The following is a 115,343-nucleotide window of genomic DNA, read 5'->3' as shown; positions in this document are numbered from 1 at the left end:
GATTTTTTTGATCATCGTATTTCAAGTCGTCATTGCTGTGCGTGATGGCGTTCGTGCAATTCCTTCCGAAACGTATTTCCCACTTCGTTCGCTTGGTGCCTCTTTTGGACAGATTTTGCGTCATGTGATCTTTCCTGCCGTCCTGCCTAAGTTCATCACGGCTATACGCGTTGCAATGGCGACAGCGGTCTCCGTTCTTTTTTTTACAGAGACATTCGGTACCCAATATGGCATGGGCTATTACATCATGGATGCATGGCTGCGTGTCAATTACCTTGATATGTATGCCGGCATTGTCACGTTAAGTGCAATGGGGCTTTCGTTATTTGGCCTAATCGATTGTTTTGAGCATTTTACTTGTCATTGGCAGGAAAGATAGAGGGATTTGCTTGAAAAAGATATGGCTGCTTTTTCTATTGCTGGTGATTTTTCTTATAGAAACCACTTTTATGGCAGGAGTGCTGGATGACGTTCGCTTCAAGCTTTGTGACATGCTAACGGAAAAACAGGGATCTGAAGATCTTTTTATTCGTGCAGAAGGGGCTGTTACGAAAAGCACTATGCGGGATGTTCGAGAAGCAGCAGAGGAAATGAATCCACTTCTCGACGCGGAAATGCATGTCGCTTTGCCGAAGCATGTCAAAGTTTATGTTGCAGGCTCTCAGGAAATCTATGCACAAGTTTTGGCGCGCGAATTTTCACTCGAAACGAAAGAAGCGGAAGGGGTCGCCAATATTTCTGGCGGTTGGTCGGGTGGAAAGCACCGCATTACGGCAATCAATGGTGCGGCAAACGTGATGAAAGGACGAAGTGACCGAATCCATACGACGGGACATGAACTTTTTCATCAAGTGCAGTATGCACTAGCGAACGGCAAGGATACCGACGAGAAAGCACTTTTTTGGTTGGAAGAGGGTACGGCAGACTACATGGGAGCACTCTTGTCCGAACGTATGAATGGGCGTACACGAGACAAGTGGATTGCCGATATTACGCTAGAGCTTCTTTCCGCACCGAGGATGGCACGCATAGCGGATCTGCAGCATTTGGACCTTGCAGAACGCAAGCACATCATGGGAAAAGAGTTTCATGCATATTCCGTGTCAGATCTCATGACATGGTACCTGCTCAATCAGCTTCCGAAGGGGAAAGAAGGGGAATGTCTGACGAATTATTTTCAAGGTTTAGGAGCAGGCCGAAGTGGGGAGGAATCTTTTGAAAAAGCATTTGGCATGACAACGGAATCTTTTTTTGCCTCCTTTTCGCATTGGTGGGAAGAACAAAGAAATGCCCCACTGGAGTTTCATATAGAGAACGGATCGGTCAAAGAGCAGTATGTGCGAGATATAAAGCAGTATCTTGCGTTTAGCCATACGTTGGTCGAACAGCGTCTCGGATATACACTTCACGGAGCATATACGCTCGTACTGGCAATGGGGCAAGAAGATTTCGTAAACGATATTATGGCATATTGTGATGTTGAAAAAAAGACAGCAGAAGAATTGGCAGCATCAAGTTTGTGGGTTGAAAACGGAAGCACGATTTTGCTCAATGCGGGAGAGCTTCAATCTAAGCAACAGACGATTTTCACTTTGGGAACGATGGTAGCGCGTATTTTCGAGCGACAACGCATGGCAACAGACAATAAAGAGCCGATTTGGCTCGTATATGGAAGTTCGTACCTTATGGGAGTAGACGCCTTGTCAGAATCTGGTTATGGGGCGCTTCGCGATTACCGGCGCACATGGATATTGAAGCTGCGTGAACAAAAGGCAATACCAAAGTTGGCAGATCTTCAGACAGAAGAATCTTATCAACACATGGTGGATATCTATGGGCACGAGATAGTATCCCTCGTTATGGAACTCGGCACGTATGAGTTGATTGATTCAAATGGTTGGGCATCGTATGCACGCTGGATTGAAGAAGTGCGCGAGACAGAAAACGGCAAACAGGGATTTCGAAATGTTTGGGGAAAATCGGCAAAAGATTTTGCCTTGGATTTTGATCATAGGCTGCACAAGGAATGAGGTATTTGAAAAAAATTTCTATTGACAATGTTTTTGCACTATAATAATATTGTAGTGTTATTATGCTGATCGATAATGTTAGACGGCGTTCATTCGCGTAATTCGGAAGCATAACTTTTAGAATGGCAGTCACTTTGGGAGGAATCGCATAAAGCATGAGCAAGGTAACGAACGAAAAGCTTAGAAATATCGCAATCATAGCGCACGTCGACCATGGCAAGACGACACTGGTTGACGCAATGCTTAAACAGAGCCACGTTTTCCGATCCAATGAACAAGTAGCGGAACGCGTTATGGATTCTGGCGATATCGAGCGCGAACGCGGCATTACGATTCTTTCCAAGAATACGGCACTGATGTACAATGATGTCAAGATCAACATCGTGGATACGCCGGGGCATGCCGATTTTGGCGGTGAGGTAGAACGCGTCCTCAATATGGTCGATGGCGTGCTCCTTCTTGTCGATGCCTTTGAAGGGCCCATGCCACAGACGAAGTACGTCTTGCGCAAAGCACTCGAACAGAAACTCAAACCGATTGTTGTCATCAATAAGATTGATAAGCCAAATCAGCGTGTCGACGATGTGTATGATGAGGTCTTGGAGCTTTTCATGGAGCTTGATGCAGACGATGACCAGCTTGATTTTCCTGTTATCTATGCAGCAGCACGCGATGGCATTGCAAAATACAGCATGGACGATGAGAGCGATAATCTTGAGCCGCTTATGGAAACGATCCTAAAGGAAATTCCTGCACCGGTAGGCGATCCTGATGCTCCGCTCCAAATGATGGTCACGACGCTCGAATCGGATACATTTGTAGGGCGTGTCGCAGTTGGTCGCATTATTCGTGGTACTGCCAAGGTCAACCAAAATGTTGTTATCATCGACGGGGACCGTGAGACGAAGGCAAGGATTGGCAAGATCTTCACGTATCAAGGGCTAAAGCGCGTGGAAGTGCAATCTGCAAGCATGGGTGAGATCGTTGCGCTTACGGGACTCGGCGATGTGTCTATCGGCTATACGATAGCGGATGCGGAGACGCCAGAGGCGCTTCCGACAATCAACATCGACGAGCCGACGCTTTCTATGACGTTTGGTGTCAATACGAGTCCGTTCGCAGGTCGTGAAGGATCACTGGTTACATCGCGTCACTTACGTGACCGTCTCTTCAAGGAAGTTGAAACGAACGTTGCGATGCGTGTCGAGGAAACGGATTCTGCCGATGTATTTAAGGTTTCCGGTCGCGGTGAGCTGCATCTGTCCATCCTCATTGAAGAGATGCGTCGCGAGGGCTACGAGCTGCAGGTCGGTAAACCTGAAGTTGTATATAAGACGATAAATGGACAGCTTTGTGAGCCGATTGAGAATCTGACCGTCGAAGTTCCGCAGGATTACATGGGTGCTGTTATGGAAGGGCTCGGTACACGCAAGGCTGAGCTGACAAATATGGTCGAAACGGCAGGATATATGCGTCTTGAATTTACGATACCGGCACGTGGTCTTATAGGCTTCCGTTCCGAACTTTTGACGAGTACAAAGGGCAATGGAATTATGAACCACGTGTTTCACGGATATGCGCCGTACAAGGGTGACATCCCAGGACGCACGCGTGGCTCGCTTGTTGCCTTTGAACAAGGCGAGACGACGGGGTACGGTATTTTTACGCTTCAGGATCGTGGCACGATGTTTATTTCTCCTGGACAGCAGGTATACGAAGGTATGATTGTCGGGGAAAACTCGCGTGAAAACGATATCGATATTAATCCATGCAAGAAGAAAAATGTTTCGAATATGCGCACATCCGCTTCGGATGAGGCAGTTCGATTGACGCCGCCGCGGCTGCTCTCTTTGGAGCAGGCAATAGAATACATCAACAGCGATGAGCTAGTCGAAGTTACGCCTGAGAATATTCGCTTGCGTAAGGCCGTCCTTGATCGCACGGTTCGCGGACGTGCCGCAAAAAATGCTAGAAAGTGATCCTATTGGAAGCATAGATGTCGGCGGATTGTCATGCAATGAGCCGATTTTTCCAGTAATTTTATATTTTTCTCTTGAATTGTATCACTGTTTTCGTTATGATATAAAAGAAATATATGTATTTTGAATGAGTTAGCCGGTTTATCGTGATGTATGTGAATGGTGGAAGGGCGAGGTTCAATGGGTGGATTTTCAAAGTTAAAAGGCATGATGCAGAGTGCGTTCGATACGATTCTGCCGCCGATTGAAGATGATCTGATGGACTTGGAAGAAGATCTCGTAAATGAGGAATCGTCCAAGCCAGCAGTACAGAAGGCGAAAGTTGAAACGGCATCATACAAGGTTGCAGGAGGCAGTCCTGTGTATGTCAGCAGAGGAGCGGATACGACAGACCATTTTGCTCATGCATCGTATTCGCAGCGTCCCCAGCTTACCGTTCACACGAATAAGTCGGCTGTACTTAAGGTGCAGATTTATGCACCGCAGGATTTCGACCAAGTCACGACAATTGCAGATGATATTAAGAGTGGAAAAGCAGCGGTCGTAAATTATGAACGTATCGACGCAAGTGAGCAGCGTCGTATCTGCGATTTCGTCAATGGCGTATGTTATGTGATGAATGGGTGTGCAAAGCGCATCTCTGAACAGATTGTACTTTACGTGCCAGATGGAGTTGATGTTGCGGATTGCATGCCAATTGCATTAACGGACTGAATTATACATCGACTGTTATAAGGAAATATCCGATTCATCTGTGCTCTTCGAGATTGATTCTTGGATTTTCAAAGAAAACCAGACAGCATCGGGCTGCCTGGTTTTTGTTTTAGTAGGAGTGGTTTATTTTGAAACGATACAATAATGCAATTCTCGATGGCGTGTTAGAAGAATTTGAAGGGCTTGCTGCCATACCTCGTCCGTCTGGCCATGAAAAAGCAGTAAGTGATTATTTGAAACAACGCCTTGAGACACTGGGATTTTCTGTCGTACAAGATGATGTGTACAATATTATTGCGGACAAGCCAGCAACGAAAGGATATGAAAAATCGCCTCGAACCATACTGCAGGGACACATGGATATGGTGTGCGTAGCACAGCCAGGCTACGCCTATACGCCGGAGCAAGATCCGATTCGACTCGTTTACGGAGAACAGTATCTCGAAGCAAAGGGAACGAGTTTAGGAGCGGATGATGGCATCGGCGTGGCAGCGGCAATCTACCTGATGCAAACGGTAAAAGAACATGGACCGCTTCGCTTCATTGTCACGGTAGATGAGGAGCGCGGGATGACCGGAACCATGGCACTTTCCGAAAAATATTTTGCGGATGCGAACTTCTTGATCAATTGCGATAGCGAAAATTACGACGAACTTACGATAGGAAGTGCCGGCGGTGTCGATATTGAATTTACGCGAGAGCTTTCGCGCACTGCTCCTGCGCAAAAGAATTGCTATCGCATAACAGTCAATGGACTTCGCGGCGGGCATTCTGGCGAGCGGATCGGTGATGGTAGAGGCAATGCAATTCGAACATTAGCGCTTGCCCTCTTTTCAATACAGGATCATGGAACACTTGAATTGATTTCTATTCGTGGAGGAACGGCACGGAATGCAATTCCGAGTGCATCAGAGGCCGTCATACGTACGAATCTTTCTGAGGAGGATCTGCGCGCTATCATTGATGAGCAGAAAATGCGATTCCTTCATTCGTATGGAAATGTTGATCCGAATGTACGTATGGAAGTTCAAACGATAAACGTCGATCAGAATCCAATAAAAGCAGGTGATACAATGCGACTGCTCCGTTTACTGGTTATGCTGCATACCGGTGTGTTCTCGATGTCTTCCGTTGCATCGGGCGTCGAAACGTCAGCGAATCTTGGGCGTGTGGATATGAATGGAGAGCGCGTTGCGGTACAGTTTTATCCTCGGTCTGAAATCGATGAGAAAACAGAGGAGTTCTGCCTGTTGGCGAAGCAGCTTGCAGCACTTACGGGATTTTCAGCAAATATCGGCGTACCGTCCCCGGCTTGGAAAGCAAATCCGAATAGCCGATTAGCGCATCTTATGGCAGGCATATTTAAAAAGCAAAATGGCAAATCGATGAAGATCGAGACGATTCACGCTGGACTTGAATGCAGTTGGCACGCACGTAAGAATCCGGAACTCGATATGGTGTCTGTTGGGGTTACGACAGAGAATATCCATAGCCCACAAGAGCGGTTAGTGCTTGCGACGATTGAGCCACAAGTGAAGATGATCGCAGAAGCAATCAAGAAAATCGCCCAAATGGTGTAAATTTTTCCACGAAGTATCTTTGGTTAAAATAACGACAGGTTTTGCATGAAATTATGCATGGTGATATAATCGATATGAAATATATGCTTCAATAACAGAAAGCGGTGACGGCATGACCCAGTTTGACAAGCGTAATATCACAATGATGGTAGACTTTTACGAGCTTACGATGGCAAATGGTTATTTGCAGCATCATGACGAAAACGTACACGTCGTCTTTGATGTATTTTATCGTGCAAATCCAGACAAGGGAGGTTTTGCCATCTTTGCTGGACTTGAACAAGTCATTGAGTATGTGGAAAATATGTGCTTTTCCCAAGAAGACGTTGAATATTTTCGACAGCAGCATGTCTTTTCGGAAGAATTTCTTTCCTACCTTCAGAATTTCCGATTTACAGGCGATATCTACGCGATGCCTGAGGGGACGGTTATGTACCCAAATGAGCCAATCATGACGATTGTTGCGCCCTTGATCGATGCGCAGCTCGTGGAGACGGCAATCCTTGCGCAGGTGAATCACCAATCGCTTATCGCAACGAAGGCACGACGTATTTTTCGTTCTGCACAAGGACGGGCTGTTTCGGACTTTGGCGCACGTCGCGCACACAACATGGACGCAGCGACATACGGCGCACGTGCAGCTTATATCGGCGGCGTTTCGAGCACAGCTACCTGCACGGCGGGACAAATCTTTGGAATTCCAGTATCAGGCACAATGGCGCATAGCTGGGTCATGTTCTACGGTGATGAATATGAGGCATTTGCCAACTATGCGCGAACGTATCCGGATGCAACGGTCCTTCTCGTCGATACATACGATGTGATTCATTCGGGTATCCCCAACGCGATTCGTGTTGCGCATGAAATTTTGGAACCAATGGGAAAACGATTGCGTGGCATACGAATTGACTCAGGTGACTTGGCATATCTTTCGAAACGCGTTCGTAGGATGCTCGATGAGGCAGGGCTTTTCGATTGTAAGATTATCGTTTCCAACAGCCTTGATGAGTTTACAGTAAGCTCTTTGCTGCTTCAGGGAGCATGCATTGATGGTTTTGGCATAGGGGAGCGGCTCATTACGGCAAAATCAGAACCTGTGTTTGGCGCCGTATACAAGCTTGCAGCGGTAGGTAATGGGCAGAGTTTTGCGCCGCGCATAAAAGTATCCGAAAATATCGGAAAGATTACGAATCCGGGGAGAAAGGATTTGTATCGCGTCTACGATGTCAATGGACATGCAGTTGCAGACATGATTTCACTCTATGGGGAAACGTTCTCGGAAGATTCGCCGATTCGTTATATTGATCCACAAAAGCCATGGAAAAATCGTGCATTTGAAAACTGTACGTTTAAGAATCTTCGCAAGCTATACGTACGGCATGGTAAACGGATCGAGGAGCTTCCTACGTTAAAGGAAATTCGCGAATATGTTATGAAACAGCTTGAAGCGGAAATTTGGGAAGAGGAGCAACGATTTGAAAATCCGCATATACACTATCTCGATATGACACCGGATTACTATGAACTCAAAATGGATCTCTTGACAGAAACACGCCGTCAGCACGGGTAAGAGGGGATATTCGTGATAAAGGGTACGACAAAGAATCTCGGCGTTATAGGGTGGCCGATTACACACTCCTTGTCGCCTGTTTTACAAAATGCGGCAATTGGTCGTTTGGGGTTCGATTATGCTTATATTGCACTGCCAGTAGCACCGCTGGATTTGAAAGCTGCTGTTCAGGGGTTGCGCGCTCTCCATTTTGCGGGCTGGAACGTCACCATTCCGCATAAGGAGACCATCATGTCCTTGCTCGATGAAATTGATGAGAATGCTAAAAGGATTGGTGCCGTTAATACGGTTGTCAATCGCGATGGATGTCTTTATGGCTATAACACCGATGCGGAAGGCTTTTTGGATGCGTTGCGTATTCGACATTACAAGCTTGCTGGAACAAATAGTGTCATGCTCGGTGCAGGCGGTGCGGCACGTGCGATACTATGGGCGTTGTTGAAAGAACAATCTTCTGTATCGATTGGCGTGCGTTCCCCTCAGAAGGCACAGGTATTGGCAGATCGCTTTCAGGACTATGGACGCATTCGCATCTTTCATTGGGAAACATCGGAATTTCGTGCAAAGATGAGGAAGGCAGATCTGCTTGTCAATACGACGCCTCTTGGAATGAGACCGCATGATGAGGTGATGCCCCCTGTCGATTGGTCGGTGTTAAATCCGTCCGCTATCGTATACGATATCATTTATATTCCGGCTGAGACGCGGCTTTTACGCGAAGCGCATGAACATGGACATCAAACGATCAATGGTGAACGCATGCTGGCGGCTCAGGGAGCGGCGGCCTTTAGGCTTTGGATGGGGGCAGCACCGGATCTCCCCTACATGGAAGAACAGCTTCGTGCGGCACTTTCGGAATCTTATTGACCTGGAATCGATTTATGGATTGTTTTGTGGTATGATAAAATTCGTATCATCGAATTTAGCGAAAAGGAGGTTCTTATTTGGCGGCAATTTCCTATGAGTTGGTGCATGAAGATCGAAACTCCGGTGCGCGGGCGGGTGTTATCCATACACCGCACGGCAGTTTTCCAACGCCGATTTTTATGCCTGTTGGCACACAGGCGACTGTAAAGGGAGTTTCTCCAGATGAGTTAAAGGATTTGGGCGCAGGAATCGTTCTATCCAATACCTATCATCTCTTTTTACGCCCTGGGATGGATCTCGTACGAGAGGCGGGCGGCCTTCATGCATTTATGCATTGGGATCGTGCTATTCTAACGGACAGCGGAGGATTTCAAGTATTCAGTCTTGGTGATTTGCGCGAAATCACGGAAGAAGGCGTGACATTCCGTTCCCATATTGACGGTTCGAAGAAATTTCTTTCACCGGAAGTTTCGATGGAAGTACAGAAGTGCCTTGGCGCAGATATCGTTATGGCATTTGACGAGTGCGTTCCATATCCTGCAGATTTTGCTTATGCGAAAGCTTCGACAGAACGAACGATTCGTTGGCTGGAACGTTGCAAAAGTGTGCTTGGAAAATCCGATCGTCAAGGTCTTTTTGGCATCGTGCAAGGTGGCATGTACAAGGAGCTTCGTGCTTGGAGCGCGAAGAAAACAACGAGTCTAGACCTTCCCGGATATGCGATAGGCGGGCTGTCGGTTGGAGAACCCAAAGAGCTCATGTATGAAATGCTTGCTTATACGACAGACTATCTTCCGAAACAAAAGCCGCGCTATCTAATGGGCGTTGGAACGCCTGATTGCCTTGTGGAAGGAGTTGCACGTGGCATTGATATGTTTGACTGTGTCTTTCCGACGCGCGTTGCGCGAAATGGTATGGCGATGACGCATATAGGACGACTCGTGATGAAGAATGCTGTTTTCACGCATGATCATCATGTGTTGGAAGAAGGTTGCGGTTGCTACGCCTGCCGGAATGGATATACGCGCGCTTATATCCGTCATCTCATAAGAGCAGGAGAGATTTTTGGTTTGCGTTTGCTCTCCCTTCATAATCTGTGGTTTTTGCAGGTATTTATGCGCCGTATGCGTGAAGCAATTCTAGCAGATTCCTTTGTATCGTTTTGCAAGGAATTCATGCGTGGCTATCAGCCACATGGACAAATAAATTGATTTAAATAAGGAGTGTGTGTGATGAATCCAGAAATGATGGGGACACTTGGCACGTGGGGACCGATTGTACTACTGGTTGCCATTTTTTACTTTTTGCTGTATCGACCACAGAAAAATGAACAAAAACGACGTAAGTCGATGCTTGACAATTTGAAGAAGGGAGATCGTGTCATTACGATTGGTGGGATATATGGGACGGTTTCTTCGATTGATGAAAAGTCTTTGAAGCTGCTCATTGCAAAAGATGTCGAGATCGAGATGGTGCGTTCAAGCATTAATTCGGTTGTACCTGTGGACGTGAAATGACACATGAGGAAGCGCTTCTACAGAAGAGGGTTCTCCGCAAGCAAGTCGTTGCGCGTCGCAAGGAATTATCGCGTTCCTTTCGGACGAAGGCGAGTGCAATAGTCTGCGCTCGCTTTTACGAGGAAAAAGCGTTTCAGGCAGCTAATACGATTTTTGCCTATGCCTCGATGCCGGAAGAAGTCCAACTGGATGCACTTCTTCAAAAATGCCTTGCATGCAGGAAACGAGTTGTACTTCCGCTCATTACAGGGAAAGGGATCATGGAAGCCGTAGAACTTCCTTCACTCGATTCATTGGTCGTGGGATCGTTTGGAATTCGAACGGTTGATCCATTGCGGCAGCATGCCGTACCGGCATCCGAAATTGATTGCATTGTCATCCCAGGAGCGGCATTTACCGAAAAAGGCGATCGGCTTGGTCTAGGCGGCGGGTATTATGATCGCTATATGGCGGAGAAAGCACCGCAGGCAAAGCGTATTGCTCTGACTTTTGATTGTTTGGTCATACCGGCTATTCCGATGGAATGGCATGATCAACGTGTCGAAACCATATTGACGGAGAAACGCCGAATTCATGTCGCTCGCAAATAAATGGATTTCCCAATATGTTTAGAAAGGGTAGTGAAGCTGTTGCGAAAAGATAATCTTATCAAGCTGATTGTCTGCGTCGTTGCTATCATTGGCATCTTTTTAGCATTTGTAAAGCCCCTTGCCAACTCGATTCGGCAAGGATTGGATTTGCAAGGGGGCACACATGTTGTCCTCGAAGCAGAAGATACGGATGTTGCGCAAGTCAACGACGATGCGATGAACCGCGTTGTGACCATTATGGAAAAACGTGTCAATGCACTCGGTCTTACGGAACCGATTATCCAACGCGAAGGTCAGCGCCGCGTTATCATCGAGCTGCCGGGCGTAAAGGATCCAGATGCAGCGATCAAGACGATTGGCAAGACAGCTGTACTCGAATTTAAGGATGAAGAAGGAAATACCGTTCTCACAGGTACGGACCTGAAGGATGCGCAAGCTGCAACCAATCAACAGAATGGACAAAATGTGGTCAACCTTGAATTTACGGACGAGGGAGCGAAAAAATTTGCCGATCTTACGACGAAAAATGTCGGGCGAACGATTTCCATACTGCTTGATGGCGAAGTGCTGACAGCACCGAATGTTCGAGAGCCGATTTTAGGCGGAAAAGCAGAAATTTCGGGACAAAAGTCGCTTGAGGAGGCGCAGAATCTTGCCGTCGTGCTCCGAAGCGGCGCACTTCCCGTCAAGGTTAATATCATTGAGACACGCACGGTTGGACCTTCGCTTGGACAGGATTCAAAAGACAAGTCCCAGTTTGCTTTTTCCGTCGGTCTTGGAGCCGTCCTCATCTTCATGATCCTCTTTTATCGCATGTCCGGATTTATTGCCGACATTGCGCTTATGGCGTACACGATCATGTTGCTTGGATTGCTTTATTTGCTCGATGCGACGTTGACGCTTCCTGGTGTCGCTGGCATCATACTCTCTATTGGCATGGCAGTCGATGCAAACGTGTTGATTTTTGAGCATTTCAAGGAAGAGTATCAGATTCAAGGCAAAACGCTCCGTCTTTCGATGGATGCCGGATTCAAGCGTGCATTCACAACAATTTTTGACTCGAATATCACGACAATTATTGCGGCAGGCGTACTCTTTTTCCTCGGCACGGGCACGATTCGCGGTTTTGCCATTACGCTCGGTCTCGGCACACTGCTCTCTATGTTTACAGCGATCACAATGACACAGTACATGCTGAAACTCATGATTCATTCCAAACTCTTTGAATCACCTTCTGCCTATGGTGCGAGTGGATATATGCTCTGGAAAAAGGAGGATTTGAAGAAAAATGCTTAAATTCGATATAGCAGGCCATCGCAAGATATGGTTCCTCTTTTCTGCCTTGATTATCGTTTCCGGGCTTATCTGCATGTACGTACGCGGGTTTAACTTCGGCATTGATTTTACAGGCGGAACGATCATCGATTTAAAGTTTGATCGTCCCGTCGCAATAGCGGAAGTGCGTTCGAGTCTCGCGAAGTATGGACTCGATGGTGCCACGATTCAGCTCTCTGGTGCACAGTCGGATGTGACGGAGTCAGAAGATATGATGATTCGCACGGTCGATCTTGAGGAAAATCAGCGCAAGGAAGTCATGGCATCGCTTCGATCCGATGTAGGTGACTATACGGTTCTTCGAGAAGAGAAAGTCGGTGCAACGATTGGCGGCGAGCTCATTCAAAATGCAGTTTTAGCCCTTCTCGTTTCTTGGGCATTGATCATTTTTTACGTTGCGTATCGTTTTGAGTTCAAGTTTGGCATTGCGGCCGTACTTGCGCTCGTTCATGATATTCTCGTTGTCTTGGCTGTGTTCTCCTTCACACAACGTCAGATCGATTCTTCATTTGTCGCTGCACTGCTTACAATTGTCGGCTATTCCATCAATGATACGATCGTCATTTTTGATCGTATTCGTGAGAATTTGAAGCTGCATTTCCGTCGAGGCGGAGATATTGACGAACTTGTCAATCGAAGTGTCTTTCAGACTCTTACGCGCTCTCTTTACACGGTGTTTACCGTCTTGTTTACGACGTTTGCACTCTATTTCTTCGGCGGTGAAACGACGAAAGACTTTGCGTTTGCATTGCTCATCGGTTTCGGCGTAGGTTGTTATTCATCGATCTTTATCGCAAGCCCTCTTTGGATTGCCTTCCGCAACTGGTCAGAGGAACGACGTCAGGCGAAGAGACAGCCGGCACAGTAAACGAACACAAAAGGCTCTCTTTGAGAGCCTTTTGTGTTTTTGAAACCGCAAGGAAGCGTTTTTAATCGTTCTCATTAGGAAATGCATTCATGTTGGAAGGAAACGAATAGGAGTCGGAGTATGATAAAAGAATGGAATGTATATGAACCTGTTCCGAATCTTGATTCCTTTGCAGCACGCATCTCAACTTCCCCCATCGTGGCTAGCGTTTTATGGCATCGCGGCATTCGAACAAAAAAGGACGCGATGGATTTTCTTTATCCTGAGAGAGTATCTTTTGGAGATCCATTTCTCATGCGTGATATGGATTTGGCAGTTTCTCGCATCATAGAAGCTATTGATCGCAGGGAACGCATCGTTGTTTATGGAGATTATGATGTAGATGGAATCAGTGCTACTGCCGTGCTGTTACATAATCTTCGTAAGCTTGGTGCCAATGCAGACTTTTATATTCCCAATCGTATGACAGAAGGATATGGACTCAATCGAAATGCGCTTGAAATGCTTGCCCCAAATAGCGATTTGCTCATCTCCGTGGACTGTGGCATAGCATCGGTAAAAGATGTCGAGGCCATGAAAGAAAAGCTCGATATCATCATCACCGATCATCATTTGCCCGGCAATGAGCTTCCACCTGCGGTTGCAGTGCTCAACCCGCATCGAAAAGACTGTCCTTATCCAGAAAAGGATTTATGTGGGGTTGGCGTTGCATTTAAGTTATGCCAAGCACTTTGGCACCGCATGGAAAGAAAATCTTTTGAAGAAGATTTGGAACTTGTTGCGCTTGGCACAGTAGCAGATCTTGTTCCATTACGCGGAGAAAACAGACGCATTGTCAAAGAAGGATTGATGCGCATGACAGATACCGCCTTTATTGGGCTCGACGCGCTCATCGAGATAGCAGGGCTAAAAGGAAAACCTATCAATGCTGGACACGTGGGGTTCATTCTTGCCCCGCGTCTCAATGCCGCAGGACGTATCGGGACAGCACGAAAGGGAGTCTCACTTCTTCTCGCAACAGAAAAATGTGAGGCACGGTCGTTGGCACTCGAATTGGATTTGCTAAATACGGAGCGGCAAACCATGGAACATGCGATTTTAGAAGATGCAGAAGAGCGTCTCGTTGGGAAAAATCCACAAGATATGCCTGCGATTGTTGTAGCTGGAAAAGATTGGAATCCGGGTGTGATTGGCATTGTCGCTTCGCGCCTTGTCGATCGATACTACAAGCCGACGATCGTGCTATCGATCCAGTCCGATGGTATATGCAAAGGCTCTTGCCGAAGCATAAAGGGACTTCACATGTATAAGGCATTAAATGCTTGCCGCGCGAATTTAATTCAATTTGGCGGACATGAGATGGCAGCAGGATTGTCCGTCAAGGAAACCAATCTTTCTGCTTTTCACGGTGCATTTCAGGACTACGCTAGGCAACACTTATCCCTAGAGGATTACATTCCCAAGGTAGCGGTTGAGGCAGAGCTTCCACCAGAGGAAATCACCATCCATTTTATCGAAGAACTTGCACGCATGGAGCCGTATGGAATGGGGAATCCGAAACCACTTTTCGGGTGTCGGCAAGCACAAATACATGCACCTGTCGCAATCGGAAAAGAAGGCGCGCATCTTCGGTTCCAGTTCGGAGAAGAAGGAAAATGGGTCACTGGGCTCTTTTGGAATGAAGGAAAACTTGCTCCAGTTTTGGAGACGGAGCGGATGGAACTCGTATATGCGCCTGCTATCAACGAGTGGAATGGAAAGCGAACCGTACAGTGTATGATTGATTCCATGCAGGTCGCACGAGAAGACCGTCAATTTCCTTCACGAGAAATGCTACGGAATGTTTATCGCTTTTTGCGTACACTTTATAGGATGTATGAGCGAGTTCCATACGATGATATCCGTCTCACACTGGAATATCGAAAAACATTCGAACCCATTTCCTACTATACGATGGAATGCTCGTTGACGGTGTTTCAAGAACTTGGAATCTTGGCATGCAAACGCGGAGAACAGGGGTACGAAATGCCTTCCGTTTTAGGTAAAATAGACCTCATGAAATCCTCGACTTATCGACGAGAATGGGAAAATGGAACGATTGGAGATTGACGTATGAATGACAAAGATAAGCTGCCGGTTACGATAGAAAGCCTCGAAGCGGAAGTACAAGCTTATGCACCGAAGGCAAACATCGAACTGATCCAGCGTGCTTACACGCTCGCCGACGAGGCACACAGAGGACAGACTCGCGTATCTGGCGAAGCGTATATCATGCACCCGCTCCATGTAGCACAAATCCTGACCGAACTTCACATGGACGATGCAACGATAAGCGCAGCGCTTCTACATGACGTCGTCGAGGACACGATCTATACGATTGAACAGATGCGAGAGCTCTTCGGCGAAGAAGTCGCCTTGCTCATCGACGGCGTTACGAAGCTCGGAAAGCTGCAATATAAGTCAAAGGAAGAAGCGCAGCTCGAAAGCTATCGCAAAATGTTTCTTGCCATGGGCAAGGATATCCGTGTCATCATGATCAAGCTAGCGGATCGCCTGCACAATATGCGTACACTCAAGTGCATGCGTGAGGATAAGCAAAAGCGAATCGCCAAAGAAACGATCGAGGTCTATGCTCCGCTTGCCAATCGGCTCGGCATTTCGAGCATCAAGTGGGAACTGGAGGATCTTTGCCTCCGTTATCTCGAACCGGAGATTTATTATGATCTCGTGGAGAACGTCAAGCAGAAGCGCAAGGAGAGACAAAGCTTTATTGATGCATCAATCGAGCAGATCCGCGCCAAATTGGCTGAAGCGGATATTCATGCGGAAATCAATGGACGCGCAAAACATTTTTACAGCATTTATAAAAAAATGAAACGCGACAACAAAGACATCAGTGAAATTTACGATCTCTCTGCTGTACGGGTACTCGTTCATACAGTCAAAGACTGCTACGGAGTACTTGGCGTCATCCACGCCATGTGGAAACCGATCCCCGGACGATTCAAAGATTATATTGCCATGCCAAAATCCAACGGATATCAGTCCCTTCACACGACCGTCATGACACATGGCTATCCGCTTGAAATTCAGATCCGCACCTTTTCCATGCATCAAGTTTCCGAGTACGGTGTTGCAGCACATTGGAAATACAAAGAATCCGGTAAGAGTATTGGGGCCGACAGCCAAGTGGATCAAAAAATGAATTGGCTACGTCAGATGGTCAGTTTGCAAAGTGAATTCAGCGATTCCAAGGAATACTTTGAAGCATTGAAAGTCGACATCTTCTCAGATGAAGTGTTTGTATTTACCCCAAAAGGCGATGTCATCGATTTGCCAAAAGGCTCCATCCCAATTGATTTTGCTTATCGGATTCATACAGAAATCGGACATCATTGCGTGGGAGCGAAGGTAAACGGCAAGCTGGTTCCGCTCGAACATAAACTAAAAAATGGCGATATTGTATCCGTCATTACGAATAAGGCAAATAACGGTCCGAGTCGGGATTGGTTGAATATCGTTGCCTCTTCTGAAACGCGTAATAAAATCCGCTCGTGGTTCAAGAAAGAAAAGAGAGAAGAAAATATAGAACGCGGTTTTGAGATGGTCAAAGACGAGGCAAAACGGCTTGGTTATGCACCAAAAGAACTTCTGAAAAGCAATCGGCTTCAAAAAGTAGCGGAAAAGCTCAATATCCAAACGGAGAATGACCTTCTCGCGTCGCTTGGATATGGGGGCATTGCGCTTCCTGGTATTCTGACAAAGCTTATCGAATTGTACAAAAAAGAAGTGCAGGATGCAACTCCTCCTGACGTTTCGAAACTTCTTTCCGAGCTAAAAACACCACAGAGCGGACGGGTCAAAAAAGCAAGCCATGGTGTTCTCGTTGAAGGGGAAAGCGGTCTCATGGTGCGCCTTGCGCGTTGCTGTAATCCGATTCCAGGTGATCCGATTGTCGGTTACATTACGCGTGGGCGAGGGGTTTCCGTTCATCGCGCCGATTGCCCCAATGTGCTCAATGATACGGATTTTTCGCGTATGATCGAAGTTGCTTGGGACATCGGCCTTGACAAGGAATATACGGTAGAAATCGAAATCGTATGTAATGACAAGAGCGGTGTTCTCGCTGAAATTCTTGCCGTTCCATCGGAAATGAAGATAAATATTCGTAACCTCAGCGCAACGCCAAATCGAAGCAACAAGACCTCCACTATCATCTTGGGACTCAATGTAAAAAGTGCCACACAGGTCACGCAGTTTATGACGAAAATGCGTAGAAAGAAAGATGTCTACAGTGTCGCACGTGCAATGGGAAGCCCGTTATGATATACTCTCTTAGGAAAAGAATATTGCTTTCTGTTGATGGAGGAGAGGTGCCTATGGTTTCATCATTTCTTTCTGTGTGTGATATGAAAAAGTTGGCACTGTGCATATTTTCTGCATTTCTCGGCGTAAAAATCAATACGGTACTACAAAAGGATTGAAAACGGATATGAGTTTGAGTAATGCCCCCAAAAAATATTTCAAGTTGCTCGTCTATGGATGTCAGATGAATATCAGCGATGCAGAACGCATGAAGGGACAGCTTGAGACGATTGGCTATGCGGAAACGCACTCCTTGGAATCTGCCGACCTCATCTTAATTCATACGTGTTGCGTGAGAGAGTCGGCAGAGGATCGCGTCTACGGGAAAATAGGTGAAATCAAACATCTAAAACAACAGAATCCTGCATTGATCTTCGGCATTACGGGGTGTATGGCACAAAAAGAAGGCGATGCACTGATTCGCCGCGCTCCACATATTGATTTCGTTCTTGGTACAAACAAAGTAAAAGAATTGACGCGTGTCGTACAAGAAATGGAAACAGAACACGGGCATGTCGTCGATACAACCATGACAGATCGGGAAATCGAAAGCAATGCTCCGATTATGCGTACGGGCAGATTTTCAGCATGGGTCCCGATTATGTACGGCTGCAATAATTTTTGCACGTATTGTATTGTGCCGTATGTACGAGGCAGAGAGCACAGCCGTGCAGCTTCTGAAATTGTACGTGAAGTTGAAGAGGCAGTAGCGAATGGCTATAAAGAAGTCACGCTTCTAGGTCAGAACGTTAATTCCTATGGAAAAGATGCCGGAAGCACGGACTTTGCCGACTTGCTTCGTATGGTCGATTCAGTGAAAGGAATTCGTCGTGTGCGTTTTATGACGTCCCACCCAAAAGATCTTTCGGATCGTGTCATCGAAGCCATTCGCGATGGGGAGCACTTATGTGAACATATCCATCTTCCTGTGCAATACGGGAGCAATCGGATCCTAAAAGCAATGAATCGTGTCTATACGATTGAATCTTATCGCGCTTTGGTCAGACGCATACGAAAAGAGATTCCGAAAGTGAGTCTTACCACGGATTTGATTGTTGGTTTTCCAGGCGAACGAGAAGAAGACTTCGAACAGACATTGGAGTTTTTGCGCGAAATACGCTTCTCTTCTGCGTATACTTTCTTGTATTCGAAACGTTCGGGGACGCCTGCTGCCGAAATGGAAGAACAAGTGGATGATGCTGTAAAAAAAGAGCGGCTGCAGATGCTTATGCGTTTACAGAATGAGATCAGCCTGTCGCTTCATCAAGAAATGCAAGGCAAGATTTATGAGGTGATGGCAGAAGGACCAAGTAAAAATGATGCATCCATTTGGAGTGGACGTACGCGATCCAATCATCTCGTCCTATTCACGCATGAAGATGAAAAAGAAGGGGACTTCATCTCGGTCAAGGTGACACAGCCACAAACTTGGTTGCTTAAGGGAAATCGCGTTAGTTAATTAAACCAATAGATTATGGCATGGATGTGCGAGATAGGAGGTGCGGAAGATGGAATTAACGCCGATGATGCAACAGTACATGGCTGTAAAGGAATCGAATCCGGGAACGATTCTCTTTTTTCGTTTAGGCGACTTTTATGAAATGTTCTTTGACGATGCACGGCTTGCAGCAAAGGAACTCGGTCTGACTCTTACCAGCAGGAGCAAATCGCAAGATGAAGCACCGATGTGCGGAGTGCCGTATCATGCAGCAGAAACGTATATCAACAAACTGGTCAAAAAAGGATATAAAGTTGCGATTGCCGAGCAGATTGGTGATCCAAAAGCAAAGGGACTGACAAAACGGGAAGTCATCAAGATTATTACCCCAGGAACAATCTTGGCTGAATCCGCACTAAAGGGGGCACAGAATAATTACATTGGGCTTATCTATGAAAAAGGCGACGTCCTTACATTGGCAGGAGCCGATGTCACGACAGGAGAATGTTTTGCAGGGATGTACGAGGGATCGGATCGTGTCGAACTTCTCTTCGATGAGCTTTATCGATTTATGCTTTCCGAGTTGCTGATCGTAGGGGCACCATCTTTCGCAGGAGAACTTCGCGAGTATCTTTCCATTCACTTGCCCAAATGCTCTCTCACAGAAGTATCCCATATTTCTTCTGCTGTGGAGGATCGCATCCTTGAGCATTTTGATGTGACTTCGCGTCCTACGCGAAAAGAACTGCAGGAAGCTGTTGCGACATTACTGGATTATCTGCATAGCACCGTCAAAACGGATTTAGCCCATTTAAATCGATTGACGTATTTGGATACATCAAAGAATCTCGTAATCGACGCAAATACATTGCGCAATCTTGAGATCACACGCAACGTGCGAGACGGCGGAAAAAAGGGGACCCTCTTAGATGTGCTCGATTTCACCAAAACGCCGATGGGAACTCGTCTTTTGCGCAAGTGGTTAGAATATCCGCTGCTCGATATGCTGCAAATCAATCGTCGTCTTGATGCAGTTGAAGAACTTTTTCGTGATTTTTCGAAACGTAATGCAGTGCGTGAAGGCACTGAAAAGGTGCATGATTTCGAACGACTCCTCACACGCATTGAAATTGGTACGGCAAACGCACGTGATTTGATCGCGTTGAAGGTATCTCTTCAATGTCTGCCACAGATACGGCAGGCATTGAGCAAGGTGCAATCTGATATGCTTGCGGCTTCGGCGCGATCCATTGGTTCATTCGATGAATTGGTAAATTTGCTTGAGCGTTCGATCATTGATTCTCCAGGAATCAGTCTTCGAGACGGCGGAATCATAAAGTCTGGTTATCATGCAGAACTTGATGAATATCGACGTATTGCTCATGACAGCAAGTCCATGTTGCAGGAGATCGAAGAGCGGGAACGGGAAGAGACGGGAATTAAGGCACTAAAAATTGGTTATAACAAAGTTTTCGGCTATTATATTGAAGTGCGGAATACGAGTACAGAACTCGTGCCGGATCGCTATGTTCGCAAACAGACGCTCGCGAATGCGGAACGTTATATCACGCAGGAATTAAAAGACTTTGAAACGAAGATCCTAGGTGCACAGGAAAAGATAGTTTCCATTGAGTACAATCTTTTTGTGGAAGTACGTGATACGATCAAGGAACATCTTGCACAAATACAAGAAACGGCGCGTGCGGTTGCAACGATTGATACGATTGCAAGCCTTTCAGAGGCTGCGTCATCCTATCACTACGTCCGTCCGCGCATGACGACAACCGGAGAAATTGTGATTAAGGATGGTCGTCATCCGCTCGTTGAGCGAATTCTGACGCGGGATATATTTGTTCCAAATGATACAATGCTCAATCATCGTGATTGTGAAATCATGCTGATTACGGGTCCCAATATGGCTGGCAAGTCGACTTACATGCGTCAGACTGCCATTTTAGCATTAATGGCGCAGGCAGGCAGTTTCGTCCCGGCACGAGAAGCAAGTATTTCACCGCTTGATCGTATCTTTACGCGGATTGGTGCAAGCGATGATCTCATCAGCGGGCAGAGCACGTTTATGGTCGAGATGAATGAAGTAGCGCAGATTCTAAGGCATGCGACAAAGAATAGTCTCGTTATCTTAGATGAGATTGGCAGGGGAACGAGCACTTTTGATGGAATGAGTATTGCACGTTCCGTTATCGAATACATAGAAACGCACATTCATGCAAAAACGCTTTTCGCTACGCATTATCACGAATTAACCGATCTAGAAGACGATAAAATAAAAAATTTTTGTGTTGCAGTCAAAGAGCGTGGGACGAAAGTCGCATTTCTTCGACGCATCGTGGCTGGAGCAGCGGATAAATCTTATGGTATCCACGTCGCACGTCTCGCTGGGCTTCCGGCTTCTGTCACAAAACGTGCACAGGAGATCTTAACACAACTGGAAGCGGATTCCCTTCCTGCTGGACATAACGAAAAAGTGAGCGCGAAGGATAACAGGGGACGATTTGATGCAATGTCGATAGGATCGCTCTTTCAGTCGACGATAAATGCTCGCTTATCGGAGCTTGATGTCATGTCGATGACGCCTATTGAGGCATTAAACGAACTATACCGTCTACAAGAGCAGGCACGACAGGAGGCGGGAAAAGGATGAGTAAAATACACGTCCTGGACAATAATACCATCAATAAAATTGCAGCAGGTGAAGTCGTTGAACGACCCGCTTCTGCGATTAAAGAGCTTATCGAAAATGCGATGGATGCAGGTGCATCACGCATTGAAATCGAAATTATGGCCGGTGGAACGAGCTTTATGCGCGTTACAGACAATGGAAAGGGGATGAGTGCAGAAGATGCTCAGCTCGCTATTTTACGGCACGCGACGAGCAAAATTCGTGATGCCCATGATTTAAGCATGATCGGCACGCTCGGATTTCGCGGCGAAGCATTGCCGACAATCGCTTCGGTGTCACGGTTCTCACTTCTGACACGTGAGCCGAAGGCAGATCTAGGAACGCGCATCGACATTCGTGGAGGAAATAAACCGGAAATTACCGAAGCGGGGTGTGCACTGGGAACGACGATTACGGTGGAAGATCTATTCTTTAATACGCCTGCTCGTAAGAAATTCCTAAAGACAACGCATACAGAAGGATCGAAAATCAACGATTTTATCGTGAAGCTGGCACTCGCGCGTCCCAATATCGAATTTCGTTTTATCAACAACAATAAGACTGCTATCGTAACACCGGGAAATGGAAGCTTGCTGGATACGATTCGCGCCATCTATGGAAAACAGACTGCAGAGTCTGTTCTTCCATTGTATTTGGAGGGAGAATCCATTTCTATTTCCGGCTTTATTACGAAGCCATCCATGCTAAAAAGCAGCCGTGCATGGCAGACTCTGATTGTCAATGGTCGTATCATACAGAATCGGGCAATATCCAAAGCTATTGATAATGCGTATCGTTCCTTAATCCCGAAGAGTGGATTCCCCCTTGCTGTACTGCTGGTAAAGGTCCCGCAGCATACGATTGACGTCAATGTTCATCCGCAAAAAAATGAACTAAAGTTTGAAGATGAAAGCCGTATTTTCAAGGCAGTTTACAAAGCCGTTCTTGATGCCATTCGCTCCATTCGGCCCGATCTTCATGCTATCGCATCTGCTGTGGAAAAACCGATGAGTCACGTTACAACCGAACCCATGCGATTTATGCCGGCAAGCAGTCCAAACAATGATCAGGGCGTTGCGCATCGTGAGAGTTTGTACCATGCAAGACCGCCGCAAACTATCTATGAAGCCGTTCATGCAAATGCGGTTCCTGCGATGCACTTTATGGAGACGCAGGAGGAGATCCGACACGGACAGACCATACGTGAATCCAATCCGCCCATATATTCCGTTGCAACAGGTCCGATGGAAGAATCGTGCGAATCAACAATCCTCCTTGCATCGGAAGGAAATATTGTTCCCATCGGACAAGTTGACCTTACCTATATTATTGCACAGGATGCAAAAGGGCTCTACATTATCGATCAACATGCAGCGCATGAACGAATTCTTTTTGATAAGCTCTCAGCAATGGCAGACAGGATTCCATCGCAGCAACTTCTCGTCCACCTCGTCCTTCACTTTGATTCACGGGACGCGCAGCTAATTGCTGCCAATAAGGATATATTCGAACGTCTTGGCTTTCAAATGGAGGCAAGCGGAAATGAAGAGTATCGTCTAATGGAAGTTCCGGCCGACATTCCAAGCGATGAAGCAGAGGATATCATTCGTGAAATCCTTGCGTCGCTTCACGATATGCACGAGACGAGTGCAAAAGAGATACGGCAAGCCTGTCTTGCGACGACGGCCTGTCGTGCAGCCATCAAAGCAGGAGAGGAATTGAGCATGCGTCAAATGCAGATTATTTTAGAAGAACTTTCCCATACGACTTTCCCGTACACCTGTCCACATGGCAGACCGACAATATTGAAGTTCAGTACAGATGAATTGGCAAAGATGTTTAAGCGGACTGGTTTTTGAGTATGACAAAAGAAAAGCGAGCTATTGCGACGACGGGACGAAAGTGGACACGTGAAGCAGAAACACTTGCCTGTTGGGCAGCGGAGCATGCTGGAATTTCTTATGTCGAGCGCCGCGCACGATCGGAAGAAGAGCTTCGTGAATCAACTGGGGCATGGTATTTGCTCGTTGCAAAACACGGTCTCTTGACATTGGCAGCACCAAAGGATACGTTTTTCTTTCATCCGAACATGGCGCATTTGCGCTTGAAAAATTTACGTTTTGGCAGTGCTGGAACAGGGGATCACATGGTCGAAGCGATGCAGTTGCATCGCGGCATGTCCGTACTGGATTGCACGCTTGGATTCGGTGCGGATGCAATCGTATCGAGCTTTGCGGTTGAACAAGAAGGTCGCGTTGTCGGACTCGAGTCAGAACCCTTGATTGAAACGGTCGTTGGCTATGGGCTGTCCCATTTCAAAGCAGAGAATTGGCCCATGCAAGAAGCGATGCGGCGCATTGAAACACACTGTATCGAAGCATCTGTATTCTTGCAGACACAAAATAATAATGCATTTGATGTCGTTTATTTTGATCCGATGTTTCGGTATCCACTTACAGCAAGCCTGAGCTTGACGCCACTACGTGAATTGGCCAATCCTGCTGCATTAACGCCTGAGATAGTCCAAGAAGCATGTCGCGTAGCAAGATATCGCGTCGTGTTCAAAGAAAACAGCCGAAGCGAGGAATTCGCACGACTCGGGTTTACCAAAATTGTCGGTGGTAAGTACAGCAAAATACATTACGGTGTAATGGTTTTATGATAAACGGAAGTCCATTAGGAGGCAGTATGAAACGTAAAATTGCGATGATTGCGAGCGATTTGGATGGAACACTTTTGTTGGATGGAGCACAGGCGTTAACCCAAGAAGTCTTTTCACTCATACGTCGTCTGCAAGGGCATGATATCATATTTTATGCGGCGAGCGGGCGACAGTATGCCAGCTTGCGCCGTCTTTTTGCACCTGTGGCTGACGAGATTGGTTATATTTGCGAAAACGGCTGCCTAAGCTTTTTTAAAGGCAGAAAGATTTCGCAGGCATGTATGCAGGCAGATCTTGGACGTGAGATTATTCGTGCTATGCAGAGAACAGGCGGGCTGGAGGTCATGGTTTCGGGGACAGAAACGTGTTATATCCAACCGACATCTTCAAATTTTGCTGCGCTCTTACACGATGTTGTAGGAAATAATGTAACCCTTGTTCCGAGCCTACTTGACATTCCCGAACCCTATATGAAAATTTCTTTTTATGAAAAAGGCGGATTATCCGATACAAGTCCATGGAAAAAGCGCTTCGGTGATAGGTGTACCGTACAAACCGGAGGTAATGAGTGGCTGGATATCATGCCAAAAGGCGTGAATAAGTGGACTGCGATCAAAGAAAACCTCATCTGTCTCGGCATTTCAGCAGATGAAGTAATCGCGTTCGGAGATAACGAAAATGATCGTCAGATGCTCTGCCATGTTGGCTGTCCCATTACAATGGAAAAAGCACGTGCCGATATTCGCATACTCGGTCGTTACCATACGGATTCCGTCGAAAAGTCACTGCATCGCATCTTGGATGGGATAGGCTACGAATGGTAAAGCAATCATCATTTCATTGCTTGGTATCATGTTTCTCTTATATCAAATTCTCTGAAATTAGAAATGAGCGATACGATGAAAAATCCATTGCATTACCAATTGTCCAAGTATGATTGCGGACCAACGGCCATGCTCAATGCCATGAGCTTTTTGTTCGAGAGAGAAGAGATTCCGCCCGAAATCGTACGGAATATCCAGCTCTACAGCTTGGATTGTTATAGCAAGAACGGGGAACCATGCCGAGCTGGAACGAGCCGCATGGCCATGATGTTCCTATCCAACTGGCTCGATGGTTTTGGGCGTGCAACAAGGTTTCCGCTTTCGAGTCAATATCTTTCTGGCAAAGCGGTTCGTATCGGTGATGAAAGTTTGATAAATGATGCATTGGTGCGCGGCGGTGTCGCTGTCGTTCGCCTCTTTTACGGTGTAGAACATTATGTTCTTCTGACGGGACTCTCCGAAACGTATATCCGTATGTTCGATCCATGGTTTCTGCCAGAAGGTACATCTGAGTTTTCTGCTACGGACATAGAAGTAACGCTTGCTCATCCGAATGCATACAATCGATCTGTTCCAATCGCGTGTTTGAATCGTGAAGAAACCACGCCTTATGCATTAGGATGTATGGAAGACCGTGAAGCGGTTCTGTTATTCAACGAGAATACAAAGAAGACAGCACAAAACACGATCGAGTACTTTATCTAGTCTGCGCTCTGCCAACATTTCATGCTTTTGACATCCACGCAGCTAATATATCCATGTGGAAGAAAGGAGCCCGTATCGCAATCGATGATTTTATTTTGGAGACGGATAGGTCTCGTTTGCTCTTTGTGAAAAAATTGAACGGGCGTATGTCCGACCACGACGGTTTTTTCCCCATCATAGTTATGATAGAATTCCTCTCGGAGCCATAGCATGGCATCAAATTGTTTCGCATAGGGCACCTTGGGATAAAAACCGGCATGCGTAAAAATGTACTCCGTTCCTACTGCTGCAATATGATTAAGCGAAAGTACAAAAGATAGAAGCGCATGGTAGAGGGCGCTATCCTGCCAATAAACACGGGATAGGCTTTCAAACGTTTGGATTCCTCCACTATGAAGCCAGCCATGGGTCTCATCCATTGGGTCTCGAATGCTATGATTCTCAAAGTAGTTTAACATCATGGCTTCGTGATTTCCTGTCAGCGCAATGACATGTGAACTTTTTTCAGTAAGTTTCATAACGTATTGCAGGCATTCAGCACTATACTCACCGCGATCAATATAATCGCCGAGAAATACAAGCAGATCATCTTCGACACAATAGTCCATACGGTGAAAAAGAGAAAGAAGGCGTTCTAAATTTCCATGGATATCGCCGATGGCTAGAACCCGGCGAAACAGTTCGATATGGGGAACAATGACCATTCCGTCAAATGCCGAAATCGTGCAGGTTCCTAAAAGACGTGTACGTCGTTTTTCCATTTCTTCGCAAATATTCATCGTCCCGCCTCCCTTACGACTTACTTAAGAAGAGTATACCATAAAGTGTTTTGGGATGGGAGACTGCAACCCATTTCGTAATTAAGGGATGCCATACGGAAAAGTGAGGATTGTCATGATTCAAGATATTGAGCCTAGAAAATTAGATAATGTATTTCAGCCGGACATTCTTCCCGTTGAAGACAGTGTCGTTTTTTACTTCAAAAATAAGAGTGTATTGATTCGGAAAGGTGATGGAAAACTTTTTCCATCTTTTTCGGAACTGAATGAACCACAACATTGTATTTACTTATTTGCAATCGGGAAACGAGCTTTTTTCTTATTGCCAACGGATGCGTTGGCATTCATCCCGAATGGTTTCGCGTTTGAAACGATTCGGGATGTCCGGCGCACAAGAGATGCAGCTCTTCCTAGTTTCTTCGCACTCTACACGGCAGTGCATCTATCCGATTGGTATCGTGTAAATCGATTTTGTGGTGTTTGTGGGAATCCGACAGAACTCGATGGAAAAGAACGTGCCATTCGATGTCCGCACTGTGGGCATTTAATATATCCTCGTATCAATCCAGCCGTCATTGTTGGCGTTGTCAATCGGGATAGGCTGTTGGTGACGCGCTATGCGGATCAACGTGGCAGAGATAATTACGCACTTGTTGCAGGTTTTACAGAAATTGGGGAGACACTGGAGCAAACCGTGCAACGTGAAGTCATGGAGGAAGTTGGCTTAAAGGTTCAGAATATCCGATATTACAAGTCACAGCCGTGGGGAAGTGCCGCTGATATTTTAGCCGGATTTTACTGCGATTTGGATGGATGTGATTCGATTGATTTGGATACGAGCGAGCTGAGACAAGCATTTTGGGCGAGACCAAATGAAATCCGGCTCCAAACAGATGATTGGAGCCTGACAAATGAGATGATGAAACGCTTCAAAGAAGGCGAAGATTGCTAAAAGAGGCTCTCTCTTGTACCGGTTTGGAGCAGGAAAACCACTACACGTCGCGTATATATTATAGAAGCAAATAAGTTTGTATGAAAGTGAGGGACGGATATGAATGTGAGAGAGCGAATTGAGAAAGCGGAGTATGATAATCTTTCAGATTATGCAGCAAAGAGCCGAGAAGCAAGACGCAAAGAACCTATGGATGAATGTCTGTTCCGCACGAAATTCCAACGTGATCGTGATCGAATCTTGCATTCAAAATCATTTCGGCGCCTGAAGCATAAGACCCAAGTATATATCACATCAGGCGATCATTATCGGACGCGTATGACTCATAGTTTGGAAGTAGCGCAGATTTCGCGAACGATCGCAAGGGCATTGCGCTTAAATGAGGATCTTGTCGAAGCGATTGCATTGGGGCATGATGTGGGACATACCCCGTTTGGTCATGCTGGGGAGTCTGCTATGGCAGAATTGACCGGGCATTTTGCTCACAATGAACAAAGTCTTCGTGTTGTAGAATTTTTAGAACGAAGCGGATCGGGATTAAATCTCACATTTGAAGTAAAGGATGGTATTTTAAACCATACGGGAGCACATTTGCCTAAAACATTGGAAGGACGAATTGTTCGCATTGCGGATCGCATCGCTTACCTTTGCCACGATTACGATGATAGTTTGCGTGCTGGGCTTTTGCAGAAAGGCGATTTGCCAAAAGCCGTATATCAAAATTTTGGAACAGACACTTCGCATATGATCACAAGCATGGTGTCGGATATCATTTGCTCTTCAGAAAGAAAAACGGATATTGTGCTTTCGCATAATGTGAAAGCCATTATGGACGAATTTCGGCAGTTTATGTTTCAACACATCTATCATTCAGACGCACTTTCTCATGAAAGACGACAAGCTGTTTTTGTACTTTGTGAGCTCCATCATTATTTTATTGCTCATTTTGATGAGTTGCCGCAAGAATTTATCGGTAGAGAAGCACGTTGGGGCAAAGAACAGACTGTAACCGATTATGTAGCTGGTCTGACGGATAGCTATGCAGTGAAACTTTTTTCGGATATCTTCATGCCGCCCGTCTGGAGTATGGCAAGATAAAAATCATGAGGAAAACTACCTAGAAGAAGACCGGGAAACGCGAAAAGGATATTATGGCTTTTCGAGGAATATAAATGCTAGAGCACAGAGGAGCGGCATTGTGGAAGCTATGCGCAATGAACGATTAAACGAATTTGTCAAACAGGTCAGTGAGCGAACGGATCTTTTGCAGCTCGTACAGGGATATGTACCGCTGAAGCGTAAGGGAAATCGTTATTGGGGATGCTGTCCTTTTCATCAGGAGAATACGCCATCGTTTTCTGTCGTTCCAGAAAAAGGATTTTTTTACTGCTTTGGTTGTCATGCGGGAGGGAATGCGTTTAAGTTTATTTCGCTCATCGAGAACGTATCTTATTTCGAAGCGATTAAAATGCAAGCCGAGAAACTAGGGATCGAATTGCCGCGACGAGAACAAACTCCAGCGGAAATTGCACATGAACAGGAAAGGGCAGATCTTCGAAAAGTAAATGAGATGGCACGCGATTTTTTCTACAATTGTCTAACCATGACGCAGCTTGGTACACCGGGGATGGCGTATTTTAAAGCGCGTGGCATATCGGACAAGACAATAGAAGAGTTTCATCTTGGCTTTGCGCCGGCATCGTGGGATAAGCTATCGATGGCGTTCCAAAAACGCGGCGTGAAAAAGGAGCTTCTTCTTGCGTCCGGGCTATCGGCAGAACGAAAAATGGAAGGAAGCTTATATGACCGTTTTCGTGGAAGGGTGATGATCCCTATCGCAGATGAAAGAGATCGTATCGTCGGTTTTGGAGGTCGAGTGATCGATGATGCCACACCTAAGTATCTCAATTCACCTGAAACGATTCTCTTCAACAAACGGAAGCTTCTTTTCGGCCTAAATCGATCGCATAGGGCTATTCAACAAGCAGGCTACGCCATTGTTGTGGAAGGCTATATGGATGCAATTTCCGTTTTTGGCGCAGGGATTGAGAATGTCGTCGCTACGCTTGGAACTGCCTTTACCGTAGAGCATTGCAAGAAGCTTCTGCGGTACGCATCTGAAATCTGTTTTTGTTACGATAGTGACGAAGCTGGACAAAGCGCCACAATACGCGCGCTGTCGATTGTTTGTGTTACGGGAGCACGTGTAAGAGTAATCGTCGTACCAGATGGAAAAGATCCCGATGAATACATTCGAAAGCATGGCGCAGGTGCATTTAGAGCGCTTGTTTCCAAAGCGTTGCCGCTCGTGGAATACCGTTTGCGATATGTTCTTGCACATACGGATTATGATACACTCGACGGAAAAGTTCAGGCGCTTCATCAAATGTTGCCTGTTTTAACAGGCATTCGTGAAACTGCTATGCGCAACGAATATGAAAAAAAAATAGCGCGAAGCCTCATGTTGGACGAAGGCATTGTACACGATGAATTGCGACGGTATACGCATGGGAATTTGAATAAAACTGTATCATTGCCAAAGGTGCCTCGTGCACAAGATAACGCGGTGCAGCAGGCCGGACGTACAATCCTGCAGATGGCAGTACGGGATCCATCCATCCTAGATCATGTGCAAGCAGTCGTTCCTTTATCTGCAATTACCGATACAACGCAGCAGGAGATTTTTCACTTTTTGCAGAATCATAAGGGAAAGGAATTGTTTTTGGATAATATGGACGATACGCTCAGTGAGGCGGCAACGTCAGAACTTTCTAGAGCGATGGTCGAAGAGTTTGATGAGCAAAATCATGAAAGTGCCTATACGGATGCACTGCAAGTACTTTGCAAATCGTACCTTCAGATGCTGTATATCGAACACAGCCGAAAGGCAGAGGAATATCTTCGAGTAGGCAACCCTGCTTATCGAGAAGAATTAAGCGAGGTCAAGAGAATAAAACATGAAATTGATACATTGCAGCTATGATTACGCTATATGGCAAAGGCAAGCATAAGGGAGGGAAGTTAGATGGCCGAGAACAAAGAAAAGAGCGCTTCGGATGTGAGCCGAAGCGCTGAGCTCGTCACGAGACTTCTTTCAGCAGGAAAAAAAAATGGTGGCACGCTAACGTATGGCGAACTCGTAGAGGCGTTGCAAGCACAAGATCTTACGCCGGATGAAATCGACATGCTCTATGATCTATTCAGCAAACGCGGAATCGAGATTGTCGATGATTCGAATTCGAATACACAAGATGATGACGAAATGGATTCGTCGCAATCCGAAGAGGAAGTTGAGATTGATCTTTCGGTTCCGGAAGGCATCAGTATTGACGACCCCGTTCGCATGTATCTGAAAGAAATCGGTCGCGTCCCTTTATTGACGGCAGAGGAAGAGGTTGCACTTGCAAAACGTATGGAAAATGGGGAAGAGGAAGCTCAGCGGCGTCTTGCAGAGGCAAATCTACGTCTTGTTGTAAGCATTGCGAAACGATACGTTGGCCGAGGGATGCTCTTCTTGGATTTGATTCAAGAGGGAAACTTAGGCCTGATTAAGGCGGTCGAAAAATTTGACTACAACAAAGGATATAAGTTTAGTACCTATGCGACATGGTGGATTCGCCAAGCGATTACACGCGCAATTGCGGATCAAGCCCGTACGATTCGTATTCCAGTCCACATGGTCGAGACGATCAACAAACTGATTCGCGTATCGCGCCAACTTTTACAGCAGCTTGGGCGCGAGCCTCTTCCAGAAGAAATTGCAAAAGAAATGGAAATCAGTGTCGAGCGCGTGCGGGAGATCATGAAGATTGCACAGGAGCCCGTTTCTCTTGAGACGCCAATTGGTGAAGAAGAAGACTCGCATCTAGGGGATTTCATTGAAGATCAGGATGCACCAGCTCCGGCGGACGCAGCTTCCTTCATGTTGTTGAAAGAACAGTTGGAAGAAGTCTTGGATACATTGACTCCTCGAGAAGAAAAAGTTCTTCGGTTACGTTTTGGGCTCGATGATGGGCGTGCACGCACACTGGAAGAAGTCGGTCAGAACTTTGGTGTGACGCGCGAACGAATCCGTCAGATTGAAGCAAAGGCACTTCGCAAGTTGCGGCATCCAAGTCGGAGCCGCAAACTAAAGGATTTCCTGGATCCGTTATAAAAATCCCTTCGAGGCAGTGGCTGTGTAGTGATTTCAATATAGACAGTGAATGAAAGAGCCTCCTGGTGTAGAATGGAGACAACTACAACAGGAGGTTTTGCTATGCCAAGAAGTCATCCAAAATATCATGTTCTACAGTGACCAAATATCGCAGTGAATGAATATGCATGCCTCTTCCATTATGAACGAGTCAACTTAAAAGGCGGCCTTGCTCTATATGAAATACGGAGCAAGACCGTGCAAAATGAATCATTTATTTCTTTTCGTCTAACTAATTTGGGAACAGTCTACAACAAGAAGGACTCTTTTTCGTGTTATATCAAACCATGATTTTTCAATGCGTTTTCAAGCCGCAATTCATGTCTAGGCTCCATTTCGGATAGTGGCATACGCAGCGGACCGACATTATATCCCATCTTGCGCATGGCAACCTTAACGGGGATGGGGTTTACTTCACAGAACAATGCGTCGATAAGGTCGGCGTATTCGATTTGCAGCCGCGTTGCTTCTTTGACATTTCCATCAAAATAGAATTGACACATATCATGGGTTACCTTTGGTGCGACATTAGAAAGTACAGATATTACGCCTTGTCCACCGAGTGAAAGAATTGGAACGATTTGGTCATCATTACCGGAATAAACCATCAAATCATCTCCGCAAGCAGCACGCAGACGTAAGATCTTTGAGAGATCGCCATTGGCTTCCTTTACGGCAACGATATTCGGGACTTTAGCAAGTTCCACATAGGTATCAATCTGAATTCCGACGCCGGTACGTGAGGGAACATCATATAGGAAAATAGGACTATGGACACTTTCCGCAATCGCCTTGTAATGCGCAATGAGACCTTTTTGCGTGCATTTATTATAATAGGGGGTCACGACAAGTAGCCCATCTACACCAACGGATTCAGCATATTGCGAAAGTGCAATTGCATAATGCGTCTCATTTGAGCCCGTTCCTGCGATGACTGGTATGCGATGCGCCGTTCTTTCAACAGCGTATTGAATTGCCGCACGATGCTCTTCGTCGCTCATTGTTGCCGATTCACCAGTCGTTCCCGTGATTATGATAGCATCTGTTCCCTCTTTGATCTGATCATCGATAATTCGACCGAGTTCATCGAAGTTGATCCCGTTTTCCGTAAACGGAGTTATAATTGCGATCCCCGCACCTCTGAAAAGTGGCTTTTTCATAAAAAGACCTCCTAAATAATTTGGATACATACGAATTTTTTTCTAGTTCGTATTATCCCATGCAGAAGAATTAAAGTCAATATTGGAAACCTTGCAATGACGAGGAGCAAAACGAGCTTAAGGGTTGACAGATTCTTTCATACTCGATATAATCGTACTCGTTAATCGTTGTGATTAGATCCTAAAAGAACATGGATGACTCACTAGCTCAACTGGCAGAGCAACTGACTCTTAATCAGTAGGTTCACGGTTCGATTCCGTGGTGGGTCACCATTGGCTATGCGACTCCTTTGCTATCAAGGGAGTTTTTTTACGTTTTTGCATAGATATGCATTGAGAAAGGAGCCTTTTTCTTGCGAATCTTACTTTCAAATGACGATGGAATAAAAGCAGAAGGATTGGAAGCCTTGATCCATGCGTTTGCGCCGAATCATCATGTCGTCGTATCTGCTCCGATGGTACAACAAAGTGGAATGGCACATGCATTGACGGTAAGACGTTCTATGGAAGTGGAGCGTGATTTGGAGCTCGAAAAGCAATATGGGATTGAGGCGTGGAGCGTAAACGGCACGCCAACGGACTGTGTCAAACTCTATTTGGAAGCACTTGCTGAAGAAAAACCGAATGTTGTTATATCGGGGATCAATCATGGAGCGAACCTTGCAACGGATATTCTTTATTCTGGAACGGTAGGAGCAGCGATGGAAGGAATGTTGCACGATATTTCTTCATTTGCGGTATCGCTTGACATTGAAAGCGAACTATCGTACGATGAAGTGGCTTGTGTATTCGCCGATTATGTTGAGACCATAATCCAACATGCGGAAAACAAGCTCTTCTATAACGTCAATTTTCCAAAAGCTTTTTGCACGGAAAAACCGATGTTTGTTTTTGGTCGACAAGGAAAACGCGATTATCTTAATGCATTTCAGCGAGAAGAACGAGAAGATGGCCGTATCTTTTATTCTGTAGCAGGGGAAATTTTTGATACAGATAAGAGTGAACCAACTGACATTTACGCTGTGAAAGCAGGGTATATTTCCGTTACGCCATTAATGACGGATTTAACTGATTACATGACATTAGAGCGGTCACTTGATTCTTAAATCAAATGGTGACGCGTGCCCGTCTTTATGGTAAAATTGGAATTGGAACATTAGTTTTAAGGAAATAGGGGGCTATACAAAATGGAATCTATGATTCGTGACATTAAGCTAGCACCATCAGGACATGACAAAATCAACTGGGTAACGAATTTTATGCCAGTCATGAAAGCGATCAACGATGAGTTTTCGGTATCCAAGCCATTTGCTGGCAAAAAGATGGTCATCACGCTTCACCTTGAGGCAAAAACGGCCTATATGGCAAAGATTTTCAAGGATGCAGGGGCAGAGATTGCCATCACGGGAAGCAATCCGCTGTCTACACAGGATGATGTGGCAGCAGCGCTTGTGGAGGACGGACTCCACGTCTTTGCATGGCATGGCTGCTCAGAGACAGAATATGAGACCATGATCAATAAGGCACTCGACATAAAACCGGATCTTGTCATTGATGATGGCGGGGATCTCGTACACATCCTCCATACAACGCGACGCGAATTGTTAAACGGAATCCTTGGCGGCTCGGAAGAGACGACAACTGGAGTGCATCGTCTTCATGCGCTTGCTGATAAAGGAAAGCTAGCATTCCCCATGATTGCAGCGAACGATGCGTACTGCAAATTCCTTTTTGATAATCGTTATGGTACAGGACAGTCGACGTGGGATGGAATCATGCGCACGACGAACCTTGTCATCGCAGGCAAGAATGTCGTCATCGCAGGATATGGCTGGTGTGGCAAGGGCGGTGCAATGCGTGCACGCGGTCTCGGCGCGAATGTCATCATCACAGAAGTTGATCCAATTAAGGCAATTGAGGCTGTCTTTGATGGCTTCCGCGTTATGCCTATGGATGAAGCAGCAAAGATCGGTGACATTTTCCTGACTTTGACGGGCGACAAAGACGTTATTCGCAAAAATCATTTTGCGTCCATGAAAGACGGCGCCATGATGGCAAATGCTGGTCATTTTGATGTAGAGATCAATATTCCTGAGCTTGATTCGCTTTCCGTTTCGCGTCGTACCGTTCGCAATAATATCGAAGAATTTGTACAAGAGGACGGACGCAAGCTCTATCTTCTCGCAGAAGGCCGCCTTGTTAATCTCGCTTCCGGTGATGGGCATCCGGCCGAGATCATGGACCTTTCATTCGGCGTGCAATTCTTCTCCGCGCTTCATCTTCTGCACCATGGAAAGGAAATGAAGAATACCGTTCATCTTATGCCGGATGAAATCAACGTGAAGCTCGCGAACATCAAGCTCGCTTCTTTGGGGATCTCTATCGATGCACTGACGGAAGAGCAGAAAGCATATCTACATCTGGCATGAGGATGATCCAATGAAAATCTTAATAAAAAACGTTTATGCTTTTTTGCCGGATGGCACAACACCACAAACAAACATTTGCATCAAGGACGATAAAATTACTTCGATTGGCTCTATTTCGGATACGTTTGCACCGGACCATATAATTGATGGAAAGAATCATTTTGCTATTCCAGGCTTTATAAATGCGCATACACATGCTTCCATGACGTTGCTCCGTAGTTACGCTGATGATATGGAACTCATGGATTGGCTTAATCAAAAGATTTGGCCTGTCGAAGCAAAAATGAATGGGATGGACATTTATTGGGGCGCAATGCTTGCTGCACTCGAAATGATACAGTCCGGAACAACAACATTTGCTGATATGTACGGACCGAATATGGAGAAAGTAGCACAGGTTGTAGAAGAAACGGGACTTCGTGGCGTACTCTCGCGTGGCATCATTGGTGTTGCTCCAAATGGAGAAGAAAAACTTGCGGAAAACGTCCAATTATATAAGGACTATCATAATGCAGCTGATGGGCGTATCACGGTCATGTTTGGTCCGCATGCACCGTATACGTGTCCGCCTGCTTTCCTCGAAAAGGTCGCAAAAGAAGCCCAGCAGCTTGGTGCAGCAATTCACATTCACATGCATGAAACGCAAGCAGAGATCGAAGGTTCGCTCAAAGATTACGGGAAGCGTCCGTTTGCATGGGTTGAGGAGACAGGGCTTTTTGATGGCGGCAAGACGCTTGCGGCGCACTGCGTGCATTTAGATGAGTCCGACATTTCTATTATCAAGCGGCATGATATCCGCGTTGCACACAATCCAGGCAGTAATATGAAGCTGGCAAGCGGCATCGCACCAGTCCCTAAGCTTCTTGAGGAAAATGTCTGTGTTGCACTGGGAACAGATGGTACGTCGTCAAATAACAATCTCGATATGTTGGAAGAAGTTAATTTAGCAGCGATGCTGCATAAAGTTGGCACGCTTGATCCGCTAGCTGTACCTGCAGAAGAAGCACTTAGAATGGGAACAGAGTATGGCGCAACGGCATTAGGACTTGCAGGAGTTGGAAAGCTTCAGGTCGGCTATAAAGCAGATATTACACTCTTTTCGATGGACACAGCAGCATGGTATCCGCGACACAATCTCGTTTCGCTTTTGGTTTACTCCGCGCATTCGTCTTCTGTTGATACCGTTCTCGTCAATGGAAAAATTTTGATGGAGAAACGTGAACTTAAGATGATCGACGAAGAGGAAGTCCTGTATTCGGCGAATCGTTGTGCAGCTGCTCTGACTCGATAAAGAACCAATTTAGATGGCTCGCCCGCTCTCAATGGTGTGGGCTTTCTTTTGTATTGAGATAGGATGGCAAATGAGGTGATAAATTGAGAAGAACTCCGTCTAGGCGTAAACATACCCGTTCTGCAAGGAAGACGAATGATGTGAATACCGCATCCAAAAATACAGAACGCAAGTATGAGCTTATCGGTTTACTATTTTGTGCGGTAGGTCTCATTTCGATTTGCGGCATCTTGGGATTAAATGTCGGATTCGTCGGACTATATGTTGCGAAATTCTTACACTACCTTTTTGGGGTGGGTGCCATTTTTGTGACGGTACTCATTTTGATGATAGGCTGGCAGTATATGGCAAAACATCGCGGTATTGCTTATAACGTTCCTTTTTGCGGAGTTTGTGCCTTTTTCTTGATACTCCTTGCCTTGTGGCATCATATCACAGTACCGTCGGGAGAAGAGATCATGCCGGAGAACCTGACTCGAGGCGGCGGGCTGGTCGGCGGGGGACTCTTATTCGTCGTTCGCAAATTTTTCGGAGTGGATGGAAGTGTTATTTTGCTCGTATTAGCGGGCATTGCATCAATTCTACTTGCGACAAAATGGTCACTGGCATCTGGGTTGTTGAAGACCGAGGAAAAAGCAAAACGGGGTGCCAAAGCCACGGGTGCGGCAATTGCACTCACCTACGAGAAAGTCACTGAAGCGAGTGACCATGTCGAACAACAAATTGTAACGAAAGTGCGGGAACATGTCAAAAACTCGTTCTACAATCAAGATAAGGATACCCATTTTGAGGGAGTTTATCCGTCATCTGCGATGCAATCAGAAGAAATTTCCACGGAAGACGTTCCTTCCATTGATCCTTCTTCCATGCAGGATACAGAATCATCTGTTCCACACTTTACGATTGAATACAGCAGCGAAGAACTAGAGGGGTCTTTCCCAGAACAAGTGCCGCACATGCCTCCTGTCGTTTCTCCTTCATCGAAGCCTGTATGCAAGAATACGGTGTCGATGCCAAACTATGATGAGATTGCGCCCATTATGCCGGCGGCTGCGCTAATGGATGGCTCTACAGCGGCTCCTACCGCAATACAGCACGTAAAAGACACAGATCAAGAGCAAGGACAAAAGGCCGTAATCAAACCTTACGAATTGCCTTCCGTGGAAAAGCTCTTATCGAAACGAGAGAAAAAAAGAAATGCAACGCTATCCTTGGAAATCGAGGAAAAAGCAGCCATTCTGCAAAAGACGCTTTCCGATTTTCGCGTTCAAGCAAAGATTATTAATGCATGTCATGGTCCGGCTGTAACCCGCTATGAACTAGAACCTGCACCGGGGGTAAAAGTCAGTAAGATCACGAATCTAGCAGAAGATTTAGCACTCAGCTTAGCCGCAGCAGCAATTCGCATAGAGCCGATTCCCGGAAAGGCTGCGATCGGTATTGAAGTGCCAAATAAAGAATTGGAAGGGGTTCCGTTACGTGAAGTTTTAGAGAACAAACAATTTTCCAAAGCAAAATCCAAGCTTACAGTTGGACTTGGAATCGATATCGGTGGCAAACCAATTTTTGCCGATCTTGCTAAGATGCCGCATCTGCTCGTAGCAGGTGCGACGGGATCTGGGAAGTCAGTCTGCATCAATACACTCATTACGAGCATCTTGTTCAAGGCTACGCCAGAGGAAGTTAAATTTATCTTGGTTGATCCGAAGATGGTTGAACTCTCAAACTACAACGGAATTCCACATTTAATGGTTCCTGTTGTGACAGAAGCAAAAAAAGCTGCATCTGTTCTGAATTGGTCCGTGCAAGAAATGGAAAAACGCTATGAGAAGTTTGCTGATTGCGGTGTGCGGAACATGGAATCGTATAATGCGAAGTTTGAAGATGATAAGATGCCGGCTGTCGTCATCATCATTGATGAGCTTGCCGATCTCATGATGGTGGCTCCACATGATGTAGAAGATGCCATTTGCCGTCTTGCTCAAAAGGCACGTGCGGCAGGAATCCACATGGTTCTCGCAACCCAGCGTCCATCTGTCGATGTCATTACGGGCATCATCAAAGCAAATATTCCATCACGTATTTCATTTGCTGTATCAAGCCAAATCGATTCGCGTACTATTTTAGATCGAAGTGGAGCGGAAAAACTGCTTGGCAAGGGAGATATGCTTTTTTTCCCGGTTGGCACATCAAAGCCGACACGTGTGCAAGGCGCTTTTATCAGTGATGAGGAAGTCGAAGGCCTTTTGGAATTCATTCGTTCGCAAGGACAAGAAATGGAAGCAAACGAAGAAATTATCTCCTTTACGGAGAATGCAGCACGTGAAGAAGCGGAGGCAGAAGAGTCAAAATCCAAAGTGAAGCATGAAAAACGAGACAAGCTCCTTCTCGATGCAGTCGAACTTGTTATGACAACAGGTCAGGCCTCAACCTCTTCGATTCAACGTCGTTTTCGAATTGGTTATACGCGGGCGGGACGTTTGATTGATATGATGGAAGCGCTTCATATTGTCGGACCGAATGTCGGAAGCAAACCACGCGAAATTTTAATGTCAAGTGAACAGGCGATGGAAGCAGCATCCCATATGATAAATGATTAAATTAGCTACTGACAAGGGAAAACACTTGACAGTACTTCTAAGAACCGATATAATAGCTCATGGTTAGAGTTGAGGTATGGATGAATCAGTTTCTACATTTATCAGCACTTTTTGACCTGTATGGATCGCTTTTGACAGGGAGGCAACAAGATTGTCTTCGCATGCATCTCTATGAAGACTTCTCTTTGTCTGAGATCGCTGAAACGTTAGGCATATCACGACAGGCCGTTTACGATAATATTCATCGTTCAACGGATGCGATGGAGTCGTATGAAAAAAAAATGAGGCTTGCAGCGCGATATCAGAAAGAACGCTTGAGGCTTAATGAAATTTATGAAGCTGTTCTCGCTATGCGAGATACGGAAAATGCTGAAGTTATTGATGCGATTTTGAGTCGTTTTGAACCGTTTTTACGATGTATGCGGGAGGTATGATTTTTGATTTTTCAAAGCTTGTCAGATCGCCTGCAAGAAACCTTCAAAAGACTTCGAGGACATGGAAGACTGACAGAAGATGATGTGAATGAAGCGATGCGCGAAGTGCGTATGGCACTTCTTGAAGCGGACGTGAACTTCAAAGTAGTCAAGAAATTCATTAAAGCCGTTCGGGATCGCGCAATTGGGCAGGAAGTTTTGGAAACCTTGACGCCTGCACAAGTCGTTGTAAAAATCGTCGATGAAGAACTTACTGCCTTGATGGGCGGGACACAGTCTCGTTTGAATATCAGCCCACAACCGCCGACAATCATAATGATGGCAGGTCTGCAAGGTGCAGGAAAGACGACTTCCGCAGGAAAGCTAGGACTTTCGCTCAAGGCACAGGGAAAGCATCCATTACTTGTTGCAGCTGATATTTATCGCCCTGCGGCAGTAAGGCAGCTTCAGGTACTAGGAGAGCAGCTATCCATTCCCGTTTTTTCTATGAAGCATGGAACAGATGCCGTCACAATAGCGGAATCCTCACTGGATTATGCACAATCCCATGCTTGTGATGCTGTTCTAGTTGATACAGCTGGACGTTTGCAAATTGATGAACCGCTCATGCAGGAGCTGAAAGACATCAAGGAGCGAATTCATCCACACGAGATCTTGCTTGTTGTTGATGCAATGACGGGGCAGGAGTCTGTAAACGTAGCTGAGACCTTTAACAAAGCGTTAGGTCTAGATGGCGTGATCATGACGAAGCTTGATGGTGATGCTCGCGGTGGCGCGGCGTTATCCGTCAAGGCAGTTACGGGAGTACCGATTAAGTTCATCGGTTTCGGAGAAAAGCTGGAGCCGCTCGAACCGTTCCATCCTGATCGTATGGCATCCCGTATTCTCGGTATGGGCGATGTACTCTCTTTAGTCGAAAAGGCGCAGGCTACCTTCGATATGGAAGAAGCTAAGCGCATGGAGAAAAAACTTCGAAAGAACGAATTTACGTTAGATGATTTTCTTAATCAAATGCAGCAAGTAAAAAAATTGGGGTCTCTCGATAGTATTCTAGGAATGATTCCGGGAATGGGGGGGCTGAAAAAGCAGCTTGCGGGGCAGGACATTGATCTCGATGGCAGGGAGATGCGTCAAATCGAAGCAATCATACGTTCCATGACGCCAAAAGAACGGGCAGATACCAGCGTCATAAATGGAAGTCGTCGTAAACGAATTGCACTGGGCAGTGGTACTCGTGTGCAGGATGTCAACAAGTTGTTAAAGCAATTTAACGAGATGCGAAAAATGATGAAAAAAATGAAGAATATGCAAAAAGGTAAGGGAATGTTGCCGAACTTCGGCTTCTCCAAAATGCCGTTTATGCATTGATTTATTTCCTTGAAAGGTGGTGAAATACATGGCAGTTAAGATTCGTTTGAATCGTATGGGTGCAAAGAAGTCTCCTTTCTATCGCATTGTTGTTGCGGATTCCCGCGCACCGCGCGATGGTCGTTTTATCGAGATTCTTGGCAATTACGATCCATCTAAAACGGCAGATGCTGTAAGTGTCGACGAGGCTAAGGTTCTCGATTGGATGAGCAAGGGAGCCAAGCCGACGGATACCGTCAAAAATCTTCTTAGCAAGCAGGGCATTATGGCGAAGTTCGCCTCAGCCAAGAATGCTAAGAACTGATTTGGAGGACTTGCAGCATGAAAACAATTGTTGAAGTTATCGCCAAGTCATTAGTGGATCATCCAGAAGATGTCAATGTGGAAGTCAAAGGCGAAGATCTAGAAGTCGTATTGGAGCTACACGTTGCAGAGGATGATATGGGCAAGGTTATTGGCCGACAAGGACGGATTGCAAGAGCAATTCGGACCGTGGTCAAAGCCGCAGCAACACGAGAAAATAAAAAAGTCTCGGTTGAGATTGTCTAAAAACAGCGGCAAGCTTTCCAAGCGGAGGTCTTGCCGCTGTTTTGCAATCACGTTATTTATAATCGTACAAAGGGGAATAAGATGGATACAGTTTCACTGAAGATGCCTGTTACGATCAAGGCAAAATTGACGGAAAAGTTAAAAGCAAAGCTTCTGAAAGATTTGGATGAAGGCATCGAACGTGCCAAGTTAGAGGTACAACAGATTGATATTCAGGAGAAGCGCGTTCTTCAGGAAAATGAAGCAGCAGACCCAACTTCGCAGGACATGCATCGAATGAATGCTATTCGTCAGCATTTTGGGGAAGAGCGTCAAAAGCGATTGGATTATTGTGAACAAGCTGCAGCTCGCAAAGAGGAAACTGAAAAGCTTGTGATTGGTGCTGAAATCGTTCAGGGAACGCTTGAGCGTCAAGTGGAAGTCCACATTGGAGACGATATGCGTGAACTTATGAATGTGGAAGTGTTGGTACAAGATGACAAGATTATCGCCATCCGAGGATAAGGCAGAACGCATTGCGATTGGAAAAGTAGGTGCTGTTCACGGGATTCGTGGAGAAGTTCGTATCATTCCCTTGACCGATTTCGTAGATCGTTTTATGAAGATGAATGTCGTCATGGTTGGGAATGAACCGCTGCACATTGAATCTTGTAGATATCATAAACAGTTCGTACTGCTCAAATTTCGAGAATATCCCACTCGTGAGGACGCGATGCACTTAAATGGACGATTGTTGACGATTGCGCGTGACGAAGTGACACCTCTTGACGAAGGAGAGTATTATACGTTTGATATCATTGGGCTGACCGTTTTTGACCTAGATGGAAACGAGTTAGGTCGAGTAGATAATATTCTTCGTACTGGCAGCAACGATGTTTATCAAGTACATAGCAAAGATGGAAAAGAAGTTTTGATCCCCGCATTGAAGTCTGTCGTTAAAGCAATCGATATCGCACAGGGTAAAATGATTGTCGATCTGTTGGAGGAAACAGAAGATGCGCGTTGATATTTTGACGCTTTTTCCCAGTATGTTTGCTGGCCCATTCGGCGCAAGCATTACGAAGCGAGCTGTTGACAACGGCATTTTAGATATTCATCTTACCGACTTTCGAGACTTTTCATTTGACAAGCATAGGCATGTAGATGATTCTCCGTTTGGTGGCGGTGCGGGAATGGTGATAAAGCCAGAGCCACTTTATCGAGCAATGCATTTTATTCTCACACAAACAAAAGCGTATGCCGGTCATCGGCGCATCTTGCTTATGGATCCTTCTGGCACTGTTTTTACACAGGATAAGGCAAAAGAACTTGCTACATTCGATCAGCTCATTTTTATTTGTGGACACTATGAAGGATTTGATGCGCGTATCTGTGCTCTTGCCGATGAATCCATTTCTATTGGGGATTTTGTTTTGACGGGTGGAGAACTTCCTGCAATGGTCATCACGGATTCCGTTTCTCGTATGCTTCCAGGCGTTTTAGGCGATTCGGATTCTGCTCCGACCGATTCCTTTTATGAAGGGATTTTGGGATACCCTCAGTATACGCGGCCACGTGAGTTTGAGGGAATGTGTGTTCCCGATATCCTTCTTTCAGGTGACCATGCAAGAATTCGAGCATGGAGACGAGAGCAATCATTGCGACTGACGAAAGAAAAACGGCCAGACTTATTGCAAAATGCGAACCTCACAAAGCAGGACAAAGACTTTTTGGCATCGATCAACAGTTAAAGAATAATCGTTTCTTCAAATAAATCCAAGACATTGTTGTGCATGGGATCTATTTTCCTATTCGCCAATATTTCCAAGCCATAAGCCCGTGGCAAATAAAAAATACTGCCATTCCAACTAAGAATAAGCCGCCTGCAATGGGGCGGGAAGCAGAGAGCCATTGCGCCTCACCAAAAGTCAGCGTACCAGATACATTCACTGCAACTAAAAATAAAAAGGATCGGATACGATATGCTCGCGTCAATATACCAATGCGTTTTAATGAAATTGTGAAAATTGAGATTCCAAAGGTTTGAATTAAGGCATAAAACAGAAGATGAAATACGGAAATAAGCATAACGCTCCACTCCTCTTTATTCTTCATTTAAATGGACGATTGCTGCTGTGGCTTGTCCAAGGCAAAGACCACCATCATTCGGTGGAATGAGGCTATGTGTTAATACGTGAAACCCATTTGACATAAGTCTGCTCTCTATTAAACGCACAAGAAAAAGATTTTGAAATACGCCGCCGCTTAGTGCAACCGTACAGATTCCAGTTTTTTCTTTTATTTGGTTGCAAGCATTCGAAATGGAATCTGCTAAACGAATATGAAAATAATACGCAGACAGCCGAACATCGATACCGGCTATACATTCTTGTAAAGCTGCATAAAACATTTCAAAAGTCGGTAAAAAGAATCGTCCCGTTTTCGATTCTTTTTTTAGTGGAATTAATGGGAGAGAAGAATCTGCTTCCATTAATTCGCCTTCTTCAGCAGCGAATTGAAGAAACATGGACGCCTCTCCTTCAAAAGTAGATTTGCGTCGAATGCCAAGAAGTGCACTTATTGCATCGAATAGACGTCCTGCACTCGTCGAAATAATACCATTCAGATTGTTTTCCAATAAGATGGATTGAGTTTTCCATTCCTGATCCGAACAGAGGTTTAGTGATTTTGCATACGTTCGTGCTTCTTCTGCAGTAGCACACAAATGATATAGCATGGAAACTGCTACACGCCAACCTTCACGTGCTGCTGCATCTCCGCCAAATTGCCAAAACGGTTCAATAGAACCAAGACGCAAGAAACCATGATAATCTGCTTGAAGGATTTCCCCGCCCCATATAGTCTCATCCGTTCCATATCCTGTTCCGTCAAATGAAATTCCGATGACCGGATCCGAATATTGGTTCTCTGCCATGCAGGATAAAATATGAGCATAATGATGCTGAATCGGAAAGAGCGGTGTGTTTAGCGTTTTGGCATATGCCGTCGTATTATATCGCGGATGTAAATCACATGCTATGAGACTGGGAGTACATTCAAAAAGCGATTCAAATAATAATACGGAGTCTTTTAAGGCCGTTAAAGTACGCAAATCGCTCATATCTCCGATATAAGGCGATGGATAGATCAGATTATCACGAACGATCGCAAATGTATTTTTCAATTCTCCGCCGATTGCCAAGACTTGTCCATGAAGCGTTTGATTTAAAGAGAATGGAAGTGGGGTATATCCTCTGCTTCTTCGTATCATATAAGGCTTATCATGCAACCAGTCCATGACACTATCATCTGCTCGCAGCCGTATTCGACGATTATTGGATAGAATAAGATCACATATTTTTCCTAACAGCATATCTGAAGCTTCCTCGTCCGTATGACAAATTGGCGCTCCACTTGGATTGCCACTTGTCATAATCAAAGAATCCGGCATCTCTATTCCATCTGGATAATCAAACAATAGCATTTGGATCGGTGCGTAGGGGAGCATCACACCGATTTTCGGATTTCCTGGCGCAACGGAACTGGCTAACTGGAAATGCTCTTTTTTTTGCAAAAGAAGGATAGGTTTCTGATGCCCTGTAAGAATCTTTTCTTGCTTCTTATGCTCAAATATACATTGATTATGAACGATGTCCATATTTCGCATCATAACGGCAAAAGGCTTTACAGGACGTGATTTTCTTTCTCTCAAGCGTTTTACCGCGATTTCATCATAAGCATCACAGCATAGATGAAATCCTCCTATTCCTTTTATCGCAATGATAGATCCATTTTTTATAGCCTTTCGAGCCCTTGTGATAGCCGCTGCTCCTCGAATACATGGTTCACCAACGAGATAAACTTCTGGTCCGCACGCATTGCAGCAGATCGGCTGTGCATCATATCGACGAGTATCAGGAGAAGTGTATTCCACGTGGCAGGCATGGCACATTGGAAAGTCCTTCATGCTGGTTCGTTCACGATCATACGGCATGGATTCAAGAATGGTCAAACGCGGTCCACAGGCAGTACAGTTTATAAACGGATGCAGATATCGACGATTCGACGAATCGAACAGTTCATTACGGCACGTTTCACAAGTTGCGATATCAGGGGATATGAAAATGGCACCGGTTTCTTTTTCGCTGTCGATGATATCGAAAGATTCAAATACATGTGAGGATGATCGTTCAACTTTTTCCAAACTTACGATGTCAGACCGTTCTGGCGCTCGATCCAAAATATCCTGTTGAAATTGATCCAGTATTTTTTTCTCGCCTTGTGCAAAAATTTCCACATAGGAGCCTTTGTTGCAAACCGTACCGAAAATATTTTGTTCTTTTGCAAGCCTGCTGATAAAAGGACGGAAGCCAACGCCTTGAACGATGCCGAATACACGGATGCGATAGAGCACCATAGAATATGCACCTCATTTGGAATACGTCTTACTATAATTATAACTTCCGATAATTTATACTTATCGGAAGTTATATGAAATCATCGATGAAATACTATACTTCTCTTTTATCAAATGGAACATGATTTAAGAGCAGGTTCGGATTGTTATCTGTAATCCATCCTAATGCCCATTCGTTGCTGACAAGCAAGACAGGTGCACCATTCAGGTCATAGACAAACATACCACGATCAGCACCTTTCAATGATGCCGGTGTGATTTCAGAACCATCTTTGGCCGCCATCCATCTCGCTAATTCATAAGGCTGCATATTCATGACGATATCGACATGATACTCATTTTTTAGTCGGTATTCCAAAACTTCAAACTGTAGCGTCCCAACCGTGCCAACGATATACGATTCCGTTCCTGCACCAGCCTGCTGAAAAAGCTGTATCGCGCCTTCTTGGGTCAACTGCTCAATGCCCTTTACGAACTGTTTTCTTTTCATCGTATCCTTGGCTTGAACGCGAGCAAATTTTTCTGGAGGAAATACAGGAAAGTCCGCAAACTTAAACTTTTTATCTTCATCGCAAATCGTATCGCCTATGCCGAAAATACCGGGATCGAAAAGCCCTACGATATCTCCCGGATATGCGATATCGATAATTTGCCTATCCTGTGCCAAAAACTGCTGTGGCTGAGCAAGCTTGATGATTTTCCCACTTTTCTCATGCCAAACATTCATATTGCGTTCGAATTTTCCGGAACAGATACGAATAAACGCCAAACGATCTCGATGTGCCGGATTCATATTAGCCTGTATCTTAAAGATAAATGCAGAGAATTTTTCATCATTTGGTTCAATTATCCCAATAGATGAATCACGTGGTGCAGGAGGTGGTGCGAGTTCGATATACCCATCAAGGAAGTCTTGAACGCCAAAATTCGTCATAGCCGAACCGAAATAGATCGGCGTGAGTTCTCCTGCTGCCACCTTTTCTAAATCAAATTCTTCTCCAGCTTCATCTAGGAGTTCCAAATCCTCCTTTAACGCCTTCCATGTCGTATTTCCGACACGCTTCACAAGTTCTGGTGAAGCGGCTTCGTAAATATCGGCGCTTCTGGCCTCTTGCCCATGTGTAGTGTCTGCCGCAAAGAGTGCGGCCTTATTATTACGGCGATCAAAAACGCCAAGGTACTGTCCGTCTGTCCCAATCGGCCAGTTCATGGGATAAGCGCGGATACCGAGCACGTTCTCGATTTCATCCAAGATGTCGATCGGCATCTTGCCATAATGATCCAGTTTGTTAATGAACGTAAAAATAGGGATCCCGCGCTGTTTGCAAACCTTGAAAAGTTTTTTTGTTTGATCCTCTACTCCTTTTGCCACATCAATGACCATGACGGCACTATCTACGGCCATAAGTGTACGATATGTGTCTTCTGAGAAGTCCTGATGCCCTGGCGTATCGAGTATATTGATACGGTATCCAGCATACTCAAATTGTAATACAGAACTCGTAACTGAGATACCGCGCTGTTTTTCAATTTCCATCCAATCCGATACGGCATGACGTTGTGTTTTTCTTGATTTTATCGAGCCTGCCAAGTGAATGGCACCGCCGTATAGCAAAAGTTTTTCTGTAAGTGTCGTTTTTCCGGCATCTGGATGGGAAATAATGGCAAAAGTACGTCGTTTTCTTATCGCATTATCGAGTTCATTTTTTAGCGTAGACAAAGTGTATCCTCCCGTTTTCTGCTACTTGTTTGATCCTCTATACGGTGTTCCATCTAAAATCGTTTCGATCAGTTTATTGCCTTCATATCGAAGTTTAAGCGAAAAAACGGTTTTTTTCATCTCCATTAATCGGAAGAAAATCCTGTCGCCTTCCCATAATGGAAGCTCAAACATATTTTCCTTGTGTATCCATCTCAACTCTCCCTCACGACAGTCTTTTATCAATGTACCATGAAAAGCATCTGCTGTATACAGGAACATATACTCTGTCTGCCAGTGATCTGACTGAAAGGTAATGATGCCACGCAGATGAAATGAATCCAAAACAAATCCTGTCTCCTCGTAGGTTTCGCGCAGTAGACACTCTTCCGGCGATTCGTCGTGTTCAAAGTGTCCGCCTACCCCAATCCATTTGCCCTGATTGATGTCATTTTTTTTCTTGACGCGATGCATCATGAGATAACAGCCATCGTGTTCGATATAGCATAGCGTGGTCAAATTTGTCTTATTCATATAGAAGTAGCAATCTCCAAGCCAACGGGACAGTGATCACTGCCAAATATCTCGTTATGAATCGTTGCATCCAAAATAAACTCCCTGAATCGTGTGGACGCTACAAAATAATCAATTCGCCATCCGGCATTCGTATCTCTTGCCTTACGAAGATACGACCACCAAGTATAGACTGCTGTACGCGTCGGATAAAGTGTACGAAATGTGTCAATAAAGCCCGAATTCAAAAGCTCCGTAAACTTCGCGCGTTCTTCATTTGTAAAGCCGGCATTATGATGATTTGTTTTAGGATTTTTCAAGTCCATCTCTGTATGTGCGACATTGAGATCTCCGCATATAATGACCGGTTTTGCATCATCCAGTTTTTTTACATACGCACGAAATGCATCTTCCCACTCCATTCGATAAGAAAGACGCTCTAAGCCTCGTTTAGAATTTGGCGTGTATACGGTAACAAAAAAACAGCTTGGAAATTCCAAAGTAATGACACGCCCTTCGTGGTCGTGTTCCTCAATTCCTATTCCGTTTATAACATCCAACGGTTTGACTCGAGAAAAAACGGCTGTTCCAGAATAGCCTTTTTTCTCCGCGCTATTCCAATACTGTGTATAGCCGGGAAGATCCAAAATAGCCTGTTCAGGCTGCATTTTGGTTTCCTGCAAAGCAAAAATATCCGCATCAAGCTGCAGGAAACTTTCCATAAAACCTTTTTTCAAGCATGCACGCAAGCCATTTACATTCCAAGATATTAGTTTCATCGCCGTCTCCTTCAGCATCATGGCAATGCTTTGAATGCAGGAATTGGCCAAAATACCAAAACGGCCTTTCCTTTGATCAGGTGATAGGGAACAAACCCTACATCGGCAAAACGACTGTCTTCTGAGTTGTTCCGATTATCGCCCATGACAAACACCGTTCCATCAGGAACGACAGCCTTCGGATACTCACTGTGCGTCTTTTCGAGGATATAGTCCTCGTTCAACATCTTATCGTTGACGTAAACGCGCCCTTCTTTGATTTCGATCGTGTCGCCTGGTGTCGCAATTACGCGCTTGATAAAATCGCGGCTCGTATCGCGCGGGTATTGAAAAACTAGTATCTCCCCTTTTTCTGGAGCTCGTAATGCGTAAATGAATTTATTTACGACAAGCCGTTCGTGTGATTCGAGCGTAGGCCGCATGGACGGGCCATCAACAATATAGAGCTCGACAATAAAGGTTCGAATCACAAAGGCAAGAACAACAGCGACTAATATGGAAACAATCCAGTCTTTTGCTTCTTCTCCTAATGAACTCATCTATACCTCCATATTGATACGATAAAAAATCTGCATAACATAAAATAGGGACTGCATAAAGCAGTCCCTACCATGCGCAAATTAGCGCTTTTCTCTGATGCGAGCAGCTTTACCCGTGAGTTTACGCAGATAATAGAGCTTCGCACGACGAACAACGCCGCGGCGCACAACATCAATCTTCTCGATGCGCGGAGAATGCACGGGGAACATACGCTCCACGCCAACACCATAAGAGATTCGACGAACCGTGAATGTCTCGCGTACTCCAATCCCCTGGCGTGCAATGACGACGCCTTCAAACATCTGGATACGCTCACGCGTTCCCTCGACGATCTTTGCATGGACACGAACTGTGTCCCCTGGAGCAAACTTTGGAATGTCGTTGCGAAGCTGCTCCTTTTCTAGGATTTCGATGATATTCATTCTTTCCTCCTTACTGAAGATGTTCATGGCAAGCATTATGGCTCACACAGAGGACCATCCTTACCGCATAAGTCTAGCATACTCCGGATGCGATTTCAATACCTAAATTTTAAGTCGTATACGGATTTACTTGATTTCTCGATTTTTCGTCGTTAAAATAAGTGAAGTTGGAGGTGTTTGTTTTGTTAAGTGCATATATTACATTAGGCATCGTGTTTGTGTTGAGTTTGATCAGCCACAATATGACCGTTGTGTACGCAACTGGCATCGTGCTAGGACTAAAAGTGCTTGAATGGATTGGTTGGGCCGCAGGATTAGACACGCTTGGCTCACATGGACTAAATTGGGGAATCATCATTTTAACCGCTGCGATTCTTGTTCCGATAGCAAATGGAACCGTTACATTTCAGACCATGATTGACTCCTTTAAGACACCAATGGGCGTCATCGCTGTATTTGCCGGCATTTTAGCTGCCGTTGCAGGCGGCGGCGGCGTTTCTTTATTGAAGAGTTCACCCGAAGTTGTATCGGCTTTGATTATTGGAACGATGGTCGGTGTATTTTTTTTCAAAGGAATTGCGGTCGGCCCACTCATTGCGGGCGGTCTAACGTATTTTATCCTTTCGCTGTATGCACACTTCAAATAATTGGAATGACATCCTTTCGATCTTCAGCATACCACGGCATCTTTTTTTCCTCCGCTACAGTTGTCGGGTCAGAATGTCCTGACAATAATGTCGTTTCATCTGGCAATCGGAGGATTTTTTTCGTGATGCTCGCAAATAGCATTTCTTCGTTGCCACCATACATATCGGTGCGACCATAGCTTGATTTAAAAATGGTGTCTCCAACAAAAGCAACCGCATCGCTTTTACTGTAGTAAATTGCCCCATCTGTCGTATGACCGGGCGTTTCAATCAATTTGAGCTGAAAGGAGGGCGTTTCTTTCAGCGAAATGATTGTGCCGTCAACGAGATAATCCACATGGCTTAATGTGAGTGGTTCGCCAAAACTTTCTGAGAGATTCCATGTTGGGTTTTCGACATATTCGTATCCATGCTCGGACATTGTAACCGGTACTTTCAGCATGCTCTGTAGCTGTGCTACAGCACCGATATGGTCAAAATGCCCATGCGTTAACAGGATGCGCTCTATTGTAAATTTATGTTCCTGGATAATGCGATAAAGCCTGTCCGCTTCCGCGCCCGGATCAATCAAGAAGCCGTGCTGATCACCGTCATGGATAAAAAAATACGCATTCGTTGTAATGTATGCCGTAACGGGCACTTGCAAAATCATTCATACAACCCCCTTCTCTATGTTGTTGCCAGTGCCTTATGCACTAGCTAAGCCATAAAATTGGTTTAATAAATGGATTCCCGTTTTCGTCCGAAAAACGTTTTGCCGAAATGCAAGAATCCCATTTTGTGAAACCTTATCTTCAAACGCATTGACAAGAAAGTCCGATTCAAGAAGAATTTGATAATCCATGCCATCCACATTTTGATAGGTATGGTGGTGTCCAATAAGATAGCAAACGCGTTCGATTACAGGGGATGAATACCCTATTTTTTTTAGTAAATGTTTTGCCGGAAGCGGCCCCTCTTTTTCTTGGTATACGCCGGCCGTACTATGATACTTCTCTTCTGCTGCATGGATTCCGATGTCGTGCAGAATGGCTGCGATTTCAAGCGTTTCCTGTACATCCGAAGGAATCTTTTCTTCACGGCCAATCAATGCAGCAAAGGCATGCACTTTCATAAAATGTTGAATACGCTTCGCATCGCCTTTATCAAAAGTGATCATTTCCATGACAATCGAATCCAAGTTCATTGCTATTACCTCATCCAATCATTCTGAATCCATTTGCAGATGCGCCGTTCCATTCATTAATTCCACCGTGGGTACGAAATCATCGTACCGAACAATATTGACAGCCGTATTAAACTGACGGATTCGCCATACACAGCGCAATGGAATACAAAGCTGCGCCGTTAGAATCGTTCGTAAAATCGCACCATGCGCAACGATAGCAATCGTTTTCTCTTCGGCTCCTTCCTCCTGCAAAATTGCATTGAGGCGATTCATGGCACGGTCTTGCACTTGCCGAAACGTTTCTCCTTGTGGAATTTGCAGCATATCAGGATGCTGGAAAAAGTTTTCCAAAGCTTTTGGCCAGCGCTGGACGATTTCTTCATAAGTAAGTCCTTCCCATGCACCAAAACTGAGCTCGCGAAATGCTTCTTCGCACTGAACGGACAGACCGAAAGGTCTTGCAATGATTTCAGCCGTTTTGGTTGCTCGCTGGAGATCACTGGCGTAAATTGCATCCAATCGCTCGGCGGGAAAATGTTCAGCGAGCTTTTTTGCCTGTTTCATGCCTTCCTCGCTTAATGCAATATCGGATTGTCCTTGATAACGCCCTTCCATGTTCCACTTTGTTTGCCCGTGACGAATTAAAACTAATCGTATCATATCAAAATCGCCTCCATTGCCTGCAGCAACCGTTCATTTTCCTTTCTGTTGCGCACCGCTATACGAATGAATCCATCGGCAAGCCCAGGATAATTTGAACAATCGCGTACTAAAATCCCATATTCACGAAGTTTTACAGAAAATGCATGGCTCGTTAATTTCGTTCCTTGTATAGACAGCAGGATAAAATTCGCATTTGAATGATATGCATGCACGCCTTTTAAGTCTTTTATCCGTTCCAAGAGATAGTCGCGTTCATTCTGTAAAAGGATACGGCTTTCCTCTTGATAGTCTCGTGTGCTTAAAGCTGCAATACCCGCTTTTTGTGCTAATAAATTGACATTCCATACATCTTTTCCACATGACAAGTGCCTGCATACAGAGGGATTCGCTATACCAAACCCTAACCGCAATCCGGGAAGCGCGTAGAACTTCGTCATGGATTGAATTACGAAAAGTTTTGGATCGTCGCTTACGAGATGGCGAAGCGTCTTCTGTTCTCGCGAATGACAAAAATCCAAGAAGGATTCGTCGACAATAAGCCATTTTTCATGAGCAGCACAGAACTGTACTAATGGAAGCAATTCACTGCGGTCAAATGAAGTTCCAGTCGGATTGTTCGGATTTCCTAAAATAAGGCACTCCGCTGTTTTCAGATCCGCTATAAGTGCTTTGAGATTCAAGGAAAAATTTTGTTCCGGCATAAGCCGATGGTATCGTACGACGCATCTTGCTGCTAGTGCGGCTCGTTCATATTCACTGAACGATGGAATTGGCAAAAGGATCGTGCGCGGTCGATACGTGTAAAAGAATAAATAAAATAGTTCCGCTGCACCATTTCCGAGAAGAATCGTATTTTCAGGTACTTCGTAGTGCATGGAAATGGCTCTTTTAAGCGCGAGCGCATTGGGGTCTGGATAATGCACGATATCATCGATATTCATTTCAACGGCACGCCGAACAGCAGGAGACAACCCGCAAGGATTGATATTGGCAGAAAAATCCAGCCAGCTTCCAACAGGAGATGGCTCATATATATTTCCACCGTGAGCAAACCGATCCATCATATGCCTCCTATATGATTCGATAAATTCCTCCAGGAATCAGGTGTGTTTGCTTGATATACGTCAGGTGTGGAAATTTCGCTGCGATGCGCATTGCATAATTGTTCAAATCCGTTTTCTCTGATTCGTTATTATGCCAAAGCACGCCGAGTACGGTTCCGCTATGCGCAATGCATACGCCTAAAGCTCCTTCTCGTTTCACGAGCTCCAAGATTTCGGACAGATGATCCTTATGCAGTATGTTTTGGTGTGCCAATGCACTTATAGTAGCAGCTTCAGCAATGCTCTCATCCGTGCCTTGCCGAAGAAGATGCAAGGCTTTTCCCATAAAGGATTCTTTTTGCGCAACTCGTTCTGTCAGATCTTCTTGTTGATTGAACACGACTGTGTCAATTTCACCGCCCGTATCAAATATACTGATCTGAAAAGTTGGAATGTGTGAAAAATACTCTATGATTTCGCCTGAAAGATAATCGAGCCTTACGATATTAGGAAGAAATGTTCCGTCCGTTGGCTCTATTGCAGCAGCGAGTTGTAAGATTTGATGAAACGATAACGGTATTCCGAAAGCTATGGAAACAGCTGAGGCAACAGCACTTATATCCGCACTAGAAGATGCCATGCCTTTTCCATGCGGCAATTCCGATGTAAGCTGTATCCCAAATGGGAATTCTTCCTTCCCTAACAGCGACATGGTTCGCTCAAGCGACATAAGGGATTTTCTTCCAAGTCCGTGAATGCCTTCGATTGCATCGGAAATGCGTACTTCCGTATAGCAATCAATTGGACAGGTTACTAAAAATGGTTTTCCCGCCAAGCTTCCCTGTACGAGCTCACCACAAGATCCCGGAACTCTTACCACGATTTCCATAGGAGCAACATGCCTCCTGGCAACCAATGTGCTGCAAAGAATACAAATAATACCACGGTCTCGGTCAAAATCTCAACTGCACCGTATACATCGCCTGTTAATCCGCCTAGACGACGTGCTGCATACGTGGAAAAAAACCATGCAAAAGATAGCCCCGCGAAAAGGGCGTATATCGCCGCCGGTCCCCATGGAATGACAAAGAGCACCGTACTTATCGCTGCAATGAGCACTGTTTTCCCATTTGCATGATCGGAAAACGCCTTTCCCATCCCCTCTTCACGTGCATACGAAAAAAAGGATATCGCAAGAACCATCGCCATGCGCCCAACTATTGGCATAACAAATAATGTGGTCATGATGAGCAGCAAGGGGGTATCGCGAAGCAGAGACCAATTTATCATCATAAGCATAACAAAAGCAACCACGCCGAACGAGCCGACACGGCTGTCTTTCATGATTTCCAGCATGCGGTCACGCTCACGGCCAGAAAAAAGACCATCCATTGTGTCCATGAAACCATCGCAATGAAGAGCTCCTGTCAGAAGAACCGGCAAAATGACGAGAGTAGTCGTTACGACATTCGACCATCCAAATATGGCAATCAAACACCATGACGCAAGCATATAGAGAATTCCCAAAACAAGTCCGACCAAAGGAAAATATCGTGTGCTTCTACCAAAATCTGCTGCTCTCAAATTCCTCTGCTTGATGATATGTATGCGTGTTAAAAATTGAAGCGCGACAAGAAAATAATGCAATGATCTATCCTCCAAATTTGAACTTTTCCTACATCTTTTTCTGTGCGAAAGTCTGTTTTTTCGCTCGTGCATGAGAAAGCATTTCTCGGGCATTTTCGAGTGAGGCAGCGGTCATGTCTGCGCCGGATGCCATACGCGCGATTTCAGAAATCTGTTCTCGCTCGGACAGCAACATGATATTCGTAACAGTCGTCCCATTTTGCATTTTTTTGGCAATATAAAGATGTGCATCCGCCATACAAGCGATTTGTGGCAGGTGTGTAATGCAAAGTACTTGTTTGTATTGTGCAACAAGGGCAATGCGTTCCGCCACCATCTGCGCTGTTCGACCGCCAATGCCTGTGTCAATTTCATCAAATACCATACTGGGAACCGATCCATCATGCGAAGCGGAAACAACCTTTATAGCGAGTGCGATACGAGATAACTCGCCTCCCGATGCAACTTTTTGTAATGATTTCATATTTTCGCCAAGATTTGCAGAAAAATACATCAAAATCTTATCGCATCCATGCAGTGTATAGTTTCCTGTCGGTTCAACCTTGATCTGAAAGCGTGCTTTCGGCATCCCAAGCGATTGAAGCTGATCGCCGATCTCGCGAGAAAGTTTCGTTGCCGTCTCTAAGCGCAATTTCGTCAGATATACGGCATGCTCTTTCATTTTTTCTGCATACTTCGCGATTGCCTGTTGAAGTGCTTCCATATCCGCATCGTAATTTTCGATCATAGATAATTCTTTTTGCACATTCTCTTGATACACGAGAACGTCAGTTATTGTTGCACCGTATTTCTTGCGCAACCGATAAAGAACATCCATACGGCGCTGCAGTTCATTGAGACGTTCTGGATTAAACTCCATAGACTCGCCGTAGTCGCGTATCTCGTAGGAAGCCTCTTGCAAGGAAACAAACGCCTCTTCTACGATTTTTTGTGCATTCGTTAACGTATCATCATAGCGGCTCATATCGGAAAGGTTCTTTTGGATTGTCGAAAGTGCCGATAAAATCCCTATGTGCCCTTTGTTTGATGTATTTAGAAGATTATACGATTCCTCCACAAAACCTGCAATCTTTTCCGCATGTGACAGTTTACGCAATTCATTTTCTATGGCCTCATCTTCACCATCCTTGAGCTGTGCATCGGTAATTTCTTTATTTTGCCAGTGCAGCATATCGAGCCTTTGTTCATATTCGCGTGATGCCTGTTCTTTTTCAATGTATTCTTTTGATAATTTCTGCCACATCGCATAGCTGTCCGCGTACCGTTTTAATGCTGCTGCGATCCTGGACTCATGCGCATCGACGAGACGAAATTGGTTCTCTTCCTTTAAGAGCGCTAGATTCTCGTTCTGTCCATGTATATCTACAAGCAGTGCCCCCATTTGTTTCAATGCGGCAAGTGTGATATGGCGTCCGTTGACAAGAACTGTGCCACGTCCATTTCGCGCAACTTGACGTGTTACGATTAGCATCCCGTCTTCCATGTCAATCGATTGGTCTTTGAGGAACGCATGAAGCGATGGCATATCCTCTTCTACGACAAACACCGCTTCCACACGGAGCCAATCGCATCCCGTGCGAACGGCATCAGCAGAAACACGTTGCCCTAAGATTGCTCCAAGTGCATCAATCAGAATCGATTTTCCGGCGCCTGTTTCACCGGTTAGGATATTGAGTCCGTGCTTAAATTCCACTTGCACGTGTTCAAGCAAGGCAAAATTCCAAACCGTAAGTGTCTTTAGCATGGCAAGCTCCCTTTCAATCCTGTGGCAAAAAGTCCATGAGACGCTTCTGAATAATAGGAGCTGATTCCTTTGGCTTGACGACGACGAGGATACTGTCATCGCCTGCAACCGTTCCTATGATTTCCGGCCACTTGCAGTAATCAATAGCGGCCGCTACCGTATTGGCACCTCCTGGAAGCGTTTTTACAACGAGGAGGTTTTCACTGTAATCACAAGCTGTAATCGTATCAGAAAAGATGCGCTCCATACGTTCTTTTGTAAAAAAGAATTGCTCTTGTGCCGGTGAAGCATAACGATAACGGCCATCCCCTATCGGAACCTTTATGAGCATAAGTTCTTTGATATCGCGTGAAACAGTTGCTTGCGTTACTTTGATACGGCGCTTGCGCAGTTCTTCTGCAAGCTCGTCCTGCGTTTCGATAATCTCTTGTGCAATGATATCGCGAATCACTTCTAGACGCCTGTCTCGCATTGCTTGTTCCTCCTCGTTTATCAACTATTTTTCCATAACTTCGTCTTTAATAGCTGATAGTAGTTTTTATCCTCAAACTTTATGATATTTGCCTGTGCATCTGACTTTTGAACCTTGATGGATTCATCAGACAGCAAGCGGTAGCTCTCCTGCCCATCAAATGTAACAATAATATCCTGCTGAACCGCTGCAATTTGAATGAGTACAGATTCATTTTCTCCAATGACAAAGGGGCGGAAATTGAAGGTGTGCGCACAGATTGGTGTTACTAGAAGCGCGCGGACATTCGGGTTCATAATCGGTCCTCCCGCTGAAAGCGAGTAAGCAGTGGAGCCTGTAGGGGTTGAAACAATGATGCCATCCGCCTTGCATTCCATCAAATGTGTATTGCTAATACTCAAGTCTAGCCGAAGCATGCGCGCTACGCCACCCTTGGTGACGACAATATCATTAATAGCATGACCAAGGAATCGCTCGCCCTGTGCGGATACGATACTGCCGGATAGCAATAGACGATGCTCTATGTAATATGCGCCATCGAGAATTTTTTGCAATTTCATTTCAAGCTCATTGGTCTCAATATCTGCCATAAAGCCAAGTGTGCCAATGTTGATGCCACATACAGGGACAGGCGAATGGCTATAGCGCCGGCATACGCCGAGCAGCGTGCCATCGCCACCAATGCTAAGTGCAAGATCTGCCGGTTCATGTTCGATATTCGATACGCCATATTCCGCTCGATCAAAAAAACAAGCCGTGTTTTCTGCGAGTATGATGCGCACGTCTTTGTTGGAAAAAAAAGAAAGGATTCGATCAAGAATAAAATGTGATTCTGTTTTCTGTTCATTCGGAAAAACCGCTATCGTCAGCATGGGATCAACTCCTCACCTATCCAGTGCCGTATGAGCGGCTCTGACAATCTCTGCAACATTTAATAGCGGGGGTCTCATCCCATGCTCAGTTCGCTTCAAATGGGCAAGGTATTCAATATTTCCCTCAGGTCCTTTTACCGGTGAAAACGTCAGTGCCACAGGAACTAAGCCTATTTCATTTGAGAATGCCATGATTTTCTGAATGACATCTTCTTGCACCTGGGGATCTCTTACGACACCTTTTTTTCCGACATATTCACGCCCAGCTTCAAATTGTGGCTTGATGAGCGCAACCACCTCTCCTTTTGCATTTAACAAAGAAAACGCAACGTCGAGAACTTTTGTCAAAGAAATAAATGCAACATCGATGGAAGCAAAATCCAGTAATTCTCCAATCACTTCCGACGTGACCTTTCGAATATTTGTGCGTTCCATATTGATGACGCGTTCATCCGTACGAAGCTTCCATGCCAACTGTCCATATCCGACATCAATTGCAAACACCTTTCTGACACCATTTTGCAGCATACAGTCTGTAAACCCGCCAGTAGAAGCACCGATATCCGCTGCTACCTTCCCCCTCAGTGCAAGCGGGAACGTACGTATCGCCTTTTCAAGCTTAAGACCGCCGCGACTGACATAAGGGATATCGCTTACGAGAAGGCGTATCTTCACTTCCGGCTTAACAAGCGCTCCTGCTTTATCGACCTTTTGTTCATCGACAAGCACCTCGCCAGCCATAATCATACGTTTGGCCCGTTCACGGCTTGCGACGAGTCCTCTGTTTACAAGCAGTGAATCTAAACGTCCTTTTTTCATGCGAATCCTTTTCTTCTTAAATCAATTCATGCAAGCGATGAAAAATCCGCTCTGCCATCTGAACAGGCTGAAGACCGCAGAGGGAAAGCAGTTCATCATGTGTCCCTTGTTCAATAAACGCATCAGGGATTCCAAATCGTAGAAGCGAAACATTTTGGTTCGTATCAGCAAGATACTCCAATACAGCAGAGCCGAATCCTCCCGCAAAGACATTTTCTTCCATCGTAACGAGAAGTTTTTTCTGAACGGCAAGAGATGAGATTCGATCTGTATCCAAAGGTTTTACAAAACGCATATTGATGACCGTTGCTGAAATGCCTTGATCTTCTAAGATAGCAGCTGTCTTTTGTGCTGCATCGACCATGGAGCCGACAGCAAGAAGCGCGATGTCTTTTCCTTTTCGCAAGAGTTCCGATTTTCCGATTTCTACATCATGAAACGAATCGGTCAATGCAACACCAAGCCCTGCACCGCGTGGATAGCGGATCGCTGTCGGCGTATTCAATTTTAGTGCAGCAGATAACATTTGCCGAAGTTCTTCTTCATCCTTTGGAACAAGAATCGTCATATTAGGAATCTGCCGCAAATAGGAAAGATCGAATACGCCATGATGAGTGGGACCATCCTGCCCAACAAGCCCCGCACGATCCAAACAAAGTGTCACGGGCAAGTTCTGAAGGCATACGTCATGGATGAGTTGATCAAAGGCACGCTGTGCAAATGTCGAGTAAAGTGCAATGACAGGATGCAATCCATCCGCAGCCATACCTGCTGCCATCGTTACAGCATGTTCCTCGGCAATGCCAACATCAAAAAAACGATCTGGAAACCGTTCGCCAAAATCTTTTAACCCTGTTCCTGTAGGCATTGCTGCCGTAATCGCAACGATATCACGTCGGCTTTCCGCAAGATCTATCAAAGTCCGGCTAAAGATTGACGTAAATGATGGTGCGCTAGAAGCGGATTTGATTGGTTTTCCTGTATCGAGATCAAACTTGCCAATTCCATGAAATTTTTCAGGCTCTTTTTCAGCAGGAAGATATCCCTTTCCCTTCCGCGTATGAATATGGATAAAAACAGGGCCTTCCATTTCTTTCGCGTTTGCAAAAACATCTTGAAGCAATGGTATATTATGACCGTCAATCGGTCCGCTGTAATGGAACCCCATTTCTTCAAAGATGCTTCCGGGGATCATGGCAAATCGCAGCCCATCCTTTATATGACTGGCAGTTCGATAGACAGTATCTCCGATATGCGGGATGCTCATCAAAAGATTTCCCATATCTTTCTTGATGCGGTTATACTGTGGTGCGATGCGAAGACGCGCGAGGTATTCGCTCATGGCTCCAACATTTGCATCAATCGACATCTCATTATCGTTCAAAATGACAATGAGATGCGTGCCAAGTGAACCGGCATTATTGAGTGCCTCGTAGGCCATTCCCCCCGTCAATGCACCATCGCCGATGACTGCAATAATTTGGTTATTCCGCTTTGCTATATCGCGCGCAATCGCCATGCCGAGTGCAGCGGAAATTGATGTGCTTGCGTGACCGACACCAAATGCATCATAAGCCGATTCCATGCGATTGGGAAACCCCGTTATACCGCCCTTTAGACGCAATGTAGCAAAGCGGTCACGGCGTCCCGTCAAAATCTTATGTGCGTATGCTTGATGTCCAACATCCCATATCAACTTATCCTTCGGAAACTGAAACACACTATATAATGCGAGTGTAAGCTCGATTGTTCCCAAATTCGGTGCTAGGTGCCCCCCGTTTGCTGCAACGGTCTCAGTGATGAATTGACGTAGCTCACGTGCAAGAGCCTCTAATTCAAAAAGAGAAAGTTTTTTCACATCGTCTGGTTCATTGATTTTTCCCAGCAATGGGTACATAAAATGCCCCTCCATCATTTTTCCCGATTCACGAGATACGAAACAAGATCTCGTAAGAAATCTGCCTTCTTGCCAAATGAATCGAGAGATCGTAATGCATTTTGGACAGCATCCGAAGCCAGTTCCCTTGCTCTTTTGAGAGAAGTAAGCGTAACATACGTTGACTTATCGTTACGCACATCGCTTCCCACTGGTTTTCCAATGAGCGTTTCGTCTCCTGTGACATCAAGTATGTCATCCGTAATTTGGAATGCGAGCCCAAAATGCTCTGCATAGTCCGTAAGTGCAAGCAGTTGCCCCTTGCTTGCTCCGCCAAGAATCGCGCCGCTTCGAATCGAGGCGCGGAAAAGAGCTCCCGTCTTCCCCATGTGCATGGCACGAAGTGTCTTCATGTCGATTTTCTTGCCTTCTGAAACGAGATCTAGCGCCTGCCCTCCTACCATGCCGCTTGCTCCCGCAGCAGTACTTATTTCTCGAACGACACGAACAAGCGTATCATTTGAAACGCCTTCCTGGCGAAGGATGACTTCAAAAGCAAGTGTCAGAAGTGCATCGCCTGCCAAAACAGCCATGCCATCGCCATAAACCTTATGATTTGTTTTGCGACCACGACGATAATCGTCATTATCCATTGCGGGAAGATCATCATGGATCAAAGAGTAGGTATGGATCATTTCGATTGCGCACCCAGTTGTGACAAAATCCGTTCCCCTTGCTCCAACTGCATCTGCTGCTGCCATGAGCAACACAGGACGCAGTCGCTTGCCGCCTGCCAAAAGACTATAACGCATGGAAGCAGATAACGTTTCTTCAATTTCTACGGTACGTTCCAATTCGTGTACAAGTTGCTTTTCTATGAATCCTTTCCTATCCTGCCATAGTCCCATCATCATAGATTATTCTCCCTCAATTATTAATTTGGATGTCTCAACATCTCCTGCAGGATCTTTTATGAGCAAATCCATTGTCTTTTCTGCACGTTCCAAGGCCTTGATGCAGTTTTGGGACAGCTCGACACCTTCCGAATAATTCGCCATCAATTCTTGCAATGAGGCATCGCCATTCTCCATTTTTTCGACAATTTCCTCGAGACGCTGCAGCGCCTCTTCGAAAGAAATTTCTTTTTTTCTAGGCATTTCACATCGTCCTTTCTGCTGGTTGAATTGAATCGACGCGCACGGCAAGGCGTCCGTCTTTCATGCACAATGAAAGCAACGATCCACATACCACATCGCGAACACTCGTAACAGATGTTCCATCTCGTTCCACCATCGCATAGCCTCGCATGAGCACTTGTGCCGGGCTAAGCATATCGAGTTTCTTTAGAGCCAATTCCAGTCGATGCTGTTTTGCCTGCATATTTTTTTCCAGCAGCGCATCGAATTGCTCCATCGTGCGGTCAAGTCGTTCACGTCGTGCAGCAAGAAGCATTTCTGGAGTCCGAAACAATGTATGTCCAAGGCATGCGTTTAATTTTAGCCGCTTCGTATCCATACAACGGCGTGCCTGTTCACGCAAACGAGTCTTTATGACACGAACGTAGCGCAAAAGCTCGTAATGATCTGGGACAGCCAATTCTGCAGCTTGCGATGGAGTCGCTGCTCGTACGTCGCTCGCAAAATCAGAAAGTGTAACGTCCGTCTCATGTCCTACTGCTGAAATAACGGGAATATCAGACTCGTAAATGGCTCGCACGACACATTCCTCATTAAATGCCCATAAATCTTCCATAGAGCCTCCACCACGGCCAACGATCAAGACATCGACGGGAAATGCACGATTGAAAAAAGTAATACCCTTTGCAATTTGTGTTGCGGCGTCATCGCCTTGTACTTGAACAGGATAAAGTACAAGCTGTATTGATGGCCAACGACGTTTCGAGACATGAAATATATCTCGAAGAACAGCTCCAGACTGTGAAGTTACGATCCCGATTCGCTTAGGAAATGGGGGAAGAACCTTTTTTTTCGAAATGTCAAAGAGCCCTTCCGCCTCCAATTTCTTCTTGAGCTGCTCAAAAGCAAGCGCCAGTTCCCCTGTCCCTTCTGGAATCATTTGTTCAACGTAAAGCTGATAGAGACCATCGCGTTCATAAACAGAAACGGTTCCCGTCAAGACAACTTTCATTCCGTTTTCGGGTACAAAACGCACTCCCTGCGCCCGACTTCGAAACATGACACATTTCAGGCAAGATGCAGCATCCTTTAGGGTGAAGTAACAATGCCCGGATGCATACTTTTTGAAATTCGATAGTTCGCCGCATACTTGAAGATTGCGCAATACGTTTTCTCGGTCGAAAAGCCGTTTAATATAGCGTGTCAAATCACTAACGCTATGAACTGCCACCTATATCTCGCCTCCTAGAAAAAAAAGCCAGACCTTCGTCTAGCATTTCCATAGATCAATGCGCAGCTTTTAGAACGGCACCTAAGATTCCATTTACATAGCGGGCAGAATCGTCGGTCCCATACTTTTTCGCAAGCTCTACCGCTTCGTTTATCGCAATATTCGGCTTGAGTTCCATATCAGAGAAAAGCATTTCATAGAGAGCCATTCGAATCAGGTTTCGATCTACCGTCGCCATCCGTTCAATTTTCCACTCCCGAGATGTATCGGCAATACGAGCATCAATCGCAATGAGATTCTTACGCGTTCCGTGTACAAGGCTTTCAATGAATGCACGATCTTTTTCATGGAGCTTTCTACACTCACTCAATGCGGCATCAATCGCAAGCGTCTCGTACATCATTTCCTGCTCTGGTACGTCTGCATGATTCAAATCCAACTGAAAAAGGGCTTGCAGTGCAACCTCTCTTGCTTGTCTACGACTCATGGATTACCTTCCTTACCCCTTGCCCGTATCAACGAAAGCGATGAAATCGTTCCGGCAAATACCGCTCAATTGTCTCAAATATGTCCTCTCCACAGTCAATCTTCGTTCCAATCCAAAGCCCTAAAAGCCCACAAGCAAAGACAAATACAGTATGCCAAAATCCGATGAAAAGGACAGCTGCACCAAAGACCATGCCCGCCACAAGGCCAATCGTCCTGTTGGAATGGCCTTGAAATAGGGCTTCCGCAATACGCCTCAGTTCCTCTTTCATTCTGTCCCTCGCTTTAGACGACACGGTGCTTGCGAATCGGTGCAGCATCCGTTATGCCAACAATTTTTACGTAAATCGGCACGTCCGTAAGCCCAAGCGTCTGTGCTAACTGCTCACGAACGCGCGCCGAGACGGTTTCGGACAGTGCTGCAACGTTCTTTTCCTGTCCGATGATGAGTCGCAGTGAAACAGAGATGGCAGCTCCGTCCTTCGCTTTTTGCATTGTGATATGCGATTTTGTGTCACGCACGCCGCCAATCAATCCAACGGTGCGATTCACAAGATCACGAATCGCATCCATTGCCACGCCTACTGAACCCATCGATCCAGTCACGGCAAGGAATTCTCCATGAGTCGTTTCTCTCGAACCACTTCTAGAAAACGTGCAAGCCAACAGACGAAACGCGACACAAAAAAGTACAAGCGATGCAATGACTGTCTCCTGCTGCCTCAATGCAAAACGAATTTCATTGAGCCATAATCGTTCTGGCACAATACCGAGTGAACAAGTAAGAACCGCTGCCGATACAAGGAATAAGACAAGCGTCCCAATCAACAGAAAAAATCGATTGACAAATCCCATCGCACAGCCTCACTAATTAGCGCACACGTACTTCTTCTGCTTTCGGCTCTTCTTCGGGGAAGCCTACGCCTTGGACATGAATGTTGACCTCGACAACCGAAAGCCCCGTCATCGTTTCAATAGCCTGTTTTACATTTTCTTGTGCAGCAAGTGCAATATCGGGAATGCGCACTCCGTACTTAACGATAATGTAAAGATCGACTGCAGCTTCCTTTTCACCGACCTCAACTTTGACTCCCTTTGCAAAGTTTTTGCGACCGAGCATTTCCGCAATGCCACCCGCAATGCCGCCACTCATACCTGCAATGCCCTCGACCTCCGTAGCAGCGAGCCCAGCGATGATACTGACGACTTCATCGGCAATACGGATTGCACCGAGAGAAGAATCCTTTCTTGCAACTTCTTTTTCGTTCGACATGATATGCCTCCTTACCCCATACATTTCAACTGTCTTAACTTATTTGTACTAATTCGCGGACGATGCGCTTGATTCCTTCTGATACGAATAAGAAATAAAGCTGTCATAACCTACTCGGTACGGCAGCTTTATGAAGCAGACGATCAAGCACGCTCGATATAGTTGCCCGTGCGCGTGTCGATGCGAAGCGTATCCCCTTCATTGACAAAGAGAGGAACGCGTACTTCATAGCCCGTCTCGACCTTTGCCATCTTTGTTGCTCCCGTTGCTGTGTTGCCTTTGACGCTCGGCTCACACTCGGTGACCTTCAAATTAACCGAGTTGGGAAGAGAAATGCCAATAATACGCCCCTTAAACGTCTGAAGCGAAACTTCCATATTCTCCATGAGATAATTCAATGCATCACCGAGCTGATCCTTGTTCAGTTCCGTTTGCTCATACGACTCCGTGTCCATGAAGGTATACATCCCATCTGCTTCGTAAAGATACTGCATATTGCGTGTCTCGAGATGCGCAGCAGGCATTTTTTCATTTGGATTGAACGTGCGCTCAACAACAGCGCCTGTTTCAACATTCTTGATCTTTGTGCGAACGAAAGCAGCGCCCTTTCCTGGCTTCACATGCTGGAAATCGACAATCTGCCATACGCCGCCGTCGATCTCAATGGTGAGCCCCGTGCGAAAATCCGTACTGTTAATCATTAGCTTACGCCCTCCAAGCATCGAAATCATACTGTATTTTCATATTATAATAGACGACATCCCTTACGTCAAGCATGCATGCAGATCATGCACGTCCCCATACGCCTACAAAAAAGTAGATACTCTATGAAAACAACAAGGAAATCTCACCATTACGTCGTATTATATAAATGAGACTTGATGGAAAGAGGTGACATCCATGACAGACAAAGAAATTGAGACGCTCGTGTCGAAAAAGCTCAATGATGCTTATCATTCGGAGGAGCACCCAAAGAAATTTTTCTTGACCGAAAATGGTCGCGGTGTTGTCGATGGCGGTGATATGTACAATGCCTTGCTTGAGGATATGATGCGTATCATGCAAAAGGCAACGACAGACATCCTAAAAGAAGCCCTCCAAAAGTGAGTCTTACGAAAAGCCCCGATGGGATTTGCTTCCATTGGGGCTTTGTGTATCGTCAGACATTTGGTTTCACTAAAAAGATTGCTGGATTCAATCCATAAATACGAATTGCATTTCGATAAAATACGTTTTCCCATTCCTCTTGTGGAATAACGTGCTTTATAAATGCAATGTAATCGCCGAGATTAGCCAGTGGCCAGTCTGTTCCAAACAGAAAACGTTCGTAACAATCCAAATACGCAAGCCATCCCTTCAGCATTTCGATATAAAATCGCTTCTTTTTCAAAAAAGACCCAAAGTCTGAAATTTTCCCTTCCAGCATGCCGGAGAGATCCGCTGCGACGTTTGGGTTTTTTTCCATAACGGCAATCGCGTCCGAGAACCAAGGCTCTCCCAAATGACACATAACGAACTGCACATCACGAAATTTTGTTGCGGCTTCGTCCATTACCATTGGATGGCTGTATTTCAGAAGCGCGCTGTCCGTTGCAGTAAGTCCCGTATGAACCGCAACAGGCTTTTTATAAGAAGCCGCCAATTTATAGAGTGGTGCCAGTCTATCATCTGAAATGTAAAAGTAGCTATAGCCCGGATAAAGTTTTGCGCCAACACAATTCGGATTGTTAAAATGCTGTTCTATATAGGGCAGACTTTCTTGGATATCATCCAGTCCATACAAGCGACTGTCCAGTCCCACACAATACGAATGAAACGATGCATACTGCGGATGCGTGTTGCTAACGGGCAGATTTCCCATGACTACACCATGGACAATGCCATGCGTACGGTACTGTTCTTCCAAATGCTGCATATTGTTCTCGTGGTTTGCAGCTTGGGCAATTTCATCAAAATATGGATCTTCTCCAACATGTAGATGCGCATCGATTATCTTTAGCATTAGACTTTCCTCTCTAAGTGAGCTGCCGAATAAATTGCAAGGATTTCATTGGCCGCCCCAAAAGATGTTCAAGGTACGCCAAAAGAATCTGTTCTGCTTGCACAAGAAGCGATGCAGCAATATGAATAGATGTATGCGTATCCCAATCAAAGTCCCGCAGTGCCAAAATCAAGGTTTGCAGTTCTTTTGGGAACGAAATCGCACCGTTTTCTCGGCAATTCGAACATAACACGCCTCCCTCTTCAATCGAAAAGAACGCATCTTCATGCACGGCACAGGCACAATGGACACAGCATTTATAATGAAGTTGCAATCCTGTAAATTCCATGAGCTGAAATGCGGCTGCAATCGCCGTAACGCGTGGATTTCGCCACTCAAATGAAGAAAAAATCTTTCCCAATCGTTCATACGCATTAGGTTCTGGTTCTCCTTCCGGCAAAAATGCACGAAGAAGCTCTGCGACGAATGCGGCATACGCAATAGCGGAGAGGTCTTCACGAAGGGTTTGATGCGAATGCCGAATGGCACACTGGCGAACTGTGTCCACACGCTTCCCCTCTGCAAGCTGCATATCGAGTAACGAAAACATCTGCATTCCTGCCGCAAGAGGACTGCGTGGTCTTCGGCAACCAAAGGCCATTGCCTTTACGATGCCTCGTTCTTTCGTGAAGAACACCATCATGCGATCTGTCTCACCCCAGTTTTTCGCTCCGATGACATAGCCTTCTGCTTTATAAAGTGCCATGCTGTGTTCCGTCCTGTCCTGGCTGCAGTTGTTCATTCGGCATCGTACGCTGTGGCATGACAGCGCCAGCCGTCAGCATATACTGAAGAGCCGATTCACTGCTTATATCGAGGTAAATGACATCCTTTTTCTTGACAAAAAGATTTGTTCCCGATGTCATATTGAGACTCCATGGTACGAATACACAAACGTAATCATCGCCCAATTTTTCCTTCAACACGGTTGGGACATCCGCCATGATAAAGCCAAGCGCCTTCGATTGATGATATGGTATGAGGACAACATGATCGAACATATTATTTGATTCAAAAACGGCAGTGGACAGATGTTTAACACTATTATAAATAAATTTTATAACAGGGATTTTTCCAAGAGCCACTTCACCAAGATGAATAAATCGGCGCATAATCCAATACGAGGATAGCCAGCCAACAAGATAAATTCCAATCAGCATTGTTATAATGCCGAGTCCAGGAAAATAAAATGGAAGATGCCGCCCCAGCACGCCTTCCGTGAATTGCAATGTTTCTTCAACGACGAAAAATGTAATGGCAAGCGGGACGAGCAGAATCAATCCATTAATGAAGCGACGTGACACATTGCGATAGAAACGGGAACCTTTTTTCCTCCCCATCAGGCATCGCCTCCAAACCCCAAATTATGCAATACGCCTGCACGATTGCGCCAGTCTTTTTTGACTTTGACCCAAAGCTCCAAGAAAACGCGTGCTCCCAGCATCATTTCAATATCTTTTCGTGCGAACGTACTGATTTCTTTCAGCAATGCCCCCTTTGCTCCGATGACGATACCTTTCTGTGAATCGCGTTCGACATAGATGGTCACGCGAATGTAGACATCGCCATTGGAACGTGTCGTCATTTCTTCTGTCTCGACTGCAATCGCATGTGGAACTTCATCACGTGTAAGATGAAGTACCTTTTCGCGCACAAGTTCAGCCACGATGAGTCGTTCGGGTTGGTCCGTGACCATATCCTTTGGATAATATTGCGGTCCTATCGGAAGATATTTTCGTAATTCGTCTAAAAGAGAATCGAGATTGACCTCCTTTTTCGCTGATACGGGGACAACACCAGCAAAAGAGTATACGGCTGTGTACCCGGCTATGATAGGAAGTGCCTGCTTACGTTCAATTAAGTCGATTTTGTTGACAACGAGAACGACCGGTTTCTTCGTTGCTTGCAAACGTTTCAATATGTATCGTTCTCCAACGCCCATCTTTTCCGTTGCATCTACTACAAAAAGGATCGCATCGACTTCTTTGAGTGTCCCTTCCGCCGCCTTTACCATGTATTCGCCTAGTTTATGTTTTGGCTTATGGATTCCTGGCGTGTCGAGAAAGATATACTGCGCATCCGGCTCGGTCAGTATGCAGAGGATGCGATTTTGTGTTGTCTGTGGCTTGTCGCTCATAATCGCAATCTTTTGACCGATAAGTGTGTTGACAAGCGTGGATTTTCCAACGTTTGGACGACCAATCACAGCGATAAAGCCGGATTTATGCGTTTCTTTCCGTTCCATATCTAATCCCTCGCGATTCCCATTTTGTCCATGACGAAACGCTGTTCTGCTTCCATTTTCTCTCGTTCTTTCTCTTCCATGTGATCGTAGCCCAAAAGATGCAGCATGCCGTGCACCGTCAGAAAAGAGATTTCACGTTGCATGCTATGTCCAAAATCTTTTGCTTGTTCTTCCGCACGCTCAATGGATATCACAAGATCACCAAGTACGTTCAGTGCATTTCCGCCAGTAATAGAAGGCTCTTCGCTCTCATTGAAAGCAAACGACAGCACATCGGTCGGACGATCAACGCCGCGATAATCTCGATTTAATGTATGGATATAGGCATCATTCGTCAGTGTCACACTGACTTCGGCATTCGATACATCATATAATCTTCCTACCATCTCTGCAGCTAGTTTTACATTTTCAGTATAATCGAGGGGGAAAGAAAGCTCTTCCGGATAGTTGCTGATGATAACATTCATGATATCTGCTCCTGTTCCGTACATTTCATTTTGATGCGCTTTTTTCGCTCTTCATATTTTCCATACGCCTCCACGATTCGTGTAACAACATCGTGACGAATCACATCAGCAGGAGCCATGTGGACAATGCTTATCCCTTTGACATCTTTTAGTACGGAACTAGCTTCTCGAAGACCACTCGATGCTCCGCGCGGTAAATCAACCTGACTCAAATCCCCAGTCACAACCATACGTGAGCCAAACCCAAACCGCGTCAAAAACATTTTCATCTGCTTGCCTGTCGTATTCTGCGCTTCATCAAGAATAACAAAGGCATCCTCTAAGGTACGACCACGCATATAGGCAAGAGGAGCAATTTCAATGAGACGTTTCGCCATGATTTTTTGATAATTGTCCATCCCTAGCACATCTTGAAGTGCATCGTACAGTGGACGAAGATATGGATCTACCTTCTCTTGCAAATCGCCAGGAAGAAAGCCAAGACGTTCCCCGGCCTCAACGGCTGGACGTGTCAAAATGATTCGGCGCACCTCTTTATTGCGGAGCGCTGCGACCGCCATTACGACGGCGAGATAGGTTTTTCCAGTGCCGGCGGGACCGATTCCAAAGGTGATCCCATTGTGACGGATTGCATCGATATATAGACGCTGCCCTAATGTTTTCGGACGAATATGACGACCGCGTGAAGTCACTAAAATCGTGTCACCGAATAGTGTATGGAGCACTTCCCCTTTTCCGCCCTTCATAAGACCGACACCGTACCGAACTTCATGCATCGTGATGGGGGTTCCCTGTCTATAGAGGTATTGAAGTTCTTCCATGACACGTGCGGCCATATCTACTTGTACGCCTTCACCACGTATCTCAAGTACATCTCCACGAGTCACAAATTGGCATTCGAAATTCTCACGAAACACTTGCAGGAACTCGTCTCGTTCCCCTAAAAGAGAATACGCTTCTTTATGATCTTCAAAAAAAACCTGTTGTTCCAAAGCCTGATGCAAAAGCTTGATTCACCTATTCTTTCCTTATTCTAAAAAGAACGTCGTTATAGCATCATTTTATCGTATCAGTCACAGAAGTCAAGGCGTCATGATACCGTCAATAAAATCGGCGAAGAGATTGACAATACCGTACATAAATCTTATAATGAATAAAAATTCTTATAATGAATGGTTTTTTTGATTGCGAGGTTTTTTATGAAAGTGACCAATATATCTGATTTAGTTGATCGGATCATTGCTGGATTTCGTCTAAAGCGAACCGATGATATGTCTTTTTTTCTGACTGAATCGCTTCCCGTCCTGCAGGAAGGTGCGCTTCGCCTGCAAACTCACTTTTGTGGAAATCATATTGATTTATGCACCATCATAAATGCACGTAGTGGTCGCTGTGGAGAAAACTGCAAATACTGTGCACAGGCGGCCTGTCACCATACCGGCGTTGATGAGTATGCGTTTCTTCCAAAAGAAGAGATTCTCGCGAATGCACGTGCGAATCAAGAAGCAGGAGCAAATCGATTTTCACTCGTAACTTCTGGACGTGCACTTTCCGGATCGGATTTTGAAAAGGCTCTCGCAGTTTATAAGGAAATGAACCAGACCTTATCCATTGACCTGTGCGCATCCCATGGGATTCTATCAAGAGAACAGTTACACCGTCTTCGCACTGCCGGTGTAACCAGTTACCATCATAATATCGAAACCAGCCGTCGCTTCTTTCCCAATATCTGTACCACGCATACATACGAGGATCGAATTCGTACGATAAAATCAGCTCAGGCAGAAGGGTTATGTGTCTGCTCAGGAGGAATTATTGGTATGGGCGAAACATGGGAAGATCGAATGGATATGGCCATTTCGCTTGCGGAGCTATCTATTGAATCCATCCCCATCAATGCATTGATGGCTATCCCAGGAACGGAAATGGAAGGACAAGCCCCTCTTTCTTCAGAAGAAATTTTACGCACAATCGCCATCTTCCGATTTATTAATCCGACCGCAAACATTCGGCTTGCTGCAGGACGCAAACTGCTTCCTCATAACGGTGCTGTAGCGCTTCGTGCTGGTGCATCCGCCTCAATTACAGGGAATATGCTGACAACATCAGGCACCACCATAAAAGAAGATATGCAAATGCTTCACGATATGGGACTCACAAATAAAACTGCATATACGAATGTCGGGACCTGTGGTGCGCATTAAAAACCATATGGAAAAGAACCCTTTTGTAATGTATGAACCAAAATCAAGCACATTACAAAAGGGTCTTTTTATTGAATTTCAATAAGATGCTTGTCTGACTTTGTCAGACGCTCACTTCCAAAATCGGTAACTAAAACGGTATCTTCGATACGAAGCCCTCCCCAGCCGGGGATATAGACTCCCGGTTCATCCGTAATGATCATACCGGGCTGCAGGCTCTCACATTTGCTGGATTTTGAAAGACGTGGCTCCTCGTGAATTTCAAGTCCTAGACTATGGCCTAGCCCATGACCGAAGTATTGTTCCACTCCATCTTCAGCGAGACGCTTCCGCGCGACAGAGTCGATTTCTTTTCCCGACTTTCCTGGCGCAATGACCGCCAGTGCCGCTTCCTGTGCGCTTAAAACGGTTTCGTATATCTGATGTTGTCGTTCGGTCGCCTGTCCGATACAAACCGTACGTGTTGTATCGGAACAATAGCCTTGGTACCTCGCGCCGTAGTCCATCGTTACGAAATCGCCAACCTCGATCAATTTATTCGTCGCGGCTCCATGCGGCATGCTGCCGCGAAGTCCAGAAGCCACAATCGTATCAAACGATGTTTTCTCCGCTCCTGCTTCACGCATAATGTGCTCTAGCCGTGCAGCGACAGCAATCTCCGTTATACCGGGGCGGATAAAATCAAGGATGTCTCGGTAAGCAATATCTGCAATTTCACACGCTTTACGGATGAGACGAATTTCATCTGCATCTTTAATCTGTCGAAGCACATCCAAATGAACGGAACGATTAAATGCAATACCTTGCAGGTTTTTGACGAGTGCGGCATAATCATCGTAATGCAGTGCGTTTCCTTCAAATCCGACTGCTTTGCATCCAAGTAGCTTGATCTCTTCCACTGTCTTTCGAAGAAGTCCTTCTTTTTGTTCCATAATATCGAACAAGGGCGCTTCTGCTTCAGCTTGCTCCTTATAACGGCTGTCTGTTATAAGGAGTGCCTTATCTTTTGTGATGATCAACGTCGTATCATCTCCGCGAAATCCGCTGAAATAGTGAAGATTGACTTCTTTCGTCACAAGAATTCCATCAAGATTTTTATCAGCCATACACTTGCGAAGCGCATTTAATCGAAATACATTCATGAAATACATCTCCTATTCCACTTTTATTGTTTTAGCTTATAAATAACAGCTTCCAGCGCCGCCATATAACTTTCTTCTCCAAGCCCGCAAATCTGTCCGAGTGCAACAGGAGCAATGACGGAAGTATGACGAAATTCCTCACGTTGATGAATATTGGAAATATGAACTTCAATGACGGGAACATCGATTGCTGCAACTGCATCGCGGATTGCTATACTGTAATGCGTGAATGCTGCTGCATTAAAAATAATAAAATCATATACATGATTTGCTTTTTGAATTGCATCAATCAGTATGCCCTCATGATTGGATTGAAAAAAGTCTATTCTTATTCTTGCTTCCTTTGCACGGTTTTTCATTCGCTCATGGATATCTGAAAGCGTTCTGTTTCCATATATTTCCGGCTCTCTCGCTCCAAGCATATTAAGGTTTGGACCATTTAATACGAGTACCTTTGCCATGACAGCTCCTTTCAGTAACGAACGACAAAACGGTCTTCATTTGGAAGAACACTGCGGCTTTCAAGCGACAGGCTACTTACTCGAATGAAGAAGTTGCCTTGACGGATGAAGTCTGTCAGGCGATCAATCTTTTCTTGTCTTCCCTGTATCTCCATCGTGACGCTCCCATCCTCCATGTTGCGAACCCATCCCGTAAGCCCTAGCTCCATTGCGTGCTGCTGCACAAACATACGAAAGCCTACTCCCTGCACGCGCCCCTCTGCCGTGCCAAAATAACGAACCAATTCTTCCATGAATATTATCCTTTCTGCATATACTATAGCCCAATAGTAAGATTACGACGTAGAATCGTATACGGTTCTACTGGATGCTCCATGTGAATACGAATAATTTGCTGTGGATGTGGTGCAATGTCAATCGAAGCACCATCCTCATCTCGCATATCGGCAAGCGTTTGATGAAAGAGTTCGCCATGCGGTTGGAAGAATTCGATCTTCTGCCCCACTTTCATATTATTTCGCTGCTCTACTGTTGCATAGCCGCTGGTCGTATCATAAGCAAGTACAAGTCCCACGAAGTCAGAACTCTGTTCATACGATGAATTTCCATAAAGCTGATCCTTTTCCGTTGGTTTATGGAAATAAAAACCGGTCGTGTATGGTCTATGGGATACCTTCCCCAGCTCTTCAATCCATTCTTGCCGCACGGTAAAATGAGCGGGATCTTTATAGTAAGCATCTATTGCAGATCGATACGTCCGAACTACACTCGCAACGTAGTGGATACTTTTCATTCGTCCCTCAATCTTTAAACTGTTGACCCCTGTTTCAATAACGTCCGAAAGGTACGACAAAAGACACATATCTTTCGAATTCATGATATAGGTACCACGCTCATCCTCCTCAATCGGGAAATACTTTCCTGGTCGTGTTTCCTCGACCAAAGAATACTTCCAGCGGCAAGACTGTGCACAATTCCCGCGATTTGAGTCGCGTCCTGTAAAATAATTAGACAGCAAGCATCGCCCAGAATACGATATGCACATTGCTCCGTGAACAAAAAGTTCTAAGTCAACATCACATTTTTTGCGAATCGTCCGAATTTCCTCCATAGACATTTCACGTGCCAGAACAACACGCTTTGCGCCTAGATCCTTCCATGCATTGACCGTCGCCCAATTTGTATTGTTCGCCTGTGTGCTGATATGAATTTCCATATTTGGAATCCATGTTCGGCAAAAGGAAAACACACCTAAATCCGCTACGAGAAGAGCATCGACGTGAATTTTATTCAGGTACAGCAAATAGTCAGGCAAGCTTGCCAAATCCGCATTATGCGGAAAAATATTTACCGTCACATAAACCTTTTTCCCATGTTCATGTGCGTACGTCACCGCTTCTCGAAGTTCCTCCCGATCAAAATTTCCTCCGAGTGCGCGAAGACCGAAAGACTTCCCTCCAAGATAGACTGCATCTGCTCCGTACAATATCGCCATTCTCATCTTTTCAAAATTGCCTGCAGGCGCTAAAAGTTCTGGTTTCTTCTGCATGAAACGCCTTTCTTTCCCAACGAGTTACTGCTAATCCATCTCCATCTGCGATAATATCCGTTTCAAATCCGGGGATTTCCTGAACAAGTTTGATATATTTGCGAAGACGCTTTGCAATCGTTCGAAAGCGTCGCGGTACAGATTCATTTCCAAATACATAGCCGCGAAATAACACATTGTCCGCTAAAATCAAACCGGAAGATGCAAGGTGTGGCAAAACTTTCGCAAGATGGTCTACATACTGTCCTTTTGCAGCATCTAAAAAGACAAGATCATACGATTCATCGAGCGTCGTCAAAAGGGAACTCGCATCGCCAACGCATAGCCGAATTTGACTGTCATAAGGAGATTTCCGAAAAAAAGATCTTGCTTGCTCCGCGCGCTTCTTATTTTTTTCTACCGTCGTAATATGCACATCCTTAGGACTTTCCTTTGCTAGCAGAAGGGTAGAATACCCGATAGCAGTTCCAACCTCAAGAATTCGATGTGCGTTAGCTTCTCGAATCAACCGGCAGAATACATCTCGTTCATTTGCTCGTATAATAGGAATGCGTCGTATGCTCGCAAACTCTTCCATTTCGAGAAATAAATTTTGTAGCATCGTAAAAATCCTTAGCGCACGCGATCGACAACCGATAAATGCTCAGCGTACGTACGAGAATAATGATTATGGCCGGAATGATCCGCAACAAAGTATAAATAATCGGTATCGGACGGATGTAGGACTGCCTCTATCGATTTCATGCCGGGACTTGCGATCGGTCCTGGCGGAAGTCCTTTGTTCTGATAGGTATTATACGGTGATTCAATTTTCGTATCATGGATTGAGACGTCTTCTTTCGGTGCATCCATAAGATATTGCAACGTCGTATCGGATTGGAGTGGCATACCTATTTTTAATCGCTTCAAAAAGACTTGTGCAATAATGGGGCGATCTGCATCAAAACGAGCCTCTTTTTCAACCAAGGACGCTAATGTAATTAAATCATGGATGGAAAGATTCTTTTCAGATGCGCAATCTCTCATATCTTGTGTAAGACGCGCATCAAAGTCTTCTGCCATCATTTTCATAATGGCAGAAGCATTCACTTCATCATGAAGCTCATACGTGTCGGGAAAAAGATAGCCTTCTGCTGCATAGCGGACATTCGGCTCTTTTTTCATATAATCGTAAGGAGCAAAATTTTTCGCGCGTTCCAAAAAATCGGTTTTGTTTACAAGTCCTTCTTCTGCTAGCCGTTCCGCAATTTCCTTGATGCCAAAACCTTCTGGAATCGTAAACTTGACAGAAGTTGTTTCTCCCGATACAAGTTTTTCCAATACGATCGCTTCGTCCATCTCTGGTTCAAATGCGTACATTCCCGCTTTGAATTGGCTTGCATATCCCTCGAATTTTGCCCGCAACCAAAAATGCAGTCCGTTATGGATAACGCCTAGAGAGCTTAGTTTTTCACCTAAAGCGCGCGCTGACATGCCGGAGGTTACGCGAACATAAATCTTTTGATTTTCACTTAGACTAGTACGATGGTGTATCGTTCCAAAGGAAAAAAAACATGTTGCCATGGCAAAAGCGAATAAAATAGCCCCAAATATTGCCCAGCGTTTCCACGTCATCATATCGGAAAAATCCGCTATTTTTTTTAGGAACACATTGATTCGGTCATTTTCGTTCTCTTCCTGAAGCTTATGCTGTATCCATTCTTTAAGTTTCAAAAGTTTCGGTTCCAAGCAAATGCCTCCTGCTTTACCATGGCACAAAGCGTCTTTCTGCATAAAGAAATAGACCGCCATCATTTTTCGAAAGCAGCCTTTCCTTCATCTTATTCTTCTTCAGCCTCGTCTACTAATGCATCATAAGCCTCTTGAACTATTTCAAACTCTTCGTCAGATGGTTCAATGTACTCTTCGTGACCATCCTCGTTTAAAATAATCTTTGCGATGATGACATCCTCATCTTCTTCCGCACAGCCACAATCACAGGTATGCCCCGAATGATCTTCATCATGCATTCCTACGAGCAAAGCAAACTTTTCACCTCCTACTGGAATAATCATTTCCTCTAAGTATTTATACTCATGACCTTCCTCATCGGTAATGATAACGACGACATCTTCATTCTCTATCGTCTGATTGTTTGGCATAAGAAACTCCTCTACTCGTCTACTTTCTTCATTTCGTTTTAACTATTTTAGCGCATGAACAAAAAAGTTGTCAACCTTTCAAATACGTGCAAGGAAAAAGAAAACGGATTCAGATAAACTACCTGAATCCGTTTTCATATCGCACGATTTACTTCATATCAGCCAAGTATTACGAGCGAATCATGTACCTTAACGCTTTGACCTGCCGATACGTTGAACGTCTTGACCGTGCCGTCTGCATCAGCCGTAATCTCATTCTGCATCTTCATTGCCTCGAGAATCAGAAGGACATCGCCAGCCTTGACGGCCTGCCCCTCTTCTGCGACAAGTTTGACGATCTTGCCCGGCATCGGAGCATCGATGGAGTGCTCACCAGCTGCAGCAGCGACAGCAGCTTTCGGTGCCACAGATGGTACAGGTGCAGCCTTCGGAGCAGGTGCAGCAGCCTTTGGAGCAGGTGCAGCAGCCTTCGACTTAACTTCTTCGACTTCAACCTCATAGGACGTTCCATTGACTGAGATATTAAACTTCTTCATGAAAAATTCCTCCTAATAGAAAACCTTCGCGTGTAAAAAAATCAGTGCCTGCCCCCACGTGCTATCATCGCCCATACATCGCTGCGCTTGATGCGCACGGCAATGACTCTATCGCCTGACATCATATGGACGGCGGCCGTAATTGCTGCTACGACCTCAGGACGAACCTCTTGTGCTTCTGTTTTCATCCGAATCAAGCCTCCTGCCAATCAAAGCGGAATATTGCCATGCTTCTTAGCAGGGCCGACTTCACGTTTGCTTGCAAGCGCATTCAATGCCGTAATGATGCGTGGACGCGTTTCGCTTGGATCGATGACCATGTCGACGTAACCGCGTTCTGCTGCAACGTACGGCGTAGCGAAATTCTCCACATACTCTGCCGTCTTCGCTTCCTTATCCGGATCCTTACGGAAGATAATATTGGCCGCACCTGCAGGTCCCATAACAGCAATTTCAGACGTAGGCCATGCCATAACCTGATCCGCACCAAGCTCTCGGCTGCACATCGCAATATAAGAACCGCCATAGGCTTTGCGCGTGATGACCGTAATCTTCGGAACAGTCGCTTCACTGTATGCATAAAGCATTTTCGCACCATGACGAATAATACCGTTATGCTCCTGATCAACGCCTGGCAAGAAGCCCGGAACATCAACGAGATTGAGAAGCGGAATATTAAATGCATCACAGAAGCGAATGAACCGCGCCGACTTATCCGACGCATCAACGTCGAGGCAGCCTGCCATAACATTCGGCTGGTTCGCAATAATACCGACGGTCCGCCCATCAAAACGGGCAAAACAGCAAATGATGTTTGTTGCAAAATACTCATGAACTTCGTAGAACTCACCATTATCGACGATGGAACGGATCACGTCCTTCATGTCATACGGCGCATTTGGGTTATCTGGAATGATCGTATTCAGGCTCTCGTCCTGACGATCTGGATCATCGTCCGTTTCCACAATAGGCGCGTCTTCCATATTGTTGCTAGGCAGGAACGACAGGAGATAGCGAATCTGCTTGATGCAGTCTTCTTCATTCTCTGCTGCGAAATGTGCAACACCACTGCGCGTGTTGTGCGTCATTGCGCCGCCAAGAGCTTCAGCCGTGACTTCCTCTGCCGTGACCGACTTGATAACAGCAGGTCCCGTAATGAACATCTGGCTCGTTTTTTTCACCATGTAGATGAAGTCTGTAATCGCAGGACTGTAAACCGCACCACCTGCACACGGCCCCATGATGACAGAAATCTGTGGAACGACACCGGATGCAGCCGTATTACGATAGAAAATTCCGCCGTAGCCAGAAAGTGCATCTACCGCTTCCTGAATGCGTGCGCCACCCGAATCGTTGATTCCGATGCAAGGAGCGCCCATCTTCATGGAAAGATCCATGACCTTCCAAATCTTATGTGCATGCTTCTCGCCGAGTGATCCGCCTTCTACCGTAAAGTCCTGAGCAAACGCATAAACGAGACGACCGTCAATTGTACCGTAGCCCGTAACGACGCCCTCGCCTGGAAGTTCTTTCTTTTCCTGACCGAAATTCGTGCAACGATGCTTCATGAACATATCGAGTTCGACAAACGTGCCTTCATCGAAGAGCATCTCGATGCGCTCACGCGCTGTCATTTTTCCCTTTGCATGCTGCTTGTCAATTCGTGCCTGACCGCCGCCCTGCATGATATGTTCCTTTTTCGCATGCATCAACGCGATCTTTTCCTGAACTGTAGCCATCATATACCTCCTAAAAAGCAAGTCGCTCTTGCAAGTCCTATTTTGCCTTATTTCAAGAAAAAAAGCAAGACGATTTACAAGGCGATGTCATAGACTGACATTAGTCACGCTGACAAAGTTCGAGGAGGACACCATGCGATGCTTTCGGATGCACGAATGCGATATTCGCACCGCCTGCACCCTTGCGCGGCTTCTCGTCGATGAGGCGAACGCCTTTTGCCTTGAGATCAGCAAGTGCAGCTTCGAGATTGTCAACACGTAGCGCAATGTGCTGAATGCCGCCACGGCCACCGTTCTTTTCAATAAACTTTGCAATCGGCGAAGAATCTTCCGTCGCTGCCAAAAGCTCGATCTCACTGCCGTTCGGCGTCGGGAAAAATCCTGTCGTAACCTTCTGCTCTGCTACCGTCTCCTCGCCGTTTGCAGGAAGGCCCAATGCTTCCGTCCAAAACGAGCTAACCTCTTTCAGGTCCGATACAGCAATACCAATATGATCTACACCTAGAACCTTAAACATAATGAAATTCCTCCTTTTACACTGCGCTGCATCTTGTACATCAAGACTGCAACATCTCTTGCATCAATTCCGAAACGACCGTATATGGATCGGTTTCGCGCCGCTTGATCTGATCAACGTATGCATCCAGCCGTCCTGTATCAACGATACGCTGTTTGATATACGTGCCGATATGCGCAGAAAGAATATCTAGCATCTCATCGCGTGTCCGCTTCGTGCGGCGTCTTGCAAGTTCACCGCTCTTGTCGATATGAGCACGATGTTCTGCAATACGAACAAGAAGCTCCTCGATTCCTTCGTTTTGGTTAGCTACGACCTTTTGGATAGGGGGGCGCCAGTCCGTCATCAAAGAATCGAGATCGAGCATCATATTAATTTCACGTACGAGTTTATCTGCACCATCGAGATCACTCTTATTGATAGCGAATAAATCGCCAATTTCAAGAATGCCCGCTTTGATCGCTTGTATATCATCGCCCATGCCAGGAATCAAAATGACCATCGTCGTATCAGCGGCCTTTACGATATCTACCTCAGACTGTCCTACACCGACTGTTTCAACGATGACGATATCCTTTCCGAACGCATCCATCGCCTTGACTGCGTCCGCCGTCTTATGCGATAAGCCACCGAGACTTCCACGCGTCCCCATGCTCCGAATGAATACCCCCTCGTCGAGGGTAAGGCCATTCATTCGAATACGATCCCCCAAGATTGCGCCGCCAGTAAACGGGCTCGTTGGATCTACTGCCACAATGCCGACGGTTTTTCCTTTTGCACGATAGGCACGCGCAAGCTTATCCGTCAGCGTGCTTTTCCCCGCTCCAGGTGGCCCTGTGATACCAAGCACGTAGGCGTTACCCGTATGCGGATAGATTTGTTTCATAATCGTATTTGCTTCTGGGTACTCGTTCTCGATTGCTGTAATTGCACGCGAAAGTGCTAGCCGATTGCCTGCGAGAAGTTCCCTTGCAATGTCCATGCGAATCCTTCCTTTCGTGTGAAACCACAGCGTATTTCAAAAGGCAGAAACAGAGACGAACCAAGAGCGTCACCGCTCCACATGCCATGCCCTATCCCTGCCCTATGCTTTTTAGGCTTTGACGTTCGCCTTGATGAAGTCAATCACCGCACTCGTCGGCGTGCCTGGCGTGAAGACTTCCGAAACACCGGCCTTTTTCAACGCGGGAATATCTGCCTCAGGGATAACACCGCCGCCAATGATCAAGACGTCCTTCATCCCTTTCTCTCGAACAAGGTCGACAACCTTCGGGAAAAGATGCGGGTGTGCGCCAGAAAGAATGCTCATTGCGACAACGTTGACATCCTCCTGCAATGCTGCCTCGGCAATCTGCTCCGGCGTCTGACGCAACCCCGTATAAATGACCTCGAACCCTGCATCACGCAAAGCACGTGCGACGACCTTTGCACCACGGTCATGCCCGTCAAGGCCCGGCTTAGCAACTAATACGCGAATCTTTTTTTCCATTTTGAATTACCTCCATTATCGCACAATCGCGAATTCCATCGTTCGTTACGCACCGGTTAGAGGCTGACATGAGCCTCGTATTCGCCAAAAACTCCGCGCATGACGTTGCAGATCTCGCCGAGCGTAGCGTACGTCTTGACGGCAGCAAGAATATGCGGCATGAGGTTCTCATTTTCGTCTTGGCAGGCCTTTTTGAGGTCGGCAAGCGCCGCCTTTACAGCATTGTTGTCACGCTTTGCCTTCATCGCTTCGACCTTCGCCTTCTGACGTTCACCAACCGATGCATCTACCTTCAGAAGGTCCTTTGGAGGTTCTTCGTTTTCAATTTGGAACTTGTTGACGCCGACAATTGTCTTGGCACCGGATTCAACATCCATCTGCCACTTGTAAGCACTATCTTGGATTTCTTTTTGGATGTATCCTTTTTCAATTGCTGCAACTGCGCCGCCCATCTCATCGATCTTTTTGATATAGTCCCATGCCTCTGCTTCGATCTTATTTGTCATAGACTCAACATAATAGGAACCGGCGAGCGGATCGATGACATCGGCAAGACCACTTTCATAAGCAACGATCTGTTGCGTGCGAAGTGCAATCGTAACCGATTCCTGCGTCGGAAGCGCAAGTGCCTCATCGCGGGAATTCGTGTGCAGGGACTGCGTGCCGCCCATAACAGCTGCCGCCGTCTGAAGTGCAACGCGGACGATGTTATTGTTCGGCTGCTGCGCCGTAAGCATCGAGCCAGCCGTCTGCGTATGGAAGCGGAGCATCATCGACTTCGGCTTCTCTGCATGGAAACGCTCTTTCATGACTTTCGCCCAAATACGGCGGGAAGCACGGAATTTCGCAACCTCTTCGAGGACGTTGTTGTGCGCATTCCAAAAGAAGGAGAGGCGGCCTGCGAAGTCGTCGATATGAAGTCCAGCCTTGATCGCAGCTTCGCAGTATGCAATACCATCTGCAATCGTAAACGCAATCTCTTGCGCTGCAGTCGAACCCGCCTCACGAATGTGGTAGCCGGAAATAGAAATCGTGTTCCACTTTGGTACGTTCTTTGAGCAATATTCAAAGATATTCGTAATGAGACGCATGGATGGGCGCGGCGGGAAAATGTACGTGCCACGGGCTGCATACTCCTTCAGAATATCATTCTGGATCGTACCGCGAAGCTGGTCAGCAGAAACGCCCTGCTTCTCTGCGACAGCAATATACATGGCAAGCAAGACCGATGCCGGTGCATTGATCGTCATCGAGGTCGATACTTTGCCGAGATCAATCTTATCGAAAAGAGTCTCCATGTCTGCAAGCGAGTCGATCGCAACGCCGACTTTTCCGACTTCGCCTTCTGCGATTGCATCTGTGGAATCGTAACCGATCTGCGTCGGAAGATCGAATGCGCAGGAAAGTCCTGTAGCACCCGTTTCAATCAGCATGCGGTAACGCTTATTCGATTCTTCCGCTGTCGAAAAGCCTGCGTACATGCGCATCGTCCAAAAGCGACCACGGTACATTGTCGGCTGCACACCGCGCGTATACGGATAGATACCAGGGAAACTGAGCTCATCTGCATAGTCCGTATCCTTAATGTCGAGTGGCGTATAAAGGCGCTGCTTCGGCAGATGTGGACGTTCTGGGAAACGGGCGATTGCCTTTTCTACGCTTGCCTCGTATTTTGCGAGTTCAGCTTGGATTTTCTCATTGCTCATGATAGAGATTCCTCCTGCTTTTCTTCAATTCTAATATGATTTGCATGAACAAACGCCTTAGTGACAAGGCATCCGTTAAAAACTTATTTCATCGAACCCGTCTCGACGAAGCGCTCGTGGAAGGATAGCGCTTCCTTTAAGAGATGCGGCGTGTGTGCATGTCCCGTCAGCTCGTTTGCACGATTGAAATAATCAAGCAACATAGGACGGTAATCCGGATGCGCACAGTTGTTGATGATCTCCATGGCACGATCACGCGGTGCTTTGCCGCGAAGATCCGCAATGCCCTGCTCAGAAATGATGATGTCAATGTCGTGCTCCGTATGGTCAATATGGGAACAGAACGGAACAACGGCTGAGATCTTTCCATCCTTTGCAATAGACGGTGTATAGAAAATCGTCAAGTACGAATTGCGCGCAAAATCACCCGAGCCACCAATGCCATTCATCATCTTCGTGCCCGTGATATGTGTCGAATTGACATTGCCGTAAATGTCGACCTCGATGGCCGTATTCATGGCAATGACGCCAAGGCGGTGGACAACCTCCGGGCTGTTGGAAACTTCTTCTGGACGAATAAGCAGATACTTCTTATACTTCGCTATATCCTTGTAGAAACGTTCCATACCCTCGGGCGATGGTGAGAACGCTGTTCCGGAAGCAAAGTTCAGCTTGCCCGCATCGATGAGGTCGAGCATGCCATCCTGGATAACCTCCGTATAAACCGTCAAATCCTTTAAATCCGAATCCACAAATCCTTCAATGACTGCATTCGCTACATTGCCGACACCAGACTGAAGCGGAAGCAGATTCTCCGGCATGCGTCCCGCTTTGATTTCCTTCTTGAGGAAATCGAGTGTAATCTCCGACATCTTCTTGGAATTCTCGTCGATTGCTGCAAGGGCACGAGTTTTATCCGGCACGTCACAGGGCACGATGTAAAGAATCTTATCCGGTGTACACGGAATATACGGGGTGCCAATGCGGTCATCTGCCTTGACGATAGGAATCGGCTGACGATTCGGTGGATCCATTGGAATATAGACATCATGCATACCTTCAAGTTCGAGTGGCTGCGTGACGTTGATCTCCACGATAACCTTATCCGCACTTTGCACATACGAAGCTGTGTTGCCAAGAGAGGTCGTCGGAATAAGGTTTCCTTCTTCCGTAATCGCGCACGCTTCCACCAATGCAACATCTGCATGACCGAGATAACCGCAACGACTGAGTTGAGCGGATTCCGAAAGATGCAAATCGAGATAGTCGACCAACCCTTCGTTGATCTCCGTGCGTAAGAGCTTGTTTGTTTGATACGGAAGGCGCTTCTTAATGCCATGAACTTTAGCAAGAACATCGTCGAGCTCCGGGCCTGTCGAAGCACCAGTCCAAAGATTGATCGTAAAGGGATCCTTTTTCATGCGCTCTGCAAGAGCGACCGGAACAGCCTTCGGGTATCCCGAAGCCGTAAAGCCGCTCGCCGCAACATTCATGCCAGGCTTGAAATACGCCGCCGCTTCCTCAGCTGACACGATTTTCGACTGCAAGGCTTTGTTTCGTACACGGTCGAGAATATCAATCATAAAAATCCTCCCTCAGTGGCAAAAACACTTTGACATGTACATATCCGAACACTCAAACACAGTCTCTCACAACATCCCTAAGGCAATGGTACGAAAGAAAACAAGTGTGTCTTTCTTTCAATATCAAATAACTACAGGTTATCGTAATGCTATGCGTTGATTATGTTCTTGTACCTAGAATAGCACGAAAGGGACGTATCGTCAATAAGATAAGACGCCTCGATCCGACCTAAGAAAACCGTATTCTATTTTGAAAGTCCACGCATAAGAAGATATGTAATGAGCTCATTCATCGACACGCCCTCTTCTTCCATGCGTGTAACAAGTGAGGACCGAAGCGTCTTTGGCAAGCGCACGATAAGCTCTCCTGTAGACGCCTCCTCCTTTTTTACCGAAGTGCTCTTTTTCTGCGGGTTCGCCGCCGCTGCTTTCGCTTTCTTGTTCTCCGCTTTTTTCTCCGCAATAGCAGCGGATTCCTTTTTTACCGGCTTTGGTTTCTTGACGGTCTTCCCCTTTGTCGCCACATTTTCTTTTGCCTGTTCCATTATACTCTTTGTCCCTTTCTTCACCTTGATGTTCTCCTCCGGTGGATAGACAATGAACTCATCATAAGCGTTTCGTAGCGTTTCGCTCGCCTGTTTTGTCCCAACGCCAATGATATACGATTTCTCCTGCGAGTTCAGGAGTTCTGCAATACGGACAAAATCAGAATCCGTCGTGATGATAAAATAGCGTCGGACCCCTTCTTGATATAAAATCTGTGCGGAATCATACAGGGCGGAATCCAAGGAATTTTTCCCAAAAAAAGTGCGACTGATTTGTCGAAACGTGAATCCAGGACGTCGGAGAAGTTTCTCCCATCGTTTTTGCTCAGGAGTCGAATCCCAATCCGACACGACAATCGTTCGGCAAGGCTGATATCGTCTAGCCTTCCCCAATGTATAGTTTAGCATTTCAAACGGGGCGTTTTCAATATCGTAGAGAATTGCTACCGTTTCATTGCTGGAATCCAGCGTCATAACACACACTCCTCAGTCTATTTTTGTCCGCTTATACGACGTGCTAAGAACCGTTCTTCCTGCTCTAAAGTACGCGCCTGCTTCAGTTGGCGCTCTGCTTCACGAATCGTCTCTGCCTTTTTGTCTTCAAGCCATGCGGCATATCCCTCTGCATAATCGATGTGAAGATCACAAATCTTTAATCGTAAATGCTGTAAGGATTGAGCTGCCGCAGGAACATCGACAGCCTCAAGCTCAGACTTTCGCTGTTGCCAGTCCGGCAAGATCGTCTCTTCCATTAGCTTTTTTAATGCCATGCGCGTCTCTTCATTTCCGAGACTTCCGTCTGATAATGTCTGCATAAAGTGATCCTGCGCACGAAGCATAGCCGTGTTATGTATAGACTGAATCTTTTCCGTCGTGTCCGCATACACTTTCAACTTCTCTTGGCGCGCTGCTACGACAAAAGAGACGAACGCTTGGAAGTTCGTGATCTCCACAATCTGCCAATCGCCGGAATCTTGTCGTTCCAGCTTGACATCAAAAACAAATGTATTGTCTGCCTCCTGTTGGAAGACTTGTACATGAGCAACCGCCGTCCCAGTCGCATCGTCCACTTCGACTGTGTCTATGCCGCGAAAGGTCGTTTCTTGCAAGCCTGTCTTTTCCAAAATCTGTTCTACATTCATCGAAGGATTTTTTTTATTTTTTTCATCATCAGCGGACTGCTCCCATGTACCAGTCTCAATATAATGGTCAGTAGCCATTTTGAAGCTCGAAATGAGCGGTGCTTTCATCATATGCACAAAATCCTCGATAGCAGCCTTCGCCTCCGATTCTTCCGGATTTTGCGCTTCAATAAGAGCCGCAACAAATGCATCGTACGATAAATCGAGTACGCTGTCCATATTTACATATCGGTAGAATTTGGTTTTGTCATGTGTCTCAATAGCGGACTCCACTTGCTTTACCGCATACTCAGGTGTCTTCGTATAAACACGAAAATACGCATATGCTACCACAATGAATAAAAGGACGAGGATAACTCCGCCCAACATGCACTTTCTCCGTAGGTTCTTCCCCATAGCAGCATCCCCCTGCTTTTCCGTAAAAAACTTGATTCATAAATGCGTTTTCTGTTCTGCCTGCTCAATGACTCCACCGCCAAGAACAGAATCCCCTTGATAAAATACGATGGATTGTCCCGGTGTAATGGCACGTTGCGCTTCCCGAAACAACACTCGCACACAACGCTCTCCATAGCGATGAACAGTAGCAGGTGCCTCTCGTTTACCGTAACGAATTTTAGCCATCACGTCAATAGGTTTTTCGAGTGAATCGATCGCGATCCAATTTAAATCGCTTGCCACGAGCTCTTTTGCAAAAACATCGTCTCCGCTTCCCACGACAACACGATTATGCACCATATCAAGATCCGTCACGTAGAGCGGTTCAGGCATCGCTAAGCCAAGCCCTTTTCGTTGCCCAATCGTATAGAACGGAATACCTTCATGCTGACCAAGTACCATACCTTGTTGATCCACGATATCGCCAGAGTGCAGGCACGCCGGATTGTACGCCCTAAGATACGCGCGGTAATCATCATGCGGAACAAAGCATATCTCCTGACTGTCCGGCTTATGTGCAACGGGCAGATTGCACTGCTCGGCCAGTTTGCGCGTTTCTTCCTTCGTATAATCGCCCAGCGGCATTAAAAAATGTGATAATGAGAATTGGTTCAAATAATAAAGCGCATAAGACTGATCCTTTTTTCCATCAAGACCTTTGCGAAGTCGATATCGTCCCGTATCATCTCGGTCAATGCGTGCGTAATGTCCTGTCGCTACATATTCCGCGCCAAATTCCATTGCTTTTTTCAACAAACCCTCAAATTTCACGTAGCGATTGCATGCAATGCAAGGATTTGGTGTACGTCCTGCCGCATAATCTGCAAGGAAATAATCAATGACATATTTCTTAAACATATCCTTGAAGTTTATAACGTAGTGCGGTATGTCGATTACGGCTGCCACGCGGCGTGCATCCTCTACACTCGACAGGCTGCAGCAACTGCGATCTGAGTCGCACGAATCGCGGCTTTCGTCTGCGAGCCGCATCGTGATGCCGATGACATCAAAGCCCCGCTCCTTCAGCAATGCAGCAGTCAGTGAGCTGTCAACACCGCCGCTCATTGCAACGACGACCTTTTTTCTTTCCATGAAGTATCTCCCTGTTTAAAGGATACACCTGTTTGAACGATTCGTATAGATACTCTTTTAAAAAATCGAAGAACATCTTACTTTCGAGTTATATGATACGACAAACTACTAAGACCAATTGACAAATCCTCATTGACAATATGCATCGTCTCTGGAACCTTCATTTTGATGGGTGCGAAATTCCAAATTCCTTTAATGCCTGCTTTGACTAGCGTATCCGCAACCTCTTGTGCAAAGGCAGCTGGAACTGCGATAATACCAATGTGTATATGACGCGAAGCAACGATCTTCTGTAAGTTGCGTACATCCTCAACCTTTACATGATTTACGGTCGAACCAATCACGGTAGGATCTTGGTCAAAAAGCGCGACGAGATTAAACCCTAACGAAACGAAATTTTGATAGTTTGCCAGCGCCGCGCCGAGGTGTCCGATTCCAATGACAGCTATATTCCAATGGTTGTCAAGCCCTAGAATCGTTCCGACGTTACGCTTGAGTTCATTGACGTAGTAGCCGACGCCCTTCTTTCCGAATTGCCCGAAGGATGCTAGATCCTTTCGGATTTGTTCTGGTGTAATACCGAGGCGCCTGCCTAATTCCTCGGAAGAAATAATGTCTAAGCCTTCGTCCTGTACCATGCGCAAAGTACGAAAATAGAGGGGCAGCCGATCAATGGTCGCCTTTGAGATGCTGCTCTGTTCTTTCACGTTGATTCATCTCCTCCGATATCTGTTTCTCTTTCTCTTTCGTTTCCGTTTTGCTTTTCACTTCCCTTTTGTCTTTCAATTCGCCCCCTGCCAGAATCCCTTTTCCTTTTTCATTCGCTTTCAATTCCACAGCAGTAGATTCATCCATCGTCTGGATTTCGTTCGCTTCCTGCTTTTCTTCCTGTTCCTCCTCTGCAGATTTATTTTGCTTTGTTTCGGTCTGCATTGGTGTGTCGTCAGATGGCTGCACAGTCTTCTCCCGATCCGCATATATTTCGTGATAGATGTAGAAAAGGCTCGCGACAAGTGCTGCCATCAGCCAAAGAAACATCGAAGAAGGAATATTGAACAAGAGATCATCGGTCACTCCGTTTAACGCAACCGAAACGAATGCAAGCCCAAGTCCAAGGGAAACTCCACCCAAAAGACGATAGTCTTCCCAGCTCTGAATGTCTTTCGACCAAGAGAGACCTCGCTCTTCTTTTTGTTTCACCGTAAGCTCAACACGTTGTAATTCCGCATCTGCAGCTGTTTCCGTATAAGAAAACGGCGTCATCTCCGACACCGTCAGCTTCGGTGCGCGAAAGATGAAACGCAGCGCCATAATCATTGTGCCGAAAAAGAACCAAAAGAACGCTGCTGCGCCCGGAATCCCGATCTCTGCCATATAGTTCAGGTAAATGTTATGCGCGTGGACGATGCGGATATCCGCACCTCCCATGTAAAAATCATAGGCGGGGTAAACCATATAATAAGCCCCCCAACCAATCCCTAAAAACGGATGGTCCTGTATCATCTGCAGTGTGCTCTCCCAAAAGGCAAAACGCATTTCAGTCGATGTATCAACCTTGGTAAAAACAGAAGCCAGTCGCTCATAAAGGAGGGGATCGACTGCAAGCAGGACGCCGCCTATCAGAAGACAAATGACAAGCACGCGCCAGTCACGCAGGATCCCGTATCCCGCTAAGATCCCTGTCATGACGAGCAGCGCACCGCGTGCATACGTCATACAAAGACAGAGCACGAATGCAAGCAGGGCAACGCCAAGCAAGACTCGTTTTGCCTTCGTTCCGCCATGCACGAAAAGTCCAAACGCAAGACAAATGCAGATATCGAGATAACCGGCTAATATATTTGGGTTTTCCCAGGTCGAGAATATTCGTTTCCGCAATTCAGGAAATGCATTTCCATCTACCCAGCGCATCGACGTGATGTCGATGCCGAAAGCGAATTGATAATAGCCGTAAATCACGACAATCATGGCTGAGAAGGCACCCGCAACAAGGACACTTCGCAGATCCGCTGTAGATCGAACATTTTGTCCGACAATAAAATACGTCACCGCGTAAGCCCCTACCAGATTATAGTAATTGTAGAAACTAAACCCGCGATCCGGCGAGACGAAAACAGAAATTCCAGCGAGGAAGATAAAGAGAACCGCTGGAACATCAAATGGCAGATGTCGAAATGAAAACGTCTCATCTACGCGAAACCGTACAAGCGTCGCGAATGCAGAAATCAGCATAAAGACGGTTGCTGCCGGAGGGGAAAGCGCAAGGAAAAAGACTTCTGCAAGCAATGAAAAAAAGGCAAAATCGCGTGTGCGCTTTTTCCATCGGTCGTGTGCAATCACTTTCCGCTGCTTTAGAATATCATCTTTTTTCATGCGTTCATTGCCTCCGCTCCAACAATCTTTGCCGAAGTCCTCCGACAAGATAGAGTGACCCAGCCATCACGAGAAGCTTCCCTCTTGCATGTGCGAGTGCCAAACTGAGCGCTTTTTCTTCCTCTTTCTCGACTTCAATGCATGTGCACCGTTTTCGCACGCGCCTAGCCAAATCCTCTGCCGTATCAGCGCGCTCTGAATTTGGCATCGTCACGACAACCTCATCTTCTTTACGAAGCAGTCTATCGAGCATCGAATCGATATCCTTATCACGCAGAATACCGAGCAAAAAAATCCGAGGCATTGTCGGAAAAATCATATCCAAGCTCATGCGCAAGGCGTCTGTTCCAGCAGGATTATGGGCACCATCCACGATAATTTCTTGATCTCCCAACGGAATGTGCTCAAACCGTGCCGGCCATCTGACGTGTGGAAATGCTTCTTGCATAGACTCGACTGACACGGGGACTCTGCGCTCGCTAAGCAGCAGGATCGTCATGATCGCAACGGCACTGTTCTTTGCCTGATGGATACCGAGCAGGTGCAGACGATACGAAAAATCCGCTTGTCCGAATGACGGCGCCGAAAAGGACAGTATTTGCCCGTATGGACCATACGACGTAAGCTTCGTACGAAAATCCTCTCCGTAAATAAAAAGCTTCGCATGCCGATCGCGTGCCGCACGACGAATTACATGCAGAGGGACGCCTTCTGCTGCCGTAATGACCGGAACGCCCTCTTTGATGATGCCGGCTTTGTTTTCCGCAATGCTTTCGATCGTTCCGCCAAGACGATCCGCATGCTCGAACGTGACATTTGTGATGACGGAAATCGTAGGCGTAATGACATTCGTCGAATCAAGCGTTCCACCGAGCCCAACTTCAATTACGGCGTACTCGACGTGGCAGCGTGCAAAGCAGTAAAATGCAAGTGCCGTCAGGACTTCGAACTGTGTCGGACACTCAAACCCATCCAACACCATGCATTCCGCATGCCGTTTGATCACGGCAATCCCAGCGGCGAATTCCTTCTCCTCGATTGGCTTTCCATCTACCTGTATCCGCTCTGTATAGGACACAAGATGCGGGGAACTGTAAAGCCCTGTATGAATTCCTGCATGTGACAGGATCCCTGCAAGCATAGAAGAAACCGAGCCTTTCCCATTCGTCCCTGTCACATGAATGGTGCGATATTTTTCCTGCGGCACATCAAGACGAATGAGAAGTTCCGTAATCCGTGTGAGTCCCAATCGAACCCCGAAGATCTTTAGTCCTTCGAGATACGAAATGGCTTCCTCGTAATCCATCTGCCACTGCTCCTATCAAAGTTTTGCAAGCTCTGTAATGCGTGCTTCGATCATACGAAGCTTCTCTTCATAGCTCGACAGTTTCTCGCGTTCATTTTCGACAACGGCAGCGGGAGCTTTCTTTAAAAACCCCTCATTGCCCAGTTTTCCTGAAAGGCGTTGTATTTCCTTTGCGAGTTTTCTCTTTTCTTTTTCCAAACGTGCCGTTTCTTTCTCCACATCGATAAGTCCCTTGAGCGGAAGGTATATTTCGATTCCGTCTGCAACGCCTGCAAGAGCGTTTTCTGGCTTCTGATTTTTCGTCGATAGGATCGTCATGGGCTCTGCTGCAGCGAGTGCATGCAAATACCCCTCATTCTTTGAAAAAACGGGTTCTAGTTCAGTATCGGCAAAATGCAGCATCACTTCGCTTTTATGCCCAGGTTGTGCACCGACTTCCGCACGGAGATTTCGAACCGTTTTGATTGTCTCCATAATGGCGGTCATCTGCGTCTCCGCCGCATCATCGAGATGCCGTTCCATATTACTCGGCCACGCCGTGACCATAATGCTCTTTTCTTTCGCCCTGCGCGGTATTTTCTGCCAAATTTCCTCGGTCAAGAACGGCATAAACGGATGCAAAAGACGAAGCGTATGCTCCAATACGTACGAAAGTACATAGAGCGCCGTATGACGAGCACGCTCCCTTCCCTTATCGTATAGACGCGCCTTCGTAAGCTCAATGTACCAGTCACAGAACTCATTCCAAATAAATTCATAAATCATGCGTCCTGCTTCGCCAAGCTCGAAATGGTCGAGGCTTTCCGTAACAGCCTGTGCTGTATGTGCATAACGAGAGAGAACCCATCGATCTGCAAGCGTATAATCGTTCTCCTCTGGAATAAAATTAAGATCAAATCCTTCGAAATTCATCAACATATATCGAGATGCATTCCAAATCTTATTGGCAAAGTTGCGTGCCGATTCAACACGTTCCCAATAAAAACGCATATCATTACCGGGCGTGTTTCCCGTAATCAACATGAAGCGAAGCGTATCCGCACCGTACTTCTCGATAACTTCGACGGGATCAATGCCATTGCCGAGCGATTTGCTCATCTTGCGTCCTTGGCTGTCGCGCACAAGACCATGAATAAACACCTTACGGAACGGCACGTCCTTTCCAAACGCCAAGCCCATCATAACCATACGTGCGACCCAGAAGAAGATGATATCGTAGCCTGTTACAAGCGTCGCCGTTGGATAGAAATACTTGAGTTCTTCCGTCTGCTCCGGCCAGCCAAGTGTCTCAAATGGCCATAACCCCGAACTGAACCACGTATCAAGAACATCCTCATCCTGATGGATGTTCTTGCTTCCACAATGCGGACATGCAGTGAGATCGGTTCGTGAAACCGATGTCTTTCCACAATCATCGCAATACCATGCAGGGATACGATGCCCCCACCAAAGCTGACGCGAGATGCACCAATCACGAATATTTTCAAGCCAATTCGTGTACGTTTTCGTAAATCGTGCAGGGACGAATTGTATTCGTCCGTCTTCGACTGCCGCAATAGCCGGCTTTGCAAGGCTTTCCATTTTAACGAACCACTGCTTTGAAACGAGCGGTTCAATCGTCGAATGGCAGCGTGAGCAATGTCCGACAGCATGCTCGTGATCTTCGACCGATACGAGAACGCCAAGCGATTCGAGTTCCGCGACGAGAGCCTTGCGGCATTCGTAGCGCTCCATTCCTTTGTATTTTCCCGCACCCTCGCCCATCGTGCCATCGTTTTCTATGACCTTGATTTCTTCAAGATGATGGCGAAGCCCCATCTCAAAGTCATTTGGGTCGTGTGCAGGCGTGACCTTTACGGCACCCGTACCGAACGACTTGTCAACGTAATCATCAGCGAAGAGTGGAATTCGGCGATTTACTATGGGGAGTATCAGCGTCTTTCCTACCAAGTCCATATAGCGAGCATCATCGGGATGCACGGCGACGCCAGTATCGCCAAACATCGTCTCTGGACGCGTCGTTGCAATTTCCACATAACGGTCTTCGCCTTCAACTTGATAGCGCAGATGCCAAAGATGGCCAGTTTCCGTCTCATGTTCAACCTCGATGTCGGAAATAGCCGTATTGCATGATGGACACCAATTCGTAATGCGACGTCCTTGGTAGATGAGTCCTTTTTCATAAAGACGGACGAACACTTCGCGCACCGCTTTTGAGCATCCTGCATCCATAGTAAAGCGCTCTCGATCCCAATCAAGCGACGATCCAAGTGAACGAAGCTGGCTCATAATACGGCTGCCAAATTGTTCCTTCCAATTCCAAACGCGCTCCAAAAATTTTTTGCGCCCAAGTTCGTAGCGATTCGTTCCCTCCTCGAGCAGTGCCCTCTCGACCTTTGCCTGCGTTGCGATTCCCGCATGGTCACAGCCCGGAATCCAAAGTGCATTATCGCCTTTCATACGATGGTATCGGATCAAAATATCTTGCAGCGTATTGTCAAGGGCGTGTCCCATGTGAAGCTGTCCCGTGACATTGGGCGGTGGAATGACCATACTGTACGGTTTCTTGTCTTTTGCAACTTCTGCATGAAACAGTTTATTGTCTTCCCAGTAAGTATACCATTTCTTTTCAAACGACTGCGGATCGTAGACTTTCGGAACATTATGTTGGCATTTTTCTCGTTCTGACATTTTTCCCTCCTAAAACAAACACAAAAACGCTTTCGTCCAAAAGGACGAAAGCGTACGCTTTCGTGGTACCACCAATCTTCTCCCGGAAAAATCCAAGACTCTCACGGTAACGTCGTCGACGGCTACGCCGTTTTGAGGGCATAGCAGCTCCAAAGCGACCTTCCATCACAGAATGCGAAGACTTGCACCAAACGCCTTCTCTCTAAAACATCCTAATGACGTACTCCTCTTCTTCATCGCCATTCACGGCAAACATTCTATCATACAAATTCTACGTTTGCAACTCTTGGAAGGGATCTGGCTCAGTGTAACACATGATTGACAATCCGCCAAAACCTTCGTTTCGATTTTCCGCTTTGCAAATGGGGCGACCTGCCTTATAATGAATCCATCAAATAGTATGGGAGAAATGCAAGCCATGAATGCAAAATCCGATTTCATGCTGATAAAAAACATTCAAACCGATGCGAATAGCCGCCTCACGGAAAAGGCGAAGCGCCGCCTGCGCAAATCGAAGGCAGACAACACACTGCGTGCCTACGCCTCGGACTGGAGTGACTTTTCGGATTGGTGCGCTTACCAAGGAGAGACCGCGCTGCCCGCCGCGCCCGAGACAATCGTCAACTACATCAATGACCTCGCCGACAATGCGAAAGCAAATACCGTTGCACGACGCGTGACCGCCATCTCGGAAAACCATATTGCCGCGGGATTCCCAAGTGAACGAAATCCAGCAAAAGACGGCATGGTACGTGCGGCAATGGCATCGATTCGCCGCGAAAAAGGCACCTTTCAGCGCGGCAAAGCGCCGATTCTCATGGAAACCCTCTACCTGCTCGCCGACTGCTTCGGTGATGATATCGTATCAAAGCGCGACAAGGCATTGATCTTTCTTGGCTTTGCTGGTGCATTCCGCCGTTCCGAGCTAGTGCGCGTCAAACTGGAAGACCTTTCCTTTTCACACGAAGGCATGGCAATCTTCATCGCGCACTCCAAGGGCGACCAGCTCGGACATGGCACAACGATCGCAATCCCCTATGCCCCTGACGAGGAAATCTGTGCCGTCCGTGCGGTAGAAGGCTGGATCCATGCCACCTCCCTCAAGGCAGGGCCTCTCTTCCGTCCTTTCACCAAGACACATACGCTCCGAAACAGCCAGCTCAACGACAAATCCGTCGCGCTCGTCGTCAAGAAGTATGCAAAGCTCGCGGGACTCAACGAAGAATCGTTTGCTGGGCATAGCCTGCGTCGCGGCTTCGCCACGAGCGCAGCGCAGCATGATGTAGATGCACTCTCCATCATGCGTCAGACACGACATAAATCTGAAAAAATGGTACATCGCTACATCGAGCAAGGCAATATGTTCAAGGAAAATCCGCTCAACAAGATGTATCATTCCTCGTAAAATCCTCTTCCTAATGAAAAAAAGCCGTGAAAGATTTGCCTTCTCCACGACTCTTTTCCTTTTTTCTTTAGATCATGACCTTGTGGCTGACGTTGATACGACCTTTTTCATCAATCTCGATAACCTTGACTTGAAGCTGATCGCCGACCTGCACGACGTCTTCGACTTTTTCAACACGATTTCGTGCGAGCTGCGAGATGTGGCAGAGCCCTTCCTTGCCTGGAAGCAGCTCAACAAATGCACCAAACTTCAAAAGGCGCGTTACGCGACCCATGAACACTTCACCGACTTCGATCTCGCGAACGATATCCTCGATCATCTTCTTCGCCTTGCGCATCCCCTTCGCATCATTCGACGTGATGAAGATGTTGCCGTCCTCGTGAATATCGATCTGAACGCCCGTCTCATCGATGATGCCCTTGACAACCTTGCCGCCCGTTCCGATGACATCGCGGATCTTGTCAATCTTGATCTTGATGGTCTCGACGCGCGGCGCATACGGTGAAAGTTCTGCTGCCGGCTTATCGATGCAGGCGAGCATCTTTTCGAGGATAAACGCGCGGCCACGTTTCGCCTGCTGAAGTGCTGCGTAAAGAATGTCGCGGCTCAATCCATCGACCTTGATGTCCATTTGGATTGCGGTTACGCCTTCCGACGTACCCGCGACCTTAAAATCCATGTCACCGAGTGCATCTTCCATGCCTTGAATATCCGTCAAAATCGTGTAGGCGTCGCCTTCTTTGACGAGTCCCATCGCGACGCCCGAAACGGGGCGCTTGATTGGCACACCAGCATTCATCAGCGAGAGCGTGCTGCCGCAGACTGACCCCATCGAGCTTGATCCATTCGACTCCAGAATCTCAGAGACAAGACGAATCGTGTACGGGAAATCTTCGATCTTCGGAATGACGGGAACGAGCGCGCGTTCCGCGAGTGCACCGTGACCGATTTCGCGGCGTCCCGGACTGCGAATCGGACGTGCCTCGCCGACACTATAACCAGGAAAATTGTAATGATGGATGTAATGCTTCGTCGTCTCTGGTCCCAGCCCATCAATGACCTGCTCATCTCCAAGTGCGCCGAGCGTCGTGGCCGTGAGCACCTGCGTCTGCCCGCGCGTAAACAGCCCCGAACCATGCGCGCGCGGCAAAAGCCCGACCTCGCAGGAGACGGGGCGCACCTCTTCGACGCCGCGCCCATCGGGACGAATCTTCTCATGCGTGATCATGTGGCGCACAACAGCCTTTTCGAGATCGTGAATCGCCATGGCGATTTCTTTATCCTGCTCCGGATAAATCCCAAGGAAATGCTCCATCGCGTCCGCCGAGACTTCCGCGATATGTGCATCGCGATCAAGTTTATCGGGATTGCGTACCGCCTCATCGAGTCGATCTTTCGCGTATGTGCGAATCGCTTCTTCAAGCTCCTCCGATACTGTGAAGAGTTTGACTTTTCGCTTTTTCTTTCCACATGTCCTCTGCATATCCCGTTGGAACTCGACAATGCGCTGAATTTCCTTGTGCCCAAAGAGGATCGCATCGAGGATGACCTCTTCTGGCAGTTCATTCGCGCCCGCCTCGACCATCATCACGGCATCATGCGAACCTGCCACTGTTAAATTGAGCGTCGATACTTCACGCTGCGCTTCGGTTGGGTTGACGACGAATCCGCCATCGATGCGTCCGATGCGCACGCCTGCAATCGGACCCATGAACGGAATATCCGATAGGGTCAGTGCGCACGACGCGCCGATCATCGCTGCGATTTCTGGCGCATTGTCCTGATCGACGGAGAGTACCGTCGCGACGACCTGCACGTCATTACGGTAGCCTTTTGGAAACAGCGGACGAATGGGACGATCAATGAGGCGTGCGCAAAGAACCGCATCGCTTGACGGGCGTCCTTCACGTTTGATGAAGCCACCCGGTATCTTGCCCGCCGCATACATCTTCTCCTCGTAATCAACCGTCAGCGGGAAAAAGTCCACTCCTTCGCGCGGCTCCGCTGATGTCGTCGCCGTGACGAGCACGACTGTATCGCCATGGCGTACGAGCACTGCACCGTTCGCCTGCTTCGCCATCTTCCCGTTTTCCACGACGAGCTTGCGCCCGCCAAGCTCCATCTCAAAGCTGTTCATACCTCATGCTCCCATCTTCTTGACTCCTATCGCTATCCTATTTATTATTCGCCGCAAAATCTTTTTTTCCTCTCCACCGCAATCTTCCCGCCCAATAAAAAACACGACTCGCATCAAGCAAGCCGTGTTATTGCTTTATTGCTTCAATTAGTGCTCAACCGTAGAACGAATGCCGAGCTTCGCGATGATCGTACGGTAACGCTCAATGTCCGTCTTGTATAGATACGAAAGCAGACGACGGCGGTGACCGACCATCTTCAAGAGACCGCGACGGGAATGATGATCCTTCTTGTGCGCCTTAAGATGCTCTGTAAGGTACTGAATACGAGCCGTCAAAACGGCAATCTGCACCTCAGGCGACCCCGTGTCGCCCTCATGGACGGCGTACTTCTTCATGATTTCCTGTTTTGCTTCCTGTGTCAGCATTTGATGTCTCCTCCTAATAACATAACACTTCAAGCTCCATCGACCAAGAATGCGTCGGAGTCCTTCGCGAATCTGAGTCAAGGATAGCATAAAATTCTTACGTAGTATAGCACGGAACACCATGCGATGTAAAGCTTATTTTTCATTTAGAAGTTCGACTAGATCATCGTAATCCTTTTTGAGCTGCTGGTACTCTTCCGCAAGCTGCAGAGCGGAAAGAACGGCTATTTTCGTGCCGTCAAAGCTATTGACCCGACGCGCCGTCTGCTTCATGAGCGCATCGACATCCGCAGCAATTTTCTCTAGGTGTTCCGGGTCGTCCGTCTTCAGCGGATACGTATCGCCGAAGATCTCCACTACGATCCGCTTCGACAGCTTCTTCATTTCGGTCGTGTTATTCATACGACACCTCCATCAAGCGCGCAGTTCTGCTTGGAAATATTTCCGCACGGCGTTGAGGATATTTTGGAATGCCGTATCGGCTTCCTCATCCGTCAGCGTCCTATCCTTCGATTGGAACTTTAGGCTGAATGCCATGCTCTTCTTTCCGTCGGCAACTTGCTTGCCCATATAGACGTCAAAAAGCGTGGCTTCCTTGAAATACTTCCCGCCGTTTTTCGCGATGACGCGTTCGATATCGGAAGCAGCGATATCGACGTCGACGAGCAGCGCGAGATCGCGTGTGATAGCGGGATACTTCGGCAGCGAATCAAATTGGAAACGCCGTCCCGTATACTTCATGAGGACATCGATACACATCTCGAAGAGATAGACCCTCTGCTTGATCCCGAAGTTCTCTGCTGCCTTCGGGTGAAGCTCGCCAACTGTTGCAAGCACCTCGCGTCCCTTCTTAAAGAATGCTGTCTTACCGGGATGGAGTGCAAAGTGCTCGCCTGCCTCGACCGTGTACTTTTGGATGCCGATTGCACGGAAAAGTTCCTCTACGATACCTTTCATATCGTAGAAATCGACCATGCCATTATCATGGTTCCAAGCGATTTCATTCCTTCTCCCAGTCCAAAGCCCCGCGAGCATGAGCCGCTCATCGGGCAGTTCCGTCACAGGAAGTGCTTCCGGCAAGAAGACGGGTGCGATATCGAAGAGACAGATATCGTGATTCTTGCGTGAGAAGTTGCGGACGGCATTCTCCATGATCGATGTCAAAAGACACGTGCGCACGAGCGGAGCCTCATCCGTAAGCGGGTTCAAAATAGGAATCGCTTTTCGAAACGGCGAATCCTGTGGTACGAGCAGTTTATCAAATAGTGCTTTGCTTGTGAAAGCGAACGAAAGCTCTTCGGTCATGCCGAGTGCCGCCAACGTGTGCTTGATTCTTGTGACGAGATTCTGTTTAGCCCCCTGCTTGCCTTGTACCATGCGGCCAAATGGCGTCGTGCTCGCAATCTTATCAAATCCATGGATGCGCGCGACTTCTTCGGAAAGATCTTCCATACAAGTGCAGTCGCTGCGCCAAGATGGAACGGTTGCGCGACAAGTGCCATTCAACCTTTTTTCGACAGCAAAGCCAAGGCGCGTGAGCGTATCCGCCATCTCACTGCCTTCAATCTGCGTGCCAAGCCGACGGTTGATTTCTTCTGCCGTAAAATCAATCGTGACGGGATCTTTCGGCTCAGGATAGACATCAACATAGCCCTCCGCAACCGTGCACGCGCCCATCTCCTGCAAAAGCTGGCATGCACGGTCGAGTGCACGTTTCGTCTGCGTGACGTCGACGCCGCGCTCGAAACGTCCCGATGCCTCAGAATGCAGTCCGCATACGCGTGACGTACGGCGAATGCTCGCACCATTGAAACACGCTGCCTCAAATACAACCGTCGTCGTCCGCTCCGTAACTTCCGTCTCAAGCCCCCCCATGACACCTGCAAGGCCTGCAGGGTGCTTGGCATCGGCGATGACGAGCTCTGTCCCCTTTGCTAGGTGCTCACTGCCGTCGAGCGTATGAAGATTTTCACCCTCTTTTGCAAGACGCGCCGTGAGACTATGTCCTGCAATTTTCTCGTAGTCGTAGGCGTGCATAGGTTGACCGAGCTCAATCATGACGAAATTCGTAATATCGACAACATTGTTAATCGCACGAATTCCAGCCCCTTCGAGACGCTGCTGCATCCAGTCCGGCGAGGAACCGATCTTTACGTCACAAGCGATCCGGACGGAGAACCGGCTGCAGAGGTCGTTTGCCGCGATGCCGACAGACATCATGTCGGCTGCCTTTCGTCCCGCATCCTCCTTGCAACCGATCATCGGCCACTTCGGCTTGTTCCCAGTCAAAACAGCAATCTCCCGCACGAGACCAAATACGCTGAAGCAATCCGCACGATTTGCTGTGATTTCAAACTCAAGCACGACGTCGCCAAGACCGAGCACGTCACTTGCAGGAATGCCTACTGGCGTATCGGCAGGCAGAATGTAAATACCGTCCTTTTCCTCTTCCGTCAGTTTCGTGAGATCAAGGTGAAGCTCGCTTGCCGAGCAGAGCATGCCGTTCGATGCAAGACCGCGCAGCTTTCCTTTCTTGATGTGCAGACCGCTCGGCAAATGCGCGCCGACCATCGCGACGGGAACAACCTGCCCTTCCCGAACATTTCGTGCGCCCGTGATGATTTGGATGCGTTCCTTTTCACCGACGTTCATCTGACAGATCTGGAGGTGATCCGAGTCAGGATGTGCCGTGATCTCTTCGATACGCCCAGTCACGACCTGATCAAGCCCCTCATCTGCGCAAATGACATTCTCAACGGGGATACCTGCCATAGTGAATTGATCGGCAAGCTCTTCCGCCGACCAGTCGAAATCAATGTAATCCTTGAGCCACTTAATCGAAACCTGCATAATATATCCCCTTTCTCAAAACTGTTGCAGAAAACGCATGTCGTTGTCGTAGAACAAGCGAAGATCATCGATGCCATAAGCAAGCATTGCGATACGCTCAACACCCATGCCGAATGCGAAACCCGATACCTTTTGGGGATCGTATCCACTCATTTCGAGAACGTGGGGATGGACCATGCCGGAACCGAGGATTTCAAGCCAGCCCGTTCCCTTGCAGACGCGGCAGCCTTTTCCCTGACACATGACGCAGGAGATGTCAACCTCTGCTGACGGCTCGGTGAATGGGAAAAAACTCGGACGGAAGCGCACGCCAACATCTGCATTGAAAATCTGATGCAGGAACAGTTCCAACGTGCCCTTGAGATCCGCAAAACTGATGCCCTCGTCAATGACGAGCCCCTCAACCTGCGTAAACATGGGAGAGTGCGTCGCATCGTACTCGTCACGGCGGTAGACGCGTCCAGGTGCAATCATGCGAATCGGCGCATTCGGCTCATTCTTCTCCATAGTGCGAGCCTGTACGGGAGATGTTTGCGAACGCATGAGGATATCCTCGGTGATATAGAACGAATCCTGCATATCGCGCGCAGGGTGATCCTTTGGCAGATTGAGTGCCTCGAAATTGTAGTAGTCTTTCTCGATTTCGGGGCCTTCCTCGACGGAAAAGCTCATGCGGAAGAAAATATCTTTGATGCGCTCAAGCGTAAGCGTAAGTGGATGAAGATGTCCTAACGGCACTGTACGTCCGGGAAGCGTGACGTCGATGCGCTCGGTCGAAAGAATCTTTTCGAGATCGCGCGCCTTGAGCTCCTCATTCTTTTGCTGGATGAGCGCCTCGATCTGTGCTTTAGCCTCATTGACGATCTTGCCGACCTTCGGACGATCTTCCTTGGCAAGTGTCCCCATACCGCGAAGGATCGAGGTAAACTCGCCCTTCTTGCCTAAGAATTTCACGCGAATATCGTCGAGTTCGCTGAGGCTGCCTGCCGCCTTTTGAATGGCTTCGACTGCCTGCGCCTTCAACTGTTCAATCTTCTCTTCCATACAGAACCTCCTAAAATAATAAGACCCCGCCCCTGCCGCACGTACGGCTGAGGGGCGAGGCCAAGCTCGCGGTACCACCCTGATTTTTACTCGTAAAGGCTATAACGCGGCCAACGTTCGGCATTTCCTCCGAAAGCTCCAAAGCGAACTTCACCGCTATGCACCATCCTGCTCCCAGTCCAGGCAAGACTCCCTATAGGCGCAAACATCAGCTACTCCTCTTCCTCATCGCCATGATACGCTACAGTTTAGCACAGATTTCAGGGAAATGCAAACCCTTGCCATGGTGGGGCAAGCAACAGGACAGCAGTTTAAATATTAAACGGTGCAAAAAGTTTTTTCAAGTAGTTACGTGCCTTCATCATCGCTTTGATGACTGGCTCCATCGTCTTCGGCTGGCGCACGACGAGCTGCAGTACCTTGCGGCGGATCTGACGATAGTCTGCATCGAAATCGCGCAGGATTTCCTCCATCTCCATCTCGATAGAGACCGCAGGGATATGCGATGGAATGATCGACGACGCGCGTCCTGTGATACGTACCATATCGCCGCGGAACGGGATGTAGACTTCTGTACCAAGTTCCTTTTGGATACGCCCTTTCAGTGCTTCCTGCGCCTGTCCTTCACCGTGTACGATAAAGATTTTAGCAGGCCTCGGAGCCCGAATGGTCGAGAGCCAGTCCATGATCTGATTCGCGTCCGCATGTGCAGAGAATCCATCAAGCATCTGGATCTGCGCCTTGACCGCGACCTCCTCGCCGAGAATCCGGACGCGCTTAATGCCATCGACGAGCCGGCGCCCAAGGCTTCCTGCTGCTTGATAGCCGACGAAGAGAACGGTCGACTCGGGACGCCACAAATTATGCTTCAAATGATGGAGAATGCGCCCTGCATCTGCCATGCCGGAAGCAGATAGGATGATCGCAGAGCCTTCGGAGCTATTGAGCGCGCGCGACTCCTCTGCTGTCTCACAGATGTGAACTTGCGGAAAGTGCGGAATCTTGCCGCTCTTGCTGAAGAGCGTCAGAGCCTCATCGTCAAAATCCATACTGTTCTTGAGAAATATACGCGTTGCATTGATCGCGAGCGGGCTGTCAAGGACGATGGGGATATCGCCGTCAAGCCGTCCCGATTTCCACAAGTGGTAGAAGTAATAAAGAAGTGTCTGCGTACGTCCCACGGCAAACGAAGGAATGATAAGATTGCCACCACGATCCATTGTATCGTCGATGACCTCTAACAGCGTGGTCTCCTTGTCGTAGATTTGGTGTATGCGGTCGCCGTACGTCGACTCGACGACGACAAAGTCCGCGCCGGAAATAACGCTTGGATCCTTGAGGATCGGCTGATCGGGCTGTCCCAAGTCCCCTGAGAAGACGAGTTTGGTTTGCTTGTTTCCCTCTGTCACGTAGAGTTCCAGTATGGCAGAGCCCAAAATATGCCCTGCATCACGGAAAATGACGCGCAGGTTATCCGAAAGTTTGATCTCTGCATTGTAAGGAACGGCGGAAAGGTGTTTCAGCGCATCCATCGCATCGTTGATCGTATAGAGAGCCTGCACAGGCTCTTCTCCACTGCGCCGCCCCTTGCGATTGAGCATCTCCGCATCGGACTTCTGAATATGCGCCGAGTCCGGAAGCATGATCCCAACGAGATCGCATGTCGCCTTCGTCGTGTAAACCATCCCTTTGAATCCATCGTGAACGAGTTTGGGGATAAGCCCGCAATGGTCGATATGTGCATGTGTCAAGAGCACGCCCGCGACATCCGACGGCCCAAAAGAAAATGGCTCGTGATTGAGTTCGCGGATTCGCTTTGGACCCTGAAACATTCCGCAGTCAATTAAATAGCGTTCATCGCCCGTTTCAAGCAGATAACAGGAGCCTGTGACCGTATGCGCTGCACCCAGGAATTCAAGTCTCATGACGATTCCTCCTTTGCCTCAATACATGCTTCTTCCTTATGCCTATAATATTCTGAACATTTGTGGAAAATCCTGCCGAAACACAAAAAAGACCCCGAAGGGCCTATTGACTCATATCGTATTACGGTTCGCCGATAATGCGAACTTCGGGATAAAGCCGGACGCCATGCGCTGCGTAAACGCGCTTCTGCACTTCCTTGATGAGATCGCGGATATCGGCTGCCGTCGCGCCGCCGATATTGACGACGAACCCCGCGTGCTTCGTCGAGACCTGTGCGCCGCCGACAGTCAATCCCTTCAGTCCCGTCTGATCGATGAGCGTTCCTGCAAAGTAGCCAGCCGGGCGTTTGAACGTGCTGCCCGCGCTCGGCATTTCAAGCGGCTGCTTGCACTCGCGCCGATTCGTAAAGTCCTCCATCTTCGCGCGAATATCCTGCTCCGTACCCTTTCTCAGTAAGAACTCCACTTCGACGATTGCTTCTCCGTTTTGCTGAAAGGCACTATGGCGATAGCCAAGGTCGAGCGATGCGCGCTCATATTGGTGCACCGTCCCATTCGCATCAACTGTGCGAACGCGATCCGCTACGTTTTTCATCTCGCCATCGTAGGCTCCTGCATTCATAAATAACGCGCCGCCGACACTGCCAGGAATTCCACAGGCAAATTCAAGCCCCGTGAGTCCGTTTGCGGCAGCAGACTCCGAAACGTCTTTCAGGAGTGCGCCGGAGGCTGCGATGATGCGCGCGCCTTCACAGCGGATCGCCCCCATCGGACGCGCGAACTTCACGACGACACCACGAATGCCGCCGTCCTGTACGAGGACATTGGAGCCGTTGCCGAGGATCGTGAGTGGCAAGTCGTATTTTTTGACGAGTGCCATGACGCGCTCCACTTCTTCCATCGAAGCAGGAAAAATCAAGCAGTCTGCAGGTCCGCCAATCTTAAATGTCGTATGAAGCTTCATTGGCTCATCGAGCCGAAAGCGATTCGGCTCAATAAAGGAGCGGCACGCCTCAATAAATGCTGTTTCCATTTACGTCATTCCCATTCCTATAGAAATCAGAGCGATCGAAGCCCCGGTCCGCACGTAGCAAGTGAGGAAAAGCCGAGCTGGCGCATCGCCTCGTACGCGATGACGGCAACTGCATTGGAAAGGTTCAGCGATCGCGCTTCCGCAATCATTGGAATGCGGATGCATTCCATCCAATGCACCTTTAGGATAGATTCAGGGATCCCTGCCGACTCCTTGCCGAAAACGAGCATATCCGTCTCCGTATAGTGTGCTTCCGTATGCGAGCGAGGCGCCTTTGTCGAACAGTAATGAAAGGCATGCCCGGCATAGCAGGAAAGAACCGCATCAAAATTTTCGTGATAGTGCACTTTGACGAGATGCCAGTAGTCTAGCCCCGCACGTTTCAGATGCTTGTCGTCAGTCGAAAAACCGAGCGGCTTTACAAGGTGCAGCTCGATTCCTGTCGCTGCGCAGAGGCGTGCTACATTCCCTGTATTACCGGGAATCTCCGGCTCAATCAATACGATATGCAATATATTCCCACCCGTTAATAGTAGATTATAGCGGAAAATAAGCGAAGTAACAAGAGCACCCTTTACTTCCTGATCGGAAAGCGAACGTTTGCTTCCATGCCGGAGACAATCGAAAAATCCGCGTCGTTCGGCACGGAAATTTTGACCGTCACCATTTGTGCCTCATCCGAATCCACATCATCGGATGGCTGCGCATCGACGACTTCCTGAATCGTTCCTTGCACGTGATGGCCATCCATCTCGTAGTCGATGAGCTGCCCGAGATGAACGATCTCCTTTTCACGTGCAGGGATCCTTGCCGCAACCCATACGTCGTTCACATCACGAATGCTTGCGATGGAATCACCTGCCCGAACGGAGGAGCCGACAGCAAGATCGCCATATGAGACTGTGCCTGAAACCGGCGCTGTGATTTCCGTCGCTTTCATCGCTTGCTGCGCACTTTCGAGTGCCGCCCTTGCCTGTTTAAGCTGAAGTTCTGCATTTTTGAGCATTTCAGGACTCGCCTTCTGTGTGATCGTCTGATACGATGCAGCAGGTGGCGAACTATTCGCAGCAGCCTGTGCCGCATCGTAATCCGCTGCCGCTTCATCGCGTTTTACGGCACTGATTGCACCCATTTCAAAGAGCTCATTCATGCGCTGCATGCGCGCTGCTGCATTCGCAAGGTCCTGCTGCGCTGCAGGATTCGTTCCCGCAGCAGACGCCTCTGTTGCCGGAATAGTCACTTTCTGTCCCTGCTGCAATTCCTTCAAATTGCGTTCCGCCAGTGCAGCAGTCTGCTCAAGCTGCGCGATCTCATCCTCGGTCACATTCGGCGCAAGCCTTGCGATTGGCGTTCCCGCCTCTACCTCGGAACCATCTTCGACAAGAAGCTCCACGATCTTGCCATCCGACTGCGCCTTGATCTCCACTGCTGTGCCCGCAACCTCTGCATCCGCCGTCAAATACGATGGATGGTACTGATAAATGTAGATGCCGCCTGCCACGAGGACAGCGAGCATAAAGAATCCCAAAAGACCATATCGAAAAAACCGCATCACGTTTTGTGTAATGTCTACTTCCACGACTTTCACCTCCGAAAAGAGGAACCTCCCTCATGTGAGGGAGGCTCTTCCTTCTGTTTATGCGAGCTGCGCCTGGATGGCTTGGACTGCCTTTTCAAGTGCCTGCGGAATTGCCGCTGGATTCTTGCCGCCTGCCTGTGCCATGTCGGGGCGGCCGCCGCCGCCGCCACTGACGACTGCTGCCGCCTCCTTGACTATCCTGCCTGCATGGATGCCTTTTGCAACAGCATCTTTCGATGCTTTGACGACAAGATTTGCCTTTTCGCCATTCGCGCAGGCGAGAACAATGATACCGCCCTCCATCTTCGTGAGCAAGAGATCGGCGACATCGCGAAGTGCGTCCATACCTTCTACATTCGCCTTGCCTGTTACGACGTGTACGCCTGCAATTTCTTGCATCGCCGTAAGAAGCTGCTGTGCATCCGCCTTTTCGTGCAACGCCTCGACTTCGGCGAGTTTCGCATCGGCTTCCTTCTTCTCTGCCCGCAATTTCTCGATCGCGCTCGGCACGCCCTCTTCATTCGTCCTAAGCTGAGCTGCTGCCTGCGCGAGAAGCATCATGCGCGCATTCGCATAGTCGAGCGCCGCCTTACCAGTCAGAGCCTCAATGCGGCGCACGCCAGATGCGATGCCCGTCTCGCTGATGATCTTGAACATGCCAATCTCTCCGACGTTCCGTACGTGTGAACCGGCACAGAGCTCCATTGAGAATCCAGGTACCTTAACGACGCGGACGACGTCGCCGTATTTCTCAGCGAAAAGTGCCATCGCACCAGCTTTTTTCGCCTCATTGAGAGTCATATGCTCGATTACAACGTCCTGCCCTTTCAGGATTTCCTCGTTGACGAGCGATTCGACATCTGCGAGCTGCTGTTCCGTGACAGGTTCAAAATTCGTAAAATCGAAGCGCAGGCGCTCTGGCGTGACCGAAGATCCCGCTTGATGGATCTGCGCACCGACGACCTTCTTGAGTGCCGCCTGCAAGAGATGCGTCGCCGTATGGTTACGTGCAGACGCGAGCTTCTTGACTTGGTCGACTTCGATCTTGACCGTCTCGCCGACGGAAAGCTGCCCCTCCTCGACATACGAAATGTGGTAGACCGTTCCATCGGGCAGCTTCTTTGCATTCGAAACCCTGATGTGGCCGAACGCGCTGACAAAGGTGCCTGCATCGCCGACCTGTCCGCCGCCTTCTGCGTAGAAGGGCGTCGTGCTCAGGATGATGCCTGCCTCTTCCCCATCCGTAATCGTATCGACAAGAACGCCGTCCTTCCAAATCGCGACGACTTTTGCCTCCGTCGCCTTCTCATCGAGCGTGAGTGCCGAGACATCGATCTTGGAGAGGTCTGGGACTGCGACGCGCTCATTCTTGACACGCGCGTTGCGTGCACGCGTGCGCTGCTCTTCCATCGCAGACTCGAACCCTTTCGAGTCAATTTCCATTTCATTCTCGTGTGCGATCTCTTCCGTGAGCTCCCAAGGGAAGCCAAACGTATCGTAAAGACGGAATACGACTTTTCCTGGAAGTTCCTTCCCACCCGCCTTCCGAACCGCTTCGATCTCGTGGTCAAGAAGTTCCATCCCCTGATTGAGCGTAGCAGCGAAACGGTCTTCCTCGAGCGAGATGACCTTTTTGATGTAGTCTGCCTTGTTGACGAGCTCCTCGAAGTCGCGCGCACCGCGGTAAATGCCGACAACCGCATCGACGGCCCCTTCGAGGAATTTCCCTTTGATGCCGAGCATGCGCCCATGGCGAATCGCGCGGCGCAGGATACGGCGAAGGACGTAACCGCGCCCCTCATTCGACGGAAGGATGCCGTCCATGATCATGATCGCCATCGAGCGCGCATGGTCGGCGATGACCTTTAGCGAGACGTCGCTCTTCTCGTCCTTCCCGTAGGAAAGCCCCGATACCTTTTCTGCATACTCGATGATCGGGTAGAGGAGGTCTGTCTCAAAGTTCGTCTGCTTCTTCTGCAAGACAGACGCGAGGCGTTCAAGACCACAGCCCGTATCGATGTTCTTATGTGCGAGGTTCTCGTACGACCCGTCTTCCTGGCGGTCGTACTGCGTAAAGACAAGATTCCAAATTTCAAGATAGCGATCACAATCGCAGCCGACGGCGCACGTCGGGCTGCCGCAGCCGCGCTCCTCGCCTAGATCAATGTATATCTCAGAGTCTGGCCCACACGGTCCGGGACCGATCTCCCAAAAATTATCATTGAGTTTGACGATGTGATCCCGTGGGAAGCCTGGCTGCGACTTCCAAATCTCGATGGCTTCTGTATCATCGGGGTAGACCGTGACCCAAAGCTTTTCCTTTGGCAGTTCGACGACTTCCGTCAGAAACTCCCATGCCCAAGGAATCGCCTCGCCCTTGAAATAATCGCCAAATGAAAAATTGCCGAGCATCTCAAAATACGTCTGATGGCGTGCCGTGCGACCGACGTTTTCGATGTCACCTGTGCGGACGCAGCGCTGGCTCGTCGTCACGCGCGTGCGGGGCGGCTTCATCTTGCCCGTAAAAAATGGCTTCAGTGGAGCCATGCCCGCACCGATCAAAAGGAGAGTCGGGTCATCCTGCGGGATGAGTGAGAAGCTCGGCAACCGAAGATGCCCCTTCTTTTCCGCGAAAAACTGCAAATACGCCTCGCGCAGCTCATTGCCACTCATGTACTTCAAACAAATCTACCTCCATAAAGGGAACCTCTTTCCTGTCCCTTGTTGTTCCAAACGGCAATACTCGAAGTATACCACAAAATACAATGCACCTACACCCATCTTACGGATATTGTGCATTTGCGTTACGATCCGATTCGATTTTCGGACGCATGGCGATCCATAAAGCCCTGCAGGATAAAGACCGCTGCCATCTTATCGATGACTTTTCTGCGCTTCCTGCGCGATACGTCCGCCGCGAGAAGCGATCGCTCTGCGCCTACTGTCGAAAGCCGTTCATCCCAAAAATGAATCGATGCGGTGGGAAACGCACGGCTGACCCTTTCCATAAATGCTTTGACGACCTCACAGCGCGGTCCTTCCGTGCCATTCATGTTCTTTGGCAGCCCGGAGACTAGATCCGTCACCTCGTACTCCCGGATAAGCTCACTGAGGCGCGTGAGATCCGCTTCAATGGATTTACGCCGTATTGTCTCCACACCCTGCGCTGTGATGCCGAGCAAGTCACTGACTGCAATGCCGATCGTCGCATCACCTACGTCGAGCGCCATATACCGCTTCACTTTTTGTTCTCCAAGTAGAATCGAACGAGTTCTTCCAGCAGTTCATCGCGTTCGAGTGCCCGGATCGTATTGCGGGCATCCTTATAGCTTGTCACGTAGGCAGGGTCGCCCGAAAGCAAGTAGCCAACAAGCTGATTGATGGGATTATACCCCTTCTCCTGCATGGCATCGCATGCCGCTCGGATGGTGCGTTCCGCTTTATTCTCATCCGTTCCGAATCGAAACATCATCGTCTCTTCGCCCGTCATCTCATTCCCTCCCATCCCATCACCAAGGAATACAGAACAGGCTCACCGCATGAGCCTGTTCATCGGTCAAATCATATCGTTTTGGATCATGTATTCTGCAATCTGCAGAGCATTAAGCGCTGCCCCTTTGCGAATCTGGTCGCCGCAGATCCAAAGGTTCAGACCGCTGTCAATCGAGTAATCCTTGCGGATCCTGCCAACTTCCACATCGTTCTTTCCCGACGTGAAGAGCGGCATCGGGTACTCCTGCTCCTCTGGATTATCCGTGACCATGACACCATCAAACGCCGCAAGTGCTTTTCTCGCCTCTTCAACGCTGACTTCGCGCTCGAATTCCACGTTCACCGATTCCGCATGGCTGCGGTAGACAGGAACGCGGATCGTCGTTGCCGTGATGCGCATCGAATCATCGCTCATGATCTTCTTGGTCTCGTCGATCATTTTCATTTCTTCCTTCGTATAAAGGTTGTCCTTGAATACATCGATCTGTGGGATGAGATTGAACGCGATCTGATAATGCTTGGCGAGCTTTGCGCCCGGCAGGATGTGCGCCTTGACCTCACGCCCCGCGACGATGTCTTGGACCTGCTGTTCAAGTTCTGCCATCGCTTCCTTGCCGCCGCCCGAAACGGCCTGATACGTCGATACGACGATGCGCTTGATCTTCGCGATATCGTAGAGTGGCTTAAGCGCCATGACCATGATGATCGTGGAACAATTCGGATTTGCGATGATGCCCTTGTGCGTCTTGATCGCATCCGGATTCACTTCCGGCACGACGAGCGGCACCTCGGGATCCATTCGGAACGTGCTCGAATTGTCGATGACGACAGCACCTGCTTTAACGGCAGCCGGAGCGAACTCCTTGCTCGCGGCACCGCCTGCGAATAGTGCGATATCGACGCCCTTGAAGGAATTCGTCGTCGCTTCCTCGACCGTGTAGTCCCTGCCCATAAACGGGATGATCTTGCCTGCACTGCGCTTCGAAGCGAGCATCTTGAGCTCTGCAAACGGGAACCTGCGCTCCTCAATCAGCATCAAGAACTCTTGTCCGACGGCACCCGTAGCGCCCAAAACAGCAACATTATACTTCTTCATTTGTAATCCTTCTTCGCTTCCATGAAACACGTCATTGATTCATCATCCCTGCCTTGGCGGGAAAGGTTTCCTCAATCGAGCAATTTTTCCAAACCGATCGTAAGCCCGGTGAGGCTGCACACCTTGCGCGCCGCGAGGACGACGCCTGGCATGAACGACTCCCGATTCATCGAGTCGTGGCGTATCGTGAGCGTTTGTCCGAGACCACCGAAGATGACTTCCTGATGTGCAACGTAGCCCGGAAGGCGCACGCTGTGGATGTGCATGCCTTCGTAGTCTGCACCGCGTGCACCCGCAATCTTCTCAAATTCATGGGGATTGCCTTGCTTATGTGCCTTGCGCACTTCGGCAATCATCTCCGCTGTCTGTACTGCCGTGCCAGACGGCGCATCCAGCTTCTTGTCATGGTGAAGCTCGATGATTTCAACGTCCGGCATATACTTTGCTGCCTGTCGCGCAAGCACCATGAGAAGAACGGCTCCGATTGCAAAATTCGGCGCAATGAAGGCAGGGGTCTCATTCTCCACACACGCATTTGCAATCACGCGCTTCTGCTCATCGGAAAGCCCCGTCGTCCCAACGACGGGCGAAACCTTGTGCTTCAGCGCCGCCATCACATTGGAAAAAACGGCATCCGGACGCGTGAAGTCAATCATGACATCCGGCTTCAGGTGCGCGAGGGCCGCCACGAGATCCGTCTCCACGCATATACCCGTTGCAGGAAGCCCCACAAGCGTTCCCGTGTCCGCTCCGCCGCGCACGTCTACAGCACCAACAAGCTGCAGTCCGTCTGCCTCCTGCACAGCCTTCAGAACCGCTTGTCCCATGCGCCCACAGGCACCGCTCACAATAACCTTCGTCAATCTACACGCCCCCCATAAAGCATAAATTACTCTTATTTTATAGCACCCGCTCGAATCATGTCAAGGCGTAGTTTCCCACTGACGGATCCATTCCCATCGAAATGAATGTACTGTATGGAAGCAAGTAGAGATAGCGTTCCGCAATCTTGCGCCCGAGGATTTCCTCAATGGATTCCGCATAGAGTGCAATCTGCACAGCATAACGATGGCGCAGCCGTGCTGCATCATTCGTCTGATCGGTCTTGTAGTCGAGGAGGACGAGCTGACCGTTTTCGTCCTCAAAGAGAACATCGAGAACACCTTGAATGAGCACGCGCTCCTTCGCATTCTCCACCGTATCAAAGAACCGCTTCGCCTGCACCATGCGCGAAAACGGGATCTCGCGCATGACGCGCACGGCACGGCACATGCGCTTTCCGATTGGTGAGCGCGCAAAGTCTGCGATCCCTTTGATGGATACCGCATTTTTATGTTCGAAGGGGATAATGCCGCGTTCCGCCATCCATTCGACCTGGTTTCGTACGCCTTCAAAACTCGTATCAGACGAAAGATCGAGATTCTGCATGACCGTATGCATGAGCGTACCGCGCTCCGTTGCCGAAAGGCCTTTTTCCCCCTGCAGGAAGCGAGGACGCTGCCATTCCGTCTGCTTTTCGGGCAGGGTAAAAGGTGCTGGCACGGATTTATCCCCCGCATCGAGCAGGGAAAAACGCCGCTTGATTTCACTGACCGTGAGCTTCGCGGGGACATCTGCGAGCCCGTGCATCGCATAGCGGAAATTCAACCTCTCCTCCACCCAATCGCGTGCAGGAGAGGCTGGAAGTGGCTTCTCCTCGCGAACGGCACGCATGAGCGCGTTCGCCGTGTCCTCCGCGACTACAGCCTTCCTGACGTCATGCTCTGCGACAAGGGTCAGCGCAAAATGCGCCTTTTCCTTCATCGCACCGCCTGCATGCCACTCATTCACGCCTCCCGCTTCACGCAGGAGTGCCCCGTCCGCATGACGTGCGAGGGCAGGCAGGATCCAATCGAGATAGGTGTTTGCGCTGCGCACCATGTCCGCAGGAAGCCGCTCATTGGGGCAATTCGCCGTCCGACACCATTTCGCCGCATTCGCCTCCCACTTTTTTTCGCTCATGCTTCCGACGAGAATGAGCTTTTCACGTGCGCGCGTCATGGCGACGTAGAGGATACGCATCTCCTCTGCCTTTGTCTCCGCCGTGATCTTCGCTGCGACGGCACGCCACGAAAGCGTCGTGTAGCGTTGCCTGCCTTCTTTCGTCTGCTCGATGAGCTTCGGTGCGATTCCAAGCTCCTTATGTAGGAGAAATGTGCCCTGCGCGTCCTGCAAATTAAACTTTTTGCCCATGTCAGCGAGGATGACAACGGGAAACTCAAGCCCTTTGCTCCTATGAATGCTCATGATGCGCACGACGTCTTCGTCGGAACCGAGCGCACGCGCTGAAGCAAGATCCGTATTGCGCTTCTTGAGATTGTCGATGTAGCGCAAAAAGCGAAAGAGCCCGCGATAATTCGTCTTTTCATAGTCCGCCGCCCGACTGGCGAGCATGCGTAAGTTTGCTTGCCGCAAGACTCCGCCGTGCAGGCTTCCGACGTAATCGTAATAGCCCGTATCACGATAGAGCTTCCATATAAGCTCCGGCACACTATGGCGCATCGCGTACGTCCGCCATGCGGCAAGCTGCTCCTGAAACGCTGCCGCGCGTGCAGCGAGTCCCCCCTCGAGCCTGGAATCGGCGCCGAAGCTCGCGAGAAGTGCATCATAAAGATCGCCAACCGCACAGAGGCGGAGCTTCGCAAGCTCCTCCATCGAAAACCCGCCGATCGGCGAGACGAGTATTGCTGCGAGCGGGATGTCCTGACGTGTATTGTCGAGAATCGTGAGAAGTGCGAGCATGAGCCGCACCTCGGTTACCTCAAAATAACCGCCGTCCGCATCTGAATAAGCGTCAATTCCATTTTCTTGCAGCGTGCGCAGAAGAACGCCCTCCTTTCCCTTTGTGGCGCGCAGGAGAACGGAAATATCGCGAAGGGCAAGCGGACGATAGCCGCCCACTTCACCGAGATCCTTGTCGTAGACGACATACCCTTCTTCCATAAGCGATGCGATACGATCAGCTATATGCTGCGCTTCAAGCGCAAAGCCGGCGAGATCTTCCACATGCCCTGCACCTGTCCAACTTACATCCGATCTGCTCTGCTCATCGGCATCGATTTCGGGCACTGCTGCATCATGACCGGCATCTTCCGTCTCTTCAAGGATCAAATCCAGTTCGACGGGACCTGCAAGACTGTGCGCATGCGGCGGGTACTTGAACCCCGCCCGCAGGCGGCTCCTCTCGTCGTAATCAATTTCCGCCACATCGCGGCGCATGACTTGGTCAAAGATGAAGTTGATCGGCATGAGGACGTCGGCACGGCTGCGAAAATTCTCGCGCATCGTGATGAGTTGGTCACGGGTTACCGCCTCCAGTTCTTCCGGATACGCATCGTACTTTTTTTGAAAGAGTGCGGGATCGGCGAGGCGAAAGCGATAGATGCTCTGCTTGACGTCCCCAACCGTGAATCGATTCGTCTCACGCGCGATGAGATCCAGGATCGCCTCCTGCACACTGTTCGTATCCTGATACTCATCGACCATGATGACGGCGTATTTCGCCTGAAGCTCACGTGCGACTTCCGAGCGCACGCATTCCATCGCTTCATTCGTTCGTTCTCCCGCCAAGAGTTTCTGCATCGCTTCAGAATCCGCGCAGAGAATCGCAAGTGCACCATGCTCCAAATCGTTGAAATCGAGGATATTCTGTTCCCGTTTTGCTGCTTGGTACGCATCGATAAACGAAGCGGTGAGACGCGCGTAAGCGCGAACCGTTCTGCCCGTGAGACAAATATGCGCACGCACCTCCTCTTCCGTTTCCGTGAAGTATTTTTTCTTCGCGTCTTCAAGCAATTGCTTTGCCGCATCGCGCCGGGCATCAAACACATTGCGAAGCGTCTCAAAGTCCTGTTTGAACGGCGCGTATTTCTTGCTCGCTTTTAGCGTGGTGATCTTAGCGCCCTGCATCGCCGCGTGGACATTGTCCCAGCTTTTAGCCGTGCGCGATTCTCGTGCAGCTAAAAGTACGGCACGCACGGATTCAACCGTTCCGGTCTGTACG

Annotated in this window: 110 protein-coding genes, 1 tRNA gene and 1 other annotated feature (2 of these 112 only partly in view); of the genes, 40 read left to right on the top strand and 71 right to left on the bottom strand. The window is 47.4% G+C overall.

Annotated features, from left to right (window positions below):
• The 20 genes from HMPREF1985_RS04315 to HMPREF1985_RS04220 form a co-directional block, all read left to right on the top strand.
• A protein-coding gene (locus HMPREF1985_RS04315) for an ABC transporter permease (protein WP_021771261.1) crosses the window boundary here: on the top strand, window positions 1–379 show its 3' portion. It extends 368 nt beyond the left edge of the window; the window shows 379 of its 747 coding nt (coding positions 369–747); the start codon falls outside the window, past its left edge; its stop codon occupies window positions 377–379.
• Between the two features lie 10 nt (window positions 380–389).
• On the top strand, window positions 390–2,030 hold the full coding sequence (locus HMPREF1985_RS04310; RefSeq protein WP_021771260.1) for a hypothetical protein: 1,641 nt from the start codon (window positions 390–392) through the stop codon (window positions 2,028–2,030).
• 155 nt (window positions 2,031–2,185) lie between these two features.
• Entirely contained in the window at window positions 2,186–4,009 is a 1,824-nt protein-coding gene (gene typA / locus HMPREF1985_RS04305) for a translational GTPase TypA (protein WP_021771259.1), read from the top strand.
• Between the two features lie 180 nt (window positions 4,010–4,189).
• Window positions 4,190–4,723 (top strand): cell division protein SepF, encoded by a 534-nt coding sequence (locus HMPREF1985_RS04300; RefSeq protein ID WP_021771258.1) that lies wholly within the window; start codon window positions 4,190–4,192, stop codon window positions 4,721–4,723.
• A 128-nt stretch (window positions 4,724–4,851) separates the two neighbouring features.
• On the top strand, window positions 4,852–6,303 hold the full coding sequence (gene pepD, locus HMPREF1985_RS04295) for a beta-Ala-His dipeptidase (protein ID WP_021771257.1): 1,452 nt from the start codon (window positions 4,852–4,854) through the stop codon (window positions 6,301–6,303).
• 112 nt (window positions 6,304–6,415) lie between these two features.
• Entirely contained in the window at window positions 6,416–7,873 is a 1,458-nt protein-coding gene (locus HMPREF1985_RS04290; protein ID WP_021771256.1) for a nicotinate phosphoribosyltransferase, read from the top strand.
• 12 nt (window positions 7,874–7,885) lie between these two features.
• On the top strand, window positions 7,886–8,740 hold the full coding sequence (locus HMPREF1985_RS04285; RefSeq protein WP_021771255.1) for a shikimate dehydrogenase: 855 nt from the start codon (window positions 7,886–7,888) through the stop codon (window positions 8,738–8,740).
• A 77-nt stretch (window positions 8,741–8,817) separates the two neighbouring features.
• Entirely contained in the window at window positions 8,818–9,951 is a 1,134-nt protein-coding gene (gene tgt / locus HMPREF1985_RS04280; protein WP_040637039.1) for a tRNA guanosine(34) transglycosylase Tgt, read from the top strand.
• A 21-nt stretch (window positions 9,952–9,972) separates the two neighbouring features.
• Window positions 9,973–10,257, top strand: coding sequence for a preprotein translocase subunit YajC (gene yajC, locus HMPREF1985_RS04275; protein WP_021771253.1), 285 nt, complete (start codon window positions 9,973–9,975; stop codon window positions 10,255–10,257).
• On the top strand, window positions 10,254–10,847 hold the full coding sequence (locus tag HMPREF1985_RS04270) for a 5-formyltetrahydrofolate cyclo-ligase (RefSeq protein ID WP_021771252.1): 594 nt from the start codon (window positions 10,254–10,256) through the stop codon (window positions 10,845–10,847). Before yajC ends, HMPREF1985_RS04270 begins: the two co-directional genes overlap by 4 nt.
• A gap of 39 nt (window positions 10,848–10,886) precedes the next feature.
• Window positions 10,887–12,143 carry a protein translocase subunit SecD gene (gene secD, locus HMPREF1985_RS04265; protein ID WP_369758548.1) on the top strand — a complete coding sequence of 419 codons (1,257 nt, stop codon included), beginning with the start codon at window positions 10,887–10,889 and terminating at the stop codon, window positions 12,141–12,143.
• Window positions 12,136–13,050, top strand: coding sequence for a protein translocase subunit SecF (secF, locus tag HMPREF1985_RS04260; RefSeq protein WP_021771250.1), 915 nt, complete (start codon window positions 12,136–12,138; stop codon window positions 13,048–13,050). The genes secD and secF overlap by 8 nt, the downstream gene beginning before the upstream one ends.
• A 120-nt stretch (window positions 13,051–13,170) precedes the next feature.
• Window positions 13,171–15,159: a single-stranded-DNA-specific exonuclease RecJ gene (gene recJ, locus HMPREF1985_RS04255; RefSeq protein ID WP_040637038.1), complete on the top strand. Its 1,989-nt coding sequence runs from the start codon at window positions 13,171–13,173 to the stop codon at window positions 15,157–15,159.
• Between the two features lie 3 nt (window positions 15,160–15,162).
• Complete coding sequence (locus HMPREF1985_RS04250) at window positions 15,163–17,376, top strand: RelA/SpoT family protein (RefSeq protein WP_021771246.1); 2,214 nt, start codon at window positions 15,163–15,165, stop codon at window positions 17,374–17,376.
• A gap of 166 nt (window positions 17,377–17,542) precedes the next feature.
• A complete protein-coding gene (gene miaB, locus HMPREF1985_RS04245; protein WP_021771245.1) occupies window positions 17,543–18,874 on the top strand; it encodes a tRNA (N6-isopentenyl adenosine(37)-C2)-methylthiotransferase MiaB in 1,332 nt (443 codons plus the stop codon).
• A gap of 49 nt (window positions 18,875–18,923) precedes the next feature.
• Complete coding sequence (mutS, locus tag HMPREF1985_RS04240) at window positions 18,924–21,515, top strand: DNA mismatch repair protein MutS (RefSeq protein ID WP_021771244.1); 2,592 nt, start codon at window positions 18,924–18,926, stop codon at window positions 21,513–21,515.
• Window positions 21,512–23,392 carry a DNA mismatch repair endonuclease MutL gene (gene mutL, locus HMPREF1985_RS04235; RefSeq protein ID WP_021771243.1) on the top strand — a complete coding sequence of 627 codons (1,881 nt, stop codon included), beginning with the start codon at window positions 21,512–21,514 and terminating at the stop codon, window positions 23,390–23,392. Before mutS ends, mutL begins: the two co-directional genes overlap by 4 nt.
• A gap of 2 nt (window positions 23,393–23,394) precedes the next feature.
• Window positions 23,395–24,195: a class I SAM-dependent methyltransferase gene (locus HMPREF1985_RS04230; RefSeq protein WP_040637037.1), complete on the top strand. Its 801-nt coding sequence runs from the start codon at window positions 23,395–23,397 to the stop codon at window positions 24,193–24,195.
• Window positions 24,196–24,221: 26 nt separating this feature from the next.
• Window positions 24,222–25,019, top strand: a complete 798-nt coding sequence (locus tag HMPREF1985_RS04225; RefSeq protein ID WP_021771241.1) for an HAD-IIB family hydrolase — start codon at window positions 24,222–24,224, stop codon at window positions 25,017–25,019.
• 75 nt (window positions 25,020–25,094) lie between these two features.
• Window positions 25,095–25,724 carry a hypothetical protein gene (locus HMPREF1985_RS04220; protein WP_040637036.1) on the top strand — a complete coding sequence of 210 codons (630 nt, stop codon included), beginning with the start codon at window positions 25,095–25,097 and terminating at the stop codon, window positions 25,722–25,724.
• Here the strand turns inward: HMPREF1985_RS04220 and HMPREF1985_RS04215 are convergent.
• Window positions 25,721–26,503: a metallophosphoesterase family protein gene (locus tag HMPREF1985_RS04215; protein ID WP_081695798.1), complete on the bottom strand. Its 783-nt coding sequence runs from the start codon at window positions 26,501–26,503 to the stop codon at window positions 25,721–25,723. The two genes, HMPREF1985_RS04220 and HMPREF1985_RS04215, sit on opposite strands and share 4 nt — an antisense overlap.
• 115 nt (window positions 26,504–26,618) lie before the next feature.
• Here HMPREF1985_RS04215 and nudC point away from each other — a divergent pair, with 115 nt between their 5' ends.
• From nudC to rpoD, 4 genes are all read left to right on the top strand, one after another.
• Entirely contained in the window at window positions 26,619–27,455 is an 837-nt protein-coding gene (gene nudC, locus HMPREF1985_RS04210) for an NAD(+) diphosphatase (protein ID WP_040637075.1), read from the top strand.
• Between the two features lie 99 nt (window positions 27,456–27,554).
• Window positions 27,555–28,553 carry a deoxyguanosinetriphosphate triphosphohydrolase gene (locus tag HMPREF1985_RS04205; protein WP_040637035.1) on the top strand — a complete coding sequence of 333 codons (999 nt, stop codon included), beginning with the start codon at window positions 27,555–27,557 and terminating at the stop codon, window positions 28,551–28,553.
• Between the two features lie 109 nt (window positions 28,554–28,662).
• Window positions 28,663–30,438 (top strand): DNA primase, encoded by a 1,776-nt coding sequence (dnaG, locus tag HMPREF1985_RS04200; RefSeq protein ID WP_040637074.1) that lies wholly within the window; start codon window positions 28,663–28,665, stop codon window positions 30,436–30,438.
• Between the two features lie 42 nt (window positions 30,439–30,480).
• Window positions 30,481–31,611, top strand: a complete 1,131-nt coding sequence (rpoD, locus tag HMPREF1985_RS04195; RefSeq protein WP_021771232.1) for an RNA polymerase sigma factor RpoD — start codon at window positions 30,481–30,483, stop codon at window positions 31,609–31,611.
• A 314-nt stretch (window positions 31,612–31,925) separates the two neighbouring features.
• Here the strand turns inward: rpoD and dapA are convergent, their stop codons facing one another.
• Window positions 31,926–32,810 carry a 4-hydroxy-tetrahydrodipicolinate synthase gene (gene dapA / locus HMPREF1985_RS04190; protein WP_021771231.1) on the bottom strand — a complete coding sequence of 295 codons (885 nt, stop codon included), beginning with the start codon at window positions 32,808–32,810 and terminating at the stop codon, window positions 31,926–31,928.
• 197 nt (window positions 32,811–33,007) lie between these two features.
• Between dapA and HMPREF1985_RS04185 the strand changes: the two genes are divergently transcribed.
• The 12 genes from HMPREF1985_RS04185 (at window position 33,008) to trmD (ending at window position 43,211) form a co-directional block, all read left to right on the top strand.
• Window positions 33,008–33,083: transfer RNA gene (locus HMPREF1985_RS04185), tRNA-Lys, on the top strand.
• Window positions 33,084–33,163: 80 nt separating this feature from the next.
• The gene (gene surE, locus HMPREF1985_RS04180) at window positions 33,164–33,916 is read left to right on the top strand and encodes a 5'/3'-nucleotidase SurE (protein WP_040637034.1); all 753 of its coding nucleotides are present in this window, start codon (window positions 33,164–33,166) and stop codon (window positions 33,914–33,916) included.
• Window positions 33,917–33,997: 81 nt separating this feature from the next.
• Window positions 33,998–35,239, top strand: coding sequence for an adenosylhomocysteinase (locus HMPREF1985_RS04175; RefSeq protein WP_021771229.1), 1,242 nt, complete (start codon window positions 33,998–34,000; stop codon window positions 35,237–35,239).
• Between the two features lie 10 nt (window positions 35,240–35,249).
• The gene (locus HMPREF1985_RS04170; RefSeq protein WP_021771228.1) at window positions 35,250–36,530 is read left to right on the top strand and encodes an amidohydrolase; all 1,281 of its coding nucleotides are present in this window, start codon (window positions 35,250–35,252) and stop codon (window positions 36,528–36,530) included.
• Between the two features lie 140 nt (window positions 36,531–36,670).
• Window positions 36,671–39,130 carry an FtsK/SpoIIIE family DNA translocase gene (locus HMPREF1985_RS04165; protein WP_021771227.1) on the top strand — a complete coding sequence of 820 codons (2,460 nt, stop codon included), beginning with the start codon at window positions 36,671–36,673 and terminating at the stop codon, window positions 39,128–39,130.
• Window positions 39,131–39,210: 80 nt separating this feature from the next.
• Entirely contained in the window at window positions 39,211–39,564 is a 354-nt protein-coding gene (gene ylxM / locus HMPREF1985_RS04160) for a YlxM family DNA-binding protein (protein WP_040637032.1), read from the top strand.
• Window positions 39,565–39,567: 3 nt separating this feature from the next.
• On the top strand, window positions 39,568–40,932 hold the full coding sequence (gene ffh / locus HMPREF1985_RS04155; RefSeq protein ID WP_040637031.1) for a signal recognition particle protein: 1,365 nt from the start codon (window positions 39,568–39,570) through the stop codon (window positions 40,930–40,932).
• A 28-nt stretch (window positions 40,933–40,960) separates the two neighbouring features.
• The gene (rpsP, locus tag HMPREF1985_RS04150) at window positions 40,961–41,236 is read left to right on the top strand and encodes a 30S ribosomal protein S16 (RefSeq protein ID WP_021771224.1); all 276 of its coding nucleotides are present in this window, start codon (window positions 40,961–40,963) and stop codon (window positions 41,234–41,236) included.
• A 17-nt stretch (window positions 41,237–41,253) separates the two neighbouring features.
• Window positions 41,254–41,481 carry a KH domain-containing protein gene (locus HMPREF1985_RS04145; protein WP_021771223.1) on the top strand — a complete coding sequence of 76 codons (228 nt, stop codon included), beginning with the start codon at window positions 41,254–41,256 and terminating at the stop codon, window positions 41,479–41,481.
• Window positions 41,482–41,562: 81 nt separating this feature from the next.
• Entirely contained in the window at window positions 41,563–41,985 is a 423-nt protein-coding gene (locus tag HMPREF1985_RS04140) for a YlqD family protein (protein ID WP_021771222.1), read from the top strand.
• Entirely contained in the window at window positions 41,957–42,487 is a 531-nt protein-coding gene (rimM, locus tag HMPREF1985_RS04135; protein WP_040637030.1) for a ribosome maturation factor RimM, read from the top strand. The genes HMPREF1985_RS04140 and rimM overlap by 29 nt, the downstream gene beginning before the upstream one ends.
• Window positions 42,477–43,211 (top strand): tRNA (guanosine(37)-N1)-methyltransferase TrmD, encoded by a 735-nt coding sequence (gene trmD / locus HMPREF1985_RS04130; RefSeq protein ID WP_021771220.1) that lies wholly within the window; start codon window positions 42,477–42,479, stop codon window positions 43,209–43,211. The genes rimM and trmD overlap by 11 nt, the downstream gene beginning before the upstream one ends.
• A gap of 49 nt (window positions 43,212–43,260) precedes the next feature.
• Here the strand turns inward: trmD and HMPREF1985_RS11295 are convergent, their stop codons facing one another.
• The 7 genes from HMPREF1985_RS11295 to rplS form a co-directional block, all read right to left on the bottom strand.
• Window positions 43,261–43,548, bottom strand: a complete 288-nt coding sequence (locus HMPREF1985_RS11295; protein ID WP_155943517.1) for a hypothetical protein — start codon at window positions 43,546–43,548, stop codon at window positions 43,261–43,263.
• Window positions 43,549–43,564: 16 nt separating this feature from the next.
• Window positions 43,565–45,877, bottom strand: coding sequence for a carbamoyltransferase HypF (hypF, locus tag HMPREF1985_RS10985; protein ID WP_021771218.1), 2,313 nt, complete (start codon window positions 45,875–45,877; stop codon window positions 43,565–43,567).
• 94 nt (window positions 45,878–45,971) lie between these two features.
• Window positions 45,972–47,597 carry a peptide chain release factor 3 gene (locus HMPREF1985_RS04120; RefSeq protein ID WP_040637028.1) on the bottom strand — a complete coding sequence of 542 codons (1,626 nt, stop codon included), beginning with the start codon at window positions 47,595–47,597 and terminating at the stop codon, window positions 45,972–45,974.
• A gap of 21 nt (window positions 47,598–47,618) precedes the next feature.
• Entirely contained in the window at window positions 47,619–48,110 is a 492-nt protein-coding gene (locus HMPREF1985_RS04115; RefSeq protein ID WP_021771216.1) for an NUDIX hydrolase, read from the bottom strand.
• Window positions 48,107–48,868 carry an exodeoxyribonuclease III gene (locus tag HMPREF1985_RS04110; RefSeq protein WP_040637027.1) on the bottom strand — a complete coding sequence of 254 codons (762 nt, stop codon included), beginning with the start codon at window positions 48,866–48,868 and terminating at the stop codon, window positions 48,107–48,109. Before HMPREF1985_RS04110 ends, HMPREF1985_RS04115 begins: the two co-directional genes overlap by 4 nt.
• A gap of 17 nt (window positions 48,869–48,885) precedes the next feature.
• On the bottom strand, window positions 48,886–49,407 hold the full coding sequence (gene lepB / locus HMPREF1985_RS04105; protein WP_021771214.1) for a signal peptidase I: 522 nt from the start codon (window positions 49,405–49,407) through the stop codon (window positions 48,886–48,888).
• An 81-nt stretch (window positions 49,408–49,488) separates the two neighbouring features.
• Window positions 49,489–49,830 carry a 50S ribosomal protein L19 gene (rplS, locus tag HMPREF1985_RS04100; protein WP_040637025.1) on the bottom strand — a complete coding sequence of 114 codons (342 nt, stop codon included), beginning with the start codon at window positions 49,828–49,830 and terminating at the stop codon, window positions 49,489–49,491.
• A 182-nt stretch (window positions 49,831–50,012) separates the two neighbouring features.
• Here rplS and HMPREF1985_RS04095 point away from each other — a divergent pair, with 182 nt between their 5' ends.
• Window positions 50,013–50,477, top strand: a complete 465-nt coding sequence (locus HMPREF1985_RS04095) for a DUF441 domain-containing protein (RefSeq protein ID WP_040637023.1) — start codon at window positions 50,013–50,015, stop codon at window positions 50,475–50,477.
• Here HMPREF1985_RS04095 and HMPREF1985_RS04090 read toward each other — a convergent pair.
• The 19 genes from HMPREF1985_RS04090 to efp all read right to left on the bottom strand — a co-directional run bounded on the left by HMPREF1985_RS04090 (window position 50,470) and on the right by efp (window position 65,608).
• The gene (locus tag HMPREF1985_RS04090; protein WP_021771211.1) at window positions 50,470–51,129 is read right to left on the bottom strand and encodes an MBL fold metallo-hydrolase; all 660 of its coding nucleotides are present in this window, start codon (window positions 51,127–51,129) and stop codon (window positions 50,470–50,472) included. The two genes, HMPREF1985_RS04095 and HMPREF1985_RS04090, sit on opposite strands and share 8 nt — an antisense overlap.
• A 36-nt stretch (window positions 51,130–51,165) precedes the next feature.
• Complete coding sequence (locus HMPREF1985_RS04085) at window positions 51,166–51,663, bottom strand: HD domain-containing protein (RefSeq protein ID WP_040637021.1); 498 nt, start codon at window positions 51,661–51,663, stop codon at window positions 51,166–51,168.
• 18 nt (window positions 51,664–51,681) lie between these two features.
• Window positions 51,682–52,305, bottom strand: coding sequence for a histidine phosphatase family protein (locus HMPREF1985_RS04080; RefSeq protein ID WP_021771209.1), 624 nt, complete (start codon window positions 52,303–52,305; stop codon window positions 51,682–51,684).
• Window positions 52,302–53,372: a threonine-phosphate decarboxylase CobD gene (gene cobD, locus HMPREF1985_RS10980; protein WP_071782667.1), complete on the bottom strand. Its 1,071-nt coding sequence runs from the start codon at window positions 53,370–53,372 to the stop codon at window positions 52,302–52,304. The genes HMPREF1985_RS04080 and cobD overlap by 4 nt, the downstream gene beginning before the upstream one ends.
• Window positions 53,373–53,379: 7 nt before the next feature.
• The gene (locus HMPREF1985_RS04075) at window positions 53,380–54,240 is read right to left on the bottom strand and encodes a GHMP family kinase ATP-binding protein (protein ID WP_040637019.1); all 861 of its coding nucleotides are present in this window, start codon (window positions 54,238–54,240) and stop codon (window positions 53,380–53,382) included.
• Window positions 54,225–54,998 carry an adenosylcobinamide-GDP ribazoletransferase gene (gene cobS, locus HMPREF1985_RS04070; RefSeq protein ID WP_040637017.1) on the bottom strand — a complete coding sequence of 258 codons (774 nt, stop codon included), beginning with the start codon at window positions 54,996–54,998 and terminating at the stop codon, window positions 54,225–54,227. The genes HMPREF1985_RS04075 and cobS overlap by 16 nt, the downstream gene beginning before the upstream one ends.
• 28 nt (window positions 54,999–55,026) lie before the next feature.
• Window positions 55,027–56,742: a DNA repair protein RecN gene (recN, locus tag HMPREF1985_RS04065; RefSeq protein WP_021771205.1), complete on the bottom strand. Its 1,716-nt coding sequence runs from the start codon at window positions 56,740–56,742 to the stop codon at window positions 55,027–55,029.
• A gap of 13 nt (window positions 56,743–56,755) precedes the next feature.
• Entirely contained in the window at window positions 56,756–57,214 is a 459-nt protein-coding gene (argR, locus tag HMPREF1985_RS04060; RefSeq protein WP_040637015.1) for an arginine repressor, read from the bottom strand.
• A 20-nt stretch (window positions 57,215–57,234) separates the two neighbouring features.
• On the bottom strand, window positions 57,235–58,086 hold the full coding sequence (locus HMPREF1985_RS04055) for an NAD(+)/NADH kinase (protein ID WP_040637013.1): 852 nt from the start codon (window positions 58,084–58,086) through the stop codon (window positions 57,235–57,237).
• 12 nt (window positions 58,087–58,098) lie between these two features.
• On the bottom strand, window positions 58,099–58,905 hold the full coding sequence (locus HMPREF1985_RS04050) for a TlyA family RNA methyltransferase (RefSeq protein WP_040637011.1): 807 nt from the start codon (window positions 58,903–58,905) through the stop codon (window positions 58,099–58,101).
• A gap of 16 nt (window positions 58,906–58,921) precedes the next feature.
• Window positions 58,922–60,802 (bottom strand): 1-deoxy-D-xylulose-5-phosphate synthase, encoded by a 1,881-nt coding sequence (gene dxs / locus HMPREF1985_RS04045; RefSeq protein ID WP_040637009.1) that lies wholly within the window; start codon window positions 60,800–60,802, stop codon window positions 58,922–58,924.
• Window positions 60,803–60,816: 14 nt separating this feature from the next.
• The gene (locus tag HMPREF1985_RS04040) at window positions 60,817–61,692 is read right to left on the bottom strand and encodes a polyprenyl synthetase family protein (RefSeq protein ID WP_040637072.1); all 876 of its coding nucleotides are present in this window, start codon (window positions 61,690–61,692) and stop codon (window positions 60,817–60,819) included.
• A 6-nt stretch (window positions 61,693–61,698) separates the two neighbouring features.
• Window positions 61,699–61,938 (bottom strand): exodeoxyribonuclease VII small subunit, encoded by a 240-nt coding sequence (xseB, locus tag HMPREF1985_RS04035; RefSeq protein WP_021771198.1) that lies wholly within the window; start codon window positions 61,936–61,938, stop codon window positions 61,699–61,701.
• 1 nt (window position 61,939) lies between these two features.
• The gene (gene xseA / locus HMPREF1985_RS04030) at window positions 61,940–63,148 is read right to left on the bottom strand and encodes an exodeoxyribonuclease VII large subunit (protein WP_040637007.1); all 1,209 of its coding nucleotides are present in this window, start codon (window positions 63,146–63,148) and stop codon (window positions 61,940–61,942) included.
• 55 nt (window positions 63,149–63,203) lie between these two features.
• The gene (gene nusB / locus HMPREF1985_RS04025; protein WP_021771196.1) at window positions 63,204–63,635 is read right to left on the bottom strand and encodes a transcription antitermination factor NusB; all 432 of its coding nucleotides are present in this window, start codon (window positions 63,633–63,635) and stop codon (window positions 63,204–63,206) included.
• A 28-nt stretch (window positions 63,636–63,663) separates the two neighbouring features.
• Window positions 63,664–63,906 carry a DUF2273 domain-containing protein gene (locus HMPREF1985_RS04020; protein ID WP_021771195.1) on the bottom strand — a complete coding sequence of 81 codons (243 nt, stop codon included), beginning with the start codon at window positions 63,904–63,906 and terminating at the stop codon, window positions 63,664–63,666.
• Window positions 63,907–63,919: 13 nt separating this feature from the next.
• Entirely contained in the window at window positions 63,920–64,489 is a 570-nt protein-coding gene (gene amaP / locus HMPREF1985_RS11290; RefSeq protein ID WP_155943516.1) for an alkaline shock response membrane anchor protein AmaP, read from the bottom strand.
• A 16-nt stretch (window positions 64,490–64,505) separates the two neighbouring features.
• A complete protein-coding gene (locus HMPREF1985_RS04010; protein ID WP_040637005.1) occupies window positions 64,506–64,907 on the bottom strand; it encodes an Asp23/Gls24 family envelope stress response protein in 402 nt (133 codons plus the stop codon).
• A gap of 143 nt (window positions 64,908–65,050) precedes the next feature.
• Window positions 65,051–65,608: an elongation factor P gene (gene efp / locus HMPREF1985_RS04005; RefSeq protein WP_040637003.1), complete on the bottom strand. Its 558-nt coding sequence runs from the start codon at window positions 65,606–65,608 to the stop codon at window positions 65,051–65,053.
• Window positions 65,609–65,807: 199 nt separating this feature from the next.
• Here efp and HMPREF1985_RS04000 point away from each other — a divergent pair, with 199 nt between their 5' ends.
• Window positions 65,808–66,014 (top strand): hypothetical protein, encoded by a 207-nt coding sequence (locus HMPREF1985_RS04000; RefSeq protein WP_021771191.1) that lies wholly within the window; start codon window positions 65,808–65,810, stop codon window positions 66,012–66,014.
• A 52-nt stretch (window positions 66,015–66,066) separates the two neighbouring features.
• Here HMPREF1985_RS04000 and HMPREF1985_RS03995 read toward each other — a convergent pair whose 3' ends face one another.
• Genes HMPREF1985_RS03995 through HMPREF1985_RS03970 form a run of 6 tightly spaced genes read right to left on the bottom strand, consistent with a single transcriptional unit; the run spans window position 66,067 to window position 70,664 of the window.
• A complete protein-coding gene (locus tag HMPREF1985_RS03995) occupies window positions 66,067–66,909 on the bottom strand; it encodes an amidohydrolase family protein (RefSeq protein ID WP_040637001.1) in 843 nt (280 codons plus the stop codon).
• A 13-nt stretch (window positions 66,910–66,922) separates the two neighbouring features.
• The gene (gene recO, locus HMPREF1985_RS03990) at window positions 66,923–67,654 is read right to left on the bottom strand and encodes a DNA repair protein RecO (protein ID WP_021771188.1); all 732 of its coding nucleotides are present in this window, start codon (window positions 67,652–67,654) and stop codon (window positions 66,923–66,925) included.
• Window positions 67,641–68,288 (bottom strand): DUF502 domain-containing protein, encoded by a 648-nt coding sequence (locus HMPREF1985_RS03985; protein WP_021771187.1) that lies wholly within the window; start codon window positions 68,286–68,288, stop codon window positions 67,641–67,643. Before HMPREF1985_RS03985 ends, recO begins: the two co-directional genes overlap by 14 nt.
• A complete protein-coding gene (gene era / locus HMPREF1985_RS03980; protein WP_021771186.1) occupies window positions 68,288–69,193 on the bottom strand; it encodes a GTPase Era in 906 nt (301 codons plus the stop codon). Before era ends, HMPREF1985_RS03985 begins: the two co-directional genes overlap by 1 nt.
• A gap of 2 nt (window positions 69,194–69,195) precedes the next feature.
• Window positions 69,196–69,660: an rRNA maturation RNase YbeY gene (gene ybeY, locus HMPREF1985_RS03975; protein WP_021771185.1), complete on the bottom strand. Its 465-nt coding sequence runs from the start codon at window positions 69,658–69,660 to the stop codon at window positions 69,196–69,198.
• On the bottom strand, window positions 69,657–70,664 hold the full coding sequence (locus tag HMPREF1985_RS03970; protein ID WP_021771184.1) for a PhoH family protein: 1,008 nt from the start codon (window positions 70,662–70,664) through the stop codon (window positions 69,657–69,659). The genes ybeY and HMPREF1985_RS03970 overlap by 4 nt, the downstream gene beginning before the upstream one ends.
• Window positions 70,665–70,859: 195 nt before the next feature.
• On the opposite strand from HMPREF1985_RS03970, the gene bioB reads away from it, so the two are divergent.
• Window positions 70,860–71,864, top strand: coding sequence for a biotin synthase BioB (gene bioB, locus HMPREF1985_RS03965; protein ID WP_040637068.1), 1,005 nt, complete (start codon window positions 70,860–70,862; stop codon window positions 71,862–71,864).
• Between the two features lie 68 nt (window positions 71,865–71,932).
• On the opposite strand, the gene HMPREF1985_RS03960 is transcribed toward bioB, so the two are convergent.
• The 22 genes from HMPREF1985_RS03960 to HMPREF1985_RS03860 all read right to left on the bottom strand — a co-directional run bounded on the left by HMPREF1985_RS03960 (window position 71,933) and on the right by HMPREF1985_RS03860 (window position 94,314).
• Complete coding sequence (locus HMPREF1985_RS03960) at window positions 71,933–73,006, bottom strand: M24 family metallopeptidase (protein ID WP_040637000.1); 1,074 nt, start codon at window positions 73,004–73,006, stop codon at window positions 71,933–71,935.
• A 23-nt stretch (window positions 73,007–73,029) separates the two neighbouring features.
• Window positions 73,030–73,467 carry a type II 3-dehydroquinate dehydratase gene (gene aroQ / locus HMPREF1985_RS10975; RefSeq protein ID WP_021771180.1) on the bottom strand — a complete coding sequence of 146 codons (438 nt, stop codon included), beginning with the start codon at window positions 73,465–73,467 and terminating at the stop codon, window positions 73,030–73,032.
• 11 nt (window positions 73,468–73,478) lie between these two features.
• Window positions 73,479–73,760, bottom strand: coding sequence for an acylphosphatase (locus HMPREF1985_RS03950; protein ID WP_021771179.1), 282 nt, complete (start codon window positions 73,758–73,760; stop codon window positions 73,479–73,481).
• A gap of 23 nt (window positions 73,761–73,783) precedes the next feature.
• Entirely contained in the window at window positions 73,784–75,016 is a 1,233-nt protein-coding gene (locus tag HMPREF1985_RS03945; protein ID WP_021771178.1) for a peptidase U32 family protein, read from the bottom strand.
• Window positions 74,973–75,617 carry an O-methyltransferase gene (locus tag HMPREF1985_RS10970; RefSeq protein ID WP_071782666.1) on the bottom strand — a complete coding sequence of 215 codons (645 nt, stop codon included), beginning with the start codon at window positions 75,615–75,617 and terminating at the stop codon, window positions 74,973–74,975. Before HMPREF1985_RS10970 ends, HMPREF1985_RS03945 begins: the two co-directional genes overlap by 44 nt.
• 11 nt (window positions 75,618–75,628) lie before the next feature.
• A complete protein-coding gene (mltG, locus tag HMPREF1985_RS03940; protein ID WP_231385162.1) occupies window positions 75,629–76,744 on the bottom strand; it encodes an endolytic transglycosylase MltG in 1,116 nt (371 codons plus the stop codon).
• A gap of 92 nt (window positions 76,745–76,836) precedes the next feature.
• Window positions 76,837–77,157 (bottom strand): DUF1292 domain-containing protein, encoded by a 321-nt coding sequence (locus HMPREF1985_RS03935; RefSeq protein ID WP_021771175.1) that lies wholly within the window; start codon window positions 77,155–77,157, stop codon window positions 76,837–76,839.
• Window positions 77,158–77,315: 158 nt separating this feature from the next.
• Window positions 77,316–77,693, bottom strand: a complete 378-nt coding sequence (locus tag HMPREF1985_RS03930) for a biotin/lipoyl-containing protein (RefSeq protein ID WP_021771174.1) — start codon at window positions 77,691–77,693, stop codon at window positions 77,316–77,318.
• Between the two features lie 41 nt (window positions 77,694–77,734).
• On the bottom strand, window positions 77,735–77,881 hold the full coding sequence (locus tag HMPREF1985_RS03925) for a hypothetical protein (RefSeq protein WP_021771173.1): 147 nt from the start codon (window positions 77,879–77,881) through the stop codon (window positions 77,735–77,737).
• 21 nt (window positions 77,882–77,902) lie between these two features.
• On the bottom strand, window positions 77,903–79,432 hold the full coding sequence (locus tag HMPREF1985_RS03920) for a methylmalonyl-CoA decarboxylase subunit alpha (RefSeq protein WP_040636996.1): 1,530 nt from the start codon (window positions 79,430–79,432) through the stop codon (window positions 77,903–77,905).
• Window positions 79,433–79,532: 100 nt separating this feature from the next.
• Window positions 79,533–79,949, bottom strand: coding sequence for a methylmalonyl-CoA epimerase (mce, locus tag HMPREF1985_RS03915; RefSeq protein WP_021771171.1), 417 nt, complete (start codon window positions 79,947–79,949; stop codon window positions 79,533–79,535).
• A 40-nt stretch (window positions 79,950–79,989) separates the two neighbouring features.
• The gene (gene meaB, locus HMPREF1985_RS03910) at window positions 79,990–80,931 is read right to left on the bottom strand and encodes a methylmalonyl Co-A mutase-associated GTPase MeaB (protein WP_021771170.1); all 942 of its coding nucleotides are present in this window, start codon (window positions 80,929–80,931) and stop codon (window positions 79,990–79,992) included.
• A gap of 111 nt (window positions 80,932–81,042) precedes the next feature.
• On the bottom strand, window positions 81,043–81,438 hold the full coding sequence (locus tag HMPREF1985_RS03905; protein WP_021771169.1) for a cobalamin B12-binding domain-containing protein: 396 nt from the start codon (window positions 81,436–81,438) through the stop codon (window positions 81,043–81,045).
• 56 nt (window positions 81,439–81,494) lie between these two features.
• Entirely contained in the window at window positions 81,495–83,144 is a 1,650-nt protein-coding gene (locus HMPREF1985_RS03900; protein ID WP_021771168.1) for an acyl-CoA mutase large subunit family protein, read from the bottom strand.
• A gap of 83 nt (window positions 83,145–83,227) precedes the next feature.
• A complete protein-coding gene (locus tag HMPREF1985_RS03895; protein WP_021771167.1) occupies window positions 83,228–84,727 on the bottom strand; it encodes an acetyl-CoA hydrolase/transferase family protein in 1,500 nt (499 codons plus the stop codon).
• A 245-nt stretch (window positions 84,728–84,972) separates the two neighbouring features.
• Entirely contained in the window at window positions 84,973–85,746 is a 774-nt protein-coding gene (locus tag HMPREF1985_RS03890) for an NYN domain-containing protein (protein ID WP_021771166.1), read from the bottom strand.
• 17 nt (window positions 85,747–85,763) lie between these two features.
• On the bottom strand, window positions 85,764–86,810 hold the full coding sequence (locus HMPREF1985_RS03885; RefSeq protein ID WP_021771165.1) for a DUF2939 domain-containing protein: 1,047 nt from the start codon (window positions 86,808–86,810) through the stop codon (window positions 85,764–85,766).
• Window positions 86,811–86,846: 36 nt separating this feature from the next.
• A complete protein-coding gene (mnmA, locus tag HMPREF1985_RS03880; RefSeq protein ID WP_021771164.1) occupies window positions 86,847–87,944 on the bottom strand; it encodes a tRNA 2-thiouridine(34) synthase MnmA in 1,098 nt (365 codons plus the stop codon).
• Window positions 87,945–88,021: 77 nt separating this feature from the next.
• Window positions 88,022–88,651, bottom strand: coding sequence for a redox-sensing transcriptional repressor Rex (locus HMPREF1985_RS03875; protein WP_040636994.1), 630 nt, complete (start codon window positions 88,649–88,651; stop codon window positions 88,022–88,024).
• Window positions 88,614–90,317, bottom strand: a complete 1,704-nt coding sequence (locus HMPREF1985_RS03870) for an O-antigen ligase family protein (protein WP_021771162.1) — start codon at window positions 90,315–90,317, stop codon at window positions 88,614–88,616. Before HMPREF1985_RS03870 ends, HMPREF1985_RS03875 begins: the two co-directional genes overlap by 38 nt.
• 4 nt (window positions 90,318–90,321) lie before the next feature.
• Window positions 90,322–91,623 carry a bifunctional folylpolyglutamate synthase/dihydrofolate synthase gene (locus HMPREF1985_RS03865; RefSeq protein WP_021771161.1) on the bottom strand — a complete coding sequence of 434 codons (1,302 nt, stop codon included), beginning with the start codon at window positions 91,621–91,623 and terminating at the stop codon, window positions 90,322–90,324.
• Window positions 91,624–91,638: 15 nt separating this feature from the next.
• Window positions 91,639–94,314, bottom strand: coding sequence for a valine--tRNA ligase (locus tag HMPREF1985_RS03860; protein ID WP_021771160.1), 2,676 nt, complete (start codon window positions 94,312–94,314; stop codon window positions 91,639–91,641).
• Window positions 94,315–94,351: 37 nt separating this feature from the next.
• Window positions 94,352–94,560 (bottom strand) — a binding site (T-box leader).
• A 172-nt stretch (window positions 94,561–94,732) separates the two neighbouring features.
• Here HMPREF1985_RS03860 and HMPREF1985_RS03855 point away from each other — a divergent pair.
• Window positions 94,733–95,719, top strand: coding sequence for a site-specific integrase (locus tag HMPREF1985_RS03855; RefSeq protein WP_040636992.1), 987 nt, complete (start codon window positions 94,733–94,735; stop codon window positions 95,717–95,719).
• Between the two features lie 67 nt (window positions 95,720–95,786).
• Here the strand turns inward: HMPREF1985_RS03855 and HMPREF1985_RS03850 are convergent, their stop codons facing one another.
• The 15 genes from HMPREF1985_RS03850 to addA all read right to left on the bottom strand — a co-directional run.
• On the bottom strand, window positions 95,787–97,856 hold the full coding sequence (locus HMPREF1985_RS03850; RefSeq protein WP_021771158.1) for a polyribonucleotide nucleotidyltransferase: 2,070 nt from the start codon (window positions 97,854–97,856) through the stop codon (window positions 95,787–95,789).
• A gap of 147 nt (window positions 97,857–98,003) precedes the next feature.
• Window positions 98,004–98,282 carry a 30S ribosomal protein S15 gene (gene rpsO / locus HMPREF1985_RS03845; RefSeq protein WP_040636990.1) on the bottom strand — a complete coding sequence of 93 codons (279 nt, stop codon included), beginning with the start codon at window positions 98,280–98,282 and terminating at the stop codon, window positions 98,004–98,006.
• Between the two features lie 135 nt (window positions 98,283–98,417).
• Window positions 98,418–98,684 carry a cell division protein ZapA gene (locus HMPREF1985_RS03840; RefSeq protein ID WP_021771156.1) on the bottom strand — a complete coding sequence of 89 codons (267 nt, stop codon included), beginning with the start codon at window positions 98,682–98,684 and terminating at the stop codon, window positions 98,418–98,420.
• A gap of 12 nt (window positions 98,685–98,696) precedes the next feature.
• The gene (pheT, locus tag HMPREF1985_RS03835) at window positions 98,697–101,132 is read right to left on the bottom strand and encodes a phenylalanine--tRNA ligase subunit beta (RefSeq protein ID WP_021771155.1); all 2,436 of its coding nucleotides are present in this window, start codon (window positions 101,130–101,132) and stop codon (window positions 98,697–98,699) included.
• Between the two features lie 15 nt (window positions 101,133–101,147).
• A complete protein-coding gene (gene pheS, locus HMPREF1985_RS03830) occupies window positions 101,148–102,176 on the bottom strand; it encodes a phenylalanine--tRNA ligase subunit alpha (protein WP_021771154.1) in 1,029 nt (342 codons plus the stop codon).
• 311 nt (window positions 102,177–102,487) lie between these two features.
• The gene (locus HMPREF1985_RS03825; protein WP_021771153.1) at window positions 102,488–104,101 is read right to left on the bottom strand and encodes an MBL fold metallo-hydrolase RNA specificity domain-containing protein; all 1,614 of its coding nucleotides are present in this window, start codon (window positions 104,099–104,101) and stop codon (window positions 102,488–102,490) included.
• Window positions 104,102–104,222: 121 nt separating this feature from the next.
• Window positions 104,223–105,134: a UDP-N-acetylmuramate dehydrogenase gene (gene murB, locus HMPREF1985_RS03820; RefSeq protein ID WP_021771152.1), complete on the bottom strand. Its 912-nt coding sequence runs from the start codon at window positions 105,132–105,134 to the stop codon at window positions 104,223–104,225.
• Between the two features lie 26 nt (window positions 105,135–105,160).
• Window positions 105,161–105,646, bottom strand: coding sequence for a tRNA (cytidine(34)-2'-O)-methyltransferase (locus HMPREF1985_RS03815; protein WP_040636987.1), 486 nt, complete (start codon window positions 105,644–105,646; stop codon window positions 105,161–105,163).
• A gap of 62 nt (window positions 105,647–105,708) precedes the next feature.
• The gene (locus HMPREF1985_RS03810; protein WP_040637063.1) at window positions 105,709–106,713 is read right to left on the bottom strand and encodes an HlyD family secretion protein; all 1,005 of its coding nucleotides are present in this window, start codon (window positions 106,711–106,713) and stop codon (window positions 105,709–105,711) included.
• A 57-nt stretch (window positions 106,714–106,770) separates the two neighbouring features.
• Window positions 106,771–109,386: an alanine--tRNA ligase gene (gene alaS, locus HMPREF1985_RS03805; RefSeq protein ID WP_021771149.1), complete on the bottom strand. Its 2,616-nt coding sequence runs from the start codon at window positions 109,384–109,386 to the stop codon at window positions 106,771–106,773.
• Window positions 109,387–109,517: 131 nt separating this feature from the next.
• Window positions 109,518–109,955: a Holliday junction resolvase RuvX gene (ruvX, locus tag HMPREF1985_RS03800; protein WP_040636983.1), complete on the bottom strand. Its 438-nt coding sequence runs from the start codon at window positions 109,953–109,955 to the stop codon at window positions 109,518–109,520.
• Complete coding sequence (locus tag HMPREF1985_RS03795; protein ID WP_040636981.1) at window positions 109,952–110,203, bottom strand: IreB family regulatory phosphoprotein; 252 nt, start codon at window positions 110,201–110,203, stop codon at window positions 109,952–109,954. The genes ruvX and HMPREF1985_RS03795 overlap by 4 nt, the downstream gene beginning before the upstream one ends.
• Before the next feature lie 66 nt (window positions 110,204–110,269).
• Window positions 110,270–111,301 carry an aspartate-semialdehyde dehydrogenase gene (locus tag HMPREF1985_RS03790; protein WP_021771146.1) on the bottom strand — a complete coding sequence of 344 codons (1,032 nt, stop codon included), beginning with the start codon at window positions 111,299–111,301 and terminating at the stop codon, window positions 110,270–110,272.
• 71 nt (window positions 111,302–111,372) lie between these two features.
• Window positions 111,373–112,164, bottom strand: coding sequence for a 4-hydroxy-tetrahydrodipicolinate reductase (gene dapB, locus HMPREF1985_RS03785; protein ID WP_040636979.1), 792 nt, complete (start codon window positions 112,162–112,164; stop codon window positions 111,373–111,375).
• Between the two features lie 55 nt (window positions 112,165–112,219).
• Window positions 112,220–115,343, bottom strand: the 3' portion of a protein-coding gene (gene addA, locus HMPREF1985_RS03780; protein WP_021771144.1) for a helicase-exonuclease AddAB subunit AddA. The gene runs 806 nt beyond the window's last position; 3,124 of the gene's 3,930 nt are visible here — the last part of the coding sequence; its start codon lies off the right edge, out of view; it ends in the stop codon at window positions 112,220–112,222.

The organism is Mitsuokella sp. oral taxon 131 str. W9106 (assembly GCF_000469545.1).
GTDB lineage: Bacteria > Bacillota > Negativicutes > Selenomonadales > Selenomonadaceae > AWVT01.
The sequence above is the reverse complement of the archived record's forward strand: the minus strand, read 5'-3'. Positions and strand labels throughout refer to the sequence as shown.

Bases quoted from the DNA above. Each gene is read 5' to 3' on its own strand.
- typA (WP_021771259.1), top strand. From the start codon at position 2,186: ATGAGCAAGGTAACGAACGAAAAGCTTAGAAATATCGCAATCATAGCG.
- HMPREF1985_RS04300 (WP_021771258.1), top strand. From the start codon at position 4,190: ATGGGTGGATTTTCAAAGTTAAAAGGCATGATGCAGAGTGCGTTCGAT.
- HMPREF1985_RS04290 (WP_021771256.1), top strand. From the start codon at position 6,416: ATGACCCAGTTTGACAAGCGTAATATCACAATGATGGTAGACTTTTAC.
- yajC (WP_021771253.1), top strand. From the start codon at position 9,973: ATGAATCCAGAAATGATGGGGACACTTGGCACGTGGGGACCGATTGTA.
- HMPREF1985_RS04270 (WP_021771252.1), top strand. From the start codon at position 10,254: ATGACACATGAGGAAGCGCTTCTACAGAAGAGGGTTCTCCGCAAGCAA.
- secF (WP_021771250.1), top strand. From the start codon at position 12,136: ATGCTTAAATTCGATATAGCAGGCCATCGCAAGATATGGTTCCTCTTT.
- recJ (WP_040637038.1), top strand. From the start codon at position 13,171: ATGATAAAAGAATGGAATGTATATGAACCTGTTCCGAATCTTGATTCC.
- HMPREF1985_RS04250 (WP_021771246.1), top strand. From the start codon at position 15,163: ATGAATGACAAAGATAAGCTGCCGGTTACGATAGAAAGCCTCGAAGCG.
- miaB (WP_021771245.1), top strand. From the start codon at position 17,543: ATGAGTTTGAGTAATGCCCCCAAAAAATATTTCAAGTTGCTCGTCTAT.
- mutS (WP_021771244.1), top strand. From the start codon at position 18,924: ATGGAATTAACGCCGATGATGCAACAGTACATGGCTGTAAAGGAATCG.
- mutL (WP_021771243.1), top strand. From the start codon at position 21,512: ATGAGTAAAATACACGTCCTGGACAATAATACCATCAATAAAATTGCA.
- HMPREF1985_RS04230 (WP_040637037.1), top strand. From the start codon at position 23,395: ATGACAAAAGAAAAGCGAGCTATTGCGACGACGGGACGAAAGTGGACA.
- HMPREF1985_RS04225 (WP_021771241.1), top strand. From the start codon at position 24,222: ATGAAACGTAAAATTGCGATGATTGCGAGCGATTTGGATGGAACACTT.
- HMPREF1985_RS04220 (WP_040637036.1), top strand. From the start codon at position 25,095: ATGAAAAATCCATTGCATTACCAATTGTCCAAGTATGATTGCGGACCA.
- HMPREF1985_RS04215 (WP_081695798.1), bottom strand. From the start codon at position 26,503: ATGAATATTTGCGAAGAAATGGAAAAACGACGTACACGTCTTTTAGGA.
- nudC (WP_040637075.1), top strand. From the start codon at position 26,619: ATGATTCAAGATATTGAGCCTAGAAAATTAGATAATGTATTTCAGCCG.
- HMPREF1985_RS04205 (WP_040637035.1), top strand. From the start codon at position 27,555: ATGAATGTGAGAGAGCGAATTGAGAAAGCGGAGTATGATAATCTTTCA.
- dnaG (WP_040637074.1), top strand. From the start codon at position 28,663: ATGCGCAATGAACGATTAAACGAATTTGTCAAACAGGTCAGTGAGCGA.
- rpoD (WP_021771232.1), top strand. From the start codon at position 30,481: ATGGCCGAGAACAAAGAAAAGAGCGCTTCGGATGTGAGCCGAAGCGCT.
- dapA (WP_021771231.1), bottom strand. From the start codon at position 32,810: ATGAAAAAGCCACTTTTCAGAGGTGCGGGGATCGCAATTATAACTCCG.
- HMPREF1985_RS04175 (WP_021771229.1), top strand. From the start codon at position 33,998: ATGGAATCTATGATTCGTGACATTAAGCTAGCACCATCAGGACATGAC.
- HMPREF1985_RS04170 (WP_021771228.1), top strand. From the start codon at position 35,250: ATGAAAATCTTAATAAAAAACGTTTATGCTTTTTTGCCGGATGGCACA.
- ylxM (WP_040637032.1), top strand. From the start codon at position 39,211: ATGAATCAGTTTCTACATTTATCAGCACTTTTTGACCTGTATGGATCG.
- rpsP (WP_021771224.1), top strand. From the start codon at position 40,961: ATGGCAGTTAAGATTCGTTTGAATCGTATGGGTGCAAAGAAGTCTCCT.
- HMPREF1985_RS04145 (WP_021771223.1), top strand. From the start codon at position 41,254: ATGAAAACAATTGTTGAAGTTATCGCCAAGTCATTAGTGGATCATCCA.
- HMPREF1985_RS04140 (WP_021771222.1), top strand. From the start codon at position 41,563: ATGGATACAGTTTCACTGAAGATGCCTGTTACGATCAAGGCAAAATTG.
- rimM (WP_040637030.1), top strand. From the start codon at position 41,957: ATGACAAGATTATCGCCATCCGAGGATAAGGCAGAACGCATTGCGATT.
- trmD (WP_021771220.1), top strand. From the start codon at position 42,477: ATGCGCGTTGATATTTTGACGCTTTTTCCCAGTATGTTTGCTGGCCCA.
- HMPREF1985_RS11295 (WP_155943517.1), bottom strand. From the start codon at position 43,548: ATGCTTATTTCCGTATTTCATCTTCTGTTTTATGCCTTAATTCAAACC.
- hypF (WP_021771218.1), bottom strand. From the start codon at position 45,877: ATGGTGCTCTATCGCATCCGTGTATTCGGCATCGTTCAAGGCGTTGGC.
- HMPREF1985_RS04115 (WP_021771216.1), bottom strand. From the start codon at position 48,110: ATGAATAAGACAAATTTGACCACGCTATGCTATATCGAACACGATGGC.
- HMPREF1985_RS04110 (WP_040637027.1), bottom strand. From the start codon at position 48,868: ATGAAACTAATATCTTGGAATGTAAATGGCTTGCGTGCATGCTTGAAA.
- lepB (WP_021771214.1), bottom strand. From the start codon at position 49,407: ATGAGTTCATTAGGAGAAGAAGCAAAAGACTGGATTGTTTCCATATTA.
- rplS (WP_040637025.1), bottom strand. From the start codon at position 49,830: ATGAATATCATCGAAATCCTAGAAAAGGAGCAGCTTCGCAACGACATT.
- HMPREF1985_RS04090 (WP_021771211.1), bottom strand. From the start codon at position 51,129: ATGATTTTGCAAGTGCCCGTTACGGCATACATTACAACGAATGCGTAT.
- HMPREF1985_RS04085 (WP_040637021.1), bottom strand. From the start codon at position 51,663: ATGAACTTGGATTCGATTGTCATGGAAATGATCACTTTTGATAAAGGC.
- HMPREF1985_RS04080 (WP_021771209.1), bottom strand. From the start codon at position 52,305: ATGATACGATTAGTTTTAATTCGTCACGGGCAAACAAAGTGGAACATG.
- cobD (WP_071782667.1), bottom strand. From the start codon at position 53,372: ATGATGGATCGGTTTGCTCACGGTGGAAATATATATGAGCCATCTCCT.
- HMPREF1985_RS04075 (WP_040637019.1), bottom strand. From the start codon at position 54,240: ATGGAAATCGTGGTAAGAGTTCCGGGATCTTGTGGTGAGCTCGTACAG.
- recN (WP_021771205.1), bottom strand. From the start codon at position 56,742: ATGCTAAAGACACTTACGGTTTGGAATTTTGCCTTGCTTGAACACGTG.
- argR (WP_040637015.1), bottom strand. From the start codon at position 57,214: ATGCGAGACAGGCGTCTAGAAGTGATTCGCGATATCATTGCACAAGAG.
- HMPREF1985_RS04055 (WP_040637013.1), bottom strand. From the start codon at position 58,086: ATGCTGACGATAGCGGTTTTTCCGAATGAACAGAAAACAGAATCACAT.
- HMPREF1985_RS04050 (WP_040637011.1), bottom strand. From the start codon at position 58,905: ATGAAAAAAGGACGTTTAGATTCACTGCTTGTAAACAGAGGACTCGTC.
- dxs (WP_040637009.1), bottom strand. From the start codon at position 60,802: ATGTACCCATTGCTGGGAAAAATCAATGAACCAGACGATGTGAAAAAA.
- HMPREF1985_RS04040 (WP_040637072.1), bottom strand. From the start codon at position 61,692: ATGATGGGACTATGGCAGGATAGGAAAGGATTCATAGAAAAGCAACTT.
- xseB (WP_021771198.1), bottom strand. From the start codon at position 61,938: ATGCCTAGAAAAAAAGAAATTTCTTTCGAAGAGGCGCTGCAGCGTCTC.
- nusB (WP_021771196.1), bottom strand. From the start codon at position 63,635: ATGAGTCGTAGACAAGCAAGAGAGGTTGCACTGCAAGCCCTTTTTCAG.
- HMPREF1985_RS04020 (WP_021771195.1), bottom strand. From the start codon at position 63,906: ATGAAAGAGGAACTGAGGCGTATTGCGGAAGCCCTATTTCAAGGCCAT.
- amaP (WP_155943516.1), bottom strand. From the start codon at position 64,489: ATGGGATTTGTCAATCGATTTTTTCTGTTGATTGGGACGCTTGTCTTA.
- HMPREF1985_RS04010 (WP_040637005.1), bottom strand. From the start codon at position 64,907: ATGTCGAACGAAAAAGAAGTTGCAAGAAAGGATTCTTCTCTCGGTGCA.
- efp (WP_040637003.1), bottom strand. From the start codon at position 65,608: ATGATTAACAGTACGGATTTTCGCACGGGGCTCACCATTGAGATCGAC.
- HMPREF1985_RS04000 (WP_021771191.1), top strand. From the start codon at position 65,808: ATGACAGACAAAGAAATTGAGACGCTCGTGTCGAAAAAGCTCAATGAT.
- HMPREF1985_RS03995 (WP_040637001.1), bottom strand. From the start codon at position 66,909: ATGCTAAAGATAATCGATGCGCATCTACATGTTGGAGAAGATCCATAT.
- recO (WP_021771188.1), bottom strand. From the start codon at position 67,654: ATGGCACTTTATAAAGCAGAAGGCTATGTCATCGGAGCGAAAAACTGG.
- HMPREF1985_RS03985 (WP_021771187.1), bottom strand. From the start codon at position 68,288: ATGGGGAGGAAAAAAGGTTCCCGTTTCTATCGCAATGTGTCACGTCGC.
- era (WP_021771186.1), bottom strand. From the start codon at position 69,193: ATGGAACGGAAAGAAACGCATAAATCCGGCTTTATCGCTGTGATTGGT.
- ybeY (WP_021771185.1), bottom strand. From the start codon at position 69,660: ATGAATGTTATCATCAGCAACTATCCGGAAGAGCTTTCTTTCCCCCTC.
- bioB (WP_040637068.1), top strand. From the start codon at position 70,860: ATGAAAGTGACCAATATATCTGATTTAGTTGATCGGATCATTGCTGGA.
- HMPREF1985_RS03960 (WP_040637000.1), bottom strand. From the start codon at position 73,006: ATGAATGTATTTCGATTAAATGCGCTTCGCAAGTGTATGGCTGATAAA.
- aroQ (WP_021771180.1), bottom strand. From the start codon at position 73,467: ATGGCAAAGGTACTCGTATTAAATGGTCCAAACCTTAATATGCTTGGA.
- HMPREF1985_RS03950 (WP_021771179.1), bottom strand. From the start codon at position 73,760: ATGGAAGAATTGGTTCGTTATTTTGGCACGGCAGAGGGGCGCGTGCAG.
- HMPREF1985_RS03945 (WP_021771178.1), bottom strand. From the start codon at position 75,016: ATGCAGAAGAAACCAGAACTTTTAGCGCCTGCAGGCAATTTTGAAAAG.
- HMPREF1985_RS10970 (WP_071782666.1), bottom strand. From the start codon at position 75,617: ATGCTACAAAATTTATTTCTCGAAATGGAAGAGTTTGCGAGCATACGA.
- HMPREF1985_RS03935 (WP_021771175.1), bottom strand. From the start codon at position 77,157: ATGCCAAACAATCAGACGATAGAGAATGAAGATGTCGTCGTTATCATT.
- HMPREF1985_RS03930 (WP_021771174.1), bottom strand. From the start codon at position 77,693: ATGAAGAAGTTTAATATCTCAGTCAATGGAACGTCCTATGAGGTTGAA.
- HMPREF1985_RS03925 (WP_021771173.1), bottom strand. From the start codon at position 77,881: ATGAAAACAGAAGCACAAGAGGTTCGTCCTGAGGTCGTAGCAGCAATT.
- HMPREF1985_RS03920 (WP_040636996.1), bottom strand. From the start codon at position 79,432: ATGGCTACAGTTCAGGAAAAGATCGCGTTGATGCATGCGAAAAAGGAA.
- mce (WP_021771171.1), bottom strand. From the start codon at position 79,949: ATGTTTAAGGTTCTAGGTGTAGATCATATTGGTATTGCTGTATCGGAC.
- meaB (WP_021771170.1), bottom strand. From the start codon at position 80,931: ATGGACATTGCAAGGGAACTTCTCGCAGGCAATCGGCTAGCACTTTCG.
- HMPREF1985_RS03905 (WP_021771169.1), bottom strand. From the start codon at position 81,438: ATGGAAAAAAAGATTCGCGTATTAGTTGCTAAGCCGGGCCTTGACGGG.
- HMPREF1985_RS03900 (WP_021771168.1), bottom strand. From the start codon at position 83,144: ATGAGCAATGAGAAAATCCAAGCTGAACTCGCAAAATACGAGGCAAGC.
- HMPREF1985_RS03895 (WP_021771167.1), bottom strand. From the start codon at position 84,727: ATGATTGATATTCTCGACCGTGTACGAAACAAAGCCTTGCAGTCGAAA.
- HMPREF1985_RS03890 (WP_021771166.1), bottom strand. From the start codon at position 85,746: ATGACGCTGGATTCCAGCAATGAAACGGTAGCAATTCTCTACGATATT.
- HMPREF1985_RS03885 (WP_021771165.1), bottom strand. From the start codon at position 86,810: ATGGGGAAGAACCTACGGAGAAAGTGCATGTTGGGCGGAGTTATCCTC.
- mnmA (WP_021771164.1), bottom strand. From the start codon at position 87,944: ATGGAAAGAAAAAAGGTCGTCGTTGCAATGAGCGGCGGTGTTGACAGC.
- HMPREF1985_RS03870 (WP_021771162.1), bottom strand. From the start codon at position 90,317: ATGAAAAAAGATGATATTCTAAAGCAGCGGAAAGTGATTGCACACGAC.
- HMPREF1985_RS03865 (WP_021771161.1), bottom strand. From the start codon at position 91,623: ATGGATTACGAGGAAGCCATTTCGTATCTCGAAGGACTAAAGATCTTC.
- HMPREF1985_RS03860 (WP_021771160.1), bottom strand. From the start codon at position 94,314: ATGTCAGAACGAGAAAAATGCCAACATAATGTTCCGAAAGTCTACGAT.
- HMPREF1985_RS03855 (WP_040636992.1), top strand. From the start codon at position 94,733: ATGAATGCAAAATCCGATTTCATGCTGATAAAAAACATTCAAACCGAT.
- HMPREF1985_RS03850 (WP_021771158.1), bottom strand. From the start codon at position 97,856: ATGAACAGCTTTGAGATGGAGCTTGGCGGGCGCAAGCTCGTCGTGGAA.
- rpsO (WP_040636990.1), bottom strand. From the start codon at position 98,282: ATGCTGACACAGGAAGCAAAACAGGAAATCATGAAGAAGTACGCCGTC.
- HMPREF1985_RS03840 (WP_021771156.1), bottom strand. From the start codon at position 98,684: ATGAATAACACGACCGAAATGAAGAAGCTGTCGAAGCGGATCGTAGTG.
- pheT (WP_021771155.1), bottom strand. From the start codon at position 101,132: ATGCAGGTTTCGATTAAGTGGCTCAAGGATTACATTGATTTCGACTGG.
- pheS (WP_021771154.1), bottom strand. From the start codon at position 102,176: ATGGAAGAGAAGATTGAACAGTTGAAGGCGCAGGCAGTCGAAGCCATT.
- HMPREF1985_RS03825 (WP_021771153.1), bottom strand. From the start codon at position 104,101: ATGAGACTTGAATTCCTGGGTGCAGCGCATACGGTCACAGGCTCCTGT.
- murB (WP_021771152.1), bottom strand. From the start codon at position 105,134: ATGGAAACAGCATTTATTGAGGCGTGCCGCTCCTTTATTGAGCCGAAT.
- alaS (WP_021771149.1), bottom strand. From the start codon at position 109,386: ATGAGTGGCAATGAGCTGCGCGAGGCGTATTTGCAGTTTTTCGCGGAA.
- HMPREF1985_RS03795 (WP_040636981.1), bottom strand. From the start codon at position 110,203: ATGACGGGCGAAGAGACGATGATGTTTCGATTCGGAACGGATGAGAAT.
- HMPREF1985_RS03790 (WP_021771146.1), bottom strand. From the start codon at position 111,301: ATGAAGAAGTATAATGTTGCTGTTTTGGGCGCTACGGGTGCCGTCGGA.